This window comes from Caballeronia sp. INML3B (assembly GCF_023631305.1).
Classification (GTDB): Bacteria; Pseudomonadota; Gammaproteobacteria; order Burkholderiales; family Burkholderiaceae; genus Caballeronia; species Caballeronia turbans.
In genome coordinates, this window is record NZ_JALQDI010000060.1 from 1 (window position 1) to 110,066 (window position 110,066).

The 110,066-nt window shown below is 63.6% G+C and carries 95 protein-coding genes and 2 pseudogenes; 43 read left to right on the top strand and 54 right to left on the bottom strand.

Going from position 1 to position 110,066, the window contains the following annotated elements:
* The first annotated feature begins 168 nt into the window (after positions 1 to 168).
* Both NCS58_RS26570 and NCS58_RS26575 read left to right on the top strand, forming a co-directional pair.
* Positions 169 to 891 (top strand): hypothetical protein, encoded by a 723-nt coding sequence (locus NCS58_RS26570; RefSeq protein WP_250538912.1) that lies wholly within the window; start codon positions 169 to 171, stop codon positions 889 to 891.
* A 123-nt stretch (positions 892 to 1,014) separates the two neighbouring features.
* Positions 1,015 to 1,992, top strand: coding sequence for an aldo/keto reductase (locus NCS58_RS26575; RefSeq protein WP_061116384.1), 978 nt, complete (start codon positions 1,015 to 1,017; stop codon positions 1,990 to 1,992).
* Between the two features lie 30 nt (positions 1,993 to 2,022).
* Here NCS58_RS26575 and NCS58_RS26580 read toward each other — a convergent pair whose 3' ends face one another.
* The 3 genes from NCS58_RS26580 to NCS58_RS26590 all read right to left on the bottom strand — a co-directional run bounded on the left by NCS58_RS26580 (position 2,023) and on the right by NCS58_RS26590 (position 6,162).
* Positions 2,023 to 3,579 carry a phospholipase D family protein gene (locus tag NCS58_RS26580; protein WP_061116385.1) on the bottom strand — a complete coding sequence of 519 codons (1,557 nt, stop codon included), beginning with the start codon at positions 3,577 to 3,579 and terminating at the stop codon, positions 2,023 to 2,025.
* A 14-nt stretch (positions 3,580 to 3,593) separates the two neighbouring features.
* The gene (locus NCS58_RS26585) at positions 3,594 to 4,934 is read right to left on the bottom strand and encodes a TAXI family TRAP transporter solute-binding subunit (protein ID WP_061116386.1); all 1,341 of its coding nucleotides are present in this window, start codon (positions 4,932 to 4,934) and stop codon (positions 3,594 to 3,596) included.
* A gap of 169 nt (positions 4,935 to 5,103) precedes the next feature.
* Positions 5,104 to 6,162, bottom strand: coding sequence for a hypothetical protein (locus NCS58_RS26590; RefSeq protein ID WP_061116387.1), 1,059 nt, complete (start codon positions 6,160 to 6,162; stop codon positions 5,104 to 5,106).
* Between the two features lie 259 nt (positions 6,163 to 6,421).
* Between NCS58_RS26590 and NCS58_RS26595 the strand changes: the two genes are divergently transcribed.
* Positions 6,422 to 7,375 (top strand): D-2-hydroxyacid dehydrogenase family protein, encoded by a 954-nt coding sequence (locus NCS58_RS26595; protein WP_061116388.1) that lies wholly within the window; start codon positions 6,422 to 6,424, stop codon positions 7,373 to 7,375.
* A gap of 9 nt (positions 7,376 to 7,384) precedes the next feature.
* Here NCS58_RS26595 and NCS58_RS26600 read toward each other — a convergent pair whose 3' ends face one another.
* Together NCS58_RS26600 and NCS58_RS26605 are read right to left on the bottom strand one after the other, a co-directional pair.
* Positions 7,385 to 7,939 carry a TetR/AcrR family transcriptional regulator gene (locus tag NCS58_RS26600; protein ID WP_061116389.1) on the bottom strand — a complete coding sequence of 185 codons (555 nt, stop codon included), beginning with the start codon at positions 7,937 to 7,939 and terminating at the stop codon, positions 7,385 to 7,387.
* A 63-nt stretch (positions 7,940 to 8,002) separates the two neighbouring features.
* The gene (locus NCS58_RS26605; protein ID WP_061116390.1) at positions 8,003 to 8,428 is read right to left on the bottom strand and encodes a hypothetical protein; all 426 of its coding nucleotides are present in this window, start codon (positions 8,426 to 8,428) and stop codon (positions 8,003 to 8,005) included.
* Positions 8,429 to 8,586: 158 nt separating this feature from the next.
* On the opposite strand from NCS58_RS26605, the gene NCS58_RS26610 reads away from it, so the two are divergent.
* The gene (locus NCS58_RS26610) at positions 8,587 to 9,726 is read left to right on the top strand and encodes a peptidyl-alpha-hydroxyglycine alpha-amidating lyase family protein (protein WP_409219311.1); all 1,140 of its coding nucleotides are present in this window, start codon (positions 8,587 to 8,589) and stop codon (positions 9,724 to 9,726) included.
* Between the two features lie 17 nt (positions 9,727 to 9,743).
* Here the strand turns inward: NCS58_RS26610 and NCS58_RS26615 are convergent, their stop codons facing one another.
* Together NCS58_RS26615 and NCS58_RS26620 are read right to left on the bottom strand one after the other, a co-directional pair.
* Entirely contained in the window at positions 9,744 to 11,753 is a 2,010-nt protein-coding gene (locus tag NCS58_RS26615) for an EI24 domain-containing protein (RefSeq protein ID WP_061116532.1), read from the bottom strand.
* A 172-nt stretch (positions 11,754 to 11,925) separates the two neighbouring features.
* On the bottom strand, positions 11,926 to 12,849 hold the full coding sequence (locus NCS58_RS26620; protein WP_061116533.1) for a DNA-3-methyladenine glycosylase: 924 nt from the start codon (positions 12,847 to 12,849) through the stop codon (positions 11,926 to 11,928).
* Positions 12,850 to 13,013: 164 nt separating this feature from the next.
* Between NCS58_RS26620 and NCS58_RS26625 the strand changes: the two genes are divergently transcribed.
* Complete coding sequence (locus NCS58_RS26625; RefSeq protein ID WP_250477831.1) at positions 13,014 to 13,181, top strand: hypothetical protein; 168 nt, start codon at positions 13,014 to 13,016, stop codon at positions 13,179 to 13,181.
* 15 nt (positions 13,182 to 13,196) lie between these two features.
* On the opposite strand, the gene NCS58_RS26630 is transcribed toward NCS58_RS26625, so the two are convergent.
* Together NCS58_RS26630 and NCS58_RS26635 are read right to left on the bottom strand one after the other, a co-directional pair.
* The gene (locus tag NCS58_RS26630; RefSeq protein ID WP_061116393.1) at positions 13,197 to 13,559 is read right to left on the bottom strand and encodes a hypothetical protein; all 363 of its coding nucleotides are present in this window, start codon (positions 13,557 to 13,559) and stop codon (positions 13,197 to 13,199) included.
* Between the two features lie 84 nt (positions 13,560 to 13,643).
* A complete protein-coding gene (locus tag NCS58_RS26635; protein WP_061116394.1) occupies positions 13,644 to 14,399 on the bottom strand; it encodes a GntR family transcriptional regulator in 756 nt (251 codons plus the stop codon).
* A gap of 164 nt (positions 14,400 to 14,563) precedes the next feature.
* Here NCS58_RS26635 and NCS58_RS26640 point away from each other — a divergent pair, with 164 nt between their 5' ends.
* From NCS58_RS26640 to NCS58_RS26670, 7 genes are all read left to right on the top strand, one after another.
* On the top strand, positions 14,564 to 15,784 hold the full coding sequence (locus tag NCS58_RS26640) for an alanine--glyoxylate aminotransferase family protein (protein WP_061116395.1): 1,221 nt from the start codon (positions 14,564 to 14,566) through the stop codon (positions 15,782 to 15,784).
* A complete protein-coding gene (locus tag NCS58_RS26645; protein ID WP_250477832.1) occupies positions 15,781 to 16,545 on the top strand; it encodes a 2-keto-4-pentenoate hydratase in 765 nt (254 codons plus the stop codon). Before NCS58_RS26640 ends, NCS58_RS26645 begins: the two co-directional genes overlap by 4 nt.
* 54 nt (positions 16,546 to 16,599) lie before the next feature.
* Positions 16,600 to 19,638, top strand: a complete 3,039-nt coding sequence (locus NCS58_RS26650) for an FAD-binding and (Fe-S)-binding domain-containing protein (RefSeq protein ID WP_250538913.1) — start codon at positions 16,600 to 16,602, stop codon at positions 19,636 to 19,638.
* A gap of 250 nt (positions 19,639 to 19,888) precedes the next feature.
* Positions 19,889 to 21,175 carry an MFS transporter gene (locus NCS58_RS26655; protein WP_061116398.1) on the top strand — a complete coding sequence of 429 codons (1,287 nt, stop codon included), beginning with the start codon at positions 19,889 to 19,891 and terminating at the stop codon, positions 21,173 to 21,175.
* A gap of 64 nt (positions 21,176 to 21,239) precedes the next feature.
* On the top strand, positions 21,240 to 22,049 hold the full coding sequence (locus NCS58_RS26660) for an enoyl-CoA hydratase-related protein (protein ID WP_086960719.1): 810 nt from the start codon (positions 21,240 to 21,242) through the stop codon (positions 22,047 to 22,049).
* 1 nt (position 22,050) lies between these two features.
* Positions 22,051 to 23,289 carry a CaiB/BaiF CoA-transferase family protein gene (locus NCS58_RS26665; RefSeq protein ID WP_061116399.1) on the top strand — a complete coding sequence of 413 codons (1,239 nt, stop codon included), beginning with the start codon at positions 22,051 to 22,053 and terminating at the stop codon, positions 23,287 to 23,289.
* Positions 23,290 to 23,382: 93 nt separating this feature from the next.
* Entirely contained in the window at positions 23,383 to 24,531 is a 1,149-nt protein-coding gene (locus tag NCS58_RS26670) for a DSD1 family PLP-dependent enzyme (protein ID WP_061116400.1), read from the top strand.
* Here the strand turns inward: NCS58_RS26670 and NCS58_RS26675 are convergent.
* From NCS58_RS26675 to NCS58_RS26705, 7 genes are all read right to left on the bottom strand, one after another.
* Complete coding sequence (locus NCS58_RS26675; RefSeq protein ID WP_250538914.1) at positions 24,528 to 25,577, bottom strand: aromatic acid exporter family protein; 1,050 nt, start codon at positions 25,575 to 25,577, stop codon at positions 24,528 to 24,530. The genes NCS58_RS26670 and NCS58_RS26675 overlap by 4 nt on opposite strands.
* A gap of 214 nt (positions 25,578 to 25,791) precedes the next feature.
* Positions 25,792 to 25,977 (bottom strand): hypothetical protein, encoded by a 186-nt coding sequence (locus NCS58_RS26680; protein ID WP_035505719.1) that lies wholly within the window; start codon positions 25,975 to 25,977, stop codon positions 25,792 to 25,794.
* A 145-nt stretch (positions 25,978 to 26,122) separates the two neighbouring features.
* On the bottom strand, positions 26,123 to 27,340 hold the full coding sequence (locus NCS58_RS26685) for a c-type cytochrome (RefSeq protein WP_250477835.1): 1,218 nt from the start codon (positions 27,338 to 27,340) through the stop codon (positions 26,123 to 26,125).
* A 74-nt stretch (positions 27,341 to 27,414) separates the two neighbouring features.
* Complete coding sequence (locus NCS58_RS26690; RefSeq protein ID WP_061116402.1) at positions 27,415 to 29,154, bottom strand: methanol/ethanol family PQQ-dependent dehydrogenase; 1,740 nt, start codon at positions 29,152 to 29,154, stop codon at positions 27,415 to 27,417.
* Positions 29,155 to 29,393: 239 nt separating this feature from the next.
* Complete coding sequence (pqqD, locus tag NCS58_RS26695; RefSeq protein ID WP_061116403.1) at positions 29,394 to 29,675, bottom strand: pyrroloquinoline quinone biosynthesis peptide chaperone PqqD; 282 nt, start codon at positions 29,673 to 29,675, stop codon at positions 29,394 to 29,396.
* Between the two features lie 65 nt (positions 29,676 to 29,740).
* Positions 29,741 to 29,815: a pyrroloquinoline quinone precursor peptide PqqA gene (gene pqqA, locus NCS58_RS26700; protein ID WP_008347847.1), complete on the bottom strand. Its 75-nt coding sequence runs from the start codon at positions 29,813 to 29,815 to the stop codon at positions 29,741 to 29,743.
* Between the two features lie 206 nt (positions 29,816 to 30,021).
* Complete coding sequence (locus NCS58_RS26705; protein WP_250477836.1) at positions 30,022 to 31,965, bottom strand: sigma-54-dependent Fis family transcriptional regulator; 1,944 nt, start codon at positions 31,963 to 31,965, stop codon at positions 30,022 to 30,024.
* A 347-nt stretch (positions 31,966 to 32,312) separates the two neighbouring features.
* Here NCS58_RS26705 and NCS58_RS26710 point away from each other — a divergent pair, with 347 nt between their 5' ends.
* Positions 32,313 to 32,507 (top strand): hypothetical protein, encoded by a 195-nt coding sequence (locus tag NCS58_RS26710; RefSeq protein ID WP_061116404.1) that lies wholly within the window; start codon positions 32,313 to 32,315, stop codon positions 32,505 to 32,507.
* Between the two features lie 122 nt (positions 32,508 to 32,629).
* Here the strand turns inward: NCS58_RS26710 and NCS58_RS26715 are convergent, their stop codons facing one another.
* The 9 genes from NCS58_RS26715 to tauA all read right to left on the bottom strand — a co-directional run bounded on the left by NCS58_RS26715 (position 32,630) and on the right by tauA (position 42,781).
* Positions 32,630 to 33,274: a LysE family translocator gene (locus tag NCS58_RS26715; protein WP_061116405.1), complete on the bottom strand. Its 645-nt coding sequence runs from the start codon at positions 33,272 to 33,274 to the stop codon at positions 32,630 to 32,632.
* A gap of 110 nt (positions 33,275 to 33,384) precedes the next feature.
* Complete coding sequence (locus NCS58_RS26720) at positions 33,385 to 34,908, bottom strand: sensor domain-containing diguanylate cyclase (protein WP_086960757.1); 1,524 nt, start codon at positions 34,906 to 34,908, stop codon at positions 33,385 to 33,387.
* A 272-nt stretch (positions 34,909 to 35,180) separates the two neighbouring features.
* Positions 35,181 to 36,020 carry a hypothetical protein gene (locus tag NCS58_RS26725; RefSeq protein ID WP_061116407.1) on the bottom strand — a complete coding sequence of 280 codons (840 nt, stop codon included), beginning with the start codon at positions 36,018 to 36,020 and terminating at the stop codon, positions 35,181 to 35,183.
* Positions 36,021 to 36,212: 192 nt separating this feature from the next.
* Positions 36,213 to 37,970 (bottom strand): IlvD/Edd family dehydratase, encoded by a 1,758-nt coding sequence (locus NCS58_RS26730; protein ID WP_061116408.1) that lies wholly within the window; start codon positions 37,968 to 37,970, stop codon positions 36,213 to 36,215.
* Between the two features lie 378 nt (positions 37,971 to 38,348).
* Positions 38,349 to 39,179, bottom strand: coding sequence for a siderophore-interacting protein (locus NCS58_RS26735; protein WP_061116409.1), 831 nt, complete (start codon positions 39,177 to 39,179; stop codon positions 38,349 to 38,351).
* 16 nt (positions 39,180 to 39,195) lie between these two features.
* The gene (locus NCS58_RS26740) at positions 39,196 to 39,831 is read right to left on the bottom strand and encodes a PadR family transcriptional regulator (RefSeq protein WP_250477847.1); all 636 of its coding nucleotides are present in this window, start codon (positions 39,829 to 39,831) and stop codon (positions 39,196 to 39,198) included.
* A 267-nt stretch (positions 39,832 to 40,098) separates the two neighbouring features.
* On the bottom strand, positions 40,099 to 40,974 hold the full coding sequence (locus tag NCS58_RS26745; protein ID WP_096031946.1) for an ABC transporter permease subunit: 876 nt from the start codon (positions 40,972 to 40,974) through the stop codon (positions 40,099 to 40,101).
* A complete protein-coding gene (locus tag NCS58_RS26750) occupies positions 40,971 to 41,750 on the bottom strand; it encodes a taurine ABC transporter ATP-binding protein (protein WP_061116410.1) in 780 nt (259 codons plus the stop codon). Before NCS58_RS26750 ends, NCS58_RS26745 begins: the two co-directional genes overlap by 4 nt.
* The gene (gene tauA / locus NCS58_RS26755) at positions 41,747 to 42,781 is read right to left on the bottom strand and encodes a taurine ABC transporter substrate-binding protein (protein WP_061116411.1); all 1,035 of its coding nucleotides are present in this window, start codon (positions 42,779 to 42,781) and stop codon (positions 41,747 to 41,749) included. The genes NCS58_RS26750 and tauA overlap by 4 nt, the downstream gene beginning before the upstream one ends.
* A gap of 372 nt (positions 42,782 to 43,153) precedes the next feature.
* Between tauA and epsC the strand changes: the two genes are divergently transcribed.
* From epsC to NCS58_RS26770, 3 genes are all read left to right on the top strand, one after another.
* Positions 43,154 to 44,098, top strand: coding sequence for a serine O-acetyltransferase EpsC (epsC, locus tag NCS58_RS26760; RefSeq protein ID WP_061116539.1), 945 nt, complete (start codon positions 43,154 to 43,156; stop codon positions 44,096 to 44,098).
* 217 nt (positions 44,099 to 44,315) lie between these two features.
* Positions 44,316 to 44,960 (top strand): peroxidase-related enzyme, encoded by a 645-nt coding sequence (locus tag NCS58_RS26765; protein ID WP_061116412.1) that lies wholly within the window; start codon positions 44,316 to 44,318, stop codon positions 44,958 to 44,960.
* A gap of 78 nt (positions 44,961 to 45,038) precedes the next feature.
* Positions 45,039 to 46,370, top strand: a complete 1,332-nt coding sequence (locus NCS58_RS26770) for an LLM class flavin-dependent oxidoreductase (RefSeq protein WP_061116540.1) — start codon at positions 45,039 to 45,041, stop codon at positions 46,368 to 46,370.
* A 78-nt stretch (positions 46,371 to 46,448) separates the two neighbouring features.
* Here NCS58_RS26770 and NCS58_RS26775 read toward each other — a convergent pair whose 3' ends face one another.
* Complete coding sequence (locus NCS58_RS26775) at positions 46,449 to 47,624, bottom strand: acyl-CoA dehydrogenase family protein (protein ID WP_061116541.1); 1,176 nt, start codon at positions 47,622 to 47,624, stop codon at positions 46,449 to 46,451.
* Between the two features lie 370 nt (positions 47,625 to 47,994).
* Here NCS58_RS26775 and NCS58_RS26780 point away from each other — a divergent pair, with 370 nt between their 5' ends.
* Positions 47,995 to 49,053 carry an LLM class flavin-dependent oxidoreductase gene (locus NCS58_RS26780; protein ID WP_061116413.1) on the top strand — a complete coding sequence of 353 codons (1,059 nt, stop codon included), beginning with the start codon at positions 47,995 to 47,997 and terminating at the stop codon, positions 49,051 to 49,053.
* 54 nt (positions 49,054 to 49,107) lie between these two features.
* On the opposite strand, the gene NCS58_RS26785 is transcribed toward NCS58_RS26780, so the two are convergent.
* From NCS58_RS26785 to NCS58_RS26800, 4 genes are read right to left on the bottom strand one after another with little or no spacing between them, the layout of a single operon-like run.
* Positions 49,108 to 50,349 (bottom strand): acyl-CoA dehydrogenase family protein, encoded by a 1,242-nt coding sequence (locus NCS58_RS26785; RefSeq protein WP_250477838.1) that lies wholly within the window; start codon positions 50,347 to 50,349, stop codon positions 49,108 to 49,110.
* Between the two features lie 18 nt (positions 50,350 to 50,367).
* The gene (locus tag NCS58_RS26790; protein WP_061116415.1) at positions 50,368 to 51,372 is read right to left on the bottom strand and encodes an NrtA/SsuA/CpmA family ABC transporter substrate-binding protein; all 1,005 of its coding nucleotides are present in this window, start codon (positions 51,370 to 51,372) and stop codon (positions 50,368 to 50,370) included.
* A gap of 34 nt (positions 51,373 to 51,406) precedes the next feature.
* Positions 51,407 to 52,075 (bottom strand): ABC transporter ATP-binding protein, encoded by a 669-nt coding sequence (locus NCS58_RS26795; protein WP_096031947.1) that lies wholly within the window; start codon positions 52,073 to 52,075, stop codon positions 51,407 to 51,409.
* A gap of 47 nt (positions 52,076 to 52,122) precedes the next feature.
* Positions 52,123 to 52,962 carry an ABC transporter permease subunit gene (locus NCS58_RS26800; protein ID WP_061116417.1) on the bottom strand — a complete coding sequence of 280 codons (840 nt, stop codon included), beginning with the start codon at positions 52,960 to 52,962 and terminating at the stop codon, positions 52,123 to 52,125.
* A gap of 310 nt (positions 52,963 to 53,272) precedes the next feature.
* Between NCS58_RS26800 and NCS58_RS26805 the strand changes: the two genes are divergently transcribed.
* The 5 genes from NCS58_RS26805 to NCS58_RS26825 all read left to right on the top strand — a co-directional run bounded on the left by NCS58_RS26805 (position 53,273) and on the right by NCS58_RS26825 (position 58,369).
* Positions 53,273 to 54,355, top strand: coding sequence for an ABC transporter substrate-binding protein (locus NCS58_RS26805; RefSeq protein ID WP_086960721.1), 1,083 nt, complete (start codon positions 53,273 to 53,275; stop codon positions 54,353 to 54,355).
* Positions 54,352 to 55,191, top strand: coding sequence for an ABC transporter ATP-binding protein (locus tag NCS58_RS26810; RefSeq protein WP_061116419.1), 840 nt, complete (start codon positions 54,352 to 54,354; stop codon positions 55,189 to 55,191). The genes NCS58_RS26805 and NCS58_RS26810 overlap by 4 nt, the downstream gene beginning before the upstream one ends.
* Positions 55,192 to 55,281: 90 nt before the next feature.
* The gene (locus NCS58_RS26815; protein WP_250477839.1) at positions 55,282 to 56,049 is read left to right on the top strand and encodes an ABC transporter permease; all 768 of its coding nucleotides are present in this window, start codon (positions 55,282 to 55,284) and stop codon (positions 56,047 to 56,049) included.
* Entirely contained in the window at positions 56,042 to 56,920 is an 879-nt protein-coding gene (locus NCS58_RS26820) for a transporter substrate-binding domain-containing protein (protein ID WP_086960760.1), read from the top strand. Before NCS58_RS26815 ends, NCS58_RS26820 begins: the two co-directional genes overlap by 8 nt.
* Before the next feature lie 54 nt (positions 56,921 to 56,974).
* Positions 56,975 to 58,369, top strand: a complete 1,395-nt coding sequence (locus tag NCS58_RS26825; protein ID WP_061116421.1) for an LLM class flavin-dependent oxidoreductase — start codon at positions 56,975 to 56,977, stop codon at positions 58,367 to 58,369.
* Positions 58,370 to 58,396: 27 nt separating this feature from the next.
* Here the strand turns inward: NCS58_RS26825 and NCS58_RS26830 are convergent.
* A pseudogene (locus tag NCS58_RS26830) lies at positions 58,397 to 59,332 on the bottom strand (alpha/beta fold hydrolase).
* Positions 59,333 to 59,851: 519 nt separating this feature from the next.
* Here NCS58_RS26830 and NCS58_RS26835 point away from each other — a divergent pair.
* The 4 genes from NCS58_RS26835 (at position 59,852) to NCS58_RS26850 (ending at position 66,111) form a co-directional block, all read left to right on the top strand.
* Positions 59,852 to 61,150 (top strand): ATP-grasp domain-containing protein, encoded by a 1,299-nt coding sequence (locus NCS58_RS26835; RefSeq protein ID WP_061116422.1) that lies wholly within the window; start codon positions 59,852 to 59,854, stop codon positions 61,148 to 61,150.
* Between the two features lie 10 nt (positions 61,151 to 61,160).
* Positions 61,161 to 63,860: a CoA-binding protein gene (locus NCS58_RS26840; RefSeq protein ID WP_061116423.1), complete on the top strand. Its 2,700-nt coding sequence runs from the start codon at positions 61,161 to 61,163 to the stop codon at positions 63,858 to 63,860.
* 148 nt (positions 63,861 to 64,008) lie between these two features.
* Entirely contained in the window at positions 64,009 to 65,307 is a 1,299-nt protein-coding gene (locus NCS58_RS26845) for an MFS transporter (RefSeq protein WP_061116424.1), read from the top strand.
* Between the two features lie 21 nt (positions 65,308 to 65,328).
* Positions 65,329 to 66,111, top strand: coding sequence for a substrate-binding domain-containing protein (locus tag NCS58_RS26850; RefSeq protein WP_061116425.1), 783 nt, complete (start codon positions 65,329 to 65,331; stop codon positions 66,109 to 66,111).
* Positions 66,112 to 66,126: 15 nt separating this feature from the next.
* On the opposite strand, the gene dctA is transcribed toward NCS58_RS26850, so the two are convergent.
* The 6 genes from dctA to NCS58_RS26880 all read right to left on the bottom strand — a co-directional run bounded on the left by dctA (position 66,127) and on the right by NCS58_RS26880 (position 75,033).
* Complete coding sequence (dctA, locus tag NCS58_RS26855) at positions 66,127 to 67,428, bottom strand: C4-dicarboxylate transporter DctA (RefSeq protein WP_061116426.1); 1,302 nt, start codon at positions 67,426 to 67,428, stop codon at positions 66,127 to 66,129.
* Positions 67,425 to 68,354: a LysR family transcriptional regulator gene (locus NCS58_RS26860; RefSeq protein ID WP_061116543.1), complete on the bottom strand. Its 930-nt coding sequence runs from the start codon at positions 68,352 to 68,354 to the stop codon at positions 67,425 to 67,427. Before NCS58_RS26860 ends, dctA begins: the two co-directional genes overlap by 4 nt.
* Positions 68,355 to 68,646: 292 nt before the next feature.
* Positions 68,647 to 69,825, bottom strand: coding sequence for a porin (locus NCS58_RS26865; RefSeq protein WP_061116427.1), 1,179 nt, complete (start codon positions 69,823 to 69,825; stop codon positions 68,647 to 68,649).
* A 233-nt stretch (positions 69,826 to 70,058) separates the two neighbouring features.
* Positions 70,059 to 70,973, bottom strand: coding sequence for a DUF2950 domain-containing protein (locus tag NCS58_RS26870; protein ID WP_061116428.1), 915 nt, complete (start codon positions 70,971 to 70,973; stop codon positions 70,059 to 70,061).
* Positions 70,974 to 70,984: 11 nt separating this feature from the next.
* A complete protein-coding gene (locus NCS58_RS26875; RefSeq protein ID WP_409219312.1) occupies positions 70,985 to 72,409 on the bottom strand; it encodes a DUF3300 domain-containing protein in 1,425 nt (474 codons plus the stop codon).
* 227 nt (positions 72,410 to 72,636) lie between these two features.
* Positions 72,637 to 75,033, bottom strand: a complete 2,397-nt coding sequence (locus NCS58_RS26880) for a phosphoketolase (RefSeq protein WP_250477840.1) — start codon at positions 75,031 to 75,033, stop codon at positions 72,637 to 72,639.
* A gap of 477 nt (positions 75,034 to 75,510) precedes the next feature.
* Between NCS58_RS26880 and NCS58_RS26885 the strand changes: the two genes are divergently transcribed.
* The 8 genes from NCS58_RS26885 to NCS58_RS26920 all read left to right on the top strand — a co-directional run bounded on the left by NCS58_RS26885 (position 75,511) and on the right by NCS58_RS26920 (position 85,278).
* The gene (locus NCS58_RS26885; protein ID WP_143756276.1) at positions 75,511 to 76,299 is read left to right on the top strand and encodes a hypothetical protein; all 789 of its coding nucleotides are present in this window, start codon (positions 75,511 to 75,513) and stop codon (positions 76,297 to 76,299) included.
* Between the two features lie 376 nt (positions 76,300 to 76,675).
* Positions 76,676 to 77,377 carry a CBS domain-containing protein gene (locus NCS58_RS26890; RefSeq protein ID WP_086960724.1) on the top strand — a complete coding sequence of 234 codons (702 nt, stop codon included), beginning with the start codon at positions 76,676 to 76,678 and terminating at the stop codon, positions 77,375 to 77,377.
* 119 nt (positions 77,378 to 77,496) lie between these two features.
* Positions 77,497 to 78,462: a universal stress protein gene (locus tag NCS58_RS26895; protein ID WP_086960726.1), complete on the top strand. Its 966-nt coding sequence runs from the start codon at positions 77,497 to 77,499 to the stop codon at positions 78,460 to 78,462.
* A gap of 448 nt (positions 78,463 to 78,910) precedes the next feature.
* Positions 78,911 to 80,083 carry a monovalent cation:proton antiporter-2 (CPA2) family protein gene (locus NCS58_RS26900; protein ID WP_061116432.1) on the top strand — a complete coding sequence of 391 codons (1,173 nt, stop codon included), beginning with the start codon at positions 78,911 to 78,913 and terminating at the stop codon, positions 80,081 to 80,083.
* Between the two features lie 304 nt (positions 80,084 to 80,387).
* On the top strand, positions 80,388 to 81,488 hold the full coding sequence (locus tag NCS58_RS26905) for an AI-2E family transporter (protein ID WP_061116433.1): 1,101 nt from the start codon (positions 80,388 to 80,390) through the stop codon (positions 81,486 to 81,488).
* 49 nt (positions 81,489 to 81,537) lie between these two features.
* Positions 81,538 to 83,085, top strand: a complete 1,548-nt coding sequence (locus NCS58_RS26910) for a TolC family protein (protein ID WP_061116434.1) — start codon at positions 81,538 to 81,540, stop codon at positions 83,083 to 83,085.
* Complete coding sequence (locus NCS58_RS26915; protein ID WP_061116435.1) at positions 83,082 to 84,239, top strand: HlyD family secretion protein; 1,158 nt, start codon at positions 83,082 to 83,084, stop codon at positions 84,237 to 84,239. Before NCS58_RS26910 ends, NCS58_RS26915 begins: the two co-directional genes overlap by 4 nt.
* A gap of 7 nt (positions 84,240 to 84,246) precedes the next feature.
* Positions 84,247 to 85,278, top strand: coding sequence for a DUF2955 domain-containing protein (locus tag NCS58_RS26920; protein ID WP_061116436.1), 1,032 nt, complete (start codon positions 84,247 to 84,249; stop codon positions 85,276 to 85,278).
* Between the two features lie 239 nt (positions 85,279 to 85,517).
* On the opposite strand, the gene NCS58_RS34520 is transcribed toward NCS58_RS26920, so the two are convergent.
* Positions 85,518 to 85,895, bottom strand: coding sequence for a hypothetical protein (locus tag NCS58_RS34520; protein ID WP_409241542.1), 378 nt, complete (start codon positions 85,893 to 85,895; stop codon positions 85,518 to 85,520).
* 474 nt (positions 85,896 to 86,369) lie between these two features.
* Here NCS58_RS34520 and NCS58_RS26930 point away from each other — a divergent pair, with 474 nt between their 5' ends.
* From NCS58_RS26930 to NCS58_RS26940, 3 genes are all read left to right on the top strand, one after another.
* On the top strand, positions 86,370 to 86,630 hold the full coding sequence (locus NCS58_RS26930) for a hypothetical protein (protein ID WP_061116438.1): 261 nt from the start codon (positions 86,370 to 86,372) through the stop codon (positions 86,628 to 86,630).
* A gap of 216 nt (positions 86,631 to 86,846) precedes the next feature.
* A complete protein-coding gene (locus tag NCS58_RS26935; protein WP_250490631.1) occupies positions 86,847 to 87,986 on the top strand; it encodes a DUF3300 domain-containing protein in 1,140 nt (379 codons plus the stop codon).
* Between the two features lie 10 nt (positions 87,987 to 87,996).
* Positions 87,997 to 88,911: a DUF2950 domain-containing protein gene (locus tag NCS58_RS26940; protein WP_250477842.1), complete on the top strand. Its 915-nt coding sequence runs from the start codon at positions 87,997 to 87,999 to the stop codon at positions 88,909 to 88,911.
* A gap of 146 nt (positions 88,912 to 89,057) precedes the next feature.
* Here the strand turns inward: NCS58_RS26940 and NCS58_RS26945 are convergent, their stop codons facing one another.
* Complete coding sequence (locus tag NCS58_RS26945; protein ID WP_250477843.1) at positions 89,058 to 89,801, bottom strand: hypothetical protein; 744 nt, start codon at positions 89,799 to 89,801, stop codon at positions 89,058 to 89,060.
* 127 nt (positions 89,802 to 89,928) lie between these two features.
* Here NCS58_RS26945 and NCS58_RS26950 point away from each other — a divergent pair, with 127 nt between their 5' ends.
* Positions 89,929 to 90,324 carry a hypothetical protein gene (locus tag NCS58_RS26950; RefSeq protein WP_143756278.1) on the top strand — a complete coding sequence of 132 codons (396 nt, stop codon included), beginning with the start codon at positions 89,929 to 89,931 and terminating at the stop codon, positions 90,322 to 90,324.
* Between the two features lie 60 nt (positions 90,325 to 90,384).
* Here the strand turns inward: NCS58_RS26950 and NCS58_RS26955 are convergent, their stop codons facing one another.
* The 13 genes from NCS58_RS26955 to NCS58_RS27015 all read right to left on the bottom strand — a co-directional run bounded on the left by NCS58_RS26955 (position 90,385) and on the right by NCS58_RS27015 (position 103,296).
* Positions 90,385 to 90,843 (bottom strand): PRC-barrel domain-containing protein, encoded by a 459-nt coding sequence (locus NCS58_RS26955; protein ID WP_061116442.1) that lies wholly within the window; start codon positions 90,841 to 90,843, stop codon positions 90,385 to 90,387.
* 249 nt (positions 90,844 to 91,092) lie between these two features.
* Positions 91,093 to 92,019 carry a LysR family transcriptional regulator gene (locus NCS58_RS26960; RefSeq protein WP_061116443.1) on the bottom strand — a complete coding sequence of 309 codons (927 nt, stop codon included), beginning with the start codon at positions 92,017 to 92,019 and terminating at the stop codon, positions 91,093 to 91,095.
* A gap of 104 nt (positions 92,020 to 92,123) precedes the next feature.
* Positions 92,124 to 93,689: a UbiD family decarboxylase gene (locus NCS58_RS26965; protein ID WP_061116444.1), complete on the bottom strand. Its 1,566-nt coding sequence runs from the start codon at positions 93,687 to 93,689 to the stop codon at positions 92,124 to 92,126.
* A 46-nt stretch (positions 93,690 to 93,735) separates the two neighbouring features.
* Complete coding sequence (locus tag NCS58_RS26970) at positions 93,736 to 94,461, bottom strand: enoyl-CoA hydratase/isomerase family protein (RefSeq protein WP_061116547.1); 726 nt, start codon at positions 94,459 to 94,461, stop codon at positions 93,736 to 93,738.
* 23 nt (positions 94,462 to 94,484) lie between these two features.
* Positions 94,485 to 96,818: a xanthine dehydrogenase family protein molybdopterin-binding subunit gene (locus tag NCS58_RS26975; RefSeq protein ID WP_061116445.1), complete on the bottom strand. Its 2,334-nt coding sequence runs from the start codon at positions 96,816 to 96,818 to the stop codon at positions 94,485 to 94,487.
* Complete coding sequence (locus NCS58_RS26980) at positions 96,815 to 97,324, bottom strand: (2Fe-2S)-binding protein (RefSeq protein ID WP_061116446.1); 510 nt, start codon at positions 97,322 to 97,324, stop codon at positions 96,815 to 96,817. The genes NCS58_RS26975 and NCS58_RS26980 overlap by 4 nt, the downstream gene beginning before the upstream one ends.
* A gap of 12 nt (positions 97,325 to 97,336) precedes the next feature.
* Positions 97,337 to 97,804 (bottom strand): carbon monoxide dehydrogenase subunit G, encoded by a 468-nt coding sequence (locus NCS58_RS26985; RefSeq protein WP_061116447.1) that lies wholly within the window; start codon positions 97,802 to 97,804, stop codon positions 97,337 to 97,339.
* A gap of 21 nt (positions 97,805 to 97,825) precedes the next feature.
* Positions 97,826 to 98,644: a xanthine dehydrogenase family protein subunit M gene (locus NCS58_RS26990; protein ID WP_250477845.1), complete on the bottom strand. Its 819-nt coding sequence runs from the start codon at positions 98,642 to 98,644 to the stop codon at positions 97,826 to 97,828.
* 24 nt (positions 98,645 to 98,668) lie between these two features.
* Positions 98,669 to 99,436: an alpha/beta fold hydrolase gene (locus NCS58_RS26995; protein ID WP_061116449.1), complete on the bottom strand. Its 768-nt coding sequence runs from the start codon at positions 99,434 to 99,436 to the stop codon at positions 98,669 to 98,671.
* Positions 99,433 to 100,779 (bottom strand): fumarylacetoacetase, encoded by a 1,347-nt coding sequence (gene fahA, locus NCS58_RS27000; RefSeq protein ID WP_061116450.1) that lies wholly within the window; start codon positions 100,777 to 100,779, stop codon positions 99,433 to 99,435. The genes NCS58_RS26995 and fahA overlap by 4 nt, the downstream gene beginning before the upstream one ends.
* Positions 100,776 to 101,291 carry a VOC family protein gene (locus NCS58_RS27005; protein ID WP_250477846.1) on the bottom strand — a complete coding sequence of 172 codons (516 nt, stop codon included), beginning with the start codon at positions 101,289 to 101,291 and terminating at the stop codon, positions 100,776 to 100,778. Before NCS58_RS27005 ends, fahA begins: the two co-directional genes overlap by 4 nt.
* A gap of 44 nt (positions 101,292 to 101,335) precedes the next feature.
* Complete coding sequence (locus NCS58_RS27010; RefSeq protein ID WP_061116452.1) at positions 101,336 to 102,523, bottom strand: FAD-dependent monooxygenase; 1,188 nt, start codon at positions 102,521 to 102,523, stop codon at positions 101,336 to 101,338.
* Positions 102,524 to 102,717: 194 nt separating this feature from the next.
* Positions 102,718 to 103,296 carry a UbiX family flavin prenyltransferase gene (locus NCS58_RS27015; RefSeq protein WP_061116453.1) on the bottom strand — a complete coding sequence of 193 codons (579 nt, stop codon included), beginning with the start codon at positions 103,294 to 103,296 and terminating at the stop codon, positions 102,718 to 102,720.
* A gap of 298 nt (positions 103,297 to 103,594) precedes the next feature.
* Here NCS58_RS27015 and NCS58_RS27020 point away from each other — a divergent pair, with 298 nt between their 5' ends.
* The 5 genes from NCS58_RS27020 (at position 103,595) to NCS58_RS27040 (ending at position 108,933) form a co-directional block, all read left to right on the top strand.
* Positions 103,595 to 104,686 carry a porin gene (locus NCS58_RS27020; protein WP_061116454.1) on the top strand — a complete coding sequence of 364 codons (1,092 nt, stop codon included), beginning with the start codon at positions 103,595 to 103,597 and terminating at the stop codon, positions 104,684 to 104,686.
* A gap of 236 nt (positions 104,687 to 104,922) precedes the next feature.
* The gene (locus NCS58_RS27025) at positions 104,923 to 106,308 is read left to right on the top strand and encodes an MFS transporter (RefSeq protein WP_061116455.1); all 1,386 of its coding nucleotides are present in this window, start codon (positions 104,923 to 104,925) and stop codon (positions 106,306 to 106,308) included.
* Positions 106,309 to 106,584: 276 nt separating this feature from the next.
* On the top strand, positions 106,585 to 107,166 hold the full coding sequence (locus NCS58_RS27030) for a flavin reductase family protein (RefSeq protein ID WP_061116456.1): 582 nt from the start codon (positions 106,585 to 106,587) through the stop codon (positions 107,164 to 107,166).
* Between the two features lie 226 nt (positions 107,167 to 107,392).
* Positions 107,393 to 108,055, top strand: a complete 663-nt coding sequence (locus NCS58_RS27035; protein WP_061116457.1) for a hypothetical protein — start codon at positions 107,393 to 107,395, stop codon at positions 108,053 to 108,055.
* Positions 108,056 to 108,156: 101 nt separating this feature from the next.
* Complete coding sequence (locus NCS58_RS27040; protein WP_061116458.1) at positions 108,157 to 108,933, top strand: class I SAM-dependent methyltransferase; 777 nt, start codon at positions 108,157 to 108,159, stop codon at positions 108,931 to 108,933.
* Here the strand turns inward: NCS58_RS27040 and NCS58_RS27045 are convergent.
* Complete coding sequence (locus tag NCS58_RS27045; protein WP_061116459.1) at positions 108,906 to 109,373, bottom strand: hypothetical protein; 468 nt, start codon at positions 109,371 to 109,373, stop codon at positions 108,906 to 108,908. The genes NCS58_RS27040 and NCS58_RS27045 overlap by 28 nt on opposite strands.
* Positions 109,370 to 109,939, bottom strand: a pseudogene (locus NCS58_RS27050) (beta-ketoacyl synthase chain length factor); the annotation flags it as partial. The gene NCS58_RS27045 and the pseudogene NCS58_RS27050, both read right to left, overlap by 4 nt.
* Positions 109,940 to 110,066: the final 127 nt, after the last annotated feature.

The following is a 110,066-nucleotide window of genomic DNA, read 5'->3' on the forward strand; positions in this document are numbered from 1 at the left end:
GTTGCTTGTACTGGGTTCTTTCGTTCATCGCAACACCTTATATGAGACAGGTGTTGCACTTCAGATTTGAGGCCGCCGTTCGATTGGCTTTATAAGAGCCTGATTTATTCGGGTGTAATTTCGCGCAGCGGAATAATCGCGGTGTGCAATCCAGACATCGCAAATGCGTTGCCAGACGACGATCGCATCACGATCATTCCCAGCGTGCCCTATGCGCAACGCCATTCCGAATGGAGCGGCTACAAGTTCATCAATTCCGTCGCGAACCTGATCGAGCAACCCGTGCTCGATGCGTGCAAGCGTTTCGAATTCGTCCTCAAGACCGATTGCGATACATTCGTCACGCCCGCCTTGCGCGACTTCCGTCCATCGGGACTGTGCGCGGGCGTGGGCGGCTATGCGTACCAGGATGACGTGCGTGTGAAGTTATCGGAAGTGAGCGCGCGATGGGGTTATCCGCATTCTGGAATGCATAACGTCGGTGCGTCGGTGCTCGGTTCGGCGCAGTGCGTGACGAACTTTCTCATCGCGCAGATGCAAGCATGCAATCGCTTGTGGCGCGAAGAGTTTAGCGAGTACGAGGGCGTGTGGCCCGGATGGTGCAAGCAGGTGGTCACAATGTACGCGGGCGAGCTCGCGCTTCGCAGCACGTATCCGCAACGTTGCTCTCTCGGGCTGCTGGACGCGTTCCCTACGTCTGACAGAAAGCTGTCGAGCGACGTATTGCATGTCCATGCGTGGCAGACAGATAGCTACTGGTCCAAACACATTTATCGCGCGGGTGGGTATGCGCATATCGAGCGCGACAGCATCGACCGCGCGACGCTCGGCGGCTATTGTCACTGGCTCGCGGAAGCAAGCATCGACGAAATCAGGCGCGCGGCACAGTAATACATCGCGTTGTTCTGTCAGGGTCGTCAAAGCACGCGATGCCAACCTGAGGTAATGTCTAGCGTTTCGTCGCCATGCGCAAGCATTCGCGCATGCCTTTCGGTTTGCAAGGAGATTCGCACGATGGATTACGTGAAACTGGGTTCGACCGGCCTCGACGTATCGCGGCTTTGTCTTGGTTGCATGACTTACGGCGTGCCCGATCGCGGGACGCATCCGTGGACGCTGGACGAGGAAAAGAGTCGCCCGCTCATCAAGCAGGCGCTTGAAGCGGGTATCAATTTCTTCGATACGGCCAACGTCTATTCGGACGGCACGTCTGAAGAAATCGTCGGACGCGCGCTGCGCGACTTCACGAAACGCGATGACATCGTAATTGCGACGAAAGTCTTCAATCGCATGCGTCCCGGTCCGAATGGCGCGGGGCTCTCACGCAAGGCGATCTTCAACGAGATCGATAACAGCCTGAAGCGCCTGGGCACCGATTACGTCGATCTCTATCAGATCCATCGCTGGGATTACGGCACGCCCATCGAGGAGACGCTCGAAGCGCTGCATGACGTCGTGAAGGCGGGCAAGGCGCGTTATATCGGCGCGTCATCGATGTATGCGTGGCAGTTCAGCAAGGCGCTCTACACATCGCGCGCGAACGGCTGGGTCGAGTTCAAGACGATGCAGAATCATTTGAATCTGCTGTATCGCGAGGAAGAACGGGAGATGGTGCCGCTTTGCAAGGACCAGGGTATCGGCATGCTGCCGTGGAGTCCGCTGGCACGCGGACGTCTTACGCGCGACTGGGACGCGACGAGCGAGCGGCAGGAGTCGGATGCATTCGGCAGCACGCTCTATCGCACGGACGATGCGGATCGCGCGGTGGTCGAAGCCGTGGCGGCCGTGGCGAAGGCGCGCGGCGTGCCGCGTGCGCAAGTGGCGCTGGCGTGGGTCGCACAGAAGGCGCCGGTGACGGCGCCGATCATCGGCGCATCGAAGCCGAATCATGTGAGCGATGCGGTCGCGGCGTTGACACTGAATCTCACGGCGGACGAGATTGCGCAACTCGAAGCGCCGTATGTGCCGCATGCGGTCGCGGGCTTCAAATGATGCAGCGATGAAGGACCCTCAGCGCGCGGCTTACAACTGCGATTCGATAGGCAGGATCCCCAGCATCCAGATGCCCGCGCGCTTGAACGCAGACACGCCCGGCTCGCTGTCGAGCTCGGTCGTGTTGCCATTGGCGTCGGTGTCGATCCACACCATGCGCGTGCCGCCGTTGCCGTCATCGTGCAACTCGACACGCCACGCGATGCGATCGATATTCGTGCCGATTCCATCCGCCACTTGCGCGGCCGCTTCCGCGCTTTCGCAATAGACGCCGATTTCCGTGTTCAGCTCCACGGAACGCGGATCGAGATTCATCGAGCCGATAAAAATGCGCGTGCGATCGAACACATATGTCTTCGCATGCAGCGACGCTTTCGACGATCCGAACGTGGACTTCTTCGCGCTTCTGTCGCTTTCGGCCGATGCGACGGGCTTCAACTCGTAGAGCCGCACGCCCGCTTCGAGCATGTCCTTGCGATAACGCTGATAGCCCGCATGCACCGCGGCGACATCGGTGGCGGCGAGGGAATTCGTCAGCACGGTGACGCGCACGCCGCGCGATGTCATCGAACGCAGCCATCGCACGCCTTCCTCGCGCGGCACGAAATAGGGCGACACGATCAGCATGTCCTTGTCGGGAGCGAGATTCAATGCCTTGAATTGCGACATTAAATGGCCTTCCGTGTCGCCGGGCGCACGCGTGATCTTCGCGGGATCGTCGTAGAGCAACGTCGCCTTGCCCCACGAAAATTCGGTGTCGCGCCGCTGGATCACGCTCGCGAGACGTTCACGGACTTGCGCCACATAAGGTGAATGCTCTTCCGACAGAAGATAAGCATCGAGCTTCGCGCGATAACCCGCAAGCGCGTCAGGGTCGGCGTGACGTCGCATCAGGTTATCGATCGGATAGGCCGCATCCGAGTTCCAGTACAGATCGAACGCACTCGATACCTCGCGCACGACAGGCCCGTGCACCAGCACATCGAGATCGCCAAAGGCGACCGTGCTCGATGCGCCGAAGTACTCGTCGCCGATATTGCGGCCGCCGAGAATCGCGGCCTGGTTATCCGCGATGAGCGCCTTGTTATGCATGCGACGATTCACGCGAAAGAACTCGGCCGCGGACCCGAGCTTCTTGAAGGTGCGATTCGCCACCGGATTGAAAAGGCGCACCTGCACGTTAGGATGCGATGCGAGCGCGAGCAGGAACTGATCGTCGGCATTGGTGCCGAGGTCGTCGAGCAAAAGGCGCACCCGCACGCCGCGATCGGCGGCACGCATGATCGACGCGGCCATTTCGCGGCCCGTCAGATCGTCGTGCCAGATGTAGTACTGGAGATCGAGCGTGCGATCGGCGGTCTCGCTGAGGATCACGCGCGCGATGAGCGCATCCGTGCCATCGGATAACAAGTGAAACGCATTGTCGCCGGGATGCGCAGCCTCGCTCGCCGCGAAGGCCGTGCCGAGCCGCGTGTTGGCAGTGTCGGTGAGGGCGTGCGTCTGCACGCGTCCGGTTTGAGGCGGAAGGCTCGCGCAGGCCGTCATCAACAGCGTCAATGCAATGGCGAACCATGAACGAAGTTTCATCGCTTGACCCTTGGTTAGACCGTGCTTTTTTCCCGCCGCGCCGCTTCGGTCAGACGCGCGCGCACGAAGCTGACATGCTCGCGCAGGACATAGAGTGCATCGGCATAGGCGAGCGGCAACCTGAGCGTATCGAGCGATTCCTCGATGTAATCGAGCTCGACGAGCAGCGCGCGACGCTCGTCTTCGTTGTTGACGCGCATCGCGCCGCGCTCCACTGCGATTAACGCGCCGTAGTAACGATAGATGCGCGAGCGCACGCGCCAGCGATACAGTGCGGGCACGAGCCGCAGCGCGGGAAAGATCAGCACGGCGGCGGGCAGCAACAGCACGAGCGCGCGATCCGCGAGATTCGCGAGCCAGAACGGCAGCGTCCGATACAGGAAGCTCTTGCCGGAGCGGTAATAGCGGCTGGCATCCTCGCTGATGGGAAACTCGTGCGCGACAGGACTCGGAAACTGACCTGTGCGCTGCAGCAAGCCAGCCGTACCGTGCACTTCCTGCGCCGCTTCGATGAGCAGGTCGGACAGCGCCGGATGCAGGGTCGGCCGCGCAATCAGCTCGACCGTCGGACTGATCAGATGCACGGCCTGCGGCGGGATGCGCCGGCCGAGATCGAGTACGCCGGGCGGCAGTTCGATTTCGTCGAGATAAGGGAAAAGGCGCGTATAGGCGCGTGCTTCGTTGAAGTCCATCACAGAGATGCCGGGCACGCGCAAGAGGCGCAGCATCAGGCCGCGCGTCGCGGAGTCGCCGGAGAGAAAGACCGCGTCGGCTTCGTTGCTGACGAGTTGCGTGGCGGCTTGCAGCCCGTCCGTCGGCAGAAGCTGCGTGGTGCCGCCCGGATAGATGCCGTTGGCCTCCAGTAGCTTCAGTGAAAGCATGCGTGTGCCGCTGCCTTCACGGCCGATCGCGATGCGCTTGCCCTCCAGTTGCGACAGCAGCGTGAGCCCCTTGCCGCGATAGAAGACGACGAGCGGCACATACGACACGCTGCCGAGCGACATCAGCGTCGACGCTTCTTCCTTCGTTGCAATGCCGCCCTGCACGAGCGCAAGATCGACGTGCTGCTTCGGATCGAGCAGTCGTTCGAGGTTCTGCACGGAGCCGTCCGAGGGCAGCACTTTCAGCGTGATGCCGCTGCGCGCGAGCAGCTTCGCATATTCCTGCGAGATGACGTAGAACGAGCTGTCGGGCTGGCCCGCGCTCATCGTGATGGTTTTCGGCGGCGCGGGATCGACGAGCCAGTAGACAAGCGCGACGATGGTCGCAATGACCAGCACGACGGGACCGGCGGTCCAGGTGATGTCGTGCAGCACGCCTTTCGCATGATCTCGAGGCAGATGCGGGCGTTTCATGCGATGTCTCGTCGTGAGCGTACGGTGGCGACTGCTTGCGTGCCGTGAAAGACATCGAGCACGTCGTGCCTGTGTCGAAAGCGGCGTTGATCCGCAGTGTAACGCGAGGCGCGCGCAAAACGAGAAGGCCGGCGCGCATGCGGCCGGCCTTTAGATGTTGCTGTCCTTGTTATGCCCAGTGCGCGGGAATCCAGAATCTGCCGACCCAGTGGCCCGGGATCAGAACCGCGCGGTGCGGCACGACATAAACGGTCTTCGCGGGCGGCGGCGGTGCGATATACACGGTCTTGACCGGAGCCGGAGCCGGCGCGACATACACAGTCTTTGCCGGCGGCGGTGCGACGACGACGGTCTTGGCCGGCGGCGGGGGCGGCGTCACCACGACCGTCGACGAAGCCGGGGGAGGTGCGACCACCACGGTCGTCGAAGGCGGCGGGGGCGGCGGCACGATCACGGGCGCGGCAACGACTGTGGTTCCGGTGACGACCGGCGCCGTCGCCACCACCGTCGTGCTCGACGTGACTGTGCCGCCGCCGACCACCGTCGTGCTGTGCGAGCCATTGGCGACCGTCGCCGTGCCCGAGGTGGTGACCACGCCCGGCGCGACGCTCGTCGCGCTGCCTGAATGCGTCACCGTCCCGCCGTTCGCCGTGTTGACGGTGCCGGAGCGGTTGCATGTGTAACCCGCGCAGTTCGTCGATGCCGAGTGCGTCGACGTGTTGCCGTTCGGGCCGGTCACCGAGCCCGACGACGAGTACTGTCCAGGCGCCGTGCGCGTCACCGTATCGCTGCCGGTCGCGGTCTTGCCGTTCGGGCCGGTCGCACTGCCGGTGTGCGAGCAGCTTCCCCCGGCGCAGCTCGTATCGCCCGCGTGCTGCACCGAGCGGCCGTTCGGGCCGTAGGCGGTGCCGGAGTTCGAGAACTGGCCGGGCGCGGTGCGCGTCACGGTGCCTGAGTTGGTGGCGACGCGGCCCCACGGATTCTCGACGCCGCCCGCATGCGAGCAACTGCCGCCGCCGCAGGAGCCGACGTGCGCGCCCTGATACTCGCCGCGGCCGGTGTAGGCCGTGCCGCCGCGCGCCCAGCCGGCGAAGGCGGAACTGCTGCACAGCGTGAGAGCGGCGGCGGCCGCGACGACGAGCAAATGGCGCACGCGGCGCTTGCTGGAACTCGCGTCGCAGACGGAGGCAACGCGGCCGTTTGAAGCGAAAGTCGATCTGTTTTTCACGGGATGTCCTTCTCGGTTCTGTAGGCCACGTTGCGTTTCGTGTGGCGACGGAAGTGACTATAGAGAAGGGGCCGCGCGAAGTCCCGCGGTAACTTATTTCACGCCATGTCATGCATTTGGGATTCCCGCTAGCGCTTATGGCGCAAGGCTTTGCGGGATTTCAGAAAGGCTCGCGACGGCCGTGCGCGACATGAATTCGCGCATTGCGTCACACTAGCTCCTGCCGTTCACTCCATTCGTCATAACAAACGAAATCCCCATGACCCCATCCAACCCGATCAAAGTCGCCGTTCTCGACGACTATCAGAACATCGCGCTTTCCATGGCCGACTGGTCGCCGCTCGACGGGCGCGCGACGCTCACCGTGTTCAACGATCACATCGCCGGGCGCGAAGCGCTGCTCGAACGCCTGCGCCCCTTCGACGTCGTGTGTGCAATGCGCGAGCGCACGCCGTTCTCGCGCGACATCATCGACCATCTTCCGAACCTGAAGCTGATCGCGTCGACGGGCGCGGCCAATGCATCGATCGATCTGGATGCCGCAGCCGCACGCGGCATCGAAGTGCGTCACACGGGCTACTCGTCCACGCCGACGATCGAATTTACCTGGGCGCTGATTCTCGCGATGATGCGCAATATTCCCGCCGAAAACCGCTCGCTGAAGGAAGGCGGCTGGCAAGTGGGCCTTGGGACCGAACTGGCGGGCAAGACGCTCGGCCTGCTCGGACTCGGGCGCGTGGGATCGGCGGTCGGCGTGATCGGACGCGCGTTTCGCATGAACGTGATCGCGTGGAGCCAGAACCTCACGCGCGAGCGCGCCGAAGAAAAGGGCGTGCAACTCGTCGACAAGGACACGCTCTTCAGTACCTCCGATGTGCTCACGGTTCACCTGCGCCTGAGCGAGCGCACGCGTCATCTCGTCGGCGAGAAGGAGCTCGCGCAGATGAAGCCGACGAGTCATATCGTGAACACATCGCGCGGCCCGATCGTCGATAGCGCGGCGCTGGTCGATGCGTTGAAGTCGGGGAGGCTCGCGGGCGCGGCCATCGACGTGTACGACGAAGAGCCGCTCGCGGCGAACGACCCGCTGCGCGCGCTACCGAACGTGCTGGCGACGCCGCATATCGGCTATGTCGCGCAGGAGTTGTATCGCACGTTTTATGGCGATACGGTGCGCAATATCGTCGAATGGCTCGACGCGCGCAAGGCGTGACTACTGCGCTTATGACGTTTTCGGTTCGGCGGGCGGCAACAATGAAAACAACAATTCGATTGCGCTGCTCGCGCGGCGCTTGCCGTCCGCGCGGCCGACCGCGAGATCGATGACCGCAAGCCCGACGACGAGCGCGTGCACCATTGACACATGCTCTTTCGTGACGGCGAGGCCCATCGCTTCGAGCATGCGCGTGATCCGCACAGCGACGCCTTCCGCGAGCTCGCGAAAGAGGCTGCGTATGGTCGGCTCTTCGTCGGCGGCTTGCGCGAGCGCCATCAATACGCGGGTGTTCTCATGGCGCATCGCGACATTGGCGATCGATGCAGCCGTGACCTTGGCAGACGCTTCGCCCGCAAAGGCATCGACAGCGGCGAGCTGGCCGTCGATTGCGGTGCGTGCTACGGCTTCGATCAATGCGAGGCGCGTCGGAAAATAGTACGTGAGATGACTCTGCCGCACGCCCGCGCGCGCAGCGACGCGCGGTTGCGTGAAGCCCGAATAGCCTTCTTCGCGCAATGTGGCGAGCGCGGCTTCGAGTATGGACTGTCGACGATCCTGCACGGGGCGCGATCCATGTTTGGTTGATTTACCAAACCTTAGCGTGCGCGATGCAAGGCGTCAACCTCATGAATTGTTATACGAAGGCGGTTGCGGATTGTGCGCGGGGTTCGTGTCGAACTTGCGGATATCGATGAGCGCATCGCTTCTGAGCGATTGAAGATCGGCTTCCAGTGCATCGGCGAGCGCCTTGTCATAGACTTCATCGCCATTCACATAGAGCGTGAACGCTTCCAGATATTTCGCTTTCTTAGCGGGATTCTCGATGGTTTCGCGCGTCCAGCGATAAAGCGGATAGTGTTCGACGCCGTCGCGTTGCGCTTGCGCCACGTAGTCGGCGAAGGCGTCGTACTGGCATTTCATATGAGCGCCGTGCCGCATGAGCAGCGTGTTGATCGGCGCAAGCTTTTCGTTCGCCGGGTCCTGACGCGCCAAGGCTGCGTACTCGGGCGCGAGGCGGATTCGAACTTGATATTGCCAGGATTCGGTCATGATGTCCTTTCAGCATTGAAAGCGATAAAAGCACGCGGATGTGAATAATGCGGTTCATGCACTACACTTCCTCTCGCATCGCGAAGCAAGCCGGCCATCGGTGTTCATCATTGCAGGCGACGAACAAGAGGAGGGTAACAGTGAGTCTTCGACACCCGATGTACTGCCCATGTTGCGACATCGCGCCGGGCGCTGCAAGCCGCCGGCGCTTCCTGATGCTCGCGGCCCAAGGGGTCCAGGGCGCTGCCGCGCTCGCGCTCTTTCCGCATCTCGCGTACGCCGACAACGACGTGCCGGCCATAGCCTACGATTCCGTTCCCGATCCGGTGCGTTTGCCGCGCGACGTCTACTTCGGCGAATGCTCTGGCGTCGCGCTCAATTCGGCGGGGCATATCTTCGTGCTTTCGCGCGGCAATAGCATCGGTCCCGCATACGGCGCAGCCGCGGCCCAGCTGCTCGAATTCGATCGCAACGGCCGCTTCGTGCGCGAGATCGGCCATAACCTTTATGCGTGGTCGTTTGCGCATACGGTCAAGGTGGATCGGCAGGACAACGTCTGGGTCACCGACAAGGGCTCGGACATGATCATCAAGTTCACGCCCGAAGGCCGCGTCGCGATGGTGTTCGGACGCAAGCAGGAGGCATCGGACGAAGAGACCGCGCCGCTCAAGCATCCGAATCCGCCGCTGCCTTCGGAGCCCGGACGCTTTCGACAGGTGACAGATGTCGCTTGGGATACCGCGGGCAATACGTATATCAGCGACGGATACATCAACTCGCGCGTCGCGAAGGTCGACAAGGACGGCAACTGGCTCAAGTCGTGGGGCGAGCGCGGCAAGGAGCCGGGGCAGTTCCATACGCCGCATAGCATTGCAGTCGATAGAAACGGCATGGTCTATGTTGCCGATCGCAGTAACCGGCGCATTCAGGTCTTCGACGGCGAAGGGAATTTTCAGCGGCAATTCACGATCGACGTGCCCGTGCCGTCGGATGCGCGCCCGGCTATCGGCAACATGCCCGATGAAGCGGCAATTGCAGCGGGCACGTTTGCGCCGGGATCGCCTTGGGCCATTTGCATATCGCCGGGGCCGAATCAGGTGTTGTATTGCGCCGATGCGTTTCCCGGCCGCATCTACAAGTTATCGCTCGATGGGAAACTGCTCGGCGTGCTCGGTCGATCGGGCAAGCAACTGAAGCAGTTCGGATGGATTCACGAGATGGCGTGTCCGGCGGAGAACACGTTGTTCGTCGCGGAGTTGCTCAACTGGCGAGTGCAGAAACTCGTGCTGCATGGATAACTTCGCATCGGTCCGCATTACTTAGGCGCAGCCTTCGCCCGCATCGACATGATTGGCTTCGGCTGCGCATCGCATCGGTTCTCGCGCCATGCACGCAGCGTATCGAGCGCGACTGAGTTGCGCACATAGCGATGCCACACGAACGCGAGATCGAAGATCAGAATCGCGAGCCACCACGCATAGAGAAAGAATGCACCGCCGAGCACGACGGGCCATAACTGCTTGCCCGCCAGATCGCCCCATAACCTCACGCCGACGATCAACACCATCATCAGCGTGCCGAGCGCAACGAGAATGCGCCGTCCCCAATGCGGTTTGCGCGGAGCGAGCCATCCGCTCAACGCGCACACCAGTCCCGCGAGCACGAATACAGCCTTGCCGACGGCAGGATCGGCGACATCGCGATGCACAAAGTCCGCAAACGGACTCGCGAGAAACGCGGCCACGCCGCTCAAGAGCACGAACCAGAAGATCAGCGCGCCTGCGACGAACGCCAGAAGCGCGACGATGCGCCAGCGCAGCCACGCGCCCGTGCGTCTCACGCCGCGCGCCTTCACGAGACGCGGAAGGCGCGCGGCGACCGTCGTTCCCATCAGCAGGCATGCGAGTGCGAACACCGAGCGTGTGAGATAGATGAACTCGGGCGCGGTGCTCGTGCCCCCCGCGCCCGAATCGGACGATGCCGTGACGGCTTTGTAAATGAAGAACACCGCGAGAAGATGCAGCGAGAAGCTCAGCAGATAAGGAATCGCCGTGCTCACGATGCCACGAAAGCGCCTGTTTTGCGGGGCTTTTGCCGTGTCTTTGTCGAGCACGACGTTCTCGATGAAGTGGCCGAAGACATCGCCATCGGTCCAGTAGTCCGTATGCGCCTTGCCTGGCAACCAGTAGCGCGAGAAGCCGATGTCATGCACCGGTTCGAACTCGAACGCACGGCAGCCGCGATGATCGAGATAGGCGCGCGCCGTATCGAGTGCGAAGCCGACCGGATCGCCGAAGTCGTAATAGTTGCGCCACCTGATGCGCGAGGGCAGCGTGATCGGTCCGCCCGGACGTTCCGCTTGCGTCACGGCATCGCCCTGCATGTCGCTTTTCAGCGCCATGCCTTCCCAGAGTTTCGGCCATAGCAGGATGTGCTTGTCGATCGGCGAGCCGATGGTCATGAAGCCGCGCAGACTTTGCACCCAGTCGGTGCTGATGACCTGCTTGCCGTCCTTCGGGTCCGACACGGTCGGTGTGGACAGCGCCTGCAGAATGCCGAGAAAGCTGATGACGGTTCCCTCACTGTGCGCGACGATATATACCTCGGGCGCGCATTGGCAGCGCGCGGTGGCGAGCGCGACGAGCCGCTCCATTACGCGATGAAACCGAAAGACGATCGTCTCGCGATGCTGCCTGAAATCCGCGACCAGCTGCACGTCGCCGACATAATCGCGGAGCATCGGCGCGAGATCGAACTTGAAGATGCCGGCCTTCTCGGTAACCGCGAGCAGGCTTTGCATGACGGCCACCGTTTCGATGACCTCCTCGACGACGCCCGACGCAAGCGAGAAATCGGCGGGCTCGAGCTTGCGTTCGTCGACGTTGAGCATATAGGCGGCCTGCGCGCGACTCACGATCGAAAGTCCCCATGCCTTGCTTTCCTCGAGCGTGTCGTCCTGCTTCACGACCTCGCGCGGAATGTCGGCCCAATATACTTCCGCGAAACCGAGCGCGGAATAGAAGTCGCGCTGCTCGGCTGTGTAGGGGCCGCCCTGCGGAAGATCGAGCTGGCGGACGTCCACTTCACCGACGCCCGCGATGTCGAAATAGCCGAGCGGCATGACAGGCAGCGGCGGGTCGTAGCGCGCACCGAACTGGCTCGCCACGGAACGCACCGTGTCGCTGTGCAACTGATTGCCAATGCCGTGTATCGCGACGACGATCTTCTGCACGCGTGGCGCGATCGGCATGTCGGACGCGGCCGTCGTCGGCGATGCCGCGTGTTCGTTCTTGATGTCTTGCGCGTCAAGGGACGATGCGTTCATGAGCGTCTCCCGATGGCGTTTCGTCAGCGCTGCTTCGTATCCTGTCCCTGCGCTGCGCACGCGGATACGCGCCCGCGGCGGCGCCCGGTCTCTCGAAGCAGATTAGTCTATTTTTCAGTTTGCATGCATGCGTATTGCACGCAAGATGCGATCTAATCGAATGCATGCGATATCAGCCGCCGCGTGCAAGTCCCGTTTCCATCGCCACGCCGTTCCACAGGTGCATGGCCGCATAGGCGCGCCACGGACGCCAGCGTTCGGTGCGCGCACGCTGCAGGACGGGCCTTGCAAGCGACGGATCGCGGCGCGCGATCGCCTGCATGAGAACGAGATCGGCGTCCGGCCACGCGTCGGGATCGCGTAGCGCACGCATCGCGACATAGCCGACGGTCCACGGCCCGATGCCCGGCATCGAGAGCATGTCGCGCTTCAGGCATTCGAGATCGGCGCCGTGCTCATCGAGCGGCAGCGCGCCCGTTGCCACCGCGTGTGCGAAGCGTTGCACGGTCTCGATGCGCTTCGTCGGCATGCCGATCTTCTGCAGGTCCGCAACGGCGAGCTCGGCGGGCGTGGGAAAACGCCACGCGGTGCCTTCGTGCGGGTGGCCGTCGATCCTTCTTCCCGCGCGCTGCACGATGCGGCTCATGATCGTCGAGGCGCCTTTCACGCTCACCTGTTGTCCGACGATCGTCCGCACCACGAGTTCGAAGCCGGACCACGCGCCCGGCACGCGCAGGCCGGGTGCGGACGCGACGAGCGGCGCGAGCATGGGGTCAGCCCCGAGGCATCGGGCGATTTCGCGGGGATCGGCATGCAGATCGAACATGCGCGCGAGCGGCGCGGCGAGCGCGCCGGCGTGGCGTGCCGCTGCGCCATCGACATGCACGACGAGCCGATGCCTGCTTTCATGCGGCCTGACGTCGACAGTGCCGTCGTCGCCTTGCCATTCGATCGCGCGTCGATACACGCCGCCCTCGACCGACTCGACGCCCGCGGACGCGCGCCCGCCGATGAATGTCAGCATGCGCATCCAGTCGAAAGGCCTCTTGAAGGGCAGTTCGAGGGTGGCGGTCGATGTGTCGATGGTCGAATGCATTTTGGATGCCGTTTGCGCGATGGTCGATTGCATGCCGATCTTACTCCGGCGTTCTGCATGGTCGCCGCGCTGCGATGCTCATTCGCCGCTAACTCTGCGCGACGACAATGCCTCACATCGACAGCAAACGACCCAGCAACGTCAGCCAGCCAAAGGAGCCGAACATGAACGCCATCTCGATCAGCATCGTCGCCATCGTCATCACCGCCGCGCTTGCGGCCATTGCGCCGGTCACGCATTACACGCAGCATGAGATTGCCGTGCTGGGCGCGCATGCGGCGAGCTCACGCGCCGAGGTTCATCTCGGCGCGGGCAGCGGTCTGACGGCTTGATCGATGCGCGCCGTATCAGGGGCGCCGCGCCAGTTCCATCGTGCTCGTGTTGAGCATGGGCCTGAATTCGGGGTGTTGGGAAAGAAGCTGGGGCCCACTCGTTACGAGTTGAGGACGGCGGTCCCATTGATCGGAACGCACGACGCAACGCGCGAGAACATCGCCGTAGATGGGAGCCAGCCCCTCGCGATCGTGCAGCGCGGTCAGTCGGGCGATGCCGACTTTCTCGTCACGCGTGAGTCCACGCGTGAGGCAGTCGACCGTCTGGCGGTCCATTGCGGCCTGCGCAGTCTCGAAGTCCGACGAGTGATAGAAAGTGAAGTCCGTGATGACGAGCACCGCGCCCAGCGCAATGCATGCTGCTCGAATCCTGGTCAACGTTTTCCCCGTTTGCAGGCTCTGGCGGCCGTGAGCCGGTATCGTACCCCTACCTTTTGAGGAATCGCGCAACCGTTCTATTCGCTAGCGCTCATCCGCTGCCGACTTGTCCGCCGCACGCTTTTTCTGCGTCGCGGGTTTCACCGTTGTCATGGTGCGCTCGGCGAGCACCGCATCGCGCTTGGACAGCAGATGCTTGCGCAGAATCTCGCCCATGCGCCTGCCGTCGCGGGTCTCGAGCGCCTCGATCATCTCTTCATGATCGCGAATGGCGCTGTCCCATTTCGGCGTCTGGAAATTCGAGCGAAAACGCAGTGCCATCAAACGCCGGTTGATCGACACATAGGTCTGGCGCAAGGCCGTGTTGCGCGCGGCCTCGTTGATCTTGTCGTGAATCGCCTGATTGCGGCTGTAATAGCCGGAGAGATCGTTTTGTGCGCGGCACGCGAGCATCGCGTAGTGCAGCGCCTTGATCTCCGCGATTTCGAGCGGCGTAATGCGCTCGCATGCGAGTTCGCCTGAAAAGGCCTCCAGCCCGCTCATCAACTCGAACATCTCTCGTATTTCGAACTCGCTCATCTGCGATACCGATGCGCCCCGGTTCGGCGAGATCTCGATCAGGCCTTCGGCGGCCAGCACCTTCAATGCCTCGCGAAGCGGCGTGCGCGAAATGCCGAGCGTCTCGCACAGCTTGCGCTCGTTGAGCTTCACGCCCGGTGCCAGCAGGCCTTCGACGATGAAGCCGCGCAAATGATCGACGACGGTGTCGTGCAGGCGCAGACGCTCCACCTTGGGCAGCGGCGACGAAACATGCACTTCTGGAAGATCGGGATTTTGCATTCAATACCTCTAATCGCGTTTGCGGCAATTTTAACCCAGTGCTAGCGGGAAAAACCGCCAGCGGGTTATCCCTAGGCCGTCTGGCCTATGTATTCCTTTACGCGTCTCGATCGCTGCGTTATTGTATTTTGCATGCAAAATTACATCCAAGAGGACTCGGACCCATGTTGAAGCTCGATTTCCATCCTGCTGGCCGTCACTTCCTGCAGATTCCGGGGCCGAGCCCCGTACCCGATCGCATCCTGCGGGCGATGAGCTATCCGACGATCGATCATCGCGGCCCGGAGTTCGGCGCGCTGGGGCTCAAGGTGCTCGAAGGCATCAGGAAGATCTTCAAGACGAGTCAACCGGTGGTCATCTATCCGGCATCGGGGACGGGCGCATGGGAGGCCGCCTTATGCAACACGTTGAGTTCCGGCGATACGGTGTTGATGTACGAGACGGGCCACTTCGCGACGCTGTGGAAGAAGATGGCCGAGAACCTCGGGCTCAAGCCTGAGTTTCTGGGCTTGCCCGGCATCGAAGGCTGGCGTCGCGGCGTGCAGGCCGACATGATCGAAAAGCGCTTGCGCGAAGACACGCAATGCGTGATCAAGGCCGTGTGCGTCGTGCATAACGAAACGTCGACGGGCGTGACGTCCGATATCGCCGCCGTGCGGCGCGCCATCGACGCCGCAAAGCATCCCGCGCTGCTGATGGTGGACACGATTTCGGGCCTTGCATCGGCGGAGTATCGCCACGACGAATGGGGCGTAGACGTGACGGTCTCCGGCTCGCAGAAGGGTTTGATGCTGCCGCCGGGCATCAGCTTCAACGCGGTATCGGAGAAGGCGCGTGAGGCGTCGAAACGCGCCACGCTGCCGCGCGCGTTCTGGGACTGGACCGAGATCATCGAGATGAACAAGCAGGGGTACTGGCCTTACACGCCGAACACGAACCTCCTCTATGGGCTCTCGGAAGCGCTCGACATGATCCTCGGTGAAGGGCTCGAGAACGTGTTCGCTCGTCATCAACGGCTCGCGGCGGCGTGCCGCGCGGCGGTCACCGCATGGGGCCTCGAGATTCAGTGCGCCGATACCGCCGTGTATTCGCCGGTGCTCACAGGCGTGATGACGCCCGAAGGCGTCGATGCCGATGCAGTGCGCAAGCTCATCTACGAACATTTCGACATGTCGCTTGGCACGGGGCTCGGCAAGGTGAAGGGCCGCATGTTCCGCATCGGGCATCTCGGCGATTGCAACGATCTCACGCTGATGGCCGCGCTCTCCGGCTGCGAAATGGGCTTGAGGCTCGCGGGCATCGAATTGAAGGGCAGCGGTGTCACGGCGGCGATGGACTATCTGACGAGCCACGTCGCGAAGCCCGCATTGAAGGCGGCCGCATGAGCGCCGCGTTTGACGCCAACGCGCTCGCAAGGCTCTTCGTCGAGGCCCGCGCGCACCGCGCGAAGCTCGACGTATTGCCGGAAGGCGCACGTCCGCACGCCGCCGAAGAAGCGTACGCCGCGCAGGAAGCGACGCTGCGCGCGCTGGGCGCGGAGATCGGCGGATGGAAGGTCGGCGCGAAATCGCACGATGGCCCGATACAGGGCGCGCCGCTTCCCGCCGATGGCATTCATTATTCCGGCGCGCGGCTGTCGATGCACGCGTTCGGCAAGGCCGGACTCGAACTCGAAGTCGCTTTCAAGCTTGGCCGGCGGTTCGAACCGGGCAGCGGTCCCTATAGCGATGACGACGTGATCGCCGCCATCGAATCCGTGCATGCGGCAATTGAAGTGGTGGCGAGCCGTTTCGCCGCATGGCCCGATGTGGAGAAGCCCTGGCAACTCGCCGACTTGCAGAATCATGGCGCGTTGATCGTGGGGGATGCCGTGCCATACGACGCGGCGTTTCCCTTCGTATCGCCCGCGATGACCTTCACGTTCGAGGGCGCGCCGCTCTTCCACGGCGCTCCGGCGAACCCCGCGGGCGACCCGCGTCGCCTGCTCGCATGGACGGTGAACCACAGTGTCTCGCGCGGGCTTGCCGTCGAGCGCGGGACCGTGCTCACGGCGGGTTCGTACACCGGCATGGCTTTTCCCGATGCGCCAGGCACGGCCGTGGGCCGCATCGAGGGCTTGCCTGCCGTCGAATTGCATTTCGCATAACGCATTCATAAGGCCAGGAACCGCACAGCGCTCTGGCACTCACCGACAGCGACGATGCTCAATTCCCCCACAGACCGGCTCGTCAAGCCGATCCATCTGATGCCCGCTTCCGCGCGCGCGCGGCTCGCATCGACGCCGACGCCATTGCAGGCGCGACTGCAACGCGAACTGAAAGGCGATGTGCTGTTCGATCACGCATCGCGCGGGCGCTACGCCACCGATGCGTCGATCTATCAGATCATGCCGCTCGGTGTCGTCGTGCCGAAGGATCAGCACGATCTGCGCCTCGCTTTGCAGATCGCGCGCGACAGCCACGCGAGCGTGCTTGCGCGCGGCGCGGGCACGAGTCAATGCGGGCAGACGATCGGCGAGGCGCTCGTCATCGACACGACGAAGTGGCTGAACAACATCATCCACTTCGACAAGGACGCGCGCACCGTCACGGTCGAACCGGGCGTCGTGCTCGATCATCTGAACGCGTGGCTCAAGCCGCATGGCCTGTGGTTTCCGGTGGATGTGTCGACGAGCGCGCAATGCACGATCGGCGGCATGGCGGGCAACAACTCGTGCGGCTCGCGCTCGATGGAATACGGAATCATGGTTCATAACGTCGAGGCGATCGACGCGATCCTCGCCGATGGCCACGAAGCGCGTTTCGGCAAGGTCTCGACCATGATGAACGATGCACGCACGCGCGATCTCATCGATAGCGTGCGTGGCATCGCGATGCGCGAGCAGCAGGAAATGCGCGAGCACATTCCAAAGGTGCTGCGGCGCGTGGGAGGCTACAACCTCGATCTCTTCGATTGTCAGAGCCCGCTCGCTTTCAGCGACGACGGGGAGCCGAATCTTGCGAACCTGCTCGTCGGCTCGGAAGGCACGCTTGCGTTCAGCCGTCAGCTGACGTTGAAGCTCGCGCCGTTGCCCGCGCACAAGACGCTCGGCGTGGTGAACTTCCCGAGCTTCTACGATGCGATGGACATGACGCAGCACATCGTCAAGCTCGGACCGGTGGCGGTGGAACTCGTCGATCGCACGATGATCAATCTCGCGATGTCGAATCCCGCGTTCCGCCCCGTGATCGAAAAGGCGTTGGTCGGCCAGCCGAAGGCTGTCCTGCTCGTCGAATTCGCGGGCGCGGATCGCGATGAACAAGTCGCGCAGCTCGCGCAGCTCGTCGAGTTGATGAGCGATCTCGGCTTGCCCGGCTCGGTCGTGCAGATGCCCGACGCCGGTCCGCAAAAGGCGCTATGGGAAGTGCGCAAGGCGGGCCTCAACATCATGATGAGCATGAAGGGCGACGGCAAGCCGGTGTCCTTCATCGAGGATTGCGCAGTGCCGCTCGAGCATCTGGCCGAGTACACGAGTCGGTTGACCGAAGTCTTCAGGCAGCACGGAACCGAAGGGACGTGGTACGCGCATGCGAGTGTCGGCACGTTGCATGTGCGGCCGATTCTCGATATGCGTCGGGACGGAGCCATCAAGATGCGCGCAATCGCGCAAGAAGCCGCGGCGATGGTGCGCGAATACAAGGGCGCATTCTCTGGCGAGCACGGCGACGGTTTGTGCCGCGGCGAATGGGTCGCATGGCAATATGGCCCGCGTATCAACGAGGCTTTTCGCGACATCAAGCAGCTCTTCGATCCGGAGAACCGGCTGAGCCCGGATCGTATCGTCGCTCCGCCGAAGATGGACGATGCGCGCAACTTCCGCTTTCCGCCTTCCTATGCCGAGCGCGCGTTGACGCCGCAGCTCGACTGGTCGGCGTGGAATGTGACGCGCGATCCGTCGACGGGCGACGAAGGCGTGCCGGGATCGGGCGGCGACCTGTCGGGCGGACTCGCGAAAGCGGTCGAGATGTGCAACAACAACGGCCATTGCCGCAAGTTCGATGCAGGCACGATGTGCCCGAGCTATCGCATCACGAAGGACGAGCAGCATGTCACGCGCGGCCGTGCGAACACCTTGCGGCTCGCGTTGTCGGGACAGCTGGGCGATGACGGCCTCGCGAGTCAGGATGTGAAGGACGTGCTGGACCTGTGCGTGTCATGCAAGGGGTGCAAGCGCGATTGCCCGACAGGTGTCGACATGGCGCGCATCAAGATCGAGGCGCGCGCCGCATGGACGCAGCGTCATGGCGTGCGCCTGCGCGAGCGGCTGATCGCATTCCTGCCGCGCTACGCGCCCTATGCGAGCCGCATGCCGGCGCTGTCGAACGCATTCGAAGCGAATATGCCCGGTGTTGCACGCTGGCTCAAGTCGAAGCTCGGCCTCGCGCCGCAGCGAGCGTTCCCCCGTTTCGCGAAACCCTATCTCGCCGATGCGGCCGGCAAGCCAGTTGCATCTGCAACTAATGAAGTTCTGCTCTTCGTCGATACGTTCAACAACTTCATGGAGCCCGACAACGCGCGTGCCGCGAAGCGTGTGCTCGAAGCGGCGAGATACACGGTTCATCTGAACGTCAAGACGGGCGAGCGGCCGCTGTGTTGCGGGCGCACGTTCCTCTCGTCCGGTCTCGTCGATGAAGCGAAGGCCGAAGCGCGCCGCGCGCTCGATGCGCTCATGCCTTATGTCGAGCGCGGTGTGGCGATCGTCGGCCTGGAGCCGTCGTGCCTGCTCTCGTTGCGCGACGAATTTCTCGGGTACGGCTATGGCGATGCAGCTCGCAAGCTCGCACAAGCGTCGTTCCTGTTCGAGGAGTTTCTCGTGCGTGAAGAGGCGGCAGGGCGCTTGCGACTGAAGCTGAAGGCGCTGGATCGATCAAGCGCCTTGCTGCATGGACATTGCCATCAAAAGGCATTCGATGCGGTGCGTCCCATCGAGAAAGTTCTCGGCTGGATTCCAGGGCTCGATGTGAAGACGATCGAATCGTCATGCTGCGGCATGGCGGGCAGCTTCGGTTATGAGGCGGAACATTACGCCGCCTCCCAAGCGATGGCGGAGCTGTCGCTGCTGCCGGCCGTGCGTGCGGCCCGCGATGCGCTCATCGTCGCGGACGGCACGAGTTGCCGTCATCAGATCGCGGATGGCGCGCAAAGAGAGGCGCTGCATGTTGCGCGCGTGCTCGCGATGGCGCTCGATGCAAAGGATTGAAGACAGCTAGACGAGAGTTTCATTCACCGAAGCAAAACAGCGGACACGAACGAGCCGCGACCAGGAGACGAGCAATGACATCACCGCGCAAACCACGCATACGCAAGCTGCGCAGAAGAACGCTATAAGCAGGCTCATACCGAGCCCGCAGTCCTCATCCGACGTACCCACGCGAAGTTCCGCATGCAGTGCAGGGCGCCTCTCGAGAACCGAAGGCGTCGCGCGCACGCACGCGGCCAACAAGGAGACGATGATGTTCCGTCGAGCCACGACACGCGTTCTGCTGCTGCTATGCGCGATGTATTTCATCACCTATATCGACCGGGTCAATGTCAGTACCGCGGCGGCCCAGTTCGGCGCCGAGCTTGGCCTGTCGCACACGCAAGTCGGCTTCGTGTTTTCCGCCTTCGCGTATCCGTATCTCGTGTTCCAGATCATCGGCGGATGGGTGGGCGACCGCTTTGGGCCGCGCCGCACGCTCACGCTATGCGCCATCATCTGGGCAGGCGCCACGGTGCTCACCGGTCTGTCCGGCGGCTTCGTCTCGCTGATCGTGGCGCGCGTGCTGCTCGGCCTCGGCGAAGGTGCGACCTTTCCGACTGCGACGCGCGCGATGTCGAACTGGATGCCCGCCGATCAGCGCGGTTTTGCACAAGGTATTACGCATGCAGCATCACGCATCGGCAATGCGGTGGCGCCGCCGCTCATCGTCTGGCTGATGGTCGCGACGAGCTGGCGCGGCGCGTTCATCATCACCGGGATCATCAGTTTCCTGTGGGCGCTGGCGTGGGTCTTCTACTTTCGCGACAATCCGCGCGATCATCCGCGCATCACGGATTCCGAATGCGCGACGCTCGCGAGCTACTCTGGCGTGAAGCAACGCGTGCCGGTTCCGTGGCGCACGCTGCTCGGCCGCATGGCTCCCGTCACGGCGGTGTATTTCTGCTATGGATGGGTGCTGTGGCTGTTTCTTGGCTGGATTCCGCAGTACTTCCTGCATAGCTACCACATGCAGCTCGGCAAGTCGGCGCTGTTCGCGTCGGGGGTGTTCTTCGCAGGCGTGCTCGGCGACTGGCTCGGCGGTTCCCTCACCGACCGCATCCTGAGAAAGAGCGGCAACGTGCGGCTCGCGCGCAACGTGATGGTGGGCGTGTGCATGCTGCTGACGCTACTGTCGCTCGCGCCGATCATGCTGATCTCCGACATTTCGATCACGCTCGCGGCGGTGTGTCTCTCGGCCGGCTTCTTCTTCAACGAAATGACGATCGGTCCGATGTGGTCCGTGCCGATGGACATCGCGCCCAAGCACTCGGGTACCGCGTCCGGCATCATGAATTCCGGCTCGGCGCTGGCGGCCATCATCAGCCCGGTCGTGGGCGGCTGGCTGATCGACCGCACGGGCAACTGGAACCTTCCGTTCACGGTGTCGATGATCCTGATGGCCGCCGGCATCATCCTCTCGTTCATGATGCGCCCGGACCGCGCGCTCGAAGTCGAGGAAACGAAAGACGCGGCAGACGCGCGCAAGTTCGTCTAATCGACGGGCGCGGCGGTTCAATGCATTTTGCATGCATTGAACCGCATCGGATAACGCATTCAGCATGCAGCATTCAATTCAAGGAGGCGATGTGGCGGAACCATCCATCCTGGTCGAGCGCGAAGGCGACATCTCGACGGTCGTGATCGATCGGCCCGAGAAGCTCAACGCGATGACGAAGCCGTTGTGGCACGCGCTCGGTGAGACCATCGAAACGCTTTCAGGCGATGACACGTTGCGCTGCATCGTGCTGCGCGGCGCCGGCGAAAAGGCGTTTTCGCCGGGGAACGACATTGGCGAGTTCCGCACGGATCGCTCGAATGTCGAGCAGGCGCGCGAGTACGGCGCCATCATGCATCGCACTTTGAATGCATTGCGCCAGTGCCGGCATCCGATCGTCGCGATGATTCATGGCATCTGTGTCGGCGGCGGCCTCGAAATCGCGGCGATGTGCGATCTGCGCATTTGCGGCGAGTCGAGCCGCTTCGGGGTGCCGATCAAGAATCTAGGCCTCGTGATGGCGCATGCGGAGATGGAAGGGCTCGTACGTCTGGCGGGGCCGGCCATTGCGCTCGAGATGCTGCTCGAAGGACGCATTTTCGATGCGAGGGAAGCGCTTGCGAAGGGGCTCGTCACGCGCGTCGTCGCGGATGGCGACGTCACCGCGCACGCATATGAAACCGCGCGACGCATCGCGGACGGCGCGCCGCTCGTCGCGCGCTGGCACAAGCAGTTCGTGCGCCGCGTGATGGACCCCGCGCCGCTCACCGGTGAAGAGCGCGACGAAGGCTTCGCGTGCTTCGGCACGGAAGATTTCCGCACCGGCTATCAGGCCTTCCTCGACAAGATCAAACCGCAATTCAAGGGACGTTGACATGACAGACACGAAACCGGCAGCCGCGCCCGGCGAGGGGCCGCTTGCGGGCTTGCGCGTGATCGAGCTCGCACACATCATGTCGGGGCCGATCTGCGGGATGATGCTCGCGGACATGGGTGCCGATGTCATCAAGGTCGAAAAAATTCCAAACGGCGATGATTGCCGGCGTTTCGCGCCGATGCTCCCGAGCGGCGAATCCGCGTCGTTCCTGATCGTGAACCGCAACAAGCGCGGCGTCGCCCTTAATCTGAAGACGGACGGCGGCAAGGACGTGCTCAGGAAAATGCTCGCGAGCGCGGATGTCGTGACGGAGAACTACCGGCGCGGCACGATGGAAAAACTGGGCATGGGTTACGAAACGCTCAGGGCGATGAATCCGGGCCTCATCTATTGCGCGATTTCCGGTTACGGCCGCAGCGGACCGATGGCCGATAAAGGCGGCTTCGATCTCATAGCGCAGGGCATGAGCGGCCTGATGAGCATGACCGGCGAGCCGGGACAGGCGCCGATCAAGGCGGGCTCGCCCGTCACCGATATCAACGCGGGCATTCTGGCGGCGCTCGGCATCAGCGCGGCCTATGCGAGAAAGCAGACGACGGGCCTTGGCCAGATGGTCGATACGTCGCTCTTCGAAGCCGGCCTGCAACAGATGTACTGGGCCTTCGCCAACTATTTCGCGGACGGCACGGTACTGCCGAAGGCGGGCTCCGCCAATCCGACGAGCGCGCCGTATCAGGCGTTTCGCACGCGCGACGGCTGGATCAACATCGGCGCGGCCAATCAGAGGAACTACGAGCGGCTGGTCGGCGTGTTGAACATTCCCGGTCTCGCCGAGGACGAGCGTTTCCAGACCAATGCGGGCCGCCTGAGGCATCGCGAGTTGCTCGTCGAGATCCTGAGCACGCGCCTCGCCGAGCGGACCACTGACGAATGGCTCGTCACTTTCGACGAAATCGGCTTGCCGAGCGGCGCGGTGCTGGGCGTACCGGAGGCGTCGTCGCACGAGCAGGCAATCGCGCGCGGGATGATCGTCGAGACGGAGCATCCGCTCGCGGGGCCGATGCGGGGCATCGGTTTGCCGATTCACTTCTCCGAAGGGTCGACGAAGGCTTCCCGTCCCGCGCCGCTTCTCGGGCAGCACACCACCGAGGTGCTCAACGAATACGGTTTCGACGATGCACGCATTCAGGCGCTCAAGGATGAAGGCGCGATCCTGGAAACGGAAGTTCCGGCATGATCTCGATATCAATCGTGCCGGTTTTTTGCATTCGACATGCAAAATTCGGCGCTATGATCGATGCCTGATCCCGCTTCATCGACACGACCCGCCATGACGCTCCTACCGCCGCCCGCCGCCCGCGTGGGCGACCCGCTCGTATCCGTTGCCACGCCTTCGCTGACGATCGACCTCGATGCCTTCGACGCCAATCTCGCGGCAATGTCGGCGTTCGTGGCGCGGCACGGCGTCGCGTTGCGTCCGCATGCGAAGGCGCACAAGTCCAGCGAGATCGCGAGGCGTCAGATCGAAGCGGGCGCGGTCGGCGTGTGCTGCCAGAAGCTGTCGGAGGCCTATCCGTTCGCGGCGGCGGGCATCGCGAGCATTCATGTGAGCAACGAGTTCGTCGGCATGGACAAGCTGGCCATGGCCGTCGAGCTGGCATCGCACGTGCGCCTTTCGGTTTGCGTGGATGCGTTGCCGCAAGTGCATGCGCTCGGCGACGCGGCGGCGCGTGCAGGTGTGACGATAGACGTGCTGCCTGAAATCGATGCCGGGCAACATCGCTGCGGCGTGACGAGCGAGGATGCGCTGCTCGCACTCGTCGATGGGATCGCATCGCAGGGCGCGTTGCGCTTTGCGGGCATTCAGGCGTATCACGGCGGCATACAGCACGTCGCCGACTGGGCGGCGCGCAAGGACGAAGCAAGCCGTGCCGCCGACGCTGCCGCACGCTACGTGCGCGCGCTCGATGTACGCGGCGTGCGTTGCGGCATCGTGACGGGCGGCGGTACCGGCACGGTCGAGTTCGATGCCGCGAGCGGCGTCTTCACGGAGCTGCAACCCGGCTCGTATCTCTTCATGGACGGCGATTACGGCGGCATCGGCTGGGGCGGCGAATTGCACTGGCGTCACAGCCTTTTCGTGCTGTCGACGGTCATGAGCGCGACGCGGCCCGGCATGGCCGTGTGCGATGTCGGCCTGAAAGGGCTCGCAGTGGATTCAGGCTTGCCGCGCAGCGTGCAGTGGCTCGATGCGATCGACGAGCCAGCGCTGACCTATATTTCTGCGAACGACGAACACGGCATGTTGCAGGCGCAGCACGAATCTGAAGGCGACTTCGCGCGACTCGTCGGCAAGCGACTTCTGTTGCCTCCCGGGCATTGCGATCCGACCGTGAATCTCTACGACGAATACGTGTGCCATCGAAACGGCCGAGTGACGGACCTATGGCCGATCGATGCGCGCGGTCTTTCACGCTAGGCCGATGGCTCCTTGGGCGGATAGATCGTAGTAGTCAGCGCATCCAGATCCGCGACGATCAGGCCGACGACGAACTGCGCCACTTCCTGCGCGCCGTGCGTTGCCTCCTGCTTCGCAAGTATGTTCTTGAGTTCATTCACGGCAAAGCGCGCGCGCGCGAGCCCTGCATCGTCCTGACGATTCGATGCAAGCACGCTTGCGAGCGTCTCGAACAATGACTGCACTTCGCGGCCCGTGGTGCCGAACCGTGCCGCGCAGGTATCGCGATCGAGGCGCGATACCGCTTTCGCAAGAAAGAGCGCATCGCTATGCAGACGCCGCAAAAAAGGCGCGGCCTTGTCGATTGCATCCGCGCGGCGATTCTGCACGAGCACGATGATGTGCTCGCGCTCCGCTTCCTTCAGCGCATCGTCGAACGCTTTTTGCGCGTCGGTGCTTTGCGTTTCGAGGCGCCTCGCACGCGCGTCGTCCCGTTCGCCCGACAGATACAGCCCGATCAACCGACTGAGGCTCTTCAAAGTATCGGCGACGCTGGCATGTGCGGCCGCGAGCGCACGATTCGGCCAGACCGCCGAGACGACGAACGACGATGCCGCGCCGATCAGAATCTCCAGCACGCGATGCATGGGCCGTTCGAAAGGCGAGCCCGGTCCTCCCGGAATCAGTACGACGATCACGAGCGTCACGCACGCAAGCCTGAACGCGGGACGTTTGGCGCTCAACGCTGCAAGCGGCACGAGCGCGACGGAGAAGACGGCGAGCGGCGGCGCGCCGCGTTCCATTGCGACGATACCGAGCACGCCCGTCACCGCACCGATGAATGCGCCGATGATCTGATCGCGGGCGATATCGACGGCTTGCGTGAGGCTCGGTTGCGTCACGATAACGAGGGTCGTGATGAGCGCCCAATAACCTTCTGGCAGCGCCGCGAGCCGCGCGGCGGCGTAGCTGATCGCGCAACTCATCAGCGTACGAAGGAGGCGCCTCGCTTCCGGTGCGCCGAAGAAGGCGCGCACGCGGCGTCGGGTGCGGGTGATCGCGATCATGCGGTCTCTATCGGTGATGAAGCGGAATGGTTGGCGAAGACGCGACGCACACGCGCGCCCGCTGCTGCATTATGCCAATGCGCAGGGCGCGAAATGAAAGAGGATGTCAGGGACGAGGAGAAACAGGGCGGCACGCATGCTCTGTGTTGCCGAGCATGCTGCCGCCCTTGTGCCGCGACGAACCGAAGTCTCGACGAAGCGTCAGGGTGTGTCGTCAGGTGAGCATCGGCACCGCTTCGATCAGTGCAAGCCCGAGTAACGCCCCGATGGCTGCGCTGATGAGCTTCGGATGCCAGCGATCCAGATGCAGCGCCGTGAGCAGCGCGCCGATCAGGATAACGCCGAGCAAAGCGAAAACGACGACAAGGTAGCCGATTTCAAACTCGTTATTGATAAGCACGACGCTGGCCTCCCGCCGGTTGGAACCGGCTGACTTGCACATTGCGCCGCGTTGCGGCCCATGTCGATCCGCCCGCGCGACAGTTCCATTATATGTCACGGTGTGATGTATTAAAAGTCGCGCGGCCGAAGTGCGGAGCTCGAAGTTAGCGGGCGGGCCCCGCGTTGAGCGGCAATTTCGACGCGCGCGCGCTGTCCGCCGTCATCTTCGCTCCGCCTGGCTTGTAGCCGTTCGACATCAAAAGGAAGGCCATGATGTCGGCGTAGTCCTGATCCTTCATCTTGCCGGGACGATCCGCGGGCATGTTGGTCGCCATGTAAGTGAAAATGCCGCCGACGGTGAGATGCGAATTCGATGGCGGCGCGAACGAAGGACCTTGCAACGCGGGCGCGGTCACGCCCTGAAGCTGCGCACCGTGGCACTTCGCGCACGAACTCGAATACAGTGTCTTGCCGTGCGTGGTTTGCGCCTGTTCGAACGATGGCGGCTCGGCGCCGCCCTCATTTGCGACCTTGATGAAGCGGCCTGCGCGCGCTGGGTTCGTATCCGCGAGCATGATGCCCGCGTGCGCGGACGATGCGGTCGACGGCGTGTCGAGATAGCGTGTTGCGGAGGCGGTTTGCGCAGACATGGACCATTGCATCGTCAATGCTTGCAAGCTGCCATCGTTGGTCATCGACGTGAGCGCGTCGTCGATACGTGTGCGCAAGGCCGCGGCCCTGTCGCCGAACGCGAAGGCAAGATGCCAGTCCGCATAGGGCGAATCGGCGGTCGTGACCGTGAAGCTGCGCTCCGGATGCGCCATGCGATAAGCGACGACGGCGGGATACCACACGATCGCACGTTGCGCGCGTCCCTTCGCCACCGCTTCGACCGTCGACGCCGATGTGTTCTCCAGATCGAACGTCACGTCGTGCTGTTGCACGGCGATCAATTGTGCGGGGCTCGCATAGGTCGCGGCGACCGTGTGCTTTGCGGCGTCCCCGAGTTTCGCACCGGGCGCTTCGATGCTGACATAACCCGCGCGCAGATAGCCGCGCGAGAATTGCATCTTGCCGCCGGATGCGTCGGCGACTGTCGAACGCGGAAAGCCCGCGATCACATCGCAATCGCGCGCGAGTGTCTTGTCGAGTTCGCTAAGCGACACGCCGTCGTCGTCGCCTTCACCGATGCCGTGCGAAACGATCGATGCCGCGATATGGGCGCGCGCGAAGACTGCCTGCGCGACGCTGCGATCCAGCGACGCCGACGGGCTGCCGGGGAACGTGCAGATCTTCACTGCTGCATCGGAGGGCGATGGCGCGAGCGCGATGCATGCGGCGAGCATGCCCGCTGCGCGTATGGAGTGGAGAGGATGATTCATGTCGAAGCGTCCGGTGATGTCGGTGAACACCGCAAGCGCGCGACGATGCGCGCTCGCGGTTCGATCAGGTTGGTTCAGGTGCGATTGAGCGCGAAGACATAGAGCGTGCCGCCGCGCGGAACCTTGTCCGCGGCCTTCGCCATCGGTCCGCCCCAGATCGGGTTCGCGCCGCCATAGCCCGCGAGAATCGCCACGTATTCCTTGCCGTCGATCTCATACACCGAAGGTTGCGCGATGATGCCGCTCGCGAGCTTCGGGCTTTGCCACAAGACCTTGCCGGTCTTTTCGTCGAACGCGTAGAGACGACCATCGAGCGAGCCGCTGAATGCGAGGCCGCCCGCCGTCGTCGCGACACCGCCGTTCCAGGGCAGCTTGCTCCAGTGGCTCCAGACCTTCTTGCCCGTATCGACATCGATGGCCTGCAACTCGCCATAACCTTTGCTGTTCGGCTCGGGCTTGATCTCGAAGCCTTCGCCGAGATAGGGCAGACCTTCCATGTAGTTCACCGACTTGCCCGACAAGGACATGCACGCATGCAGGGCCGGCACGATCGCGAGATGCGTTTGGGGATCGTATGACACGGACCACCAGTTCTTGCCGCCCAGAAAGCTCGGACATGTTTCGATGGTCGTGCCGGTCTTCGGATACTTGGCTGGGTCCTGAATCGGCTTGCCATCGTCCGTATAGCCCGTGACCGATGTCGCGGTGACGAAAGGCCGCGCATAGATCAGCTTGCCGTTGCTGCGATCGATTGCGTGAAAGAAGCCGTTGCGGTCCGCGTGAACGATCGCGTCGTAGTCCTTGCCCTGATATTTGATATTCGCGAGCACGGGCGTGTTCACGCCGTCATAGTCCCACGTGTCATGGGCCGTGTATTGGTAGTGCCACTTGAGATCACCCGTCTTCGGATCGAGAGCGAGCAGGGAATCGGAATAGAGATTGTCGCCGGGACGAAGATCGGCGAGCCACGGTCCCGGATTGCCGACGCCCCAATAAAGCGTCTTCGTCGCCGAGTCGTAGGTGCCGGTGAGCCATGCGGGCGCGCCACCATGTTCCTGCATGCCGTCGGGCCATGTATTGCCGCCAGGTTCCTTCGCGCCGGGCACGGTATAACGCTTCCAGAGCACCTTGCCGTCATTGGGATCGAGTGCGGCGATGAAACCGCGCGCGCCATACTCGCCGCCCGAACTGCCGACGACGAGCGCGCCATCGAGCGCCAGAGGTGCAAGCGAGAACGCGTAGCCGACGCCCGGATCGAACATCGCCTTCTTCCACACGAGCGCGCCTGTTTGCGCATCGAGGGCCGCCACTTCGCCGTTCAGCATCGCGACATAGACATTCTTTCCGTATAGCGCGACGCCGCGATTGACCACATCGCAACATGCGGTCTTGAAGGATTTCGCATCGAGATTCGGCTCGTATTTCCATAGCTGCTTGCCCGTTGCAGCATCGAATGCATAAACGTTGTCCTTGGGCGTCGTCACGAAAAGAAAGCGTCCGTTGACGATGGGCGTCGCTTCGAAGCCTTGCTGCAAGTCCTTCGGAAACTTATAGCTCCACACCTGCTTCAAGTTCTTTACGTTGCTCGTGTCGATCTGCTTGAGCGGCGAATGCGCATGACCGTTATACGTGCGGTAGTACGTGAGCCAGCCTGGATCCTCCTGCGCGCTGGTAAGACGCTCGTAGCTGACTTCCGGATACGGCGCCGGCGTGCCGCTCGCCGCGATGGCTTGTTGCTGCGCTACGCAGAATGCAGCAACGGCGCCTGCTGCAATGGCCGCGATGCGCATTGCCGGACTGAAGCGAATCTTCATCGTTGTCTCCTGGGTATTGTCGATGCAACGTCTACTTGAATCTCGATAGCGATGCGAACGGTTGCGGCATCTTCAAGGCAAGTCATGTGCCATTGATGATTCATGTGCCCGCTTGCCTTGCTGCATGCGGATCTCATGCACGAGGAGCTGGACGCAAGCGTCGTGCGATGTTCATGCAGGGGTGTTGCATCGTGGAGCAGTGGGGCGATCGACGTGTTGCCCGATGTGACAACGCGCGTTCAGTCGATCCAGCCGAGACGGCGCGCTTCATCGATGAAGCGATAGACATCGGCGGCGAGCCCCGCCATTCCGAAGCGCGCTTCCAGCTCGCCGATGATGTCGTCGAGTTCGCGCGTTCCATCACAGCGCGCGAGTATTTCGCCAGCGCTGCGATTCAGTTCGATGCTGCCGCGCGGATGCACGATCTCGCACGTGCGCATGCCCGCATGCCAATGCAGCTTAAGAGGCGCACGCAAGCGCGGGCGCGTGGGTGCGCCCGTATGCGCGGTCGTTGAGTTCATGTGGGACGGGAAGAGAAGGACGCAGGCCCGGGCGCTGTTCGACCCGGGCTTGCTTCATCGAAGCGTTAGCGTGTGGCGATATACATCGTGATCTCAAAGCCGAAGCGCAGATCGGTGAAGGCAGGCGTCGTCCATTGCATGTTCATCTCCTAAGGTGATGTTCGAGTCGGATCGCGAAGGATTCGCAATCGGACATCGAAAATGCAAGCTCCATGCCTTCGAAGAAAACGCAGTGCATGTGCACGGTTTAGCCTTTCAGTTTCATTTCGAAGTAGCGCGATTCACGTGCCGCGCTGTACCCCTTAGGAACAGGGGTGTCTCGAAGTGGAACACCGCATGGAACAACTCACTGCTCCATCGCTGAACAAGCGGGCATCTTGCGATAGATCGTGTTGCGCGAAACGCCGAGCGCACGCGCGGCGGCGGATACGTTGCCACGATGTCGCGTGAGCGCAGCGGCGATCACGGACGCCGTGACTTCCTGTAGTCGTCCCGAAGCGGGCGCCGATGAAGGGCATGCTTCAAACACGTTTTGCGTATTAACGCGAGGCTCCTCGAAGAAGTCATCAGGAAGATGTTCACGGCGAATGCAGCCGTCGTCGTCCACCATCGCGGCGGAGGTGCGCAGGAGATTGCACAGTTGCCGGAAGTTGCCGGGCCACGCGTAGCGCTGGAAGAGCGCCATCACTTCATCGTCGATGGACAGGCGCGTGCCCCGTGATTCGTCGGCGCTCACGGCGTGCAGCATCTTCGTGATCACAGTTGCGAGGTCGGTGCGCTCGCGCAATGGCGGCAGCTTGACGACGAGTCCGTTCAGTCGGTAATACAAGTCTTCGCGAAAGCGGTTCTGCTCGATCATCTCTCGCAAATTGCGGTGCGTCGCGCAGATGATGGCTACATCGACCGGTATCGACCTGCTGGAACCCAGTGGATCGACGACGCGCTCCTGCAGAACGCGCAGAAGGCGCACCTGCAGCGGATAGGGCATGTCGCCGATCTCATCGAGAAACAGCGTGCCGCCGTTCGCCTGCAGCAGCTTGCCGGCCGCGCCCTTGCGCCGGGCGCCGGTGAAGGCGCCTTCCTCATAGCCGAAGAGTTCCGATTCGATCAGGTTCTCGGGAATCGATGCGCAGTTCACCGCGACGAACGGTCCCGCGCGGCGCGGCGAATCGCTGTGAATCGCCTGCGCGAGCAGTTCCTTGCCGGTGCCTGTTTCGCCGGTGACGAGTATCGGTATGTCCTTGCCGATGACCTTGCGGACCTTGGCGATCACCACAGCCACTTTTGGATCGCCCGTGTCGAGTGAAGCGAGCTTCGATGACGCATCGATTGCAGCGGATGCGCGCGGCGCGGCTTTGATCGCATTGGATGTGGGCGCCACTCCGGCGAGCGGCGCACGGTTCAGGCGCACACGCGCGCACACGACGGCGCCGTTGTTCAGGTCGAGGGGAAAATGCGGAGCGCGGCTCGCATGCGAACGATCGATCAGTTGTGCGCTCGTCAGTCCGAAGAGCGACGAGAGCGTATGCGCGCGCAGCGACGCGATCGACAGGCCGAACTGAAACTGCGCGCTGCGATTGGCGGAGAGAAAGCGACCATCGCAGGTGAAGGCCATGATGCCTTCCATCAGCGTGCCGAGAAATTCGGGGCGGCTATGAAACGCGATCTGCAGCATGCCCTGAAAAGTGCTGGAAAACAGATGGTTTTCGATCATCTGCACGGACATGCGCGCGAGCGCCATCGTGTGGCGATGGTAGCTTCGATGATCGCCGGTCACATCGAGCACGCCGATCAGATCGCCATAGGGATCGAGGATCGGCACGCTTGAGCACGTCAAAAAGCGATTGGCCGCGAGATAGTGCTGATCGCCATGCACGACGGTGGGCGAGCGTTCCGCAATTGCGGTGCCGATCGCATTCGTGCCTTGCCGTTCCTCGGCCCAGTTCGCGCCGGCTCTCAGCGCAACTTTCTCGGCGCGTGCGAGGAAATCGTCGTCGCCGGTGGAATGGAGGATGAGACCTTGCGCATCGGTCAGCACGATCATGCTTTGCGTGTTCACGATCTGTTCGCGCAGCGTTTCCATTACCGGCGTCGCGTGCGCGCACAGCACACGGTTCTGTTCGAGCTTGAGCAGCAACTCGCCTTCGGTGAGCACGTCGTAATCGGGGCGGGTCGATGCGTTCAGGCCGAACGTCTCCGACCGTTCGTGCGCCTTGCGGATCGAGGGGATCAGCCAGCCGCTCCCTTGTTCATCGTGGCTCGCCGCGATTTGGTGAATAACGTCTTGCATCGCCTCCTCCTTTGCAGAACCGGTCGTATCGCCGGATATCTGAGCGCGGATAAAAGCAAGTCCTGCGCCAATGAGGGCAAACAAATTTCCGTGTTGGCGAAACGAAAGGATGGGCGATGTCGTCGCGACGCCCACAGTGCCGCGCATCGTGTGTTGGCCGGCGTCTGACCTGCCGCGTTGATGATGATGCGGGTCTGCCTGCCGCAAGGCCGCGGCATAAGGCGCAGCGGCTTCGAGACCATATACCCAAGGGTTGGCATATCAAATGCAAAAGACAGAGCGGGCGCCAACAAACGCTCGATTCGAATCTAACGAACTCTCGCTCACGCACCGCAAGGAGAAACGCCATGGCGAACCTGAAGCTCGACGATCTGCAACATGCCCAGCATCTGTCCTCTTCCGAGATGTCCCGGATCGTCGGAGGCGACAAGAAGGAGCCGGCCGGAAAGCCGATTCATATCGACGCTCAAAGCGGCGTGCTGACGTTCAAGGACGGCTCACAATGGACGATGGACCTGAACGGCAAGCTGCATCCACTGTGATGCGAGTGCGTCTAATCTCCTCGTGATAGAAGGCCGGACGTGCTCCGTGGCGCGGCCGGCCCTTCTCCTCTTGCATTCAAAACGTTTGATGCCGGTTTGCGTTATGTCTTTTGCATACGGAATCACAGACCGGTTCGGCCCGCGGTAAGTACGAGCCGCAAGCCGAGTATCGCGATCACGCTCGCGGCAATCCGGTCGATCCATTTCCTCGCGCGCAGATACATTTCGCGCGGACGCTTGCTGGAGAAACCCAAAGCGACGACCGTGTACCAGCCCGTCTCGATCGCGAAGACCATCGGCGGCAAGACGAAGTAGCACCACAGCGGAGGATGTTGCGGCAGGAGCGCCGCGAAGATGCTGCCGTACCAGATGGCGGTCTTCGGATTGCTCAACTGCGTCGTGAGGCCGAGCCAGAACGATTTGCGTGCGCTCGTCGCGAGTGCGGGCGGATCGTCTTGCGTCGACATCTGCATCGGCTGCGCGGCGCCGCGCCAGATCTTCGACGCCACGTAGAGGAGATACAGCCCGCCCGCGACCTTCAGCCCGACGTAGAGCCACTCGACGGCCACGAGCAGCGTATAGAGGCCGGCCAGAGCGATGCCGCCGAAGAAGATGCCGCCGACGCCCATGCCGAGCGCGGTCGCGAGACCATCGGCGCGAGATATGCCGATCGCATTGCGGGCCACGATCACGAAACTCGGGCCCGGAATCATCGCGCCCAGCAGCAGCGAGAACAGAATCGCGAATACGGCGGTGGATGCGGTCATCGGATTGTCTCCTCCCATTCTGAATGCACTCGAATGCGGTTTGAATGCGGCATGCAAAACGCACGATTGCATTCACGATGCATGATACGCGCGATGTTGCGCGCCTCGCTCTAGCCAGCGCCGCCTGCGACGCTGTCCTCGTGGATCGCGCGGTTGCGGCCGGTTCGTTTGGCGAGATAGAGCGCGGCGTCGGCACTATTGAGCAGCTTGAGCGCATCTTCGATCTGGCGCGGCGAGGCGGTCGCGATACCGATGCTGATCGTCAGCACGCCCTTGGGCGCGGCACTGTTGGTGATGGCGAGTTTCTCCACTTTCTCGCGCAGGCGCTCGGCGAACGTGATCGCGCCGTTCGCTTCGGCACCCGGCAGCACGACCACGAATTCCTCGCCGCCGTAGCGCGCCACGATATCCCCGGGCCGCTTCGTGGAATTCTGTATGCAATCGGCCACTGCGACGAGCGCATCGTCGCCCATCGCGTGACCGTAAGTGTCGTTGTACAGCTTGAAGTGATCGACGTCGACGAACAAGGCGGATAGGGGTTGATCGGCGCGACGGGCGCGCCGCCATTCCTCGTCGAGCCGGCGGTCCAGCGCGCGGCGATTGGACAGGCCGGTGAGCGAATCGGTGCCTGCAAGGCGTTGCAGCTTCGCTTGCGCGATCGCCCGCGACCGCAGCGAGATCGCAAGCAGCCAGGAGATGACGACAAAGCCGCCGCCGAACGTCATCGTCAGTCCGCCAATGACGATGCTGCGCTCGCGCCACGCAGCGAGCACTTCATGCTCCGCGGGCGCGACCGCCGCAATCATCTGCGTGCCGGGTACGTGCTGGAAGGTATAAAGCCGTCGCACACCGTCGAGTGGCGATTTCGATATGTACGAGCCGGACGGAGCGTCGCGCATCGCGGCGAAGGTCGGCGATCTGGCGACGTACCTGGCTTCGTCCAAGGGCAATGCAGGCTTGCGCGCGATCATCACGCCGTCCTGCTGAACGATGAACACGGACCCCGACCTGCCGACGTTCACGCGCGAAAGCAGGTTCTTGAAATAGGCCACGTCCAGCGCGATCACCGCGACACCCGCGAACGACCCGTCCGGTGCATCGATGCGCCGGCTCAGCGCGAGCGAGACCGCGCCTTTGCGCAGCCGCGACACGTAGGGTCCGGAAATGAAGAGGCCGGCGTCGGGATGTTCGGCATGCGCCTTGAAGTAATCACGATCGTTGAAGAGCAGGTCGGCGTGCTCTGAAGGATCGCGTTCGACGACGATGCGTCCTTCGCGATTCATCACGAACGCGCCGCCGACATAGTTCGTGCCGGTGGCGCCATCGAAGAGCACGAGTTTGCGCAGATCGGGAGGAAGCGTCATCACGGCGGGGTTTTGTATGCCGCTGACGATGGTGCGCAGCGACAGGTCGCTCGATTCGATGTTGCGCGCGATATCGGCGCTCAAGGTAGCGACGAGGTTGGCCGCTGCCTGATTCGCGTTCTGCAATGCCTGCGCGCGACCTTGCCAAAGCGCGGCAAACGACAACGCGGCCATGGAAACGGCGATGGCGGTGCCAATGAGTCCGGCGAGCGCCGGAAACCGCGAAAACGCATCGGCGAAGCGCATCGCGGCGGTGCTGTTGCGCCGCATCAGCCGGCGGCTGACCATGCGTCCGGTCTTGCGAACGGCGTTCAATCTGGCGGGCATTCAGGTTCTCCGCGTGACGCCATTTCCGCACGACCCGGCGCGGTATGGCCTGCGGTGCGAGCACGCTTTGCGTCGAAAAACTCCATGTTTCAGGGGGGATTCGCTGCGTGTAATCGAACGTCGATTGTAGTCGCTTGGAACGCAGCGGTTTCGCACGGGCGCCCATGAATCAGCCGTTGCGTTATCTCGTGATCAGCTGGCGTCTCCTGCACCCGCTACTTCACGAGGTGCAGCCGCTTCGTGATGATCGTACCTTCCTTGCGATCGATGAGCCACGCTGCATCAACTCTTCCATTCAATGTCGATGTCCTGCGCGTGATATCCGTGGGTTCTTCGTCGGTAGGCGCGCTGTGTTCGATGTCATCGGTCAGGTAGGGCGGCGCGAGCGAGCAGATGAGCACGATCGCGAAGTCGCCGTTGCCGTGCGCATGATCGAAGCTCGGGAGCACGATCCGGCCGCTGACGGTCGTCTTGATGCCGCTCTGCGGCTTCAACTGAATGACGTCGAAGGTCTGAACGAATCCCTTCTCCTTGGCCTCTGGCGCGACGACGAGCTTGCGGCCGCTTTGTCCCTTCACGGTCTGCTTGAGCAGGATGGCATCGGGATTTTCAGGTGCCGCGAGCGAGACATTCACTGAAAGGACCTTCTTTCTCGACAGATAGCGCACGCCATATGAAACCGGAATGACGAACGTGAACGTGCGCTCGGTCTGCTCGCGAGGCTGACTCGCGCCCGACGCCGCGGATGCGCCTTGCTGCGCCTTGTGAAACGGACGCGAGAGAAAGGCCCGTACGCGGTTCGTGATCGATGCCGATTGTCCCGGCGCAGGGTGCCCCGCGAGCGCGTCGCGGACTTGCGCGGGATCGTCGCCGGTGAAGTTCGGCGCAAGCGCGTTGGCGGACAGGATGACTTGCGCCGATGTACTGCTCGCGCCCTCGACTGCACTTGCAGCATGACCACCATGCGGCGCGGCTGCGAAAGTGCACACTGGCCCGCACGACAACGCGCAGGTCATGCACAGCGCCGCGCCACGTCCACGATTCAATAGAAGCACCTGCCTACTCCTGGCGCCAGAGCCGGTTGCGATGATGTGGCTATCTTAAAACGAAGCGCGCGAATCGGCATCTTGCATGCCTGATATTGGATGCAATCCGTCCGCGCGTAGTCGAAGATTGCCGCGATCGCATCGATATGATCGCGATGAACAGAAAAAAGCCGCTCGAAAGCGGCCACTGGTCGATCAGGTTTACCGGCGCGGGATCACGCCTCGCATCTGCGTCGCGCGCAGAAAATCGAAATCGACGCCCTTGTCTGCCTGCGTCACCGTGTCATAAAACAACTTGCGATAACCACGATCCGCGCTCGGCACGCTGACGGGCGTTGCCTTCGCGCGTGCGGCGAGTTCTTCTTCGCTGATGAGCAGACTGATTTCACGCTTCGACACGCTCAGGCGAATGCGATCGCCGGTTCGAACGTGCGCGAGCGGGCCGCCGACTGCCGATTCCGGCGTCACATGCAAAACGATAGTGCCGAACGCCGTGCCGCTCATGCGTCCATCGGAGACGCGCACGATATCCTTCACGCCCTTCAACGCGAGCTTGCGCGGAATGGGGATGTAGCCGGCTTCCGGCATGCCCGGTGCGCCCTTGGGCCCGATGTTCTTGAGCACGAGGATATCGTCGGGTGTGACGTCGAGATCGTCGGAATCGATGCGTGCCGCGAGATCCGCGCCATGCTCGAACACGACCGCCCGGCCTTCGTGTTCCATCAACTTCGCGTTCGCCGCCGATTGCTTGATGATCGCGCCACCCGGTGCGAGATTGCCTTCCAGCACCGCGATGCCGCCTTGCGGATAGATCGGTTTGTCGAAGGGACGCACGACGTCCTGCTCGAATGCCGGCCCTGCGGCTTCGATCTCTTCGCCGAGCGTGCGTCCGGTGACCGTCAATGTGTTCAGATGCAGGAGCGGCTTCAATTCGCGTAGCAGCGTGGCCATGCCGCCGGCCTTGTGAAAGTCCTCCATGTAATGCAATCCGGAAGGCTTCAGGTCGACTAGCACGGGCGTTTCGCGACCCATGCGATCGAGCGCCTTCAGATCGACGTCATAGCCCATGCGTCCGGCGATCGCGGTGAGATGCACGATGCCGTTCGTCGAGCCGCCGATCGCGAGCAGCACGCGCATCGCGTTTTCGAATGCCTCGGCCGTGAGGACCTTGTCGATGGTGAGGTCATCGCGCGCCATCTGCACGGCTTGCGTGCCCGTGAGTTCGGCGATACGCATGCGATCCGACGTGACCGCGGGCGGCGATGCGCCGCCCGGCACCGTCATGCCGAGCGCTTCGGCGATGCATGCCATCGTGCTCGCCGTGCCCATCACGGAACAGGTGCCCACGCTCGCGACGAGCTGATTGTTCACGGCCGCGATTTCCGCTTCGTCGATTTCCTCCGCGCGAAAACGCCCCCAATAGCGGCGGCAATCCGTGCATGCGCCGACGCGCTCACCGCGATGCGCGCCCGTGAGCATCGAGCCCGTGATGAGTTGAATCGCAGGAATGCCGGCCGATGCCGCGCCCATCAGTTGCGCGGGCACGGTCTTGTCGCATCCGCCGATCAGCACGACCGCGTCCATCGGCTGGGCCCGGATCATCTCTTCCGTGTCGATCGACATCAGGTTGCGAAGGTACATGCTCGTCGGCTGCGAGAACGATTCGGCGATCGAGATCGTCGGAAAGTCCATCGGCAAGCCGCCCGCCAGCATCACGCCGCGCTTCACCGCTTCGATCAGTTGCGGTGCATTGCCGTGACACGGGTTATACGCGCTGCCCGTATCGACAATGCCGATCACCGGGCGATCCAGGGCGCTGTCGGTATAACCCGCGCCCTTGATGAAGGCTTTGCGCAGGAACAGCGAGAAACCGTTGTCTCCATAGCTCGTGAGCGATTTGCGCAAGCCGCCCGGTTTCGCGGGCTCTTCGCCGGGCTTTTTCCTGAATGTGTCGGTCATGGTCGCACTACCGTTTGATGAGCGTTGAACGTCTGCGTGCCTCGATTATCGCGGCTTTGCCCAGGCTTTGTGCGCGCTTGGCGCGTGCTTCGAACCGAAGACGTTTTTGCTTTCGCAAGCGCCAGACGCAAATGGCCCCTCACGTTGTCACTTTCTTCGGACCGATTCGGCGGCGGCAAGAAACGCTTGCGCGAGGCGCAGTCGCGCGGACGAGCGTCCCTAAAGCAATCCGACGCAGCGTCTGCGCGCGCCATGCGGCAATGTCCGCTTTTCAGGGACAGTCCGCTCAATTCCTGCGATGCCCAGTGCACGGCTCTGTAGCGCGTCGCCTGAGGTCGATCAATCCGTGGCGGTCCTGCTGCGAAATCGCTCTGGAAATCAGCCGTCGATCGTCTCGTGCACGCCCTGTTCGCCGCGTTTCCAGTAAGCGGAAGCGCGAATGCGCTTCTTGTCGACGCCGCGTTCGTCGCATAGCAGCTTGCGGACCGCGCGCATCAGCGTGGCTTCTCCCGCGGCCCACACGTAGCCTTCGCCATCGGGCACGTAGGTTTCGCGCAAGGCGAGCAGCAGCGCGCCGCCGGGATGCTCGCTCTCGTTGCGATAGCGCCATTGCGCGTAGAGATCGGCGCGCGTATCGAATTCGATGCGTGCGGATTGATCGGCGACTTCGATCAGCGTCGCGACGCGCGTGCCTTCGGGCAGCTCTTCCAGACGCCGCGCGATGGCGGGCAGGGCGGTTTCATCGCCGATCATCAGATGCCAGTCGAACTGCGTCGGAATGACGAACGACCCACGCGGTCCGCCGATGCCGAGATATTGACCCGGCGCGGCTTGCGCGGCCCATGCCGTCGCGGGGCCGGCTTCGTGCAGCACGAATTCGATATCGAGCTCGCGCGCTACACGGTCGAAGCGGCGCGGCGTGAAATCGCGCGCGATCGGACGCGGCTTCGACGCATCGAATATGGGCCCGTCGGGACCGGCCTGCGGGAGCGCGGGCATCGCCTCGCCGGGCTGCGGGAAGAAGAGCTTTACGTGATCGTCGAATGAGGCGCTCACGAAGTCGTCGAGCGAATCGCCCGTGAAGGTCACGCGCACGAGATACGGATTGAGCGCCGTTACGCGCGTGACTTGCAGCAACCGGAACTTGAGCGCGTGACGAATGCGCGCGACTTCGAGATCGGGTCTGTCTTGAAGAATGGAATCTGTCATCGTGTATGGCTCCTTCTTACGCCTGCTTCGGCGCCGGGTTCTGTTCGATTTCGGCCGTCGCGCGCGCAAGGATCGCGGCGATGCGGCGTTGCTCGTCCTGCGATGCGTCGGTGCGCAAGAGCAGCGCTTTCTTCAGCGCGCGGCGCGCGGCGATCAGCTCGGGCGCCCAGCCGCTATCGGCGGCGGTGTCATCGGCTTCCTCGCCCATGTAGGCGCGGCGCACGAGATCCATCTTGCGTGCGAAGTGCGTGAGCTTCGCGAGCATGATGTCCACGCGCTCGCGGTTCGACGCGAGATAGTCGCGACCCGCATCCGAAAGCGCATAGCGCTTGCGATTGCCTTCCAGTTCGACGGTGGCGTAGCCCAGCTCTTCCAGATACGTGAGCGCCGGATAGACCATGCCGGGGCTCGGCGTGTAGAAGCCGTTCGAGCGGTCTTCCAGTGCCTTGATGAGTTCGTAGCCATGACGCGGCGCTTCGGCGAGCATCGCGAGCAGCAGCAGTTGGAGATCGTCGGAGGAGAACTTGCGTCCGCGCGGCATGCCGTCCTCGCCGCCGAATCCACCCATGCCACCCATGCCACCCATGCCACCCGTTCCGCCGGGACCGCCGCCGAAGCGACCGCCGGCGCCGTGGCGATGACGGCCGATCATGCCCCAGCGTTCGAAGATCGAACGCTCAGACCACTCGGGGGCGTCGAAGGGAAAACCAGATCCGAATGCGCGGAAGCCGGCTTCACGCGCGCGTTGAATGCAGCGGGATTTCATCAGAACACTCCAGATATGTCTTAAAACATATCTAAAGATATATATCGTAAGAGTGTCTGTCAAGCGGGAATACGAGGGGCGGGGCGCGCAAGTGCCGACGATCGCCGCATTCGCCGATACGCATCGCGCCGTCCCGGCCGTCCCGCGAGCGGCTCAGCGCCCCTTCCACGGCACGAGCCGCCGCTCCAGCGCGCGCATGCCGAAGTCGAATATCCACGCGATCGCGCCGATGAGCACGATGCCCATCACCACCACGTCGGTGCGCAGGAAGCTCGACGCGTTGAGCACCATCTGCCCGAGGCCGGCGGTCGCGGCAACCATCTCGGCAGCGACAAGTGTGGTCCAGCCGAAGCCCACGGCGATGCGCAGGCCCGTCAGGATCTCCGGCAGCGCGGCGGGCAGCACGACATGCCACACCACCTGCCGGAAGTTCGCGCCGAGCGACCACGCTGCGTTCACCTGCTCGGCGGTCGCGCTTTTCACGCCCGCACGCGCGGCCATCGCGATCGGCGCGAAGCAGGCGAGCCAGATCACGACGATCTTCGCGGTCTCATCGATCCCGAAGTAGATGACGACGAGCGGCAGATAAGCGAGCGGCGGCAGTGGCCGATAGAACTCCAGCGGCGGATCGAGCACGCCGCGCGCAATGCGGCTCACGCCCATCAGGATGCCGACCGGCACCGCCGTGACGACCGCGAGCGCGAATGCACCGAACACGCGGATCGCGCTCCACAGCAGATGTTCCGAGAGCGGCAGTCCGCCCTGAAGCCGTCCATGCCACGCATCGGTGAATGCCTGCCATACGGCTTCGGGCGAGGGCAGAAAGAGCGGCGGCAGCCAGTGAAAATGCGTGGCGGCCCACCACAGCACCGCGAGTGTCGCGACGCACAGCGCACTGGGCAGCGCCGTCGGGCCCGCGCCCGGCATGCCGCGATAGCGCGCGCGCCTTTTCGCGCGCGAAGCAGCTCGTGTGGTCTGCGGCGTCGTGACGGCGCGCGGCAGCGGGACGTCTCGAGCGGGGTGAGTCACGCCACCTCCGTGTCGGTGCGATGCAGTCGGCGCGTCAGCCGTTCGCGCCATTCGATGAAAGCGGGCGACGATTTCACGGCGCGCGCGTCGCGGTTGCGAATGTAATCGCGCGAGAAGGGCAGCTCGTGCACTTCCTCGATGCGTCCCGGGCCGGGTGTCATCAGCACGAGGCGCGTCGCCAGGAAGAGGGCTTCCTCCACGCTGTGCGTGATGAAGAAGACCGTCTTGCCGGTGCGCGCCCACACGTCGAGCACGAGTTCCTGCACGCTTTCGCGCGTGAGGGCGTCGAGCGCGCCCATCGGCTCGTCCATCAGCAGCACTTCGGGATCGCTCGCGAGTGCGCGCGCGATTCCGACGCGTTGCTGCATGCCGCCCGAAAGCGCGTAGACCTTTGCCCGCTCGGATTGCGCCAGACCGACGAGCGCGAGCGTGCGGCGCGCGATCTCGAGGCGCTCGTCGCGCTTCACGCCACGAAAGCGCAGGCCGAGCGCGACGTTGTCGATGACATTCAGCCACGGCATCAACGCATGTTTCTGGAACACGACGCCGCGCTCCGCGCCGGGCCCGGCGATCGGTTCGCCATTGAGCGATGCCTCGCCTTCGGTCGGCTCGAGAAATCCGGCGAGGCAATTCAGCAGCGTGGTCTTGCCGCAGCCCGACGCGCCGAGCGCCACCACGAACTCGCCGCTGCCGATCTGCAAATCGACGCCTTTCAACGCGGGCGTGTGCGCGCCTTCGTACGTGACGCCGAGATTGCGGATGGCAAGCGATGTCATTTCGCGGCCTGCTGCGCGAAGCGGGGATCGACGCCCGTGGAGTAATCCGCGAGCACGTTCTGGATCGTGCCCTGCTGCTTGAGGAACTGCGCGGTGGCGGCGAGCGACTTCGCCGCGCCGGACTGCTGTCCGCCGCCGAGCCAGGTCGGCGAAGCCTGCTCGCCTGCGCTCGGGAAGGCGTAGAGCGCGAGACTCGCGGGCACGTCGGCGGCGTTCGCCCCGGATTCCTGCGCGACCGCCTGCACCTGTTTCGATGCGGCGGTCCAGTCGGCCTTGTGGTCGCGGTATTGCGCATCGGTATCGGCGAGCACCTTGACGAGCCCGTTCAGGAACGCGGGATTGTCCTGCGCGAACTTGCGTGCCGCGACGAAGCCGTCGAAGGTCGCCTTGCCCGATTCCTTCGCCACCTCACCCGACGTGATGAGCACGCGGCCGCTCTGCTTGGCCTTGGCGAGCACCGGGTCCCAGATGTAAGTCGCGTCGATGTTGCCGCGCTCCCACGCCGCCGCGACTTCGGGCGGACGCAGATTGACGATCCTGACCGTCGACGGATCGACACCCGCCTGCTGCAAGGCGACGAGCGCATGAAAATGCGAAGTCGATACATACGGCACGCCGAGCGTCTTGCCCTTCAGATCGGCGAGCTTGCTCACGCCGGACCCGTTGCGCGCGACGAGCGCTTCGGCATCGTTGATGTTGTCGAGAATCCAGAACAGCGACAGATCGACGCCTTGCGAGAGTCCCGCCGCGATCGGGCTGGAGCCCGCTTCGCCCACCTGTATGGAACCGGACGCGAGCGCGCGGATGACGTCCGCGCCGCTGCCGAGCTTGCGATAAGTGACCTTGTATCCGGTGGCCTTCTCGACGGCTCCGCTTGCCTGCGCATAGCGCCACGGCACCACCATGTCCTGATAGCCGATGACGACCTCGCGTGTTTCGGCCTTTGCATGAACGGGCGCGAAAACGACGGCGGCAAGCATGAAGGCAGCGGCGCCGGCGATCAGTGTGCGGCGATGGATCGTATGTTTCATGGAGCGAACGGAGTGGTGTGGTGAAGCCTTCGACTATAGGCACTTTGTGTGCCGCGGCTACCAATCAATTGTGCGTAGCAAATGACGTGGAGCGCGCTTCGCATATACGCCTGGCCGAACCGCGAACGGTCGCGCACGAGCCGTCATTTGCAAATGAAAAATACTTGGTACCACCTCCGGCGGATGTCTCGCATAGTCGTACGTATTGGCTATCGACGGTTGACTTTGCATCGGACGAGTACCGCCGCCATCGCTTCTGTGACGAAACAAGAAATACGGCGACGTCGTGACTATGACCGGCGGCGGCGCGGCATGCAGAACCGCTGGCGCTATTCCGGCTTGCCCGGCCGACATCATGGAAAGGACTGCACTGTGGCTGTATTCGACATCGACGACATCGTCCAATCGCTTCAGACGGTCCGCCAGCAGTGGCGGGAAATGCAAAAGCGCTCGCTCGAGCCGGGCGGGCGCGAACTCCCCGCGCGCGAGGCGCTCGCCGACATCATCGGCGCGCTGAAAGGCGCACTCTTTCCGATGCGGCTCGGCCCGCCCGATCTGCGTCAGGAAAGCGAGAACTTCTACGTCGGCCATGCGCTCGATTTCGCGCTGCAGGGCCTGCTCGCGCAGGCGAAGCTGGAGTTGCAATACAAGGCACGGCATGAGCCGCGCGACGACCACGCGATCGACACGCGCGCGATCAACGCAATACGCGCGTTCGCCAAAACCCTGCCGCGCATCCGCACCCTGCTCGACAGCGACATCCTCGCGGCCTATCAGGGCGATCCGGCGGCGGGCAGCGTCGACGAAGTGCTGCTTTGCTATCCCGGCATCCTCGTGATGATCCACCATCGCATCGCGCACGAGCTTTATCGGCTCGAATTGCCGCTGCTCGCACGCATCGTGGCCGAGCTCGCACATGGCGAAACCGGCATCGACATCCATCCCGGTGCGCGCATCGGCTCGGGGTTCTTCATCGATCACGGCACGGGCGTCGTGATCGGCGAGACGGCGGTGATCGGCAACCACGTGCGCATCTATCAGGCGGTGACGCTCGGCGCCAAGCGCTTTCCGCGCGACGCGCAAGGTCAACTCGAGAAAGGGCTCGCGCGTCATCCGATCGTCGAGGACGACGTCGTGATCTACGCCGGCGCGACGATCCTCGGACGCGTGACGCTCGGACGCGGCGCGGTCATCGGCGGCAATGTATGGCTCACGCACGACGTCGCGCCGGGCGCTTCGGTCACGCAGGCGCTGTCGCAAAGCGGTGAGGCCGCGCGGCGCGCCCAGACGCAGCGGACCGAGCCTGTCTCGTCATGAGCACACCGGTGCGCCATGTCGGCGCGACCGTTCGACAACTGCGCGAGCGCTGCCTTTATGCGCAGCGCCCGCTCAGGCGATCCACTATCAGCCTGCGATATGCAATCAGCGCGGCGTGATGTGGGCGCACGCCGATTAGCTTATGAGAAATCAGTCCAACCGCGCGCCGATGGGTGCGCTAACTTGGAGCGCCTCGACAGAGCGCCAGGAAACCGCCATGTCCACGATCGCAGCATCCGATCCATTCGCCGATCATCTCAACCCCTTCGATGCCGATCTGCAACGCGAGCCGGTCTCGCGTTTCGGCGTGCCCGACGAGACGCGCCTGCCGCCGCACGTCGCGTCGATCCACGCGAAGTTCCGCAGACAGTACGGCTTCGTGCCGAACTGGCTCGCGGCGCTCTCGGTCAATCCCGATACCGCTTATCGGCTCGTCACGTTCTACGAGCATCTTTTCGATCCGCACCGCAGTCATCTGACGGCCGCGGAGCGCGAACTGATCGCGGTGGTCACGTCGGCCGCGAACGAGTGCAGCTACTGCGTGTTCAATCACACGCAGGCGCTTGCGAACGTGCTGGGCGATACGGTGCGCGCGCAGCGCATCGCACAGGGCTTTCGTCATGTGCGTCTTTCGGTGAAGGAGGCTGCGCTCGCGGAAATCTCGGAGCGTCTCACGCGCGAGCCGGGCGGCATTCGCGAAGAAGATCTTCAATCGCTGCGCTCGATCGGCTTCACGCAGCAGGCCGTGACCGAGGTGCTGGAGATATCGGCGTTCTTCAACTATGCCAATCGGTTGACGATCGCACTGAACGTGGTGCCGGACGATCAGTTTTTTGCGGGCCGCGATCTCAGGCGTGCGTGAAGCCGGCCGCTCGTTCAAGCGCGTTTTTGCGGCTTGCAGTACCTTGACGCAATCCGCCACTCGTTCATCACCGACGCGATGTCAACCACCCGACAACTCCATCTGGGCGCGTTCATGCGGCCGGTCAGCCTGCATACCGGCGCGTGGCGCTTTCCGGGTGCATGGCCCGACGCCAACTTCAATTTCAGCCATCTCAAACGATTCGTGCAGACGCTCGAAAGCGCCTGCTTCGATGCGTTCTTCATGGCCGATCACCTCGCCGTGCTCAACATGCCGGTAGACGCGTTGAAGCGCAGCCATACCGCGACGTCGTTCGAGCCGTTCACGCTGCTTTCCGCGCTCGCCGCCGTGACCGAACGCATCGGGCTGATTGCCACGGCATCGACCACCTTCGACGAGCCGTATCACATCGCGCGGCGCTTTGCGTCGCTCGATCATCTGAGCGGCGGGCGCGCGGGCTGGAACCTCGTCACCACGTCGAACCCCGACGCCGCGCGCAACTTCGGCCGCGAGGAACACATGGAGCACGACGAGCGTTATCGCCGCGCGCACGAGTTCTACGATGTCGTCACCGGCCTCTGGGATAGCTGGGCCGATGACGCCTTCGTGCGCGACACCGAAAGCGGCCTGTTCTTCGATCCCGACCGGCTGCACGTCCTCGACCACAAGGGCGCGTATCTGTCGGTGCGCGGCCCGCTGAACATCGCGCGGCCGGTGCAGGGATGGCCGGTGGTCGTGCAGGCGGGATCATCGGAAGCGGGCAGGCAGCTCGCCGCCGAAACCGCCGATGCGGTCTTCACCGCGCAGCCGAATCTAGCCGCGGGCAAGCGTTTTTATGCCGATGTCAAAGGCCGCATGGAACGCGTCGGCCGCGCGCGTGAGCATCTGAAAATTCTGCCGGGCGCGTTCGTCGTGGTGGGCGACTCGCGCGACGAAGCGCAGGAGAAGCGGGGGCTGCTCGATACCTTCGTGCATGACGACAGCGGCTTCGCGTCGCTGTCGATCGCGCTCGGTCACGATGTCTCGTCGTTCGACCCGGATGGTCCCTTGCCCGAGATTCCCGAGACCAACGCGAGCCGGAGCGCGCGCGAGCGCGTGATCGACATGGCGCGCGCCGAAGGGCTCACCGTGCGTCAACTGGCGCAGCGCGTCGGCGGCTATTCCGGCTTGCAGATGGTCGGGACCGCGACGGATATCGCCGATCAGATGGAGCAATGGCTCGTCGAAGAAGCCAGCGACGGCTTCAACGTGATGTTTCCGTATCTGCCCGCAGGCCTGGATGACTTCGTCACGAAGGTGGTGCCCGAGTTGCAGCGGCGCGGCATTTTCCGGCGCGCCTACGAAGGGGCGACCTTGCGGGAGCATCTCGGCTTGCCGAGGCCCGCCAACCGCTTCTTCGAGCATCGCTGATTCGAAGGCGCCCGGCGAAATGCGCTTCGTCACAGATAAGCGCCCCATTCTCGCGTTGCTGACCGGGCGGCATGGCGCTCACGAATAGAACGACGGCTTCGGAATCCGCCCGTTGAGCGCCCAGTCTCCCAGCTCGCGCACCTTGTAGTCGATCGGATCGTGCAGCGTATGTACCCGCACGTTGCGCCAGAAGCGGTCGAGGCGCAATGCCGCGGTGGTCGAGCGTGCGCCCGTCACTTCGAACATGCGATGCGCGACGTCCAGCCCCGCGCGCGCCGCCGCGACCTTGGATGCCGCCACCGCGACGGCCACTTCGCCCCGCTCATGTTCGGTCAGATCGAGCCCGCGCGACCACGCCTGATCGAATGCCTGCATCGCGCGCTCGACGAAGAGCCGCGCCCCTTCGAGCGCGAGCCAGAAGTCGCCGTAATGCGCGAGCACGTAGGGATCGTCGGCGGGACGCTCGGCGGCCGATGCGATCCACGGCCGCGTCTGCGCGAGCGTCGCGGCGCGCGCGGCCTGCAACGCGCCTTCGCCGATGCCCAGATAGATGTGGCTCAGGATCGACTGTGCGAGCAGCGGCCGCAGCGTGGCGAACGGGCTGGAGAGCGGTCCGGGCTGAAGCAGCAGTTCGTCCGTCGCGATGGGTACGCGCTCGAACACCACCGTGCCGCTGTCGGTCTGACGTTGCCCCATGTTGTCCCAGTCGTCGAGCACGGTGATGCCCGCGCGATTCGTCGGCGTCACACCGATGAGGAGCCGCCCGTCGCCGTCGAAAGCGGAGGCGAGCAGCTGGTCCGAATCGCGAGCGCCGGAACAGAAACTCTTGCGGCCGTCGAAGACATGGCCGCCGGCGCCATCGGGTAGCGCACGCGTGCTCTTGTCGAGCGGATTGAGCGCATTGCCCCAGAACCATCCTTGCGCGACGGTTTCGCCGAGCCAGCGACGGATCTGCACGGCGCTTGCGAACAGACGGATCGTTGCCAGTTGCAGGTGATGGAACGCGAACAGATGCGCGAGCGAGCTGTCGACCTGCGCCATGCGCCGCACGACATCGAGGGTCGTCGACCAGCTGGCGCCGTCGCCGCCGAACTCCACCGGCACCGAAAGCCTGAGCAGGCCGCTCTCGCGCAGCAGGTTGCGCTCGTGAAAGGCAGTGCCGCCCGACCTGTCGCGCGCGGCGGCCGTGGTTGCCCATTCATGCAACACCGCATTGAGCGGCTCGAGCCATGCGGCGTCTTCGGTACGATTCATTGCGCTTTTCTCCTGATCGTGATGGTTTTGGCTATGCAGAAAACCATGGATTGATTCGTCGGTTCTGGCTTTTCGTGGCTCGTTCGTATGCTTGCGGCGGATCATCGACGACCCCTGCGGCGCTCCCAGCGAAGGCGTGCGGCGAAAGTGAAGGCCTATGACAAAGTTTCGCCGATCACGAGCCGGCGCGCTCGCCAATGCGTTGAGCGGCGCGCTCGTTGTTTCTCCGGCGCGCCGCCCGATCCGGGACGTGTCCCCGTGCGCCAAATGCCGATATGGCAATTCCTTATCGATAGAAATTGGATCGCCATGAGCACACCCGGCGTTAGCATGAGCATCCTTTCTACTCTGTCTTTCGTTCATTCAAGCGATGTCCAAACTTCCCCGTTTCGGCGTCTGGGCGCTCGTGCATGGCAGCCGCGCGGCGCTGCAGGATCCCGCGGAGCCGTACGACGCCTCGTGGACGCGCAACAAGGCGCTCGTGCTCGAGGCCGAGCGCCTCGGTTATGACGCCGTGCTCGTCGCCCAGCATACGATCAATCCGCACGATGCCTCGCTCGATCAGCTCGAAGCGTGGACATCGTCGGCGGCACTGGCGGCGCTCACCTCGCGCATCGAGATCATCGCCGCGATCAAGCCTTATCTCTATCATCCGGTCGTGCTCGCGAAGATGGCGCAGCAGATCGAGCACATTAGCGGCGGGCGCTTCGCGATCAACCTCGTGAACGCGTGGAATCGTCCGGAGCTCGAACGCGCGGGCATCGGCTTTGCCGAGCACGACGAGCGCTATGCGTATGGCCGCGAGTGGATCGCCGTCGTCGAAGCCTTGTTGCGCGGCGAAGCCGTCACGCATCGCGGCGACCACTTCCGTATCGATGATTACCAGTTGCGTCCCGCCGATCCGTTCCGCGCGCGTCCGCGCATCTATGTCGGCGGAGAGTCGGATCCGGCGCGCTCGCTCGTGGCGGCGCATGGCGACGTGTGGTTCATCAACGGCCAGCCGCACGACGACGTCGCCGCCCTGATCGCCGATGTCTCCGCCCGCGCGCGTCCGGCAGGCCGCGACGCCTTGCGCTTCGGCCTGTCGGCGTTCGTGATCGCTCGCGACACGCAGGACGAAGCGCAGGCGCATCTCGAACATCTCTTCGCGCTGGCGGAACTCGACAAGCCGCTGCGCGAACGGCAGAAAGCCAATACCGATCCGAAGGCGGTCATGCACCAGACCTTCGCGCGCTCGGCGCGGGTCGGGTCGAACGGCGGCACGGCGGCGGATCTCGTCGGCGATTACGATACGGTCGCGCGGCGCATCGTGGATTTTCATCGTGCGGGGATCGAACTGTTCATGCTGCAGTTCCAGCCGTTCGAGGCCGACATGGGCCGCTTCGCACACGAAGTGATGCCGCGCGTGCGCCGTCTGGTCGGCGGCTGAGCACGCGGTCCGCTCGCCGCGTCGGTCGCGCGCGAGCGGACACGTCACGCACGATCAGAAGAACGCGCCCGTGGGCGGCAGTCGCCCGCTCAGCAGGTTCTGCCCGAGCAGACGCTCCTTGTAGAGCCGCGGATTGTGCGAGGCGATCACCTTGATGTTGCGCCAGTGCCGGTCGAGCGCGCCGATGCGCGAGACGACCGAGCCCGAGCCGAGATCGATCAGCCAGCTCGCGATCTGCGGGGCGAGATCGTCGATCACGACTTTCGCTTCGGAGGCCGCGAGCGTGGCGGCGAGCGTGGTTTCGTATTCGTCGCGCGTGCCGTGGGCATCCCATGCGCGCTGCAGGGCGCCGACCGCGCGGTCCGCGGTCGCCTCGACGCTCGCCGCGTACGCGCGAATACGGCCGAGCAGCGATTGCAGCACGGGTTCGCCGGCGGGATGCGCGGCTTCGCCGTGATAGAAGTTGCGCCCGCGCGCGCGCAGCACGTCGACGGCGTCCAGCGCCACGCGCCGCACGATGCCCGCGATGCAGTTGGTCAGATAGACCTGATGGAAGGTGTAGCCCCACGGCGCCGCTTCGTCGGACTTCGGCGGGTCCGTCGGGTAGAGGTGGGCGGCTGGCACCGTCACGTCGCGAAACCGCGCCGTGCCCGAGCCTGTCAGGCGCTGGCCAAAACCTTGCCAGTCATCCTCGTCGCTGACGCCTTCGCCGCGATCGAGCACGTATTGCACGGTGCGGCCTGCGCGACTCTCCACCGCGAGTCCGATGAACGCGTCGTTGTACAGATTGCCCGTGGCGTAGACCTTGTCGCCCGAGCCTACGTAGACGTCGCGCGATGCGTCCCATTCGAGCCGGCTCAGCACCTTCGTCGGGCGCGCGCCGGCCGCTGTCACGTCGCTGTCGACGAAGCTGAGACCGATGGTCTTCTTCTGCCCGGCGAGTTCCAGCACACGCGCATGAAAGGGATGCTCGCGCCGTCTGAGCGCGGCCTCCACTTGCCACAGATGATTGCGGAACGCATGGGCGATGTTCGAGTCCGCTGCGGCCACATCGCGCGCGAGCGCGAGCAATTCGCGCAGCGACACGCCCCGCCCGCCTGCATCGACGGGAAGACGCAGCGCGCCGAAGCCGAGCGCCTTGAGACTTGCGATTTCCTCGTGCGGCAGGCGATGCGCGCGTTCGCGTTCCGCGGCGGTCGCGGCGATATCGCCGATGATCTGCGCGAAGCCGAGGGCTGCGGACAATGGCGAGACGAGCGTGGGTCCGCCGCTCGCGGGATAGGTGAGCTCAGACATGATCGTGCGTTCCTCGAATCAGACCTTGATGCTGTAATCCGCGACCTTGATGCGCGAATTGATGATCTTGCGTTCCGCGAGCCAGTCGGCGGCGCGCTGAAACTGCGCGATGAAAGCGGCGTCGTCGGGCTCGTGGAACTGATTTACGCGCTTGAGGCTCGCCAGATAATCGCGCACCTGGTCCGGATACTTGCCTTCGCGCTGAACGAGAAGCTCGGCGTCGGCGGAATGCGCGGACTGCCATGCGCCTTCGACGTAGTACGCATCGATCACCGCGCGGATCAGCTCGGCGTTCTCTTCGGTGAACTTCCGGCGCGTCACGAGCGAGCTGTAGTCGATCAGGAAGTCCAGATCGCGGCCTTCGTTGAAGATGTCCTTCGCGTCATTCGAGAAGCGCGAGATGTCGACGCCCGGCGACCACATCGACCATGCGTCGACCTTGCCTTGCGCGAAAGCCGGTGCGGCGTCCGGCGGATTCAGATAGACGAACTGGACTTTGTCCCGATCGACGCGATGCTTTTCCAGCGCCGCGATGAGCAGAAATTCGCCGAGCCCGGAACGGTTGACGGCCACCTTGCGGCCCGCCAGATCGGCAACCGAACTGATCCCGCTCGACTTCTTCGCGATGATGGCCGTCGAACGCGGCGAATAGATATCGAACGCGTTGAAGACGATCGGCGAGCCGGCGAGCATCGCGGCGAGCGCGGGTGTCGTCGATCCCCAGAAACCAAAGTCGGCGCTGCCGCCGACCACGGCCTGAATCGACGGCGCATGGTTCGGAAACGGGCCGATCCATTCGACCTTGATGCCTTTGGCGGCGAGCGTTTTTTCGAACACGCCGCGCTGCTTGGCGATGTCGGGCAGGCTGCCGTAGCCCCAGCCGATGCGCACCGTGTCGGTATTGCGCGTGAGCTTGCGCGGCTCGGCCGCCTGCGCCGGGAAAAGTCCGCTGGTGGCGACGCCGGCCAGCAGGCCACCCGCCGCGCGCAACAACTGGCGGCGGCTCAGCGAAGAATCAGTCATGCTTTGAGGTCCTTCTGGTTGTGCGGGAAAGAGGTCAGTGAGTTCGGACACCCAGCTCGGCGAGCAGGATGGGCCGCAGCGCCAGCGGCGCGTGGTCTTTGGGCTGGAACGCAGCCGCGATGCGCCCGGCGCGCATCACGAGAATCCTGTCGGCGAGCGTGAGCGCTTCATCGACGTCATGCGTCACGATCAGCACGCCGGGTTGATGGAGCGCGACGAGTTCCTTGACGAGGCCGTGCATCCGGATGCGCGTGAGTGCATCGAGCGCCGCGAACGGCTCGTCGAGCAGCAGCAGCGCGGGATCGTGAATGAGTGCCCGCGCGAGCGCCACCCGCTGCGCCTGACCGCCCGACAGATTGCGCGGCCAGTCGTCCTCGCGTCCGGCGAGTCCGACTTCGGCCAGTGCGCGCGCCGCGCCGTCGCGGCCGATCGTGTTCTCGTGACCGAGCGCGACGTTCTGCCATAACGGCGCCCAGGGCAGCAGGCGAGGCTCCTGGAACACGACGGAGGGGCGCGCCGGCGCGCGGATCGTGCCCGCGTCGGGCCGATCGAGCGCCGCCAGCGCGCGCAGCAGCGTAGTCTTGCCGCATCCGCTTTCACCGAGCAGCGCGACGAATTCGCCTTTGCGGATGTCGAGATCCAGCGCATCGATGACGACACGGCTGCCATAGCGCCGCTGTAGTCCGCGCACCGATACGGCCATTGAAGACGATGCGCCGACGCGCTCGCGGGACAGAACCTGGCTCTGCGTCACTTGCGCGCTCCTTTGGCGTAGTTCGCGTGCCACGAGAGGTAGCGGGCTTCGAGCAGGCGCACGAGCGCGTCAGCGACGACGCCGATGATCGCGTAGATGATCACGGTCAGCAGGATGACGTTGGTGTTCAGGAATTCGCGGGCGTCCATCGCCAGAAAGCCGATGCCTTTGGTCGTCGCGAGCGTCTCCGCGATGACGAGCGCGAGCCACGCGTGGGCGAGCGCATAGCGCACGCCGGTCAGGATGGAAGGCATCGCGCCGGGAAGAATGATTCGCCGCACGACCGCGATGCGGTCCATGCCGATCACGCGGGCAAGTTCCATCAGCTTCGGATCGATCTGCCGGATGCCGAGCATGGTGTTGATGTAGATCGGAAAGAGTACCGCGAGCGCGACCAGGAAAATCTTCGCGACTTCGCCGACGCCGAACCAGACGATGACGAGCGGCAGCATCGCCAGAAAAGGAATCGCGCGCACCATCTGGATCGAGCGATCGAAGAGCGCCTGCGCGAACGGCGAGAACCCGACGACGACGCCGAGCGCGAGACCGATCGTGCCGCCGATGACGAAGCCTGCCGCGGCGCGCACTAGCGAGACGCCGAGATGAACGAAGAGCTCGCCGTTCCTGCCGAGATTGACGGCGGTGTCGAAGACGCTGCTCGGGGCCGGGAGCACCTGCGGCGCGATCAGTCCGATGCGCGATGCGGCTTCCCATGACTGGACGACGATCGCGGGAATGGCCCAGGAAAGCCATCGGTAGAGCACGACTCTCGAAATGCCCGCACGCGGCGCATGCGAAGTCACATAGCTGTTGCGGGTGGAAGTCAGGTCAGCCATTTCATTTCCGTATCAGCCATGAAGGACGGGGGCTCCGATGAACGTTATCCGCGAGTCGGGCAGGAGAGCTTCTTATTAGAAGCCGTCGAACGGCGCGACGACAAACGTTTTATTGTTCTTTGCTTTTCAGTGTTCCTGTGCGCCGCTGCCATTGCGCATCGGCTGAATTGCATTTCAGTTTTCGTCGCGGCAGCTAAGCACATTTCCTTGGTTCGCGCGCATCGCTCACGGCGTGAGAATGCGTGAGCACCGCATGGCGGCCGCGCTGCGCCAGACCATTTCTTTTTGCTGCTCTCCTCATTCCGATTCCATGAAGGCGTCCAATTCGCATCGCCGGCCATACGCTGCCGGAAAGCTCACTCTGGTGGCCTGCGCGGCCGCCGCGCTCGTTCTGCTGGGCGGCTGCAAGCCTCGCGAAGAGCGGGCGCAATCGTCGCAGACGCCGGTCGCGCAGAGCGGCCGGCAAGAAGTGGCGTACTTCAAGTATCCCGACAACCCGGCGTTCGATCTTGTCTATCTCGCCGACAAGCTCGGCTATTTCGAAGGCACGAGCACGCGGCCGAAGTATGTCGGCAAGATCGCCGCGCCGCAGATCATTCCGCTCGTCGGCACGGGCGAGATCGACTTCGGCACACGCATGGTGCCGCTCGTCATCTCCGCGATCGCGAGCGGCGCGGATATCAAGGTCGTGTCCGCGGGCGGCGAGACGCTCCCCGATGCGCCGCATATGAAGTACTTCACACGCAAGGACTCGGGCATTCGCGGACCCAGGGACTTCGAGGGCAAGACGGTGGCGTTCAACAGCTTCGGCGCGTGCGCGGAATTCGTGACGAAGAAGTATCTGTCGCAGCACGGCGTGGACGTGTCGAAGGTCAACTGGCTCGTCGTGCCCGACAACCAGTCGCAGCAGGCGCTCGTCACGAAAAACGTGGATATCGCCATCATTCACCCGCCTTTCTCCGGCGCTGCCGAGGCCGATCCGCAACTGCACAAGCTGTGGAGCGACTGGGACGAGGACGGCGGCCTCGGCGGCATGGCGCCCTACAGCGTGAACGGCGCATTCGCACGCGCGCATCCACAGGCCGTGAAGGATTTCGTGACGGCGATCGCGAAAGCCGGCAACTGGGTCAACGCGCATCCCGACGAGGCGCGCAAGCTCACGGCGGAGCGGCTCGGCATCGACGTGAAGCTGGTCGAGCGCTATGCCTACGTGAAGGATCTCGTGGTGACCGAGCCGCCGATCCAGTACTACATCGACATCCTGGAGCAGGCCGGAAAGATACCGAAGGGCAAGGTGCAGGTGAAGGACGTCTACACGAACCAGTACAACCCGTTCGCCGCGAAGCAGTCACAGGCGAATGCGACGCCGGTCGCGAACGGAAGGCCCTCATGAGCGGGACACGCGCGGCACGCGACAAGATCGTCGTGCGCGATCTGTCGCTCACCTACGTCAACGAGGCGACGGCGTCGAGCCATACCGTGCTCGACGCCTTCGACCTGCGCGTGCGCGAGGGCGAATTCCTGGCTGTGCTCGGTCCGAGCGGCTGCGGCAAGTCGACCCTGCTCAACCTCCTCGCGGGCCTGAGCGCGCCGACCTCGGGCCGGATCACCGTCGATGGCGAGCCTGTCGGCGGCGCGCGCAACAAGCTCGGCTTCGTGTTTCAGGGCTATGCGCTGTTTCCGTGGCGCACGGTGCGCAAGAACGTCGAAACCGGACTGGAGATTCGCGGCGTGAAGCGGGCGCAACGGCGCAGCGAGGCAGAACGCTTCCTGCGTCTCGTCGGCCTGCTCGATTTCGCGGATCACTATCCGCATCAATTGTCGGGCGGCATGCGGCAGCGCGTGGCGATCGCGCGGGTGCTCGCCTACGGTCCCGAGATCCTGCTGATGGACGAGCCTTTCGGCGCGCTCGATGCCCAGACGCGCGAGTCGTTGCAGCACGAGTTGCTCGGCATCTGGGAGCAGAGCGCGAAGACGGTCGTGTTCGTCACGCACAGCATCGACGAAGCGATTTTTCTGGCGGACCGTGTTGCCATCGTCGGGCGCGGGCCAGGACGCGTGAAGGAGATCATCGATATCGATTTGCCGCGTCCGCGTCCGGCATCGGTACGACACAGCGCCGCGTTTGTCGCGCTGCGCCAGCGCGCGTGGGCGAGCCTGAGCCATGAGCTGGACGATGCGCGGGGCGCGCCGCGTGAGCTCGTCGCCGAAACACTGACGGGGGCGTGAAAAGTGGCGGAACAAGAGACATTGAACGAGCTGCCCGTCTTGCTGGGCGCAAAGCGGAGCGTTGCGCGCGGGGCAAGGCGCGGGCGCGGCGTGAACCTTTCGTTCGCGTTCGAGCGCTCGATCGCGCTGATCGTTTTTGCGGTGTTGTGGGAAGTGCTGCCGCGCTCGGGCATCGTGAGCACGGCCTATTTGAGCCCGCCCTCACAAGTGGCGCTCGCGATCGCGCGCCTGTTCGATAGCGGCGACGTGTGGACGCATCTCGGCGCGAGCGCGCTGCGCTCCATCAGCGGCCTTTTGCTGGCCATCGCGGGCAGCGTCGTGTCGGGCTTCGCGCTGGGATGGTTTCGCCGCGCGGAAAGAATCATCGATCCGCTCTATCAGCTGCTGCGCCAGGTGTCCGCGTTCGCGCTGTTTCCGGTGTTCATGCTGTTCCTCGGCATCGGCGAGTCGTCGAAGATCGCCATCATCGTGTGGGCCGCATTCTGGCCGGTGCTGCTCAATACCATCTCGGGCGTGAAGCAGGTGGAGCGCGTGTTCATCGATTGCGCGCGCTCGATGGGCGCCTCGCAGGGCTTCATCTTCGCCAAGGTGGTGCTGCCCGCCGCGCTGCCCGAGATCCTGACCGGCATCCGGCTCGCGGGCGCATACAGCATCACGGCGCTGGTCGCGGCGGAGATGATCGGCGCACGCTCCGGGCTCGGCTTCTACACGCTCAATTCGCAGGAGACGTTCCAGATTCCCGACATGTACGCGGGCATCGTGCTGCTCGCGCTGTTCGGCCTGCTGATCAACAAGAGTCTTTCGCTGCTCGAGCGGCGCCTGCTGCGCTGGCGTGTGGGGCTCGCGCAAAATGGCTAGGAGCGCGCTCGCGGCGCTTCCGGGTCACGGCAGACGCCTGCGCTGGCTCGCCCTCGCGGTCATGGCGATGGTGGCGCTCTCGTCGTTGCCGCTGCGCGATGCATGGCGCAATCGCCCGGGAGATGACCGGCCTTTCGCCGCTGCGCTCACACGCGGAACGCTGATCGTCGCGGTCCCGTCGCGGCCCGCGCCGACGCTCAACGTCGGCCGGGTCGATCATTTCGCGCGCGTACCGGACGGCTTTGCCGCGGCGCTGGCCGAAGACATCGGACAGCGCGCGGGACTGCCCGTCACCCTGCTGCTCGCCGGGCCGGGCGAAGCCGCAGACGCGCTGCGATCGGGCCGCGCGGATGTCGCCGTCGCGGGGCTCGCGTTCGGCGCCGAACCGTCGCTCGCCTATGCGCCGAGCCCCTATACGTCCGGACGCGGCACGGCGCTCGTGCTTCGGCGCGGCACGGTGCGCGACTGGGGCGATCTCGCGGGAAGCCTGATCTGCGTCTCGCACGGCAGTCCGTTCGCGCGGGAGGCCGCGCGCCGCGCGCATGCGGGCGTACAGGCGTTCGACCGTCCGCTCGATGCGTTGCTGGCCTTTCAGGCGGGGGAGTGCGCGGCGCTCGTCGACGACGAGTATGTGATCCGGCAGTTGCTCAGGCAGCCCGACTGGGCGTATTACCGGCGTCTGCCCGGCACGGTCGCGGCTGCGCCCGCCTTCATCGCGACGCGCATCGGCGATGCCGCGACCACTGCGTTCACGGAACGGATCGTCGAGAGCTGGCGGCGGCAACGCTGGCTCTCGACGGTGCGCGAAGATCAGGCGACACGCCTCGCATTCGACATGTTCAACGCCCAGAACGATCTCTATTGCCACTGAGCGGGCGGGGCGTGGCTACCCCGAACGCACGACGACCACCAGAAACGATCGAACATGACTCAACGAAACGGACATCTGCATCTCGGCGCGTTTCTCTATCCCACGGGCCATCATATCGCCGCGTGGCGGCATCCTCATGCGAGCGCCGATGCAGGCAGCAATTTCGCCCACTATGCCGAGCTTGCGCAGGCGGCGGAAGCGGCGAAGTTCGATCTGATTTTTCTCGCCGACGGCACGGGGACGCGCGGCGACGATCCGCAATTCCTGAGCCGCACCGCCCACAGCTACGTCGCGCAGTTCGAACCGGTCACGCTTCTTTCAGCGCTTGCCGCAATCACGCGGCGCATCGGTCTGGTCGGCACGGCGTCGACCTCGTTCAACGAGCCTTATCACATCGCGCGCAAGTTCGCGTCGCTCGATCACATCAGCGGCGGGCGCGCGGGCTGGAACCTGGTCACGTCATCGAGCGAGCATGAAGCGCGCAACTTCGGCTTCGACGAGCATCTCGCGCATGCAAGGCGCTACGAGCGTGCGGACGAATTCGCGGATGTGGTGTCGGGTCTCTGGGATAGCTGGGACGAAGACGCCTTCCTGCGCGACAAGGCGTCGGGGCGTTACTTCGATCCGGACAAGCGCCACGTGCTCGATCATCGCGGGGCGTTTTTCAAGGTGCGCGGGCCATTGAACGTCGCGCGCTCGCCGCAGGGACATCCGGTGACCGTGCAGGCGGGCTCGTCGGAGGCGGGCAAGGAACTCGCCGCCCGCACCGCGGAAGTGATATTCACGGCGCAACAGACGCTCGACGACGCCGTCGCGTTCTACGCCGACGTCAAGGGCCGCATGGCCCGCCACGGTCGCCATCCGGACTCGCTCAGGATCATGCCGGGCGTCATGCCGATCGTCGGCCGCACGGAGGCGGAGGCGCGCGCGAAGTTCGACGAGCTGCAGACGCTCATCGATCCTGTCGTGGGCCTCGCGATGGTCTCGACGCTGACGGGCGGCTTCGATCTGTCGGCGTACCCGCTCGACGGACCGATTCCCGAATTGCCCGAGACCAACGCAAGCAGAAGCCGGCAGACGCTAATGATCGAACTGGCGCGCCGCGAGAATCTGACGATCCGCGAGCTATATCGCCGGATCGCCGGCGCGCGCGGACACTGGCAACTCGTCGGCACGCCTGCGCAGATCGCGGATGCGCTGGAAGAGCGGTTCGTGCACTACGGCGCGGACGGATTCAACGTGATGCCCGCGCTGCTGCCCGATTCGCTGAACGATTTCATCGAACTGGTGCTTCCGGAGTTGCGGCGGCGCGGACGTTTTCGCAGTGAATATGAAGGCCACACGCTGCGCGAGCATCTCGGTCTAAAGCGGCCGGTGTCGCGTTACGCGAGGCGGGATGACCCTCTTTCACGTCGGCCGGAGACTGACGACAGGCTTCACGCCGTCTGACCTACCGAAGCATCGTCGGCGCGCGTCCTACTTGCGGGAACGATAACGCCGATCGAGAAAACTTCTGACCAGTGCCGCAATCTCGTTCGGTTTATCGTTGAGCGCGAAGTGCCCCGCCTCGATTATGTGAACGTCGGCGTCGGGCAGATCGCGCTCGTAGGCGGGAACCTCGGCGAGTTGAAAGGACGGATCGTACTTGCCCCACACGATCAGAGTCGGCGGCTGATCCTCGCGCAGCCACGCCTGCCATGCCGGATAACTCGCGACATTGGTCTGATACGAATAGAACAGATCGGTCTGGATATCGGCCTGGCCCGGACGGCTCAGGAACGCATATTCATCGGTCCAGCGATCCGGATCAATCTGCTCCGGATGCGGGTTCGTTCCCACATGACGCTGGCGCGTCGCTTCGAGCGAAAGAAAGTTCTTGCGAAGCGCCGCCTCGTTCGATACGCGATCCTTCCAGAATGCCCGACGCGGTTCCTACAACGGACCGAGCCCTTCTTCGTGCGCGACGGCGTTCTGAACGATCAGCGCATCGACGCGCTCCGGATTGCGCACGGCGAGGCGCATGCCGATCGGGCCGCCGTAATCCTGCACGTAGAGCGTGTAATGCGTGAGTCCGACCGCTTCGGTGAAATGCGCCGTGATCTCGGCGAGATGATCGAAGGTATAGGCGAAAGTCTTCGCATCGGGTGCATCGCTGTGGCCGAAACCCGGGTAGTCGGGTGCGATCAGATGGTAGCGATCCGACAGGCGCGACAGCAAAGGCTCATACATGCGCGACGACGATGGAAAGCCATGCAGCAGAAGCAGCGTCGGCGCATCGGGATTGCCCGCTTCCCTGTAGAAGATCGAAAGCCCATCGACCTGCTTCGTTCGGTAGAGGATGGAGCGGTCGGTTGCCGTGCGCTTTGCAGCCGACGATGCGGCCTCGCTTGCCGGGCTGATCATGGCAAGCATCGCGCAAAGCGCAGTTAGTTTCAGAGCACGGTACATATGAAGTCCCTTGAAGGATGATTGAAACCTGGACCGCCTCGAGTCCATGCGCCAACCGCTCGCTTCGCCCAATTCAGCGTAGCGTCGTCGCAGGCGTAATTCGATCGTCGCACGCCTCGCGGCCGTCGTGCAGCGGTCCCGCAAAACTCTGATTCGGTGCACGCATTGATAGCCACGGAACATCAATAGTTGAAAAAATTGCACTTTTGGTTTCAGCCGGTTTGCGTGAGTATCCGTACTCAAGATTCCAGCGAAATTGGAACGTAAGTAAAACGCATCGGAGACACGCCATGCACGTCGCACGACACATTCAACGCGGCTAACGATTGCCGCTCGAGGCCGCCCGGTCTCGCGGCCCAGCCTTAACGCATACCAGACATCCGAACCCGAGCGTCAAATGGCGCGGCGGCCGCGTCGTCACGTCTGGCTCTCGTCCAAACACCCGTTTCTTTTCTATCGCAATGCCTTCAGGAGACAAACTTCATGCAAATTACCGGAATGTTGCACGGCGCGCGCCTGTTGCAATTCGTCGGATTCCCGGCGAGTGAAATCCTCGGTCCGAGCGCCAGCGAAGAGGAGATCAAGACGTTGATCGATCGTCATCGGCAGATCTTCATCAAGCCCGTCTTCAAGGGAGGCGTCGGAAAGAAGGGCAAAGCGGGCTTGCTCGGCCGCGCTACGGATCTCAAGACCGCGTTGAGCGAAAAAGAACGGTTGTACTTCGCCGAACACACTGTCGGCCATCTGAAAGCGAAGGCAAATGGTGTGACGTTCGAAGCCGGCGTGCCGGCCGAGCACGAAGTTTATTTCTCGATCACCGATTCAACCCGCTTTCGCGCACCGACGATGACCCTCTCGCACAAGGGCGGCATGGACATCGAAGAGGTCGATCCGAAGCATGTGGCGATGGTGCCTTTCGACGCGTTGACGGGCCTGAAGGCGTTCGTCGTGGCAAATGCGCTGAGCGAGATCGGCGCGCCGAAGGAGATCATCTCGCCGCTCGTGCAGCAGTTGCCGAAACTCTGGGAGCTCTTTCACGACTTCGGCATGACGACGCTGGAGCTCAATCCGATCCGCATGCGCGAGGACAGGAACGGACGCCTGACGCCGGTCGCATGCGACTTCAAGTGCGGCTTCGATCGCGACGATCCGCGCTGGACGCGCCTTGGACTCCCGCAACACCTGTTCGCCGCCGACTACTCCGACTTCGAGCAGGAGATCAATCAGTTGCGCACGCATCAGGGCCAAAGCGATGTGTACGTGATCAACGACAAGGGAACGATCCTCGCGCCGACCTTTGGCGGGGGCGCCAACTCGCTCGTCACCGAAATGCTCGGCGACGCCGCGATCATTTCGTCGGATTTCGGTGGCAATCCACCTTACGCGAAGATGAAGGAAGTGGCCCGTATCTGCTTCAGGCATTGGCTCAGGCAATCGAACGTGCTTTTCATCATCGGCGGCAAGTCGAACAACACCGACATCTTCGAGACGTTGCGAGCGATGGCCGATGCCCTTCGCGAACACTTCAGCGAGCATGGACCGACGCCGCTCTACGTGGTGCTCGGCCGTGGCGGGCCGAACCTTGTGCGCGGCATGGCGGCGTTGAGAGACACCTGCGACTCGCTCGGGTTGCCTTACAGACTTTTCGGATTCGACTCCGACATCAGCGAAGTCATCCAGTACGCCCGAAAGGCGGATGCATGGATGCGTGAGGGTGGCCGGGCCGAGATCGCAGCACGGATCGGCGCGACCGTGAAGACAGCCGAAACGGCTCAGGCTTGAGGAGTACGACATGCATAAGCAACACAGCAAACCGTTCAAGTATTTCGTCGGCGTCAACTCGCTCGCGCAGATCGCCACACGCGACGATCGCGTGTGCGTGCTCAACATTCTGGGGGGCGAGTCGTCGGACGTGACGCCCGTCAGCCACGCCTTCTCGGGCGGCAATATCGTCTTCGGTACGGCACCGGGGAAGGGCGGGAAAACGCTCGCGACACCGATCGGCGATATCCCGGTGTACAACAACGTCCGCGAAGGGCTGGAGGCCGGGCACCGTTTCAATTGCGGCGTGGTGTACCTGCCGCCATCGGCTGCGCGCGACGGCGTCGCCGAACTGATTCGCGTCAATCCAGAGCTTAAGAAGATTTTCATCATCACCGAGAAGATCGCTGTGCACGACGCCCGCGAAATTCGAGCGATGGGCCAGCAAGCCGGCATCGACATCTTTGGGGCGAACGGGCTGGGGGTCGCGGACTCGTGGAATCGCGTGAGGATCGGCGGAGCGCTCGGCGGCGACAATCCGGACGATTCGCTGCGCAAAGGGTCGATCGCGATCTTCTCCAACTCAGGCGGATTCAGCACGACGATCGCGCAATATTTGCGCATGAGCGGCTGGGGCACATCGACCGTCATTTCGAGCGGCAAGGATGTCTACATCCACTACGCCGCGCCGGAGTTTGCATTTGCACTCGCCAACGACGCGCGCAGCAAGGCCGCCGTGCTCTATTGCGAACCGGGCGGCTATTACGAAGCCGACGCGACGTTCACGAAGCCGGTAGTCGCCTGCGTGGTGGGCCGATGGAAGGGCCGCCTGACGCGTGCGGTCGGTCATGCAGGCGCGATGGCCGGCGGTTCCGATGACGCGCAGGCGAAAGAACGCTGGTTCATGGAGAAGTTCGGCGTCGACCGGCTCTTCACGCCTGACGATCCTTGCTGCTCGGCAAAAGGCGCGGTCGTGACGAACATCGCGCATATCCCGGCGGCGCTGACGGCCGTCATGCGCGCCAACGCGACGATGCCCGACTTCGAGCCCGAAGGCAGCCTCGCGCTCAAGCCGTGGTTCGGCTCAGACCAGGGCATCGAGCTGCCCTCCGGTCTTGCGATTCCCGTGGTCGGTGCGGTCGCTCCGTACGACGAGCAAGTCTTGCAGGTCAACAGCCAGATCGGGGCGGTCGCGCCGCGTCAATCGCTCAAGGACGCATCGGGCGCATCGCAGATGGATGCGAAGACGCAAGTCAGCAGCCTGCACGGAACGTCGATGCTCGACGCCGCGACGCGCTCACTCGAAGCGAACGTGAATCTCGCGCTGCTGCACGAACCCGGCGGCGAGAACGACGAAAAGCTGATCAACGTGGCGGTCGCGGCATCGGTCAATCTGCATGGAACGCCGGAGCTCGTCGCGGCTCAGGCGGCGCGAGAGGCGGGCAATGCACCCAACGCGATTCTGGCGGCTGCGGCATCGATCGTCGGGCCGAATCGTCAGCGCGCCGCGCGCGATGCCGCCCAATGGTTGATCGACCACTTCTCGGCTGCGGGCCTCACGAATGCGCTCGACGACAGCTTCGATATCGGCCAGATCGACGGCACCGGCAGCGAGCCGCTCTTCACGGACGCTCGCGATCCGCGCGCCGAGGCGATGCTCGCGGGACTTGCGAGGCGCGGCGCCAAGTCCGTATTGATCCGCTGGCTCACGTCGCAGCCGGCGCACCCGACGGCGGACGCCGTGCTCGCCGCGATCACGACCACGCTGGCGTGGGGGCCGCTCATGCGCAAGCGCGTGTCGCGCGTGACCGCCGAGAGCCTGCCTTGGTGGACCATGTTGTTCGGACGATTGATCGGCGCTTCGGCCGATGCATCTCGTCACGCCCCGGGAGGCTTCTGCGGCTTCACCACCGAATCGCTCCTGAACGAACGCAGCCTCACCGAAATTTGCTTCGCCGCATTGCTCGATCTCGAACCCGGCCCCGACGATCTGTTCGCCTTCAAAACGCTCGCGGGGCTGCTGCTCACCAACGGTCCCGGAGCCATTTCGGCGCAAGGGGCGAAAGGCGCCGTATCCGCCGACGGTCCCGAAAGCCCCGAGCGCGTGCAACTCAACAAGGCGCTCGTCGGCTTCCTTTCGCATACCGGCTATACGCATGGCGGCAACGGCTACGAGGGAATCGCCTTTTTGATCGAAGCGTTCCGCGACACGCCGCTCAGCGATCCGTCGGACGCCGGCCACGGCGTGGATCTGCGCAAGCTGGCCGCGCGCGCGGTGGAGCATTACGCGCAATACAAGGCGCGCAAGAAGAACGCGGGCAGCCTGGACATCGCGAAGCTGCCAGGGGTCAATCATCCGGTGTTCAAGGACAGGCCCGTCAATCATGACCCGCGCGAAGTGTTCATCGCAAATCTGTGCGAGCAACGCGGGGAATACAACGCGTTCCATGCGTTCTATCGCGAGCTCGTGCAGGCGCTGTTCGATGCCGGCGTGTCGCGCAACGTGTATTGCGTGAACGTCGATGCGGTGATCGCGGCGCTGCTGCTCAAGATGCTGTGGCAACCGCTGCGACGCGGCGATCTGGCGGAGTCGGATCTGGAAACTGCCGCGTTCACGATCTTCCTGTATCCCAGGATGCTCGGCTGCGCGGCGGAAATCGACGATCACCTGAACCGTGGACGCAACATGGACACGCGCACGCCCGCTTCCCAGTGCCGCTTCGTCGCCTGAACGGGAAGCCGGCAGCGATGCGTGCATTGATAACCAGCGCACATCAATCGTTCCGAAAATAGCACTTATCGTTTTGCGCCGTTCGGGCGAGTATTCGACAAACAATAAATCGCCCGGACACCAAGTCGAAATTTCTGGAGACACCTCGATGCATCCCTCTTCAACCACCTCTGCCCCCGGCCAATCGAAGACATCCGCCGTACTGCGCGTGACGGCCGGCAACTTCCTGGAGCAGTTCGATTTCTTCCTGTTCGGGTTCTACGCCACGCAGATCGCCGCGGTCTTTTTTCCCGCGGGAAGCGAGTTCGCTTCGCTGATGATGACGTTTGCCGTGTTCGGCGCCGGTTTCCTGATGCGTCCGCTGGGCGCGGTCATTCTCGGCGCGTATATCGACGATGTGGGCCGGCGCAAGGGCCTGATCGTCACGCTGTCGATCATGGCGAGCGGCACCATCCTGATCGCGTTCGTGCCCGGCTATGCGACGATCGGACTCTTCGCGCCGGCGCTGGTTCTGATCGGCCGTCTGCTGCAAGGCTTCTCGGCGGGTGCGGAACTGGGCGGCGTATCGGTCTATCTCGCCGAAATGGCGACACCGGGACGCAAGGGCTTCTTCACGAGCTGGCAGTCCGCCAGCCAGCAAGTTGCGATCGTGGTGGCGGCAGCGCTCGGCTTCGCGCTCAATCAATGGCTCGACACGGCGACGATCGCCGCGTGGGGATGGCGCGTGCCGTTTTTCGTCGGCTGCATGATCGTGCCTTTCATCTTCATTCTTCGGCGCAATCTCGAGGAAACGCGGGAATTCAAGCAGCGCCAGCATCGACCGAGCATGAAGGAAGTCTTTGCGACGCTCGTGCAGAACTGGACTGTCGTGATCGCCGGGGTGCTGCTGGTCGCAATGACCACCACGAGCTTCTATCTCATCACCGTCTATGCGCCGACCTTCGGCAAGACGGTCCTGCATCTGAGCACCGCCGACAGTCTGCTCGTCACGCTGTGCGTGGGCATCTCCAACTTCATCTGGCTGCCGATTGGCGGCGCGCTGTCAGACCGCATCGGACGCCGTCCGCTTCTTCTTGGAATGACGATCCTCGCTATTGCGACCGCCTATCCGGCGCTTTCGCTCCTCGCTCACGCGCCGAGCTTCGTCAACATGCTGCTCGTGCTGTTGTGGCTCTCGTTCATGTACGGCATGTACAACGGCGCGATGGTTGTCGCGCTCACCGAAGTGATGCCGGTCGACGTGCGTGTCGCCGGATTCTCGCTTGCCTACAGCCTCGCGACGGCGGTTTTCGGCGGCTTCACGCCAGTCATCTCGACCGCGCTCATTCACATGACAGGCGACAAGGCCGCGCCCGGCTACTGGATGAGCTTCGCCGCGGTGTGCGGACTCGGAGCAACGCTGGCACTGTATCGTCGCCGTTCCGTTCCGCTGCATGCGGCGTCCTGAATCATCGCATCTCTTCCAGACATGAAATCCATCCTTCTGAAATTCTGCACCGCCGCGCTGCTCGGCAACGCCGTCGCCGCGGCGAACGTACAGGCCGCCGATCTGCATGTGATGAGTTCGGGTGGCTTTACCGCGGCGTACAAGCTGCTCGGACCGAAGTTCTCGGCATCGACGGGCGATACCCTAGACACCGCGCTCGGCCCGTCGATGGGCAAGTCGCCGGAGGCCATTCCAAACCGTCTTCAGCGCGGCGAGCCTGCGGACGTGGTGATCATGGTCGGCTATGCACTCGACGACCTGATCAGGCAGGGCAAGGTAATGCCCGACTCGCGTGTGGAGCTCGCGGACTCGCGCATCGGCATGGTTGTGCGCGACGGTGCGCCGAAGCCTGACATCGGGTCCGAGGCGGCGCTCAAGGAGACCCTGCTGCGCGCCCGGTCGATCGCGTATTCGGACAGCGCGAGCGGCGTCTATATCGAGCGCGAGTTGTTCAAGCGGCTCGGTATCGAAGAGCAGGTGAAGGCCAAGGCGAAGATGATCCCGAAGATCCCGGTGGCCTCCGTGGTGGCGACCGGCGATTACGAAGTGGGCTTTCAGCAGGTGAGCGAGTTGCTTCCGGTGAAGGGCGCCGCGTACGTCGGCAAGATTCCGGAGTCGATGCAGTCCGTCACGCGCTTTGCGGCCGGCATTCCCGTTGGCGCGCAACATCCGAAGGAAGCGAAGGCGCTGCTCGACTATCTCGCGTCGCCCGCCGTGCAGCCGGAGGTGATATCGACCGGACTCGATTCCGTCGCCGCGCATTGAGAAGAGCGCAACGATTCAGCCCGGCAGGTCGGCGGGCTGATCGAAGTCTTCTTCAGGCTCGTGCGCGAGGCTCAGTGCTTCTTTCAGGCGCGCTCGGTCGCACGCGCGCTCCCACATCGATACGAAGATCACCGCGCACGCGTTGCTGATCACGCTCGTCAGGGCGCGCGACTCGGACATGAACCGATCGATGCCCACGAGCAGCGCGACGCCCGCCAGCGGCAGGTCCGGAATGACGGCGAGCGTCGCGACGAGCGCAACGAGTCCGCTGCCCGATACGCCTGCCGCGCCCTTCGACGTGAGCAGCATGACCGCGAGCATCGTCGCGATTTGTCCGCCGGAGAGGTGGACGTCGCATGCTTGAGCGATGAACATCGAAGCGAGCGTCAGGTAGATTGCCGTTCCGTCGAGGTTGAAGGAATAGCCGGCGGGCAGCACGAGCCCGACGATCCCCTTGTCGCAGCCAAGCGCTTCCAGCTTGACGATGAGGCGCGGCAACACGGGTTCTGTCGACGACGTCGCGAGCACGATGATGAGTTCCTCGCGAATGTAGCGCAGCAGCCGCCAGAGCGAGAAGCCGTGCAGGCGCGCGAGCGGGCCGAGCACGCAGACGACGAACAGCAGGCACGCCGCATAGAACGACACCATCAGCATGCCGAGCGAGCCGATCGAGCGGATGCCGAACCGGCCTACCGTGAAAGCCATCGCGCCGAATGCGCCGGCCGGCGCGAGCCGCATGATCAGCGCGAGAATGCCGAACAGCACGTGCGCGATTCCATCGATGAATTCCTGTACCCGCCGCCCCGTGCCTCGACTGGCGTTCAATGCGAAGCCGAACAGAAGGGCGAGCAGCAGGACCGGCAGCACTTCGCCTTTCTCGAACGCGCCGACGAGCGTCTCCGGAATCACGTGCAGCGCGAATTCCACGAGTCCGTGCGGCTGTGCGCGCGTCGAATACTGGGCGAGGACGGCCGTGTCGAGATGGTGCGGGTCGATGTGCAGTCCTGCGCCGGGATGCAGCGCGAAGGCGGTTGCGAGCCCCAGGACGAGCGCGACGATCGTGAGAAAGTAAAACAGCGCCAGCGCTTTCAAAATGGCGCGGCCGATCTTCGAGCCGCTCGACAGCGACGTGATGCCGGTCACGATCGTGCAGAAGACGATGGGCGCGATCATCATGCGCACCAGCGCGACGAATGCATCGCTGAGCGGCTTGAGCGACGCACCGGCCTGCGGCCAGAAGTGCCCGACGATCACGCCGAGCCCCATGCAGAGCAGGACCTGGACGTAGAGCAGATTGAAAGGCCTCGGCAGGGTCATTTCGCGGTCTTCTTTGCTGCAGCGGCCATGCCGCTGCGCTTGGTGTCGAGGATGGTTTGATAGAACTGCTGCGCGGCCGGCGCGAGCGGACGCCCCCTGCGCCGCACGATGCCGACTCGCCTCGTTACGACCGGATCGACGAGCGGCACGCTGGTCAGGATCGGATGGTCGCGCATGGGCATTGCCATCGAAGGCACGGCGGCCACGCCGAGGCCCGCTTCGATCAGGCCGAGCATCGTGGTGACATGGCGTGTCTCGCAGATGCTCGGCACAGCCGGCGCCACGGTGGTCAATGCCTGATCGAGCAGCAGGCGGTTGCCGGAAGTCTTGTCGACGGATACGTATTCGTGTTCGTACAGCTCGCTCCAGGACACACGGGTCTTTCGGGCAAGCGGATGATCGCGGCGGCACGCGGCCACGAACTTTTCCTGCAGCAGGACCTTGAACTCGACCTCGGTCTCCTGGCTGCCCATGAAGCTGACGCCGAAATCGGCTTCGCCGCTGATGACCGAGCCGAGGACTTCGTTCGCGCTCGTGTCGAGCAGCTTGACCCGGATGCGCGGATAGCGGGCGTGGTAGGCAGCAACGACGCTCGGCAGGAAGTAGTAGGCTACCGACGGCACGCACGCGATGGTCACATGGCCCAGGCGGCTGGTGGACACGTCGCGGATGCCGAGCAACGCGACATCGAGATCGTCGAGAAGCTGTTCCGCACTTGGGGCGAACACGCGGCCTACGGTCGTGAGTGTCACACTACGGGTGGTGCGCTCGAAAAGTCGCACGCCGAGCGCCGCTTCCAACTTCTCGATGCGCCGGCTCAGTGCCGGCTGCGAGATGTTGACTGAGTCCGCAGCCTTGCGAAAGCTGCCCAACTCCACGACGGCTCGAAACGCCTGCAAATCGTTCAGATCGAAGTTGACGCCCACAAGCTGTCTCCGCATATCAGAAGCGGGTATTTTGCATGACGTGGAGCCAGGCGCCCATCGAGGAGAGTACTCGTTGCTCGTGAAGATACATCAGAGTGATTGCCGCGAGTAGGCGCAAAGTCGCCTGAGACATTCGGGCGGATTGAAGCGCTGCTCGGGATAGCGAATGCCGCGCCGGACACGAGCAGCATGTTCCCTGCAATGGAAGCGCTGCGTGCAAGGCGACGAAAGCGATAATCAACTCCGCCGCGTTGCCGAACGTCGCATCAAGAACTCGGCCGTTCGTGGAGCATCAGAAGCGGTGCCTCAGGCCGACGGTCGCTTCAACCTGAGTACTCGTGGAAGACGGCGCGGCGACGCCGTTGATCCATGCCACGCCCAATGGCGAAGTGCCGCTTGGACTCGACCGTTGCCACGCGCTTTGAATGTAGATATCGGTGCGCCGCGAGAAGCGATAGTCGGCCATCGCGCTTAGCTGGTTCCAATGGGGAATGCCGCCTCCGCCGTTTCCGCCGGCGCGCGAATAGGTGTACGCGCCCGATAGTTCGACCGCCGGTGTCAGCGCATAACGAAAGTTTCCTTCGAAGTTCTGGAAAGTGCCGCTCAGCCCGGACTGAAAGAATTGGGTGAGCTTGGTGTGCGAGTAGACGAAACCCGCCACAGCCGGACCGAAGGTGTAGTTCACGCCGGCGCCGAAGGTCTTCTGATTGCTCGCCAGCACGCCTAGAGGCACACCCGTCGGCGCGAGCGCGCCCTGCAGGGACGCGCCGGTCGTATCGGTGACTGCGCCGCCCGTATTCAACTGTGCCGGCGTGCGCGCGGAACTGCTGAGCCCGAGGTAACCAGCACCAAAATTCAGCGCTCCCCAGGCATAGGACATACCAAAGCTATATGCGCGATTATTCGTGAATCCGCCAGCCTGATTGGAAAAGCCGTACAGCGCACCGATCCTGAGGCCGCCGAAATTCGGACTCAGATACTTGACCGAGTTATTGATCTGAAACGAATCGTTCAGGTTGTCATTGTCCAGCGGATGCGCGAAGTGCGTGCCGCCGAATTCCGTACCCGTCAATGAAAGCGGCGCGACGAAATCGACCATGCTGTCGGTTTGGCGGCCCAGCGTGAGCGCACCGTAATCGCGGCTCGACAAGCCGATATACGCTTGGCGATTGAAGATGCGGTTGCTCGACGAGAACTGCCCGTTGTTCAGATTGAAGCCGCTCTCCAGGGTGAAGATGGCCTTCACTCCCGCACCGAGGTCTTCAACTCCGCGCAAACCCCAGCGACCGTACTGGACCGCGCCGCTCGTCATCTCCCAGTTGCTGTGGCCGCCGCCCGTTCCGCTGATCTGGTTGTTGGTGTAGGTGAGGCCTGCGTCGATCAGGCCATAAAGCGTGATACTGCTTTGCGCATGCGCTACTCCGGCAACTGTGACAATCGCCGTCGCGCCGATTCCAAGCATCTTGTTCATTTGCCTGCTCCAGCCAAGACCGAGAGATTCAATTCTCCCGGAACGCTTTCTACACAGACCTCGATGTCTTTCAGGCGCGCAGCCGTGCGAATCATCGACACGAAAAGGCGCGATGTGTTCCTCTCACTTTATGCGACCGCAGTCGAACCCGCCAACTTCAAATGGGCATTGCGAACATCGGGGTGAGGCAAAGCCTGACGAGCCTCCTCGAGGTGAAGGAACAACGCAGCGGTTCAAGGCGCCTCCTTTTCCCACCCCGCTCCGGGATCGAATGACTTCATCGCTGCGACCTTTTTGTCACCGTCCGGGCCAAGATCGCGCTCATAGACCTGTCCGTCGTGACTGACCATAAAGCTCTTGATGCCCGTTTCGCCATACTGGGCGGGCCATGCGACCACGGCAAAGCCGCCCAACAGACGGCCGTTGACCATGTAGTCGTATGCGCCACCCGGTGCATGAGGCCCTTGGGCGCGTAGCAGCTTGTAGTGGTAACCGTAGTAGCCGGCCTCCGATCTGGCGCGAGCGCCAGCCGTCATGAAGGCGGGACCGAGCGGGCTCGGTTCTTCATCCGCGCCGGTCGGCCAATACAGCCCGTCATGTTTGCCGTCGCTGCTGACGAACTTGTCTGCATAGACGTAAACCTTGTTGCCGTCGTGATACTTCGATGCGTACTCGCGTTGTGCATCGTAGATTGCGAGCATCGTCTGAATCACGGCGAGCTCGTTGCGCCCGATCTGCCGAAGGCGCATTTCGTCGGCGCCTGCGCGCATGTCGAATTCCCAGCCTTGCTGCCTTTTCACGAGCGGGATGGGCAGCGTCCAGCCGTCGTTGCCGACGACGATTCGGGCGTGCTCGCTGTCGGTCGTCTGAATCGCGTGGGAAGCCTTCCAGGCGGTCAGGAACTTGTTCCGGAGCTCGGCGCCGACCGAAGGAATCACGTTGCGGAAATCGGCGCCCAGCAAAGCCTTGAGTTCGCCTTCGTCGTTGTCGGCGACGGCGGTCCCGAAGGCGTTCATCGCCGCTTCAGGTGTCTGGAAGAACTTCTGTGCGCTCAACGCCGGAACCGGAATGACGGCGAGCGCGAGCGCGACGGTCATCGTGCTTCCGGCCACGGCGAGGAGCGCGACAATCTCCGATAGTCTCTTCATGGTCGCTCTCCTCAACGCCGTCCGCCGCCGCGTCCACCGCCACCACCACCGCCACGCGCGCCGCCACCGCCGCCACGGTTGAAGTTCGACGACTGAAAGCTCGACTGGCCACGGTTGAAATCGCGTTGCGCCGCGCCACCGCCGCCGACGCCCTGGAATGCGGTATCGCGCGCGCCGCCGGCGTACGCCCCCCGATTGCCCGCCTGCGTGCTCCCTGCGTTGCCGCGGGCCGGTGACTGAGCGCGGTCTGGCATTTGAGCCGTCCGATTGGCGGTCTGAGGACGATTGCCCGCGACCGCATTGCGGTTCGCCGTCTGCGCTCGATCGCCTGCTGCCGCCTGACGATTGGGCGCATTCGCGCGATTGCCGGCGCCGGTGGCATTCGCGCCTGCGCGGTTGGCGACCGATGCGTTGTTTGCGCGACCCTGCCGGCTGGCCGTTCCCTGGTTGCGTGCCGCCGTCCGATCGGCCGTGCTCACGCGCTCGGGCGTGGCGCCGTTGCGTCCGCGATAGTCGCGCCGGGAATCTGCGCCTTGCACGCCGCGTGAGTACTTGTCGCGCGTCGCGTTGTCGCGATAGGCAACTCCCTGGCGGTGCCGCGCGTCATGCTGCCACTTGCCGCTCTCGACCTTGGTGCGGTCGAAGTTGCGATCGATGTTCGTGGCCTTGTTGATGTTGACGTTGACGTCGTTGCTGTTCCAGTTGCAATCGCTAAAAATCGCGCCCGCCGCGGCGATGCCGAGGCCCCATGCAAATCCGCTCGCAAGGGCGGCTCCGGGGTAATAGGCCGGTGGCGGCGGCCAGTACGTCGGCGGGTAGGCCGGCGCGGGCCAGCCCCCATAGACGACGGTCGGATTGTAGGAGGGCACGTAGATGACCTGCGGGTCGGCCGGTTCGATGCGCACGATGCTCTGCGTGGGAGGCGCTTGGCCCGGCTGGCCGGTCTGGCTCGTGGCGGAACGTGCTTCGACGCTCACTTTCTGCTGCGGAGTCGACTTCAGATGTCCGGTATCCTGCGCGCGAATCCTCAGACGCTGCACGGCGGCCAGCACGTCATTCGGCTGAGCGAGAAACGCATCCCCGAGTCGTTGGGTCGAGTCGAGCTTGTCGTTCATGGGTACGAGCACTTGGGGAAACGCCACCAGGGATTTGACGCTGACGTCCCATGACTGATCCTGGACAGCTATCACCGCGGCGTCGCCCTTCACATTCGGATGCGACTTGACCCACCGGGCGGCGTGCACGATCTCCAGCGGATACGTCGACGCCATCAGCACCTGCGACAACAACGAATCAGGATAAAGCGCGACCGGCGCGACCAGCGCCTCCAGTTCTTCGGGCGGATATTGCTGGGCCGCAGGCTGCGTCGCAGATGCGGGCAAGGGAGGCAAGGCCGCAACGGACGCGGGGGCCGCTGCAGAGGCAAGAGCCGCGATGGAGGCGGGAGCTGCTGCTGAAGCATTAGCGGGCGCCGACGCGGCCGCGGGCGGGTTCTGAGCCGGCTGATCCTGTTGTTTCGAGGGGCAGCCTGCCAGCAAGACGAGGAGGCTCGCGCTAAGGAGCCGTCCACTCCGTGTCGTCATGACCGCCCCCGTTCGTTACGCCCTTCGAATCCAGCGCCGATGTTGCTGCAATTGACGCGAACTTCATCGGCGCTCCGCGATTAAAACGGCCACACCCATTCCGCGATTTCCGGCTTATCGGTGCCGTGCGTGTGCGCGTAATCCAGATGAGAGATGACCGCGTTCTTCATGTCCTCTCTCAGGTGCGCGGTTCTTCCGCGCAGGCGAGGCACGCGATCGAGCACATCGATCACGAGATTGAAACGATCGACCTGATTGAGTATTGCCAGTTCGAGCGGCGTGTTGATGTTGCCCTTCTCCTTGTAACCGCGCACGTGCAGGTTTTCATGATTTCGGAACCGGTAGGCGAGCCTGTGGATCAGCCATGGATAGCCGTGGAAATTGAAGATCACGGGCTTGTCGATGGTGAACAGGCTTTCGAAATTGCGCACGCTCGATCCATGCGGATGCTCCGTGTTCGGCTGCATCTTGAAGAGATCGACGACGTTCACGAAGCGCACCTTCAGCTCTGGCAAACGCTCACGGAGAATAGCGGTCGCGGCGAGCGCTTCCTGCGTCGCAACATCGCCGCAGGAAGCCATGACGACGTCGGGTTCTTCGTGTTCGTCGTTGCTCGCGCGCCGCCACACGCCGATGCCCTTCGCGCAGTGGACGATCGCTTCGTCGATGGTCATGAACTGCAAATGCTTCTGCTTGTCCGCGACGATCACATTGATGCAATCGCTCGAGCGCAGGCATTGATCGGCCACGACGAGCAGCGTGTTGGCATCGGGCGGGAGATACACGCGCGTCACCGACGGGCTCTTGTTGGTGACGAGATCGATGAAGCCGGGGTCCTGATGCGAGAAGCCATTGTGATCCTGCCGCCATACGGTCGACGAGAGCAGGATGGTTTCCGACGAAACCGACGCGCGCCACGGCACATGGTTCTTGCAGATGTCGAGCCATTTCGCATGCTGATTGAACATCGAATCGATGACATGCGCGAATGCTTCGTACGTATGGAAGAAGCCATGTCGCCCCGACAGCAGATAGCCTTCGAGCCAGCCGAGAAGCGTGTGCTCGGAGAGCATTTCCATCACGCGGCCGTCGCGCGACAACTCGCCGCCGTCCTCGTCTTCCGGAAGGAGATCGGCCATCCAGACTTTCTTGCTGACTTCATAGATGGCCTGTAGGCGATTCGATGCCGTCTCGTCGGGGCCGAACACGCGAAACCTGTCCATATTGCAACGCATCACGTCGCGCAGGAAGGCGCCCAGCGGACGCGTGTTCTCATGCTGGATCTTGCCTGCCTGACCGACATCGACGGCGTAGTCGCGAAAATCCGGCAGCTTCAGTTCCTTGCGCAGCACGCCGCCGTTAGTGTGGGGATTCGCGCTCATGCGGCGCGTACCGGTGGGCGCGATCGCCCGAATCTCCGCGCGCAGCCGGCCGTCGGCGTCGAAAAGTTCTTCGGGCTGGTAGCTCTGCATCCAGCGTTCGAGCACCGCGAGATTCGCGGGATTGCCGTGCACATCGGAGAATGGGACCTGATGCGCGCGCCACGAGCCTTCGACCTTGTGACCGTTGATTTCCTTCGGGCCGGTCCAGCCTTTCGGCGTGCGCAGGACGATCATCGGCCAGCGCGGCCGCTCGACGTCCTTATTGCTGCGCGCCTCGTCCCAGATCGCGCGGATCTCGGCGGTGGCGGCATCGAGTGTTTCCGCCATCTTTTGATGCATCTCGACGGGATCCGATCCTTCGACGAAATACGGTCGATAGCCATAGCCGACGAACAACGCCTCGAGTTCGTCATGGCTGATGCGCGCGAGGATCGTCGGATTGGCGATCTTGTAGCCGTTCAGATTCAGGATCGGCAGCACGGCGCCGTCGCGCGCGGGATTGATGAACTTGTTCGAGTGCCAGGCCGTCGCGAGCGGGCCGGTCTCAGCTTCGCCGTCGCCGACGACGCAGGCGACGATCAAGCGCGGATTGTCCAGTGCCGCCCCATACGCGTGAGAAAGGCTATACCCAAGCTCCCCGCCTTCATGAATGGAGCCCGGGGTTTCCGGCGTCACGTGCGAGCCGATATGCCCGGGAAAAGAGAACTGCTTGAAGAACTTCTGCATGCCTTCTTCATCTTCGCTCTTGTCCGGATACACCTCCGAATAGGTGCCTTCGAGGTACGCCGGACCGAGCACGCCGGGCGCGCCATGACCGGGCCCGGCCATGAAGATCACGTCGAGATCGTCACGCTTGATCACGCGGTTCAGATGCGCCCACACGAACGAGAGAGCGGGGCTCGCGCCCCAGTGACCGAGCAGGCGCTGCTTGACGTGCTCGGGTTTGAGCGGCTCGCGCAGGAGCGGATTGTCAATGAGAAAGATCATGCCCGCGGAAAGGTAGTTGCACGCGCGCCACCACGCATCGACGAGTCGAAGTTCGTCGCTCTCGAGGACAGGCTCTTGCGATGTATCGCCTCTGGAGTGCTTGCTCATTACGACGTCTCCATTCAATGAACGTGCATCGGAACATAGGTGGCATGTATCCGCGCGGCGTTGCGCCGCGCACGGGTCGTCCCTTCGCCGCGAGGACGCTGAGCGTTGCCGGTGTCATGTACAGCTTTAACTGACCCTTCGTTATAGAGTCGATATCACGCACGCGCACCAAATTCAAGTAGCACGAGGCCTTGCTTAAGTCAGTACTTAAAGTTTCCTTCAGGACGACGCTCTTGCTGCCACCACGGTGTCATGTCTGTTGCGTTGCGGTCGTCGCGTGTGGCCAGGCGCTAAGGAATACTGCCGCGGATAGTGCAATGAGGAGGCGAATCGTTTTCGAAAAGCTGGAATGCTTTGGACGGTCGCGTATCGAGTTTTTAATCGATTGCGCTCATCGCTCTGGCTGAACTATCTTGAAAGCGAAGCCCTCGCGACCGGATCGAACGCGAAGGGCGTTCATCGGGCGCGGAGGGGGACATGAATGCCTTGTTCGGTAGCCTGATCGCCTGTCTGGTTGTGGCAATGTACGCGTCTCAAGTCCATGCTGCGTTCAGATATGATGAGCTTTGGCTCGGCACTTCGACCGTGCTCGATCACTCGCCAGCGCTTTCCGCAGCAAACCGTCGACCCGTCTACGACGAGATGCTGGTTGCAAACGGCGTCGATCCCGCTTCCGATAAAGGGAAACTCATCCTCGCCTGGGTCTCGCGCATCAATGCCGATTCCATGGTCGCCGGAAACGCCCGTCGTTCGAGCAAAATCTATTTGAATCCACGCGCCCGTGCCGAACTGATGTCGGACGGCCTCGAACGACTGTCGCCGGCGCTACGGCTGCAATATGTCTCGCTCATATCGAAGTTCCTCGACACGCTGGTTCCATCCGATTGCTTCGGTTTGAACGAAATGAGCGAAGTCGTCGATCGAATCTCGCTGAGTGCGATATCTGAAGCCGATATCGACGCGTATTTTCATGTGTTGTCGGCCGCCCTTCGAGCAGCCGGGTCTGAAACACGGCCGGATGTGCCCACCGCCCAGCAATACGCGCATGCCGACGAGAGCCTGAAGCGGTCTTTGCTGAATGAGCTTGGTTATATTCCAGCGAACATCGCGCGTTACCTGGCTTATTCCCGAGACCCGAGAGCCGCGGCACCCGTCGAAGCATGCTGGGCGATGCGAGTGACAATGCACGCGATCCTTGCGCTGCCCGATCCCGAACGCGACATCGTATTGCGGAGAACGGTCCGGTCGGAGGGCGTATCGCATTGAGCAATCCAGTCAGTCGCCGATTTCTTTAATTGCTGACTACGGCGACAGGCTCGCCGAGGATTTTTTCCTCACATTCGAAACGAGCGATCGATTCGAGCTTCAAAGCGTCCGGATCCAACGAGACACGCACGCGTCCGGTTCCTTGAATTCACTTTGGAGTTCGCATACTGTGACCACAGCGGCATTCTGCTTTTTGTCTTGGGATTGCCTCGCTCCAGTTGAATTGTGACTGGGCGGGCCCCGCGGTGTAGAACTCGCCGGTAATGCGGATTCGGTTGTGTACCTCATGAAGTTGCCCTGATTCCGAAGTCAGGCGCACGGCCCACAAACGGCACACCAACCGTCGTGGCACACCGCGATGACTTCCCCGAAGGAGATGAACGTGCGAGCTTCCGACATCATGACAACCCGGATCATTACGGCCAGTCCGGACATGTCCATACGGCACGCCGCGGGGATGATGGTGTTCGCTGGCATCAGCGGGATGCCTGTGGTCGACGAGTCCGGCAGGCTACTTGGTATGGTCACGGAGGGCGATCTGATGCGGCGCGCGGAGATCGGGACCGGCGTCAAACAGCGCTCGTGGTGGCTGGAGCTTGCTGCGTCCACGACTGAACTCGCAAACCAGTATGTGAAGGAACACGCGAGGAAGGTCGAAGATGTGATGACGACCGACGTCTCGACGGTGACTGAAACATGTCCCGTCGCCGATATCGCCGAGCTGCTCGATCGTCGCCGTATCAAACGTGTGCCGGTCATGCGCGACGGAAAAGTTGTCGGCGTGGTGAGCCGGGCCAACCTGATTCGCGCGCTCGTGACCATGGCGCCCGACGTGTCCACTGCGGCGGAGAGCGGCGATAACGCGATCCGCGAAGACGTGCTCGCGGCCATGAAAGATCATCCTTGGGCGCTCGCGCGGGAAAACGTCACCGTTGAGAACGGAACCGTTCATCTCTGGGGGCCCGTGATTCCTTCGGAAGAAGGCAACGCGATCCGCGTTGCGGCCGAGAACGTCCCGGGCGTGAGAGACGTCAAAACGCACTTCGGGCTTCCGCCGTCCGTTTCGTCGTCGCGCTAGCAACAACGAACGGTTCTCGCAGCGTGCAGTGCACGGAACTGTGCAGGACAGGCGCATGAGTGCCAATGGCCTCGGACGGAGGCACGCCGCGTCTGCTGTACACGCCGGGAGAATGAGTCATGGAACCAATCAAGGATGCGCCGCCGCAACCCCGCGGCTCTCAGCATATCGTTCTCTGCCTGGATTCTTTGGAAGTGTCTCGATGCGCCGCCGGGTTCGCGCGGCGACTTGCAACCCCCGACACCAAACTGACGATTCTCTCCCTGGCGCTCGATCCGCACGAGTACGCATCGAACACGGCTCGCTCGGAGCCGGATCGCGGCATGGAGCACAGGGAACTGATGGAACGAGCGGAACGCGCGATCACCGAGGCGAGCACTGTGCTTGCAAAGTCGGTTGCTGCAGTGCGAAGTCGCGTAATCGATCTCGCGAAGGAAGGTGATAGCGTCGTACATGAACTTGCCGCAGAGGCGGGCGAGGATCGCGCGGGCCTGCTGATTCTTGGTATCCGCCAGCATCACGGATTGGTAAGGTGGTTCGACCCAGCGGTGATGGACAGGCTCAGCCGGTTCGCGACATGCGCATTGATCGTCGTGCCGGCCGTATACGAAAGTACATACGACGCCGGCGTGCAGCGCGTCCTCTTCGCGGTCGATGGCAGCGTAACGTCGCTTGTGGCAGTGGGCGTCGGAGCGAGGTTCGCAGCCGCCGACACGCAGATACGCGTGGTCTATGTCGTGGACCGCGCGATATGTCCCGGCGGATTGATGCCGGCGACCCCGCTCGAGCTGGCTTTGGTCAAGGAGGGAACCTTGGCGATCGCGGCCGCGGCCAAGGAGCTTGAATGCCTGCACAACGTAACGCCTTCACTGGTCTCGACCGCTCTGATCAGCACAGAGACCGGCACCGACGACATAGCGAGCGCCACATTGCGTGAAGCACAACGCTGCGATGCGGATCTCATCGTGATGGGAACGCACGGCAGGCGCGGCGGCGCGCGAGCCTATCTTGGCAGCGTTCCCAATCGGGTAGCCAGTCTCGTCGAGATCCCGCTGATGCTGGTTAGGGAGCGACACAACGTGTAAGCCCCCCACAAAAAACTAATGACAAACAATGCACAATCGACTATCTGAGAGATTGAGATAGTTGAACTGGTCCGGTGTTGCCTCGCGCGGCGCGCAGCACACTTCGTGATACGCAGGCAAGACAATTGGGCGCATCGAGGGCACGGCGCGCAAAGCCCGCCCGTCGCCGTCGCGACCGATATCAAGTTCATTCGGATTGTCGGTTGCGGGCGCATCATCACGGCGACCACCGGGAGCAGGCTTTTCGTTTCACTGAAGAATGTCGACGATGCCAGAGGCCCCGGCATGCGATGCTCATCGTCCGGTCCCGCAGAATAAGACGAGATCGGTCGCGCTCCAATAGGGCACGCCGCCTACGTCTCGCGCGTTCGGTGCTCCGGTGCCATCCGTTGAGCCGGTTCGGGTGCCCCATGCGCGTTCATCGCGTGCCGGTTCGGGAGGTCGACGCATGACGAAGCTGCTGATCGACGTGGTCATCTTTCTTGCGTCGGCGCTGATCACCGTGCCGCTGGCTGTTCGCTTCGGCTTTGGCGCGGTGCTCGGCTACCTGCTGGCAGGCATCATGATCGGCCCCTGGGTACTGAAGCTCGTGACCGACGTCGACGCCATCCTCCACTTTTCCGAGTTGGGCATCGTGTTGATGATGTTCGTGATCGGCCTCGAAATGAAGGTCGACGCGCTGTGGGCGATGCGCCGCACCATCTTTGGCTACGGCACGATGCAGATGACCGTCTGTGCCGCTGCTTTGCTGGGGATTTTCATGATGCTGGGACTGCCCTGGCGAGTCGCACTGACTGGCGGCCTCGCGCTGTCGCTGTCATCGACCGCAATGGTCATGTCCGAGCTTCAGGCGCGCAAGCTCATGGACATGCCGACGGGCCGCGCCGGATTCGGCATTCTGCTGTTCCAGGACATGGCCGCCATCCCGCTGATCGCGCTGCTGCCATTGCTCGGTACGACGGTGCCCGTACCCGCGGCGGAATCGGGCTGGCTCGTCGCCCTGAAGGCACTTGCCATGCTGGGCGCGATAGCGCTCGTCGGCCGCTATCTGCTGAACGTCGTGCTGCGGCTGATCACCAGCACCGGCGTCGCCGAGATCTTCACTGCGTTCGCACTGCTCTGGATCATCGGCATTGCACTGCTCATGCAAAGCGTGCATCTGTCGATGTCCCTGGGCGCCTTCGTCGCGGGCGTACTGCTCGCCGATTCCGATTACCGCCATGAAGTCGAAGTCGACATGGCGCCATTCAAGGGCTTGCTGCTCGGCCTGTTTTTCATTGCGGTGGGTATGTCGATGGATTTCAGCGTGCTGATGCGTGAGCCGGTGCGCGTTGCGGTGCTCGTCGTGGCGGTGGTCAGCGTGAAGGCGGCCGCGCAGTGGTTTCTTGCGAGCCGCTTTGAAGTGCCGGATTCGCAGCGCGGCTACTTCGCCATTTTGCTGTCACAGGGCGGCGAGTTCGCGTTCGTCGTTATGGCCGCGTCACTGGCCGCCGGTGTCATCGATCAACGCCAGGCATCGCTCGTCACGCTGGTCGTCGCGCTGTCGATGGTCTCGACGCCTCTTTTGCTGCTCGTTCACCGGCGGCTCTTCGAGGCGACTGCGCAGGCTCGAACAGAGTAGACGTCATTTCGCGATTACGGTGCCCATATGGTGATCGCGGGCACCATGCACCGATTCGTTTGTGAAGTCGTGCTGCCCGTCCTAGACTTGGACGGGTGAGCGCATTCTCGGGAGCGCATATCTTCTGGCATGCAGTCTTTGCGTGCGTATTCATCGGCACGTCCTGAACGTGAGCGGCACGACTCAGTGAGTGGCGATGCCGCCGCGCGAGCGATTGAGAAGTTGCGTCCGGTTACCAAGTTGATCCCTGGCAAGCATGGTTTGCCCACGGAAATGCTCGCGGCAAACTGCGAGGAGGCACGAGATGCTATCGCCGATTCCCGAGCGCACGCTCTCCAGAGAGCTGCTCGACGTCCTGATTCGCGCCGGACTCGTTGCCGTTCTGGCCGTCTTCTGTTTCCGGGTTTTCGTCCCGTTCCTCGACCTGATGGTCTGGGCGCTGATCCTTGCGGTCACGCTCTATCCGCTTCAGCTCAGACTCCGCAACGTACTTTCAGGCAAGGATGGCCTCACCGCCTCGCTGATCGTCCTCGTCGCCTTCGTCGTCATCCTCGTGCCGACGTATTTGCTGGGCGTGGCGGTGGCCAATTCGATCGAGCGTGCGATGGCCGTCATCAGGAGCGGTAACTTCCAGATTCCGCCTCCTGCAGAATCGGTGGCCGCGTGGCCTCTGGTGGGGCAGCGAATATACGGCTTCTGGGCGCAGGCATCCACGGATATCTCAGGTCTCGCGCAGAAGTTCGCGCCCCAGCTCAAGGAGGCCGGTCTTGCCATGCTCGGCACAATCACCGGTCTGGGAGCCGGGCTGCTCGTCTTTTTCCTTGCCCTGATCGTCGCGGGTATTTTCATGGCTCACGGCGAGAAGGGCTATCGTAGCGCCGTGCAGATCGCTTCGCGCATCTCCGGGCCCGAAAACGGCCAGCAGATCGCCGATCTGTGCACGGCTACCATCCGGGCCGTGGCGCAGGGTGTGGTCGGGATCGCGTTCATCCAGATGCTGTTGATCGGCATCGGTTTCATCGTCATGGGCATTCCTGGCGCGGGCCTGCTTGCCCTCGCCGTGCTACTGATCGGCATCATGCAGTTGCCCGCCACATTGATCACCGTTCCGGTCATCATCTTCGTGATTGTCACCGAGGGAGTGAGCACGGCGACGATCATCTTCTCGGTCTATATTTTCGTCGCGGGACTGGCCGATAACGTGCTCAAGCCGCTCTTGCTGGGGCGAGGCGTCGCCGTACCGATGCCCGTCGTGTTGATCGGCGCGCTCGGCGGGATGGTGACGGGCGGGGTGATCGGCCTCTTCATCGGTCCCGTGATGCTCGCAGTCGCCTACAAGTTGTTCTGGCGGTGGGTGAGAGACCAGCCGGCCCCCGAAACCGCGCAACAACGGGAGCCTCAGTGAAGGGCGCCGCGGAGACGGCGCCATGTCCCCATCAATGCACGCGAGCGGGATGAGACGGCTGCGGCGGGCCGCCCGCGTCAGCGTGAGCCTCGCGTGGTTCCTGAGCGGCTGCATGCGCGTGGGGCCGGACTTTCATCCGCAGCACGAGAGGTGGAGCGAGCACTGGAGCAGCGCGTCGCTCGAGCAGGTCACGCAGCAGGCGCCGCAGCCCGACGTTCGGCAGTGGTGGGCGGTTTTCAGCGATGAGAACCTCGAACGCTTGATGGCACAAGCCGATGCGGGAAATGGTGATCTGCAGATCGCCGGTTTGCGCGTGATCGAGGCTCGCGCGCAACTCGGCATCGCGCTCGCGGGGCGCTACCCGCAGGTGCAACAGGCCAGCGGCGAGGTGCTCGTGTCGGCACGCAAGCGCTCGGACGGATTCGAGCCCCGCTCGGGCGTCTATCTGCAATATGGCGCGGGCTTCGTCGTCGGATGGGAACTCGACTTCTGGGGGCGTTTCGCGCGCGCGATCGAGTCGGCGGACGCCGGGTTCTTCGCCGCGCAGGCGAACCGCGATGCCGCGCTGGTCCTGTTGCACGCGCAGGTGGCCGACACTTATTTCACGCTGCGCACTGCCGAGGCGCGCCTGCGCATCGCCCGCGAGAACGCCCGGTTGCAGAAGCGCAGCTACGACATCGCGCAAAAGCTCTTCAAGGCCGGCGAGACGGACGAACTCGATCTCCAGCAGGCGAGGACTCAGTACCTGGGCACGCTGAGCAGCATTCCGGATCTGGAGAGCCAGATCGTGCTCGCCAGGCACGCGCTGTCCCTGCTGATGGGGCGACCGCCCGGCCCGTTGCCGGAACTCGATGTGTCGTCCGGCAAGGAAGGCGTGATTCCGCTCGTGGACCATGCCGTCCTTCAGGACGTGCCCGCCGATCTGCTGCTGCGCCGCCCCGACGTGCGCGCCGCCGAATATCAGATGGCCGCGCAGTCGGCACTCATCGGCGTGGCTGAGGCGGACTTTTATCCGTCGGTGTCCCTGCTCGGCACGCTCGGCTTCAGCGCGAGCTCGCTCGCCGGCTCACCGAGCACGCTTGCCGTGGCGACCGGCCCGAGCGTCGTCTGGAACGTCTTCGATCACGGCAGGATCACGAACAACGTGCGTGTTCAGGACGCGCGGCTGCAGCAGTTGACCGTCGCCTACCAGAACACCGTGCGCGAGGCGGCGCGCGAGGCGGATGATGCCGCCACGGCCATGAACGCCGCGTTGCGGCGCGACGCCATCCTGAACGAGGCACAGTTGGCTGCGCGGCGCTCGCTGACGCTCGCGAGCACGATTTATCGGGAAGGATATTCGGACTTCCAGCGGGTACTCGATGCACAGCGCGCGCTGTTCGCCCAGCAGGACGCGTATGTCGTCAACCGGCGCAATGCGGTCGGCAGTCTGATCGCGCTCTACAAGGCGCTGGGCGGTGGCTGGACCACGCGCCAGCCGCTCATCGACCCCGCGACACGCCAGCAAATGCAGCAACGCACAAACTGGGGCGACCTGCTAAACGAGGTGAGCGTGCCCCCGGCGGCGAACGCGCCGTCCGAAGGAGCGTTCCGATGAGCGAGAAGTCCGAGCCGTCCGATACCGCATCGGCGCGGACGCCGTCGGCGCCACCGTCACCCGCTCCGCCGCCGCCACCGGCCGACGATCCGTCGGGCAGGACGGTGAAGTGGGTCGTCGCTTTGATCGTCGTGAGCCTGATCTGGTATCTGCTTGCCGACCGCATCACGCCCTATACGCAGCAGGCGCGCGTGCAGGCCTATGTGGTGCCCGTGGCCGCGGAAGTATCGGGTCGGGTGACGCGCGTGCTGGTGCGTGACAATCAAGAGGTCAACGCGGGCGACGTGCTCTTCGAGATCGAAGGCGAGCAATATCGCATCGCCGCCGACCGTGCGCGGGCCGATCTCGAAACCATGCGCCGCCAGATCGGCGCGAGCACGGCTGCCATCGATTCGGCGCGTGCGTCATTGCGTGCGGCCATCGCAAACGAGGTCAAGGCGCGGCAGGACAGCGAGCGGCTCGAAAGGCTGTATCGCGAGGACGAGGGCACGATCTCGCTGCGGCGTCTCGAAGTGGCGCGAGCGACGTACGAGCAAGCGCAAAGTCAGGTTGTCGCGGCGCGTGCGGAAGTCGAGCGTGCGCGCGAACAGCAGGGCGGAATCGAGGCGGAGAACGCGCAGTTGCGCAGCGCCGCCGCAGCGCTCGAGAGGGCCGAACTCGATCTCGCCAACACGCGCATCAGGGCGCGCACCGGCGGCGTCATTACCGATCTCGGCACCGAAGTCGGCCAGTTCGCCTCGGCAGGCAAGGCGGTGATGACGCTCATTGCAATCCGCGACGTGTGGATCAGCGCGGACATGACCGAAAACAATCTCGGCCGCCTCAGGCCCGGCACACCGGTGTCTATCGTGCTGGATGCGCTCCCGGGCAAAGTTTTCAAAGGGCGGATTCGCAGCATCGGGTTCGGTGTGAGCGTGGGGCAGAGCACGCCACCCGGCAGTCTGCCTAGTGTGCAGACAAGCCGCGATTGGCTGCGACCGGCTCAGCGCTTCCCCGTGATCGTCGAGTTCGATAAGGACGAGCGCGCGCGCCTGAGCAACATGCGTGTGGGCGGGCAGGCCGAGGTGATGGCGTTTCCGAGCGAAGGCAATCCGCTCAATCCGCTCGGTCGCATTTTCCTGCGTGCGATGAGCTGGCTGGCCTACGTCTATTGATGACGCCATGGAAAACAGGCTCCCGCTTCGAGATGGTCGTACGCTGCGCATGGCGACGGGGACGGCGTTGTGCCTCGCGATCAGTTTCGCGCTGGATTTCCCGGTTCCCGTGATCGCGCCGGTGTTCGCGGTCTTTCTGCTCGCGACACAGAACCGGCCGCTTTCGTTCAAGGCAGCCGCGATGTTGGCGCTGATCGTGATGCTGACCACCGGCAGCGGCCTGCTGCTCGTTCCGCTGCTTCGACATTACGCGCTTGCCGGCGTGATGCTCGTCGGCCTGTTGCTATTCCTTGCGTTCCTCTACGGGGTACGTGGGGGCAACAATCTGGTCGCGACCTTTCTGGTGGCGGGGCTCACGATGATCTCCGCGGCCGGCACGGCCGACTTCCAGGTGGGCGTAACGGTGGTCGGCGCGCTGGTGAAGGGGTTGCTGCTCGCCTTGCTGGTGTCCGCGCTCATGCACGGCCTGTTTCCCGAGCCAGCGAGCGCGCAGCCACCGCCTGCGGCGAGGGCCGTGTCCTCCGGTCAGGCGAGACGCATTGCGCTGCGCGCCGCGCTCGTGGTCATGCCAGCGTACCTTCTCGCATTGACCGATCCGACAAGCTATATGCCGATCATCATGAAGTCAGTCAGCCTCGGCAGACAGAGCTGCACGACGACCGCGCGTGGGGCGGCGCGCGATCTCATCGGCTCGACACTGCTCGGTGGACTGCTCGCGATCATATTTTGGTTCGCGCTGAAACTCTCCGTGCACCTTTGGATGTTCTTCCTATGGATGCTGCTGTTCGGTTTGATGGTCGGGCGCAGGCTCTATGGCATAAGGATGACGCGCTACTCGCCGGGCGTCTGGGTGAACGGCCTCGTCACGATGATCATCCTGCTCGGCCAGTCAGTGCAGGACAGCATCGCGGGCAAAGACGTCTATGCCGCGTTCGCGGTGCGCATGGGGCTTTTTCTCGCGGTTTCCTTTTATGCGTGCTTGATGCTGCTGGTTTTCGATCGGCCGCGCAGCCTTCGTTGGCAATCCGACGCAAACTAGCGCTTCCGATGCGGGCCCACGCAAAGAGAATGCTCGCATCGGCCCCATGGACGCATGCCCGGACGTCAGCGGCTTGCGCATGAGCGGCTTGTCGACGGGAAAAGTCATGCCCGCTGAGAAATGGTTGCACGCGTGCCGCCATGCACGAGCGCATCATCGCTCAGGCAGCATGTTTCGGACGGCGTTGCGCCGCGCGTGAAATGCAGGCCAGTTGTCGTCAGTGGGCGCGTCTCGCGTAGTCAGTATTTGATGTCTCTTGCAGCTTGACGCCCGTGCTGCTTTGTCTGCCGCTTGTCGTGTCGGCAATGCGCGTTTGCTTGCTGATTGGCGGCGCGGCAGTCCTGCTTGGTGTGCCGGGCGTTCTGGCGCGTATCCTGACGGACGTCGCGGCCGGCGCGACGTTGTTGCGCCTGCTCCGTTGCAAAAGACACGTCCGGCCAGGAGCAGACGAGCATGCCAGTGAGCAACGCGATCAGCCTGAGTTTGCGAGCGAGCATGATGTGAGTTCCGGACGACGAGTCGAGACATCTTGGATGTGGTGTGTGCATCAAGATAGCGGCATCCTCGACCGTTGTGAATCGACTTTTGCAACGACGACGCTTGGCGATCGGTGGCACGACAATTCGATCGGTTAAAAAAAAATCGAAATGCCGCCGGGCAGGCGGGGTTATCGCGCAATATAACTTCGGAAGCCGGACCGGATTCCAGTGGGGAGCGGCTTTCGCGCTTTGTCCAGGACGAAGGAAGGTCGACGACCCGGTCGTGTCGCAAGTTCACGACGTCTCCACCACGCTGGAAGGCAACGGTACGTCGGCTACGAGTACAGTCACGTCGGCGACGTGCCCTCTACACGGTGCGTGCACCTCTGTGAATACGAGCGCATGGTTTAATGCGCGACATTTTCCTTCTTGTTGTTTCGGGCACGCGCGACGGCTTTCTTGAATTCACGAACGCGTTCGCATACTGTGAGCAGAGCAGAGTGCGGTTTTTATCGCGTTGTCGTTCCTGGAAATGTTTGCGCGGAGAGGAACGGCCGGCACACCTCGGATCTCCGTGAAGAAGTTGGTGGCAGTCAACGAGAGGAGGCAGTCATGAATCGTCTCAACGGAGCTGTAGTGCTGATGTCGATCGCGCTCGCAACGAATGCGTGGGCACAAACCGATCAGGGCGCGGCTCAACCTGCGAATAACGACGAAATCGTCAAGATGCGAATGGAAATCTCCGCAGCCAACAAAAAATATAATCAGAAAGTCGCAGCGGCCAAGAAAGTCTTCGAGCACAAGAAGGCGGAAGCCGCCAAAGAGCGCGACGCGGCGATCGCAGCAGCACATGGCGGTGCGAGCGCGCAATGACCGCTTGCGTCGAACGAGATTTGCAATCTGATGTTCTTCGGAACTGAGACACGCGCGGTATAGCCAATGTCGGTGGTGCTGGACATGCGTGAGTGCTTTAGCGTGATCGTGATCGCATCCGCGCTGTGCGCAGGCGGGTGCGCAGTCCCTCAGACGCCGCCGGAAAGCGGTGCGCAAACGGTCGCTCCGACACCTGTCGCAAGCGGTACGCAAACCATGGCTCAGGCGTCGGAGGCAGGACCTGCGCCACCGGTAGCGATGGATTCGGGTTCGCTGGACAAGCTCGTCGGTCCGATCGCACTCTATCCCGATGACCTCGTCGCGATCATTCTTCCGGCATCGACTTATCCGGTGGAAGTAGTGCAGGCAGACCGGTTCCTTGATCGCAGAAAAACCGAGAAGGACTTGCCGGTCAACGAAGCATGGCAGGACCCGATCAAGGCGCTGCTGAATTACCCCGAAGTGCTGAAGAAAATGAGCAACGACCTCGACTGGACCGTGGCGCTCGGCGAAGCGGTGGTCGCGGATCAAAGCGCCGTGCTGCAGGCCGTGCAGCGTTTCCGACGTCAGACCCAGTCAGTGGGAAATCTCAAGACGGATGACAAGCAGACGGTGGTGGTCGAGAAGGAAGTCATCAAGATTGTTCCGTCGAATCCCGAAGTCATCTACGTGCCTCAGTACAACCCGTCGACGGTTGTCATCAGCAGCCCGACGCCGGTATATAGCTACTGGCCGGCGCCTTATCCGGTCTACTACTATCCCTACGCGCCGGGGGCGGCGTTCGCGACCGGCCTTATCTGGGGCGCGGCGATCACTGCGGCGTGGCACGGCGGGCATTACGAAGCGAACTACAGCGGCGGCAACAACACGATCAACATCAACCGCGAAGGCAATGTCAACCGGGCCGAGGTCAAGAACGAGCTGAGCAATCGCGCTGCGAACCGCTCGGCGAACGGAAGCTCTGCGTCTCAGGGCTCGACCCAATGGCGCTCGGAAAAGAAGCCCGGACAGGTGTCGGGTGCCAGCACACGCGCATCGGCCCAGCGCGTGGGCGACGCTCCGACTCGCGCCAGCGGCGGCAACTTCGGCGCGGCGGGCGGCGAACGCGCTGGCGCGCGCGCCCCGACGGCCGCGCAGTCGCCACGCGCACAGAGCGCCGGCAACCTTCAGGGACGGGGTGGCGACGCGTTCAGCGGCTACGGGTCCGCCCAGGGCGCCAGAGCGGACAGCACGCGCGGCGCAGCGAGCCGGCAGTCGATGTCGGGCGGGCCGGGTGGGCGCAATTTTCAGGGTGGCGGCTTTTCGGGCGGTGCGCGCGGTGGATTCGGCGGGGGCGGCCGCGTCGGCCGCCGATAGGAGACGTTTCGTGAATATCTTGTCCCGCCGGTTCGTCGCATGCTCAGTTGTCGCAATGCTCACCGTTCCTCTGGGTGCTCTCGCCGCCGGGTCGCAGCAGACCTTCAAAACGCCGGACGAAGCGGTCAGTGCACTGGAACAGGCGCTCAAGTCGAACGACGACGCCGCACTCATCGCCATCTTCGGCGATGCGCACAAGGAACTCGTCGTGACGCCGGATGAAGCCGAGAACCGCGAGCTGCGCGCCAACGCGCTCGCTGAGTTCAATGCGTATCACATGCTGGAGGAAACGGCGCCGGACCGCCGCATCCTGCGTATCGGTGATGAAGCGTGGCCCATGCCGATTCCACTCGTTCGCACGCAGGGCGCGTGGCGCTTCGCAACCGAAGAGGGCGAGCAGGAAGTGCTGGATCGGCGCATCGGCGCGAACGAGCGCGAGGCCATCAAGGTGATGCGCGCGTATGTCGATGCGCAACGCGAGTACGCGACGCGCGACCGCGTGGGCGACGGCGTGCTGCAATACGCGCGCAAGCTCGGCAGCACGCCAGGCAAGCGTGACGGGCTGTATTGGCCGGCGGATGAATCGAAGGGTGAAGAGCCGAGTCCGTTCGGGCCGCTGATCGCAGCAAGCGCGAACTATCTCAAGGATCGAAACCCAGGCGATGCATATCACGGATATTACTTCCGCATTCTCACGCGACAGGGAAAGCACGCGCCGGGCGGCCCTTTCAACTACATCATCAACGGGCGCATGCTGGCCGGCTTCGCGATGGCCGCGTACCCCGCGCAGTATGGCGCAAGCGGCGTGATGACTTTCGTCGTCAACAACAACGGCGTCGTGTATCAAAAGAATCGCGGCCCATCGGCACAGCCGCTAACCGAGTTCGATCCCGATGCGTCCTGGACCCGCGTCGAGGAGCCTTGATGGACGAGCTAGCGCACCCTGCTTCGAAGGCCGCTCATCGAAAACAAAAAAGTGTCGCGATGAATGCCAAAAGCGTCAGTGCGGACTGCGCCAGGACGAGTGACGATTAAAGGCGATCGGCCAGCGGCACGATCGCCCATCATTTTCTATTGCTTCTTTGCGGCGTCGACTTTGGCTTCCGCCGCCTTTTTGTTAGCGTCGTTTTGCGCTTCGACCTTTTTCTCGTCGGCCTTCGCTTGTGCTACGTTCGCATCGTTTGCGGCGTCGTGCTTCTTTCTGTCAGCTTTGCTCTGGGCCTGCTGCATTTTTTTATTGGCCTTGGCTTGCGCGTTCGCCGCATCATGTCGAGCGCCGGACGCCTCGGCGGGCGTGGTCGCCTTGGCGCCTTTGGCGGCCTTCTTGTCGGCGTCGGCCTGAGCAGACGCTTTGTCTTCATTAGCTGAGGCCTGCGCCTTCTCGGCATCGGTCTGTGCCTCCGCCTTCTTCTTGTTCGCGGTGGCCTGCGCTTCCATCTTCTCACTGTTTGCCTTCAGCTGAGCTTTTTGCGCATCGTTAGCGTCTGCCGCCGCCGCCGTTTGTTCGAAAACAGTAGTGGCTAGCAATGCGGATGCGATGACAGCTATTAACTTTTTCATGATTGCAATCTCCTGTACGTCTATTTTTAAAGGCAAACTTGCGGCACTCTCGAAGCCGCGATTCCCGGCTGAGCCATAGCAAATTGGCGACTTCCAGCTCGAATCCGATATCGCGACGACTAAAGGAAATCGAAATCCGTCGCCGCCCTTTATTGCGCAAAAAATGTTCCGCTCGCCTTCGTTATTGTTGCGTGCTCTTGCGGCCCGACGATAGTGAATCTCATCTTGCCGAAATGAGAACCGTTGAGCGTCCATTGCAGCTCCGCCAAATCTCGCGGCAAGGCTCGTGCTAACCAACATTGGAGGAACTGCCGTGCAAATCAAATAGTCATTCGCAGGCGACGTTTAAACCTGTCCGCCCAGCGATGTGGAAGGAGGAAAAGTGGCCAGAACTTTAATAGCGAAGTTCTCGAGCGCGGGAGCGGCAGAACATGCGTCAGAGAAACTGATGCTGGGCTATGGAAGCGAAGTGCATGAACTGGATTCAATCAGGCTAGCGCGTTACATTGCGAGCACTGAGTACTGCACGGAACGCGACACTGGCTGCATGGAAGACCACGCAACCTTTGCCGCTCATGGCGAAGATCTAGGACTGTATCCTTCTCTTGCGCCGCATTACGAGTCATTCGGTGCGGCTGCGCTCAAGCACGAAGCGTCGTCGGTTTCGCGCTTGCTCTTTACACTAATCGTGATCGTCGAGGACGCCGCCGGGACGGCCCGCATTAAGGAAGCACTTGCTGATGCTCTTGTCGTCGAGTCTTCTGCTGAAAAAATCTGACGAGCGGTGCAGTTCGACCCGGCGACGCCTAAGGCGCCGCCGATCCTGGAAGGTTATCGTTTAGAACGCCGGCGGAACGTCGCGATATGTTGCATCGTCGCGCTCCAGGCGCTGCCAATATGGCGGCCGGCCATAGTAGCGATGGATCGAATCCGCCCACGAACGGTCCGCCATCGAGGGCCAACCGTCCTTGTCGAATCCCGGCGCATTCCTCACCTGTTCAGTAGTCGCCGCTATCCGGAAGCATTTGTTGTCGGTGTCGAGCGTCAAAGCGCTCCACGGAACCGCCAGCAGCTTATCTCCGATACCGAGGAAGCCGCCGCTCGAGAGAACCGCGTAGGCGACGCGACCAGAAGCGACGTCGAGCATGATCTCTTTGATCTTGCCCACATCGTCCCCATCGGAACTCAGCACGTTATTTCCATCCAGCGTGCTCGCGGCCATGACGTCCGGGCCCGGACCATCTGCCGTTGCCGCGCCTTTGCCAACGATGTTCATATGGTTTGTATCGACTGACATGATGTGTCTCCCACAAAGAAGCCGAATCGCTCTCGGCTTGTCTGGGCTCGCGCAAAGAACGTTCCGGCGCGCGATGCAGTCTGATCGTCGTTCATTGAGTTCATAAAGGCCTGCAGATAAGCTTTTTTCCGCCCCAGGGCGCGTTCGCTGTCGGGATGGAACGCACAGTCGAGAAGCGAGCTCCTGGCGATGTTCCCGAACGGTCGTGTGCAACGCCTGGGGGAACGTCTGGGGGAACGTCGCCGCGCCTCACTCGTCGATATCGGCGTCGCTGAATCCGGTGGGGTCTTCCTTCGCGGCTTCGGTGAACATCGACGTGAACTGGTCGAGTGTGGCGAGCGTGTCGCGCCCGGTTCGCGTGATGCGATAAAACGAAAGCGGAACTTCGGGCCGCAACGCGTCGACACGCACCCTGTAGCGGTAGCAGATATGTTCGCAGAAGGAAGGCATGACCGCGGTGCCGAGCCCTTCCTGCGCCATCGCGATGGCTGTCTGCAAGTGACCCACGACGATGCGGCGGCTCACGGTCACTTCCTCTTTCGATAGTGTCGCCTCGATGAGCCGTTGCAGCGGATTGTCCTTCGGCAGCGTGATGAGCGGCTGATTCTCGAGCGCGGTCCAGCGCATGCCGGAGCCGCGCAGCGGCGCGCCTGCCTGCGCGGGCGATACGGCGACGAGCCGCGTCGGGAAGATCGGCGTGCGGTCGATGCCGGAAAGCTGTGAGAAGAACACGCCGAACGCGGCGTCGAGATGGCCTTCCTCGACCATCTGCACGAGTTCGGTCGGATTGCGGTCGACGAGTTCGATCTGCGCGTTCGGATAGACATTCGAAAAGCGCGCGAGCACCGAGGGCATGAGGCTCGCTGCGATCATCGGCGTGCAGCCGAGCAGCAGCGACGATTGTTTCTGACGCCCCAGCTCGTTGAGTTCGATGACCGATTTCTCGAGCGACTCGACGATCGCCATCGCGGTGGGATAGAACAGGCGGCCGGCTTCGGTCAGCGAGACCGTGCGCGTGGTGCGTTCGAGCAGACGGCAATCGAGCTGCGTTTCGAGTTCACGAATGATCGCGGAAAGCGCCGCCTGGCTGAGATGCATGCTCTGCGCGGTCTTCGTGAAGCTCGACGCATTCGCGACGCCAAGAAAAACCTTGAGTTGCTTGAGGGATAGATTCATCGACGACGGCCGTTTGTTTTTCGGGCGTGGAGCATGCCCGATTCTATCCCGTCCGCAGCAGCGGCTGCCGCACCGCGGGACTTTCCGGTGCGACAGCCCGTGCGTCACGCAAGGACGTAGCGGCCTTCCTCGTCCCGTGTGATCGCGCGCCGTTGCGCCGTGTCTTCGAGCCAGCGGACCACTTCGCGGCCGTCGCGCGTGCCGGTCGCGGCCATCAGTTCGGAAAAGCGCTTCGGTCCGTCTTCGAGCGCCGCTTCGAGCGAGTCGAAGCGCGCGCCGCGATACGCGGGCGGCGTCGGCACGCGATGCTCGAGATCGCGCTCGGCGCCCGGCGCGAGCAACGGCAGCGTGAGATCGAAGCCGGCCTTCGCCGTTTTCGTCGCGCCGAGCAGCGACGGGTCGAGCGGCATCGCGCGCAGGCTGTCCTGGAGCACCAGATCGCGATCGGCCTGAAAGCGCGTGGCGAGCGCCCAGTCCATCTGCTCGTCCGAGAACACGTCGATGTCGGGATCGACCACGAAAACATGCTTCACGTTTGCAAGCGATGCGAACACGGCCGCGATCGCGTTGCGCGCCTCGCCCGGCACGCGCTGCTGCATCGCGACGCGCACGTTGAACATGCCGCCGGTGGCCGGGTTCGCATAGACGGCCTTCACTTCGCGCACGGCGGTTTCGAGCGCGCGCCACACCGTCACTTCGGTGCGCAGCGCGGCGAGCTGCGCGGTATCGGTGCGCGCCATCGAGCGGCCGCCGATCGTGCACGTCTGAAAGACTGCGTCGCGCCGATGCGTGATCGCGGTCAGATGGAACAGCGGATTCGTCTTCACGCCGCCGTAATAGCCGAGGAATTCGCCGTACGGGCCTTCGGGCTCGGCGTGGCCGCGCTCGTCGAGATAGCCTTCCAGGATGAACTCGGCGTCGGCGGGCACGAGCAGGTCGTTCGTCACGCACTTGACCACGCCCATCGGCGCGCCGCGCAGCGCGGCGACGAGTTCGAGCTCGTCGGCGGGAATGCGCATGGTCGCGCCGACATGATCGACCGGATGCGTCCCGACGGCGAATGCGATCGGGGTACGCTCGCCGCGCTTCGCGTGGCCGATGGCGATGGCCCGCAGATCCGACGGCGCGACGAGATCGATGCCCGCCGTGCGGCGCCCGCGCAGCATCAGGCGGCGAATGCCGACGTTGGTCCAGCCCGTGTCCGGATCGACGGCGAAGTCGATCGACGCCGAAATGTACGGCGCGCCGTCGAGATCGTGCTGGAGATGCACGGGCAGGGCGGTGAAGTCGCACGCGTCGCCGGTGAGCACGACTTGCTGCGCGGGTGCTTCCTCACGGCTCACTTCGACGAGCTTGCCTTTCACGCGCAGGCGTTCGCGCACGGTGTCGAGCAGTCGCTGCGGCGTCGTATCGAACGCCTTGGCGAGACGCGATCGGCTCGCGGCGACGCTGCCCGCGAGCGACACGGCGCCGCCGGACGGCCGCCTGAACCACACGGCGCGCGGGTTGCCTTCCATGATGCCGGCGATGTCGGCGAGATCGACGGACGCGTCATGGCGTTCGAGTTCGCTCTCGTCGAGCGATTCGAGGAAGCGGCGCAGGCGGAAGCGTTCGAGGTCGGGCGCGGGCGTGCCATCGACGGTCGAAGGAATGGCGGTGTTGGGTCTCAATCTGGGTTCCTTGATGCTTGGGGGTGACGGCGCACGTGCGCCGTCCTCAGAAGCGCGCGGAAAGCGCTGTCGCCGCGAGATGCGCGGCAAAGCCGCTCGCACCGTTCGCCGGCATTTCGGGCGCGAGATGCAGGAACTGCTTCACCGCGCGCAGCGTGACCGCGCTGCAGCCGAGCAGCGTGTCGGCGAGCGCGTCCGCTTCGGCGTCCAGGTTCGCCGCCGGCACGACACGGCTCACGAGCCCGGCGTGCAGCGCTTCGCTCGCGGACAAGCGCACGCGGCTCAGCACCATGTGTGCGACGGTTTTCAACGGCACGCGGCCGATCAGCGCCGACATCACGAGCGTCGGCGGAATGTCGCGTTCCATTTCGGGGATCTGGAACACGGCATCGTCGGACGCGAGCGCGATGTCGCACACGCCCGCGAGCGCGCAGCCCACGCCGAGCGCATTGCCGCGCACGACCGACGCCACGGGCACGCGCACGGCCTTGAGCGCGTCGTAGAGCGCGAGCGGCGGCGCGGCGACCACGCGGCGCAGCGTTTCGGCGGACGGCTTCGCGTCCTTCGGCGGCATCGGCGAAAGGCGGCCCTTGCAGAAGTCGGGGCCGCTCGCGAGGATGCGCACGAGCTTCACATCGTCGTCGAGCGTCGTGATGCATTCGATGATCGTCTCGCTCATCGGCGCGTCGATCAGATTGCCGTTTTCGGGATGGTCGAGGACCACGTCCACGAGCGGGCCGTTGCGGCGGATCGCAACGTGAGGGCTTGTCATGCCGGTCTCCTTGTCGAGCGTGTTCATGCGTCGCGGTGGATGAATTCCCACACGACTTTCGGCGTGGCGGGCATCGCGAGTTCGTCGGTGCCGTATTCGCTGAGCGCGTCGGCGAGCGCGTTGAAGATCGTCGCCGTGGCGGGCGTGATGCCGCTCTCGCCGCCGCCCTTCACGCGCAGCGGATTGCCGTGGGTCGGGTCTTCGGTCAGTTCGAGGTTGAGTCGGGGAATCACGCCTGCGCGCGGCATGCCGTAATCCATGTACGAGCCGCTCAGCACCTGGCCCGTTTCGCGATCGACATAGCAGGTTTCCGACAGCGCCTGTCCGATACCCTGCGCGAGACCGCCGTGCACCTGGCCTTCGACGATCAGCGGATTGATCGGCTGGCCGACATCGTCGACCGACGTGTAATTGACGAGCTTCACGACGCCCGTGTCCGGGTCCACTTCGAGTTCGCACACGGCCGCGCCCGTCGGATGCGCGGGGACACGCGTGTTCACTTCGGCCTCGGCGTACAGCGTGCGCTTGGCGCGCTCGCCCGGCAGACCGTCGCGCGCGACGTGGGCGGCCACCTCGAAGAGGCCGATTTCACGCGATGAAGCTGCATCGGAAAACACGCCGTTAGCGAAGCTCACGTGCTCCGGCGCGACATCGAACAGCTCGGCTGCGACGCGCTTGCCGAGCATCACGATCTGCGCGGCGGTATCGACGAGCAGCATGCCGCCGAGGCGCATCGAGCGGTCCGAATGACTGCCGCCGCCCACGCTCACGAACGCGGTATCGCCGGTGCGCAGCGCGATCGACGCGATCGGCACGCCGAGATGCTGCGCGATGACCTGCGCAAACGTCGTTTCGTGGCCCTGGCCGGTGGACTGCGTACCGGACACGATATCGATGCGGCCTTCCGGCAGCACGGTCAGTTCGATGCGCTCGCGCGGCGCGCCCACGGGCGACTCGACGTAGTTCGCAAGCCCGATGCCGCGCAGCATGCCGTTCGCGCGCGAGGCGGCGCGCCGCGCCTCGAAGCCGTCCCATTGCGCGAGCTCGAGCGCGCGCGCCATGTTGCGCGCGAATTCGCCGCTGTCGTAGGTGAGGCCCATCGGGCTGCGGTACGGCAGCTTCTCGTGCGCGATCAGATTGCGCCGGCGGATCTCCGCGCGGTCGAGGCCGAGCTCCGCCGCCGCGAGGTCGAGCATGCGCTCGATCACGTGCGTCGCTTCGGGGCGGCCCGCGCCGCGATAGGGCGCGGTCGGCACGGTGTTGGTCATCACCGCGCTGATGTGCACGGCGGCGAGCGGCACGTCATAGACGGTCGTCATGATGCGCGTGCCATTGGACATTGGCACATAGGACACCGTATGCGCGCCGACATTGCCGATCCATTCGTTGTCGATGGCGAGGATGCGGCCGTCCCGCGAAAAACCGAAGGTGGCGCGCACGATCTGGTCGCGGCCCTGATAGTCGGAGAGGAACGCTTCGCTGCGATCGCTCGTCCACTTCACCGGCCGGCCGATGCGGCGCGCGGCCCACACCACGGCAAGCTGCTCGACGTAGATGAACGAACGCGGGCCGAAGCCGCCGCCCGTGTCGGGACAGACGACGCGAACCTGTGACGGCGGCACCTTGAGCGCGGCGGCGAGGCAGAGCTTTTGGCGCACGGCGCCCTGGCTGCCGGAGATCAGCGTGTAAGCGCCGCTTTCGGCATCGAACACGCCGATCGCGGCGCGCGGCTCCATCTGGCAATTCACGACGCGGCTGTGATGAAACTCGCGCGTGAGGACGAACGGCGCATCCGCGATGATGCGGCGCGCTTCGTTGCGATCGCCGATCTGCGTCTGGAAGCACAGGTTGTGCGCCGCGCCCGCCCACAGTCGCGGCGCGCCTTCCTGCATCGCATCGGCTGCATTGACGACGGCGCCGAGCACGTCGTAATCGACCTCGATCATTTCCGTCGCGTTGCGCGCGGCGAGGGCGGTGTCGGCGATCACCATCGCGATCGCCTCGCCGACGTAACGCACGCGGTCGATCGGCAGCGGAACATGCAGCTGGTTGAAGATCTCGCCGGTCGATGAAGTCAGGAAGGCCTTCTTCGTGGCGTCGATAGCATCGATGGGATTGGGCACGTGATCGACGCCCTGAAAGCCGTCGTCGAGATAATCTTGGCCCACGAGCACCGCGATCACGCCGGGCGCCTCGCGCGCGGCCGATACGTCGATCGAGCGCAGCGCGGCGTGAGCGTGCGGCGAGCGCAGGAACGCCGCATGAACCTGGCCCTCGACGCGCAGGTCGTCGGTGTATTGGCCGTTGCCGGTCACGAAGCGCCGGTCTTCGAGGCGCGGGATGGGTTGGCCGATCATCGTGTGGCGTCCTCGGTGGTGGCATCGCCGAGCGACGGATACATCGCGTGCGCCGCATGACGCACGGCCTCGATGATGTTCACATAGCCCGTGCATCGGCAGATGTTGCCTTCGAGCGCGTGGCAGATGCTCTCTTCGTCGAGCGACGGCTCTTGGCGCAGATAGAAGCTCGACGACATGATCATGCCCGGCGTGCAGAAGCCGCATTGCAGGCCGTGGCATTGCACGAACGCGTTCTGCACCGGATGCAGCGGAGCATTCTCGTCTTTACGCAACCCTTCGACCGTCGTGACGGCGCCGCCGCTCGCCTGCGCGGCGAGCACCGTGCACGACTTCACCGAGACGCCGTCGAGATGCACCGTGCACGCGCCGCATTGACTCGTGTCGCAACCGACATGCGTGCCCGTGAGACGCAGCGTTTCGCGCAGAAACTCGACGAGCAACGTCTCGTCGGGCACTTCGCGCGTCACGTCCTCGCCGTTCACCCGTAGTTGGATTTCAGCCATGGTTCACCTCGCTTACTGTGCGGCGGCGGCGCTTGCGTTTGCGCTCATCGTCGCGTTGAAGCGCTTGAAGAACTCCGCCGCGAGCTTGTTCGCCACCGATGTGACGAGGCGCGAGCCGATCTGCGCGAGCTTGCCGCCTACCTGCGCATCGGCGACGTACGTGAGAAGCGTGCCGCCTTCGTCGGCGTCGGCGAGCGTGACCGTCGCACTCATCTTTCCGAAGCCCGCGATGCCGCCTTCGCCCTGGCCGAGAATCTTGTAACCGTTCGGGCCGTCGCGCTCCGACAGCAAGAGCGTGCCCTTGAAGCGCGCCTTGACGGGTCCGACCGACGCGATCACGACGGCCCTGTACTCGTCGTCGTTTTGTGCGACGAACTCTTCGCAGCCGGGCACGCATGCCTGCAGCACCGCGGCATCGTTCAAGCCCTTCCATACCTGCTCGCGCGAGGCGGCAATGGTTTGCGATCCGGTGAACTCCATGTCTTGTCTCCTGAAAACGGTTTAGGCGGGCTGGCGCAGCGGCTGCGCCAGCAGCGCCAGCAATGCGCGGCGCGTGTAGGTTTCGATCAGATGGGCGCGATACGCGGACGAGCCGTTGGCGTCGTCGGGCAGGGTGGCGGCATCCATCTTCAGCGGGATGAGCGCGGCTTCGGACAGATCGGCGGCAAGCGCGGCTTCGGCCTCGAGCCAGCGGAACACCGACGCGCCCGCGCCCGTCACCGCGACGCGAATCGCATCCGCGAACTGCGCGATGAACACGCCCACCACGGCATAACCGGACGCCGGCTGGCGGAACTTCGCATAGGCGGCGCGCAACGGAAGCGGATACTCGAATTCGGTCACGAGCTCGCCGGGTTCGAGCGCGGTCTCGAAGGTGTCGACGAAGAAATCGTCGGCGCCGATGCGGCGCTGCGAAGTGAGCACCTGTGCGTTGAGCGCGAGCACGGCGCTCGGATAATCGGCGGCGGGGTCGTTGTTCGCGACCGAGCCGCCCATCGTGCCGCGGTTGCGCACTTGCGGATCGGCGATCACGCTCGCGAGTTGCGCGAGCGCGGGGATCGCCGCGATCACCACGGGCGAAGCGGCCACTTCCGCATGCTTCGTCAGCGCGCCGACGCGCAGCACGCCGCTTTCGACGCTCACGCCGCGCATCGACTCGATGCGCGTGAGATCGATCAGATGCGAAGGCGCGGCGAGACGCTGCTTGAGCGTGGGAACCAGCGTCATCCCGCCGGAGAGCGGCCGGGCGTCCTCGTGTTCGCGCAGCAGGCCGAGCGCTTCATCGAGCGAGGACGCGCGCAGGTAAAGGGTTTCGTACATGAAGTCTCCCGCGGCCGGTGGCCGTCAGGCCTGTTTCAGCCAGTTTTCCAATGCGGTCGCTAGCGCGACCGGCACTTCGTACATCGGGTAATGTCCCGCGTTCGCGAGCGTTTCGATGCTCGCGCGCGGATACCACGCGAGCCAGGTGCGATCCATGACGTCGGCGGTGAGCGACGGATCGTGCTCGCCGATGAAAAGCTTCACGGGCGTCTCGTTGCCCGTCACCTCGGCGGAAAAATCGCTCGCCGCCCAGTGCGGCAGATAGCCCGCGAATGCCTGCGCGCGCGATTGGCGTTGCGATTCCCGCGCAAGATGCGCGGTGAAACGCGGTGCAAGGCGATTGCCGGTCGAGAACGCGATGATCGCCGCGCGCCGTTCGACATCGTCGACAGCCGCACGAAACCCGGCGAGGCGCGTTTCGTCCATGCGCGAGCCGCACGCGGGCACCGCGCACACGCCCGCCATGCGATCGATGCGTCCGCGCGCGGCGAGCATTACGCGCTGAATCGCGACGCCGCCCATCGAATGACCGATGAGGCTGAAGGTGTCCCAGCCGAGCTGGTCGGCGAGCGCGAGCACGTCCTCTGCGGCTTCTTCGAAGGTGAATGCGCCGTGTCGCTCGCGCGAGCGGCCATAGCCGCGATAGTCGAAGAACACGTAGGTGAAGGCATCCGTATCGAGTGCGGGCACGAGCGGCTGCCAGTCATCGGCGCTGCCGAACCAGCCGTTCATCGCAAGCACCTTGCGCGGGCCGTGGCCGAGCTGCGTGTAACCGTTGAACGCCTGCGTCATGCCGCAACCTCCGTTGGCCGCGGCACGAACGCCGGCGCAATGCGCCCGCGACATTCGCCGAAGCCGATCGACACCGCGCCCGGCTTCGTCGCGCGCGCGCTCAACACGATTTCGTCGCCGTCTTCGAGCGCGGTGCGTGTCTCGCCGTTGGGCAGGCGAAGCGGGTCGCGGCCGGCGTTGGTGAGTTCGGTGAGGCAGGCGCGCGCGGCATCGTCCGCGCCGGAAATCGTGCCGCTGCCGAGCAGGTCGCCCGCGCGCAGATTGCAGCCGTTGCTCGTGTGATGCGCGACCATCTGCGCAAACGTCCAGTACAGATTGTCGAGATGCGTTTTCGTGATGCGCAGGTCCGCGGCGCCGGCTTCGCGCAACTGGCGCGTCGACAAATGCGCGTGCAGTTCCAGATGCAGCCCGCCTTGCTGCCGATCGCGTGCGCCATGCAGATGCGGCATGACGGGCGGATCATCCACGGCGCGCGCGACCGGCGCTTTGCGGAACGGCGCGAGCGCCTCCGACGTGACGATCCACGGCGACACGCTCGAATGAAAGCTCTTGCCGAGAAACGGACCGAGCACTTGTTCGAACCACTGGATGCTTTTTGCGGACCAGTCGTTGAGCAGCGAATAGCCGAAGATGTGCGCGTGTGCATCGTCGACGGCGATCGGTTGCGTGAACGCATTGCCCTCGCCGATCCACGCCGCCAGCTCCAGCTCGAAATCGAGCGCGGGCGCGGGGCCGAACACGATCTGCCCGTTCGCATCGCGATACTGGCCGTTCGGACGGCGCACGTCGCCGCCGCTCACGCGCAGCGACGAAGCGCGGCCGTGATACGCGATCGGCAGCGACTTGAACGCGGGCGGCAGCGGATCGGCGAGGCCCTTGTAGCGGCCGTGGCGCTCGGTGTGATGAAGCGACGTGAGAAAGTCGGTGTAGTCGCCGACTTCGCACGGCAGGCGCAGTTCGAGCGTGTCGATGCGCGGCAGCAGGGCGTCGGCTCGTTGCTGCATGCGCGCGCGCTGCGGCGCATCGCTTTTCAGCAGATCCGACAGCGCGGCGCGCAAAGCGCTCGCGTAGCGCTGCGGCATCGCCATCAGGCGATTCAGCGTGCCGTCACGCGTGGCTTCGCAGGCAATCGCCGCATCGCTGCCGGCCGCGAGCAGACCGCTGTCGAAGAGCGCATGCAAGTCCACCGCATGTTCGCCGATGGCCACGCCCGCACGCGCCGCGCCATCGCGCGAGAACGCGCCGAGCGGCAGGTTCTGGATCGGAAAGTCCGCGTCGGAGAGATTCGCCGAGTCGATCCAGCTGCGCCGGGCCGGATCATGAGTCGAGTTGAGCGCGGTCATGCGACGCTTTTTCCTTTGCTGGCCCAGGCGTCGAGCGCGGGGCGCGCTTCCCTTCGATAGGCAGCGAGCGTTTCAGTCGACGCGACGGGCACCGTCAGTTCGAGCCGCAAGCCGTTCGGATCGAAGAAATAGATCGAGCGCACGAAGTGATGATCGGTGATGCCAAGCACCTCGATGCCGTGAGCCACGAGACGTTGCTTCATCGTTTCGAGATCGTCGAGCGTGGAAAGGCGCAGCGCGATATGGTTCACCCACGGCGGCGTGTTCGGCGAAGGCTCTGCGGCCGTTTCGTCGCCGAGATCGAAGAACGCGATGTTCGAGCCGTCCGCCATCTCGAAGAACAGATGCACGTAAGGGCAATATTCGCCCGTGCTCGGCACGCGGTCGAGGCGGATCAGATGAACGAGCGGCAGGCCGAGGATGTCCTCGTAGAAGTGACGCGTTTCTTCGGCATTGCGGCAACGCCAGGCGAAATGATGCAGGCCGCGCACCGGCGGCAAATGGTCGGACATGCTGTGTCTCCTTGAGGCGGCGTGTTGAGGCGAGCTATGCCCGCTCAGACTTCGATGGCGTCGACGTCGTATTCGAACAGCCAGTTGTAGCGCTCTTTCACGCGCTCCTCGCTCCACTCGCGATCGACGTAATCCGCTGCGCCTTGCGCATGCGCGAGCGCCGGATTGTGAAAGCGCTTGGTGTTCGCCGCCGAGCCGCGCACGATGCGCGCCGTGCGCTCGAGGCGCAGCGACTCGTAACGTTCGAGCGCATGCGGCAGATCGTTTGCGTGGCGCGCGAGGCAGCGCGCGATCAGATAACCGTCTTCGAGCGCCATGCCCGCGCCTTGCGCGAGGAACGGCAGCGTGGGATGACAGGCATCGCCGAGCAAGGTGGCGTTGCCCGAGTTCCAGCGTGGCATCGGCTCACGAATCATGAGCGCCCATTTGTACGGGACGTCGATGGCCGAGATCATCGTGCGCACGTCTTCGTGCCAGCCGTCGAAATCGGCGAGACATTCGTCGATGGTGCCGCGCTCCGACCACGACTCGACTTGCCAGCCCTCGCGCTCCACCGCGCCGACGAAGTTGATGAGCTTGTGGCCGCGCAGCGGGTAGTGGATCACGTGGGCGCCCGGTCCAACCCAGTTGGTGCCGTAAGGCGTGCGCAGATGCTCGGGCAGTTTCGTGGCGTCGATCACGCCGCGCCATGCCATCACGCCCGAATAGACCGGCTCGTCCGCGCCGAAGAGCGCGCGGCGCACGCGCGAGTGCACGCCGTCCGCGCCGATCAGCAAATCCGCTTCGAAGGGGGCGCCCGAGACGGTCTGCACTTCGACACGCCCGTCCTTCTGCACGATCGACTCGACCTTGTGATCGAGCCTGACCGCATCGGGGCTACACGCGCGCACCGCATCGACGAGCGCTTCGTGGAGATCCGCGCGGTGCACGGTCAGATAGGGAAAACCGTACACTTCGCGCGATGCCGCCCCGAGATCGAAGAGCGGCCAGGTCTGCCCCGTGTTCCAGAGACGCACGCGCTTGCCGGGCGGCTCGCACGCGAGACTTTCGAGGCGCTCGCCGACGCCGATCCGGTAAAGCACGCGCGTGGCGTTCGGGCTCAGTTGCACGCCCGCGCCGATTTCCCCGAGAGCTTTCGCCTGTTCAAGGATGGTGACGTCGAAACCCGCTCTTAGTAATGCGGCTCCCGCCGTCAAGCCGCCGATACCGGCTCCTGCAATGACGATCTTCATTCGACCTTTCGACCTCTTTCGTATTGACGCTGTCTCTTATCGAGAAGATTTATCATTCGATAGATAAATCTTTTAAATGGGGTTTCGTTTTAAAACGGAACCACTTTAAAGGAACGTCATCCGCTAAAGAAGCAAAAGAATTCGAACGAGTTATCAATGAAAATTGATAATGCGCGAGCGCACGCGCATGAATCTCACATGCCCCAGCGATGCACGACCGCGCTTTCGATGCCGAAGAGATCGAGCACGCGCCCGATGGTGTGATCGACCATGTCGTCGAGCGATTCGGGGTTCGCGTAGAATGCCGGCACCGGCGGATAGACGATTGCTCCGGCTTCGGTCACGCTCGTCATGCTGCGCAAGTGGCCGAGATGCAGCGGCGTTTCCCGAACCATCAGCACGAGCCGGCGGCGCTCCTTGAGCGTGACGTCGGCGGCGCGCGAAAGCAGGCCGCTCGTCACGCCCGTGGCGATTTCCGAGAGCGTGCGGATCGAGCAGGGCGCGACGATCATGCCCATCACAGGGAACGACCCGCTCGAAATCGCCGCGCCGATGTCCGTGTTCGGATAAGTGACCGTGGCGAGCGCGCGAACATCGGCGACGCTGTAGGGCGACTCGTGCGCGAGCGTGACCTGTGCGGAGCGGCTCATCACCAGATGCGATTCGATGTCGAGCTGCCTGAGCAACTGCAGCAGCCGTACACCGTAGACGACGCCCGATGCGCCGCTGATGCCCACGATCATGCGCCTGGGCTGTACTGCGCTGAAATGCATCTGTGCTCTCCGTTTTAACCGTGATGGAATCAAAACGTCGCGGATGTTAGCACGGCGATTCAATCTCCCGGATAACTTATAGGGCTTTTTTGGATCGATCGGTAAAGACCCTGAGTGAATATTCAAGATGTTCTATTGATTGATAAATAACTCGTGATTCAAAACGCGAATTGAAGTGGTTAAACTCGGTTCCGCATCGGGCAGAGCGGGTTCCGAACGATGATCCGCAGCACGGTGGGATGCAGGAAGCCGGCGCCGACGAGCGACCGGCCAACGATAAAAAAATTGGAGACTTCGGTTGAGAACTTGTCTGCTCGTCGGCGGCTGCGCCGCGATACTGACTGGCCCCGTGTGGGCGCAGTCTTCTGTGACGCTGTATGGGAGCATCGACGTCGGTGTCGATTTCGTATCGAACTCTCAGGGCAAGCGCCTGTACCAGGAATCGGCAGGCAAGCGTCAGCCCGATCGCTGGGGACTGTTGATCAAGGAGGACCTCGGTGGCGGCAACACGGCGTTCGCGCGGCTCGAATCTGGCTTTCTGACCAACACCGGCGCGCAGATCAATCCGACGAGCTTCTTCAATCGCGATGCCTACGTGGGCCTGTCGAACGATCGCTGGGGCTCGCTGAGTTTCGGGAACATCAACGACTACATCTATCAATATGTCGGGCGGCTGAACAACTCGGTGCCGGGCATCTCCTCGTACTACACGCCCGGCAATCTGGACGGCCTCGCGAATACGCACGCGCTCAACAACGCCGTGAAGTACGAGTCGATCGATTTCCACGGTTTCCAGCTGGGCGCGATGAACAGTTTCGGCAATCAGGCGGGCGATTTCAGCGCGGGGCGTCAATACAGCATCGGCGCGCAATATTCGGGCGGCGCGGTGAATTTCGGCATCGCGTACACGATGTCCCATAACCGCACGGCCGATATCTTCGGCACCTTCAGCCTGAACTCGCTGCTCGGCCAGCCGTTGAGGCAGGGCACGATGTTCAACGCCAGCCGATACAGCACGCTCGCCGCCGGGGCCTCGGTGAAGATAGGCATCTTCACGCCGCACGTCACGTATTCCGGCGTCAAGCTACAGAACGCGCAAGGCTCGGCCACGCTGAACAACTATCAGGCCGGCGTGAACACGGAACTGGTCGGCAGCCTGGGCTTTTTCATCCTCGGGGTATCCGGGAATCACTCGTTGTTTCAGGGTCTCACGATCAACCAGTACAACCTGTTCCTGACCGATTACCTTTCGAAGCGCACACAGGTGTACGCGGGCGTGGGCCTGCAACGCGCTTCGGGTCCCGGCGCGCGCGCGGCGCAGTTCGGCTATCAGCCCTCGACGAGCGGCAGCCAGACGGTCGCGCGCATCGGCGTCAACCATCTGTTTTGAAGACATGGAGGCGTCATCGTGCGATGAAACGGAGTGCAAACGGCGCGCGAACGAGCGTGCGAGGCGGATTCATCACTTATTTCGATCGCTTCATCGTTTCTTTTTGATTGAGCCGCGCGGGGCCGACTCTTATATTGTCACTCCGGCCACGGCGCCGTCATGAGAGACATTCAGCAGCAGTGCGAGCGGACGCGCCCGACCGGTGCGTCCGTCCGCACGAGGTACACGGGACATACATGCAAGCAGACCGGACTTTCAACATTGCGACATTGATAGAAGAGCAGAAGACGGGGCGCTTCGCCGCCGGTCTGCTCTTCTGGTGTTTCCTGATCATGCTGATGGACGGCTACGATCAGACGGCCGTGTCGTTCGCGGCGCCCGCCATCATCAAGGACTGGCACGTCGCGCGCGGCGGATTCGGACCTGTGTTCGGCGCGGGCCTCTTCGGGACGTTGATCGGCTCGTTCATCTTCGGCTATCTCGGTGACCGGCTCGGGCGCAAGAAGGCGATCATCATCGGCAGCCTTTTCTTCGGTGCGCTGACCTACGCTTCGGTGTGGGTGACTTCGCTTCAGGAACTGATGCTGCTGCGCTTTCTGGCCGGCATCGGCATGGGCGGCGTGGTGCCGAATTCGGTTGCGCTGGTCGCAGAATATGCGCCGAAGCGCCTGCGCGCCACATGGGTCACGCTGATGTTCTCGGGCTTCTCCATCGGTGCGGGGTCGGGCGGCGTGGTGTCGTCGTCGCTGATTCATCGCTTTGGCTGGCCTGTCATGTTCGCGGTCGGCGGCGTCGGCTCGGTGCTCGTTGCGCTGCTGCTGATTTTCATGTTGCCGGAGTCCGCGAAGCTGCTCGTGCTGCGGCAGCGCGATCCGCAGATGCTGCGCAAACTCATGACGCGCCTGCGCCCCGATCTGAAAATTTCCGCCGATGCGCACTTCGTGGCCGGCGAAGTGCGCGAGAAACAGCGCTTCGTGCTGAAGCTGATTTTCTCCGATGGTCTCGCCGCCATCACGCCGCTGCTGTGGATCGTGTTCATCGCAAACTCGATGGCGCTGTATTTCCTGCAGAACTGGCTGCCGATTCTGATGGAGGGCATGGGCATCGACCCGCGCGGCGCGGGGCTCATCACGATGATGTTCTCCGTGGGTGGCGTGATCGGTGGTCTCGTGCTCTGCCGCTTCGTCGATCGTCATGGTGTCGCGGCGATCATTTCGTTGCCCGTCATCGGCCTTCCGGTCGTCGCGGCGCTCGGCCACGGCTCGTCGCAGGGCTGGCTCATGCTCGCCGTGTTCGCTACCGGCTTTTGCGTGGTGGGCGCGCAGTACGGGCTCTATGCGGTGGCCGGCATGATCTATCCCACGTCGTTCCGCTCGGCGGGTGTCGGCAGTGCGATTTCGGTGGGCAAGATAGGCTCGGTGTCCGGGCCCGTGATCGGCGGCCTGCTGCTGTCGATGCACCTGCCCGTCACGCAGCTTTTCTATGCGGCCTCGCTGCTGTTCCTCATTGCCGCCGTGTTCTCGACGATCCTCGCGCTGCTTTATCGCGCGCGCTTCGGCGAACCGCGGAACGTCGAGACGGCCGTCGAACCGGCGCAGGGTTCGCTGGTGCAGGACTCTTGATCACGTAATCTCGCGGCTCGGCGCGCCGCCGGGCCTTCCGCACGGCGGCGCGGCAGATAAATCTCATGGTTGTGGCATCGAAAGGCATGCGACACGGCGTACGCTGCAAGCGCGATGACACTCCGTCAGAAAGCAATGGACATGAGAAGGCTTCCGAAGTGCTGTGCAACGTTGCAAAAGCACAAGCACCACGCGCCTCCGAACGAACGCGTCGCCCGGCGTGCATTTTGAACGCCGCATACAATCACGCGCATTGTCCTTTGCATTCGTAAAACCATGAGCCACTTTCGTCCCGTCAAGCTGGAGCACGCCAGCCGTCTCATCAACCACGGTCCGACCGTCCTCGTCACCAGCGCACATGGCGGGCGCCGCAACGTGATGGCCGCCGCCTGGTCGATGCCGGTGGAGTTCACGCCGCCGCGCGTCGCCGTAGTGATCGACAAACACACCTACACGCGCGAACTGGCTGCCGCGAGTGGCACGTTCGGCCTCATCGTGCCCGGCGCCGCGATGATCGACCTCACCTACGCGGTCGGTTCGACGAGCGGGCGCGAGATCGACAAGTTCGCAGCCTTCGGCATCGAGACGGTAGCCGGGCCGGTGCTCGGCCTGCCGCTCATCGAAACAAACTGCGCGGCGTGGCTCGAATGCAGGCTCATCGACGAGAAGCACACGGAAGACGCCTACGACACCTGCTTCGCGGAAGTCGTCGCCGCCGCCGCGGATGCGCGCGTGTTCGTCGACGGACACTGGGTCATCGACGACTCGAACCAGCCGCTGCATACGATTCACCATCTGGGCGCGGGCAAGTTCGTGCGCGCGTCGTCGATGGAGCAGGCGAAGCCGCTCACGCGCTGATGTCCACCTCAGGGCGTTTAGTGCGCCCGCTCCAGCCCGCATCGAAGGGCTAAAGCTTCCCGTTTCCCCGTCGATAAAGAGACGTCGACCGCGAAAGACCGACAGGCTAATCGCGGCGGCGTTTTCGAGCTTGCGATCCGTCATTCGAATTCGGACGCGGGCGATAGATGGGCGAGGACAGGTCTCGTAAGCGACCGCTCGCACCGTCAGGGGAATGGGGTCGGGTATGAAACAGCGTTTTTCGGTCGTGCGGTTCCTGATTTATCTGGTCGGCTTCACGAGTCTCCCGATGTTGAGGCTCGTCGTTTCGCCGGACGGCCAGGGCGGCATCACCGCGTTCGTCGCGTGCGTGGCGGCGCTCGCGGCGGGGTACATGGTGTATTACGCGTCGTCGGAAGGCTATCTGCGCAATCTGATGAGCGGCGTCGTGATGTATCTCGCGCTCGCAGCCGTGGTGGCTGCGTGTCCGCCTTTCGTGCTCGTGCTCGCGTTCTGGTCGCTCGCGAGCCTCCTGAAGCGGCGGCGCGCGCTGCTCGTTCATGCGATGTCGAGTATTGCGCTCTTCGTTCTGATCTTTCCGATGCCGCTCGCGCAACGCATCGGCATGCCCGAGCTGGCGGGCGCGCCCGCGGCCATCGCGTATATCGGGTTCGCGGTCGCCTGGTCCGCATGGGCATCGTGCAGCCCGCTGAAGCTCGGCCTCTTCAAATTCTCGACGATGCTGCTCGCGGTGCCTCTCATCGCGTCGTTCGTCGCACTGGTGGGCGGCGGCATGTTCAGCCGCCCGGAGCGGCGCGTGCGCAACTCGCTGATGCGCGCGCGCAAGGCGCTGACGCTCACGTTGCCGGCGCCCGAGATGGCCGTGCGGAGCGAGGTTGTCGTCGAATGATCGGAATTCATGCGCGCGAGCGAGGGTGACGCCCTCGATCGCCCTGTGATAAAAACGTGCGACGGCAGCTTGCAGGCGCACGAATAGTCACAGGAGACCCAATGACTTCCCCCCGGCGCAAAGAACTCGACGAAACCGGCAATAAAGCCCCGCACGAGCCGCTCACCGCCTACTATTCCGACGAACCCGGCAGGCGCCTCTGGCTGCGCGCCATGTTCGACCGCACCGCCTCCGATTACGACGCCATCGAGCGCGCAATGGCCTTCGGCTCCGGCGCGTGGTATCGCAACCGGGCGCTGCGGTCGGCGGGTCTCGCGCGCGGCATGCGCGTGCTCGACGTCGGCATGGGCACCGGGCTCGTCACGAAGGAAGCGGTCGCGATCACGGGCGATCCGTCGCTCGTCACGGGTGTCGATCCGAGTCCGGGCATGGTCGGCGAGGCGCATCTGCCGATCGGCGTGGAGACACGCATCGGCACCGCGGAGGATCTGCCGTGCGACAGTGCCGCTTACGACTTCCTCAGCATGGGTTTCGCGCTTCGGCACGTCAGCAATCTCGCAAAAGCCTTCGATGAATATTTTCGCGTGCTCGCGCCCGGCGGACAGCTCTGCGTGCTCGAGATCACGCGGCCAGCGCACGGTGTCGGCGTCGCGGCATTGAAGTTCTACATGCGCGGCGTCGTGCCGATGATCGCCCGCATCGTCGGAAGGAAAGGGGAAAGCGTCGAACTGATGCGCTATTACTGGGACACGATCGAGGCGTGCGTGCCGCCCGCCGCCGTGATCGCTGCCATCGAACGCGCGGGCTTTGCGAACGTGCGCCGCGATGTCGAACTCGGCATCTTCTCCGCTTATTGCGCGACGAAACCGGCGGCCTGAGCCGCGTCGAGGATCACGGCGGCGCGTCCGCTCAACAGCAAGCGTCCCGCGCAATGAACGGTGAAGCGGTACAGCACGGTGTTGTCGTCGCCGCCCATGCGCTCGGCTTCGATATCGAGCGGGCCATCGAGCGTATCGAGCCGCTCGACGTGCGTCTGAACGCCACGCACGCTGGTCAGCATGCCGACGCGCGGCCGCTTGCCTTCATCGCCGACGAGCGCGCCATGCGCCGCCATCGCCTGCGCGGCGTATTCGATGCCGCACACCGGCGCGAGCCGCCCCTTCGAGCGCAGCGGATTGTCCGGGTGAAGATGACTCGTCGCGGCGCAGCGGATGCGTTGCGCATCCCACGCGACGACCGCGTCGAGCAGACACATCGCGCCGCTATGCGGAATGCGCGCGGCGATCCAGTCGTGATCGAGAACCTGAGCCGCCGTCATGACGGGTCGATGTCCACGGCGAGTTGCGTGCCGTCGAGGTAATCGAGGACGACCTGCGATGTTTTCCCGCACGCCAGCGCTTGGAGCAACGGCAGCGCGCGCGCGGCGGGATTCGACAGGCGCAGCGCTTCGATATCGGCATCGGCGAAGGAGGACGCGTTCGCATCCGTGAGACGCGCCTCGATGCGCGCGAGCGTGCGCTCGCTCTTTCGCGGCGCCAGCACCAGCGCGACGCCGAACGCATCCGCGATCGGGCGCACGCGGCGCAATGGCTCCGGATAGTCCGTGTCATAGGCGACGAGCAGCGTCGCGGCGCCATCGACGCTCACTTGCGCGAGGCTTTCCAGCAAGCCCGCCGCGAAGCTGCCGTCGTACGCGCACAGCACGTTCGATGCGGCCATCGCGCGAGTCGCGATGCTCCAGTAGCCCGCGGGCGCATTGTGGACGGAGTTGTGAAAGCGCGTCGGCGAGAGTTGCGGTTCGTCGCTCGCGAGGGTTTCGCAGATCGCATGAAAATTCCCGCCATCGCCGCCCGATGCCGCGAACACGGCGGCGAGCGTCGCGGCGTGGGGGGGGCGGGGGGGGGCCCCCGTTGGCGCCCCCCTCGTGCGGCGCCCCCCGCGCCCGGTGCGTTTAAAAAAAAAAAAACACCACAAAACCAACCCGAAAAAAAGGTTTTTGTGGATGTGTTGT

Excerpts from the sequence above, each read along its gene's own strand:
- NCS58_RS26575 (WP_061116384.1), top strand. The coding sequence starts at position 1,015 with ATGGATTACGTGAAACTGGGTTCGACCGGCCTCGACGTATCGCGGCTT.
- NCS58_RS26580 (WP_061116385.1), bottom strand. The coding sequence starts at position 3,579 with ATGAAACTTCGTTCATGGTTCGCCATTGCATTGACGCTGTTGATGACG.
- NCS58_RS26585 (WP_061116386.1), bottom strand. The coding sequence starts at position 4,934 with ATGAAACGCCCGCATCTGCCTCGAGATCATGCGAAAGGCGTGCTGCAC.
- NCS58_RS26595 (WP_061116388.1), top strand. The coding sequence starts at position 6,422 with ATGACCCCATCCAACCCGATCAAAGTCGCCGTTCTCGACGACTATCAG.
- NCS58_RS26605 (WP_061116390.1), bottom strand. The coding sequence starts at position 8,428 with ATGACCGAATCCTGGCAATATCAAGTTCGAATCCGCCTCGCGCCCGAG.
- NCS58_RS26610 (WP_409219311.1), top strand. The coding sequence starts at position 8,587 with ATGTACTGCCCATGTTGCGACATCGCGCCGGGCGCTGCAAGCCGCCGG.
- NCS58_RS26615 (WP_061116532.1), bottom strand. The coding sequence starts at position 11,753 with ATGAACGCATCGTCCCTTGACGCGCAAGACATCAAGAACGAACACGCG.
- NCS58_RS26620 (WP_061116533.1), bottom strand. The coding sequence starts at position 12,849 with ATGCATTCGACCATCGACACATCGACCGCCACCCTCGAACTGCCCTTC.
- NCS58_RS26625 (WP_250477831.1), top strand. The coding sequence starts at position 13,014 with ATGAACGCCATCTCGATCAGCATCGTCGCCATCGTCATCACCGCCGCG.
- NCS58_RS26635 (WP_061116394.1), bottom strand. The coding sequence starts at position 14,399 with ATGCAAAATCCCGATCTTCCAGAAGTGCATGTTTCGTCGCCGCTGCCC.
- NCS58_RS26640 (WP_061116395.1), top strand. The coding sequence starts at position 14,564 with ATGTTGAAGCTCGATTTCCATCCTGCTGGCCGTCACTTCCTGCAGATT.
- NCS58_RS26645 (WP_250477832.1), top strand. The coding sequence starts at position 15,781 with ATGAGCGCCGCGTTTGACGCCAACGCGCTCGCAAGGCTCTTCGTCGAG.
- NCS58_RS26650 (WP_250538913.1), top strand. The coding sequence starts at position 16,600 with ATGCTCAATTCCCCCACAGACCGGCTCGTCAAGCCGATCCATCTGATG.
- NCS58_RS26655 (WP_061116398.1), top strand. The coding sequence starts at position 19,889 with ATGATGTTCCGTCGAGCCACGACACGCGTTCTGCTGCTGCTATGCGCG.
- NCS58_RS26660 (WP_086960719.1), top strand. The coding sequence starts at position 21,240 with ATGCAGCATTCAATTCAAGGAGGCGATGTGGCGGAACCATCCATCCTG.
- NCS58_RS26665 (WP_061116399.1), top strand. The coding sequence starts at position 22,051 with ATGACAGACACGAAACCGGCAGCCGCGCCCGGCGAGGGGCCGCTTGCG.
- NCS58_RS26670 (WP_061116400.1), top strand. The coding sequence starts at position 23,383 with ATGACGCTCCTACCGCCGCCCGCCGCCCGCGTGGGCGACCCGCTCGTA.
- NCS58_RS26675 (WP_250538914.1), bottom strand. The coding sequence starts at position 25,577 with ATGATCGCGATCACCCGCACCCGACGCCGCGTGCGCGCCTTCTTCGGC.
- NCS58_RS26685 (WP_250477835.1), bottom strand. The coding sequence starts at position 27,340 with ATGAATCATCCTCTCCACTCCATACGCGCAGCGGGCATGCTCGCCGCA.
- NCS58_RS26690 (WP_061116402.1), bottom strand. The coding sequence starts at position 29,154 with ATGAAGATTCGCTTCAGTCCGGCAATGCGCATCGCGGCCATTGCAGCA.
- pqqD (WP_061116403.1), bottom strand. The coding sequence starts at position 29,675 with ATGAACTCAACGACCGCGCATACGGGCGCACCCACGCGCCCGCGCTTG.
- NCS58_RS26705 (WP_250477836.1), bottom strand. The coding sequence starts at position 31,965 with ATGCAAGACGTTATTCACCAAATCGCGGCGAGCCACGATGAACAAGGG.
- NCS58_RS26710 (WP_061116404.1), top strand. The coding sequence starts at position 32,313 with ATGGCGAACCTGAAGCTCGACGATCTGCAACATGCCCAGCATCTGTCC.
- NCS58_RS26715 (WP_061116405.1), bottom strand. The coding sequence starts at position 33,274 with ATGACCGCATCCACCGCCGTATTCGCGATTCTGTTCTCGCTGCTGCTG.
- NCS58_RS26720 (WP_086960757.1), bottom strand. The coding sequence starts at position 34,908 with ATGCGGCGCAACAGCACCGCCGCGATGCGCTTCGCCGATGCGTTTTCG.
- NCS58_RS26730 (WP_061116408.1), bottom strand. The coding sequence starts at position 37,970 with ATGACCGACACATTCAGGAAAAAGCCCGGCGAAGAGCCCGCGAAACCG.
- NCS58_RS26735 (WP_061116409.1), bottom strand. The coding sequence starts at position 39,179 with ATGACAGATTCCATTCTTCAAGACAGACCCGATCTCGAAGTCGCGCGC.
- NCS58_RS26740 (WP_250477847.1), bottom strand. The coding sequence starts at position 39,831 with ATGATCGGCCGTCATCGCCACGGCGCCGGCGGTCGCTTCGGCGGCGGT.
- NCS58_RS26750 (WP_061116410.1), bottom strand. The coding sequence starts at position 41,750 with ATGACATCGCTTGCCATCCGCAATCTCGGCGTCACGTACGAAGGCGCG.
- tauA (WP_061116411.1), bottom strand. The coding sequence starts at position 42,781 with ATGAAACATACGATCCATCGCCGCACACTGATCGCCGGCGCCGCTGCC.
- NCS58_RS26765 (WP_061116412.1), top strand. The coding sequence starts at position 44,316 with ATGTCCACGATCGCAGCATCCGATCCATTCGCCGATCATCTCAACCCC.
- NCS58_RS26770 (WP_061116540.1), top strand. The coding sequence starts at position 45,039 with ATGTCAACCACCCGACAACTCCATCTGGGCGCGTTCATGCGGCCGGTC.
- NCS58_RS26775 (WP_061116541.1), bottom strand. The coding sequence starts at position 47,624 with ATGAATCGTACCGAAGACGCCGCATGGCTCGAGCCGCTCAATGCGGTG.
- NCS58_RS26780 (WP_061116413.1), top strand. The coding sequence starts at position 47,995 with ATGTCCAAACTTCCCCGTTTCGGCGTCTGGGCGCTCGTGCATGGCAGC.
- NCS58_RS26785 (WP_250477838.1), bottom strand. The coding sequence starts at position 50,349 with ATGTCTGAGCTCACCTATCCCGCGAGCGGCGGACCCACGCTCGTCTCG.
- NCS58_RS26790 (WP_061116415.1), bottom strand. The coding sequence starts at position 51,372 with ATGACTGATTCTTCGCTGAGCCGCCGCCAGTTGTTGCGCGCGGCGGGT.
- NCS58_RS26795 (WP_096031947.1), bottom strand. The coding sequence starts at position 52,075 with ATGGCCGTATCGGTGCGCGGACTACAGCGGCGCTATGGCAGCCGTGTC.
- NCS58_RS26800 (WP_061116417.1), bottom strand. The coding sequence starts at position 52,962 with ATGGCTGACCTGACTTCCACCCGCAACAGCTATGTGACTTCGCATGCG.
- NCS58_RS26805 (WP_086960721.1), top strand. The coding sequence starts at position 53,273 with ATGAAGGCGTCCAATTCGCATCGCCGGCCATACGCTGCCGGAAAGCTC.
- NCS58_RS26810 (WP_061116419.1), top strand. The coding sequence starts at position 54,352 with ATGAGCGGGACACGCGCGGCACGCGACAAGATCGTCGTGCGCGATCTG.
- NCS58_RS26820 (WP_086960760.1), top strand. The coding sequence starts at position 56,042 with ATGGCTAGGAGCGCGCTCGCGGCGCTTCCGGGTCACGGCAGACGCCTG.
- NCS58_RS26825 (WP_061116421.1), top strand. The coding sequence starts at position 56,975 with ATGACTCAACGAAACGGACATCTGCATCTCGGCGCGTTTCTCTATCCC.
- NCS58_RS26835 (WP_061116422.1), top strand. The coding sequence starts at position 59,852 with ATGCAAATTACCGGAATGTTGCACGGCGCGCGCCTGTTGCAATTCGTC.
- NCS58_RS26840 (WP_061116423.1), top strand. The coding sequence starts at position 61,161 with ATGCATAAGCAACACAGCAAACCGTTCAAGTATTTCGTCGGCGTCAAC.
- NCS58_RS26845 (WP_061116424.1), top strand. The coding sequence starts at position 64,009 with ATGCATCCCTCTTCAACCACCTCTGCCCCCGGCCAATCGAAGACATCC.
- NCS58_RS26850 (WP_061116425.1), top strand. The coding sequence starts at position 65,329 with ATGAAATCCATCCTTCTGAAATTCTGCACCGCCGCGCTGCTCGGCAAC.
- dctA (WP_061116426.1), bottom strand. The coding sequence starts at position 67,428 with ATGACCCTGCCGAGGCCTTTCAATCTGCTCTACGTCCAGGTCCTGCTC.
- NCS58_RS26865 (WP_061116427.1), bottom strand. The coding sequence starts at position 69,825 with ATGAACAAGATGCTTGGAATCGGCGCGACGGCGATTGTCACAGTTGCC.
- NCS58_RS26870 (WP_061116428.1), bottom strand. The coding sequence starts at position 70,973 with ATGAAGAGACTATCGGAGATTGTCGCGCTCCTCGCCGTGGCCGGAAGC.
- NCS58_RS26880 (WP_250477840.1), bottom strand. The coding sequence starts at position 75,033 with ATGAGCAAGCACTCCAGAGGCGATACATCGCAAGAGCCTGTCCTCGAG.
- NCS58_RS26885 (WP_143756276.1), top strand. The coding sequence starts at position 75,511 with ATGAATGCCTTGTTCGGTAGCCTGATCGCCTGTCTGGTTGTGGCAATG.
- NCS58_RS26890 (WP_086960724.1), top strand. The coding sequence starts at position 76,676 with ATGAACGTGCGAGCTTCCGACATCATGACAACCCGGATCATTACGGCC.
- NCS58_RS26895 (WP_086960726.1), top strand. The coding sequence starts at position 77,497 with ATGGAACCAATCAAGGATGCGCCGCCGCAACCCCGCGGCTCTCAGCAT.
- NCS58_RS26900 (WP_061116432.1), top strand. The coding sequence starts at position 78,911 with ATGACGAAGCTGCTGATCGACGTGGTCATCTTTCTTGCGTCGGCGCTG.
- NCS58_RS26905 (WP_061116433.1), top strand. The coding sequence starts at position 80,388 with ATGCTATCGCCGATTCCCGAGCGCACGCTCTCCAGAGAGCTGCTCGAC.
- NCS58_RS26910 (WP_061116434.1), top strand. The coding sequence starts at position 81,538 with ATGAGACGGCTGCGGCGGGCCGCCCGCGTCAGCGTGAGCCTCGCGTGG.
- NCS58_RS26915 (WP_061116435.1), top strand. The coding sequence starts at position 83,082 with ATGAGCGAGAAGTCCGAGCCGTCCGATACCGCATCGGCGCGGACGCCG.
- NCS58_RS26920 (WP_061116436.1), top strand. The coding sequence starts at position 84,247 with ATGGAAAACAGGCTCCCGCTTCGAGATGGTCGTACGCTGCGCATGGCG.
- NCS58_RS26930 (WP_061116438.1), top strand. The coding sequence starts at position 86,370 with ATGAATCGTCTCAACGGAGCTGTAGTGCTGATGTCGATCGCGCTCGCA.
- NCS58_RS26935 (WP_250490631.1), top strand. The coding sequence starts at position 86,847 with ATGGCTCAGGCGTCGGAGGCAGGACCTGCGCCACCGGTAGCGATGGAT.
- NCS58_RS26945 (WP_250477843.1), bottom strand. The coding sequence starts at position 89,801 with ATGGACGCTCAACGGTTCTCATTTCGGCAAGATGAGATTCACTATCGT.
- NCS58_RS26955 (WP_061116442.1), bottom strand. The coding sequence starts at position 90,843 with ATGTCAGTCGATACAAACCATATGAACATCGTTGGCAAAGGCGCGGCA.
- NCS58_RS26960 (WP_061116443.1), bottom strand. The coding sequence starts at position 92,019 with ATGAATCTATCCCTCAAGCAACTCAAGGTTTTTCTTGGCGTCGCGAAT.
- NCS58_RS26970 (WP_061116547.1), bottom strand. The coding sequence starts at position 94,461 with ATGACAAGCCCTCACGTTGCGATCCGCCGCAACGGCCCGCTCGTGGAC.
- NCS58_RS26975 (WP_061116445.1), bottom strand. The coding sequence starts at position 96,818 with ATGATCGGCCAACCCATCCCGCGCCTCGAAGACCGGCGCTTCGTGACC.
- NCS58_RS26980 (WP_061116446.1), bottom strand. The coding sequence starts at position 97,324 with ATGGCTGAAATCCAACTACGGGTGAACGGCGAGGACGTGACGCGCGAA.
- NCS58_RS26985 (WP_061116447.1), bottom strand. The coding sequence starts at position 97,804 with ATGGAGTTCACCGGATCGCAAACCATTGCCGCCTCGCGCGAGCAGGTA.
- NCS58_RS26990 (WP_250477845.1), bottom strand. The coding sequence starts at position 98,644 with ATGTACGAAACCCTTTACCTGCGCGCGTCCTCGCTCGATGAAGCGCTC.
- NCS58_RS26995 (WP_061116449.1), bottom strand. The coding sequence starts at position 99,436 with ATGACGCAGGCGTTCAACGGTTACACGCAGCTCGGCCACGGCCCGCGC.
- fahA (WP_061116450.1), bottom strand. The coding sequence starts at position 100,779 with ATGACCGCGCTCAACTCGACTCATGATCCGGCCCGGCGCAGCTGGATC.
- NCS58_RS27005 (WP_250477846.1), bottom strand. The coding sequence starts at position 101,291 with ATGTCCGACCATTTGCCGCCGGTGCGCGGCCTGCATCATTTCGCCTGG.
- NCS58_RS27010 (WP_061116452.1), bottom strand. The coding sequence starts at position 102,523 with ATGAAGATCGTCATTGCAGGAGCCGGTATCGGCGGCTTGACGGCGGGA.
- NCS58_RS27015 (WP_061116453.1), bottom strand. The coding sequence starts at position 103,296 with ATGCATTTCAGCGCAGTACAGCCCAGGCGCATGATCGTGGGCATCAGC.
- NCS58_RS27025 (WP_061116455.1), top strand. The coding sequence starts at position 104,923 with ATGCAAGCAGACCGGACTTTCAACATTGCGACATTGATAGAAGAGCAG.
- NCS58_RS27030 (WP_061116456.1), top strand. The coding sequence starts at position 106,585 with ATGAGCCACTTTCGTCCCGTCAAGCTGGAGCACGCCAGCCGTCTCATC.
- NCS58_RS27035 (WP_061116457.1), top strand. The coding sequence starts at position 107,393 with ATGAAACAGCGTTTTTCGGTCGTGCGGTTCCTGATTTATCTGGTCGGC.
- NCS58_RS27040 (WP_061116458.1), top strand. The coding sequence starts at position 108,157 with ATGACTTCCCCCCGGCGCAAAGAACTCGACGAAACCGGCAATAAAGCC.
- NCS58_RS27045 (WP_061116459.1), bottom strand. The coding sequence starts at position 109,373 with ATGACGGCGGCTCAGGTTCTCGATCACGACTGGATCGCCGCGCGCATT.